This is a genomic window from Streptomyces sp. NPDC058678, from assembly GCF_042714835.1.
Lineage (GTDB): Bacteria > Actinomycetota > Actinomycetes > Streptomycetales > Streptomycetaceae > Streptomyces.
On record NZ_JBHXSG010000021.1, the window covers coordinates 1 to 113,543 of the forward strand.

Consider the following 113,543-nt stretch of genomic DNA (forward strand, 5'->3'; position numbering starts at 1 on the left):
TTTGAGGACGAGGCCGTTCAGGCCGAAGCGGGGGTCTGGGGGCGCAGCCCCCAGAGACGGGAAGGGGCGGCGGGGGCGAAGCAAGCGGGTCCGACGAGACGTCCCGTCTCACAGCCCTGCTACCGTCGGCACATGGTCAAGCAGCCCGCCCCCGACACCACCCGCCGCAGCGAGAGGTCCCGCCGGGCCATCTACGACGCCGCCATCGCGCTCGTCGCCGAGGTCGGCTACCCCAGGACCACCATCGAGGGCATCGCCGCCCGCGCCGGCGTCGGCAAGCAGACGATCTACCGTTGGTGGTCGTCGAAGGCGGACGTCCTGCTGGAGGCGTTCCTCGACCTGAGCGAACAGGCGGCGCGGGAGGCGGATCCGCAGGACGTGTACGTCATCCCGGACACCGGTGACCTCGCCGCCGACCTCAAGGCCGTACTGCGGGCCACCGTCGACCAGCTCAAGGACCCCCGGTTCGAAGGACCGTCCCGCGCACTGGCCGCCGAGGGCGTGGTCGACGAGCAGCTCGGCCGGGTCATGGTCGGCAAGCTCCTCGAACCGTCGCTCCAGCTCTACGTGGACCGGCTGCGCGCCGCGCAGGAGGCCGGCCAGGTCCGCCGCGAGATCGATCCCCGGATCGCCCTCGAACTCTTCGTCTCACCCCTGGCGCAGCGCTGGCTGCAGTACACCGGCCCGATCTCGTACGAGTACACCGACACCCTCGTCGACTACGCCCTCCACGGGCTCGCGCCCAGGTGAGCCCTTCGGGCGGGCCGGCCGTGCCAGCCTCCCCGGCGCGTCCGTGATGATCCCGTCGCAGCCCAGCGCCAGCGCCCGGTCCCGCTCGGCGGGGGTGAGCACGGTGTGCGCCCAGACTCGGGGGATGCCGGAGCGCACCGCCCGCAGGACGTCGGCGTCCCGCGCCCGGTGGTCGACGTCGAGCAGGTCGACGTAGGAGCGCCAGCGCTCGGGACGGTCCCGCCGCAGCTGCCCGGCCGTGCGCCACAGCTGGGAGAGCAGGCCCAGGCGATGGGTCCGCCGGGCCACCTCGGGATCGTTGGAGTTGACGAAGACCGACCGGGTCAGGCCCCGGGCGCGGATCAGCCCGGCCAGCCCGGCGAGGCTGCGTGGGTCCTTCGCCTCCAGCATCAGCACGATCCGCCCGCCGAGGCGGTCCAGTACCTCGGCGACCGTCGGCGGGCGCTCCGACCGCCAGCTCCCCGGCAGCGAGGCCCGCGGCCGCAGCCGCACCCCCTGCCACTCCGGCGCGCTCAGCCCGCGCACCGCGCCGCCGAGGAACGTCGTCCGGTTCAGGGTGCGGTCGTGCAGGACGACGAGCGTGCCGTCGCGCAGCATCTGTGTGTCGAGGTCCAGCACCTGTGCCGTGCCGCGCCGGTAGGCCGCCATCAGCCCCGACATGCTGTTCTCGGGCACCTCACGGGCACCGCCGCGGTGGGCGACGTACGTCACGCGGGGCAACGAGTCCACGGTCAGCGGCCCGGCGCCCCACTCCAGCGGGGTCGTCGGCCCCGTGACAGTCAGCGAGACCACGGAAGCGGCGGAGGCCAGACCGGTCAACGCGATCCATGTGACCATGCCGACCACGGTAGGTGGGTAAAACATGACAAAGCGTGCAATGACACTCGATCCTGGTGACGGGCCCGTCTCGCCCCAGCCATCCCTGTTGTCGGCTCCGGCCCCCCCGAAGCGCAAGAAGGTGGGACCATAGGGCATGCTGTTCCGCACGACAGCGAGGCGAGGCGATAGATGAGCGCGGAGTTCGGCGGTCGCACCGGCCGGCAGGGCAAAATCTCCCAGTGGCTGCGTGGACGCCGCCCCAAGGAGGCCGTCGGGGACGACGGTCGTGAGGCCCTGCTGCTCGCCGCCGCCGAAGCGGGGCTGCCGCTGGCGCCCGCCGCGTATCCCGCCCCCGGCTACGGCTGTTCCTGCGACCGCGTCGGCTGTCCCACCCCGGCCCGGCACCCCGTGTCGTTCGCCTGGCAGACCCAGTCGACCACCGACCGCGGCCAGATCGAACGCTGGGCCCGGCACCAGCCGCAGGCCAACTTCATCACCGCGACCGGCATGGTGCACGACGTGCTCGACGTGCCGCTGGAGGTCGGAAGGGAAGCGCTGGAGCGGCTGCTCGGCTCCGGCATCGAGGTCGGCCCGGTCGCCGAGAGCGGCGGCGACCGCCTGCTCTTCTTCACCCTCACCCGCGGCACGCCCGAGGACGAGGACGAGTGGTGGCCGTGCGAGCTGGACTGCCACCCCGAGACGATGGACGAGCACCCGGGCCTGCGCTGGCACTGCCGCGGCTCCTACGTCCTCGTCCCGCCCGCCCGGCTCCCCGGTGACGACCGGTCCGTGTACTGGATCCGCGGCCTGGAGCACCCGCTGCCCGACCCGCTGACCCTCCTGGAAGTCCTCACCGACGCCTGCGCCCGCTACATCGGCGAGGAATCCGACCACGTGAACTCGGCCTGGCCCACGCGCCGCTGAGCCCAGCGTCCGTCAAGGAATCCTTCGCAAGGGATCGCCCGCCATGCCGTTGCCCCCCGACCCGGCCGGCGCCCACCACCGCATGGACGGCCCCTCGACCTTCCTGCAGCGTCGCCGGGGCGCGGCGCGCCCATCGGCACCGGCGCCGTGGTCACCGCCGACGTGCCCGACCACGGCATCGTCGGCGGCAACCCGGTCCGCCTGATCCGCACCCGCTTCGGCGAGCCGGACATCGCCCGCCTGCTGGCCGTGGCGTGGTGGGACTGGCCGGCCGAGCACATCACCGAGCACATGCGCACGATCATGTCGGGCGGCGTCGACGACCTGGAAGCCGTCGCCCCGAAGCCGTCGTAGCCCCCGGCCGGTCCTACTCGCCCTCTGCCGACGTCAGTCCCTGGATCCGGCCCAGCACCGCCACCTTCTGGTCGTCCGAGCCCTTCGCCGGGTCCAGGGCGACCTCGTTGGAGACGAACTGCATGGTGAGCGACTGCTTGATCTCACCGGTGGTCAGGGCGAGGACGTCCTTGTTGGGCGTCGGTACCGAGGTGCCCTGCGCGGCCGTCTGCTTCTCGTAGTGGTGCGTGGTGAAGAACACAAGCGCCCCGCCGTCCTTCGTGCGCAGCGCCAGCGGCGCGTAGTCGCCGCTTGTCAGGGGCTCGTCGATGTACTGGGTGACCAGGCCCGGCTTCTTCGTGTTCTTCGCGCGGGCCGCACGCCACTGGTCGGTGTTCAGGCCGTCGGCGAAGCCGTCCCCGCCGGTCTTGAGGTACGACGTGTAGTCCCTGCTCAGGTTCCCGGGCGCGACGGCCACCTCGGTCGAGTTCACGGGCACGGCCTCGGCGAAGCCGTCCGCGTCCTTCTTGAACTCCGGCACCTTCTCCGGCGCGACCAGCGTCAGATACGCCACCTGCCACGGCTCGTCGAGACCGCCCCGCGTGAACACGAGCAGCCAGCGCGAGGTGCCGCCCTTGTTGCCGGCGGCGTCGGCGACGAACCAGCGCGGCCAGCCCGCCTTCTTCGGGATCGTGTACTTCGCGTCCGTCAGCTTCAGCGGGGTGTGCGTCGGGTTGCCGTCCGGGTTGTTCGCGGCGCCCGCCTTCAGCCTGGCCCGGTCGATGTCCTCCAGGGCGCCGGTGACGAAGTCGGCGTCCAGGGAACTGTCGTACTCCTTGTCGGCCTTGTTGTACGCGTTCGTGAACTGCTGGAGTGCCTTGGCGGCCTCCGCCTGCGTGGCCGCGGGGAGCACCTCCCGCTCCCCGTGCACCACCATGCATCCGCTCGCCGTCAGCGACAAAGCGGTCACTGAGGCTGCTATCAGTGCGCTCCGGTCAAGACTGCGGAGCCTTCGAGGGCCGCGATCCCTGCTCATCAGGTTCCTTCACCTTCCCCTTCCCGGAGGCGAACCCTACCGGGGCGAGGAAAAGCGCGAGCGTCGGGACCAAGTACAGCAGCCACACCGTGACCTGAAGGACCGTCGGGTCGGGCTGGAAGTTGAAGACGCCCTTGAGGAGAGTGCCGTACCAGCTGTCCGGGGGGATGGTCCCGGTGATGTCGAAGGCCTTGTCGGTCAGGCCCGGCAGCCAGTCGGCCTCCTGGAGGTCGTGGAAGCCGTACGCCAGCACGCCCGCGGCCACCACGACCAGCATGCCGCCGGTCCAGGTGAAGAACTTGGCGAGGTTGATGCGCACCGCGCCCCGGTAGAACAGCCAGCCCAGGAACACCGCCGTCGCGATGCCCAGGGCGACGCCGAGCAGCGGGCGCGGGGTGCCGTCGCTCGCCGCGTGCACGGACGCCCAGACGAACAGGGCGGTTTCCAGGCCCTCCCGGCCGACCGCGAGGAAGGCGGTGGCGACCAGGGCGCCGGTGCCCATCTGGAGGGCGGCGTCCAGCTTGCCGTGCAGTTCGGACCTCAGGTGCCGGGCGGTGCGCCGCATCCAGAACACCATCCACGTCACCAGGCCGACCGCGAGGATCGACAGCGTGCCGCCGAGCGCCTCCTGGGCCTCGAACGTCAGCTCCTGGGAGCCGAATTCGAGCGCGCAGCCGAAGCCGAGCGCCAGGGCGACCGCGACGCCGATGCCGATCCAGATGGGCTTCAGCGCGTCCCGGCGGTCCGTCTTGACCAGGTAGGCGATGAGGATGCAGACGACGAGGCTGGCCTCCAGCCCCTCGCGCAGGCCGATCAGGTAGTTGGAGAACACGGCTCAGGCCTCCTCGGTCAGCAGTGTGCTGCCCCACCAGTCGTCCTTGCCGCGGACGCCGGGCGGGACCGCGAACACCGCGGAACCCACGTGCTGGATGTACTCGTTGAGCGCGTCCTTGGCCAGGTTGCGCTGGATCTGGACGAAGCCCTTGCGGACGTCGCGCTGGTAGGCCAGGAAGAACAGGCCGGCGTCGAGGCGCCCGAGACCGTCCGTGCCGTCGGTGAAGGAGTAGCCGCGGCGCAGGATGGTCGCCCCGTGGTTGGAGTCGGGGTGCGCGAGCCGCACGTGAGCGTCGGGCAGCATCGCCTTCAGGAACGGCTTGTCGCGTTCCTTGGCCTTGCCGACCGGGGCGCCCTCGCCCTTGTCGCGGCCGAAGATGTCCTCCTGCTCCTGGAGGGAGGTGCGGTCCCAGGTCTCGATGTGCATGCGGATGCGGCGGGCGACGAGGTAGGAGCCGCCCGCCATCCAGTCGGGGCCGTCCTTCGGGTCCACCCAGACGAACTTCTCCAGGCGGTCCGACTCCGTGCCCGCGATGTTGCGGGTGCCGTCCTTGAAGCCCATCAGGTTGCGCGGGGTCTGCGCATCGGGCGTGGTGGACGAGGTCTTGCCGAAGCCGAGCTGCGACCACCGGATGACGACCTTGCCGAAGCCGATCCGGGCGAGGTTGCGGATCGCGTGCACGGCGATCTGGGGATCGTCCGCGCACGCCTGGATGCACAGGTCGCCGCCGCTGCGGTTCTTGTCGAGGTTGTCGCCGGCGAACTGGGGCAGATCGACCAGGGCTTCGGGACGCCTGTCCCTGAGCCCGAACTTCTCGAACAGCGACGGCCCGAACCCGATCGTCAGCGTCAGCCGTGACGGCTTCAGTCCCAGCGCCTCCCCGGTGTCGTCCGGCGGAGCCTCGGCGAGACCGCCGTACGCGCCCTCGCCTACCGCCTGCCCGGCGGTCATTCGCCGCGCGGCCTCGGTCCAGTCCTTCAGCATCTGCACGAAGGCGGCGCGGTCGTCGGTGGTCACGTCGAACGCGGCGAAGTGCAGCCGGTCCTGCACGGGTGTCGAGATGCCCGCCTGATGGGTGCCGTGGAAGGGGATCGCGGCGCCCGTCGAGGCGCCGGCCGGGGCGGTGTCGTCGGCGGAGTCGCCGGTGCCGGTCAGCGCGACCGCGCCGCCGGCCGCGACGGCACCGAGCGCGAGCCCGGCCCCGCCCCAGCCGATCAGTGCGCGCCGGGAGGGAGCGGCGGCTTCTTCGGAGTTGTCCGTCATGAGCGTCCCTACTTCGCGACGACGGCGGCGGCGAGCTTGGACAGCGGCTCCGCGAGCGCGTTCACCGCGTCCGACAGCTCCTTCTGGTCGGCCTTGCTGACCTTGTCGTACGAGGTGAAGTCGTACTGTGTTGCATTCGGCTCGTCCGCACGGAACTTGTCCAGCAGCGTGTTCAGCGCGGCGAACTGCTTGTCCAGCTCGGTGACCAGCGCGGCGTCGTTCTCCTTCGCCACCGGCTTCAGCAGCTCGTAGGACTTCTCCGCGCCCTCGACGTTCGCCTTGAAGTCGACCAGGTCGGTGTGCGAGTAGCGCTCCTCCTCGCCGGTGACCTTGCCGGTGGCGACCTCGTCGAGGAGTTCCTTGGCACCGTTGGCCATGGAGGTCGGGGTGATCTCGGCCTTGCCGACCCGCTTCTGCCAGTCCTTGAGGTCGGTGATCAGCTGGTCGGTGAGGGTCTTCTCCGCGGTGCCGATCTTCTTGTCCTGCCAGAGGGCCTTCTCCAGGCGGTGCCAGCCGGTGAACTCCTGGCCGGCCTCCAGGCCGTCCGCGCGGACGTCGACCTTCGGGTCGATGTCGCCGAAGGACTCGGCGACCGGCTCGGTGCGCTCCCAGCCGATGCGGGAGGGCGCGTAGGCCTTCTTGGCGGCTTCCATGTCGCCGTCCTTGACCGCCTTGGCGAAGGTCTCGGCGAGCGGCAGCGTCTCGTCGGCCTGCGTCTGCACGTACGCGCGGTAGGAGGCGACGGCCTTGTCGAGGCGCGGGTCGCGCTTGGCGACCGTGCCGCCGGTGGCCTTGACGTCCTGGCGGATGCCGTTGCCCTTCATGCCGGGCTTGCAGGCGATCGTGTAGTCGCCGGCCTTCACCTCGGCGGTGACCCGCTGCTTGGTGCCGGGGCCTATGTTCTCGCGCTCGGTCACGATCCGGTCGTCCGGGAACAGGACGTAGACCTCGGTGACCTTGGAGCCCTTGTTCTCGATGGCGAGCTCGACGTGCCCGGCCGGGAACTCCTTCTTCGACACCTCGCACTTGTCGTCCGTCGCCGTCACCTCGATGACCCGGTCGCCGCTCCCCGAACTGCCCTTCTCGGTGCAGCCGGTGACGGCGGCGAGCGTCGCCGCGGTGGCGACAGCGGTGAGAGCGGAGAATCTGACGGCTCGCATGCGGGCTCCAAGGAATGACCGAAAAATACGCGTGACGCGCCTCACATAAGGTGAGGCTCGCCTAACGTACCCAAGGTTTTCCTGTGTCCCACCCCTTCAAGCGGTGATTCAGCTCTCATGGACGCTGTATGAGCACGGCCCGATCACGGTGGCCAAAAGTGGATCTCAGGAGAGGGTCAAGTTCCGGTCAAGCGTCCCGGCGTGGGGTCACCAGCACCTCTCCCGTGCGCGGATGGGCCAGCACCTCGACGGGCTGGTCGTAGACCTCCGTCAGCAGCCGGTCGGCGAACACCTCGGCCGGCGGCCCCTCGGCGGCCACCCGGTGCGCGTGACAGGATCGCGACCCGGTGCGCGTAGGCCGCCGCGAGCCCCAGGTCGTGCAGGACGACCACCACGGCGTCCCCGGCCCGCGCCACTCTCCTGGGGGATCGCCGTGTTCGTTCGGGCTCGTACGTGCAGGGGCGCCGAGTCCCTTCCTCGTCCACGCCGGCCCGCCGCTCAAGGCACAATGCCCCGCGTGACTGACTACGACGTGCTCCGTGTCTTCTGCGGAGCGAACGGCGGATACGGCAATGAGCTCGGCGTCGTCCGCGAGGGCTCCCTGCTGCCGGACCCGGACGAACGGCAGGCGTTCGCCGGGAAACTCGGCTTCAGCGAGACCGTGTTCGTGGACGACCCCGAGCGCGGCGTCATCGACATCTACACGCCCACCCTGCGCCTGCCCTTCGCCGGCCACCCCTGCGTCGGCACGGCCTGGCTGCTAGACGTGCCCGAACTGGTCACCCCTGCCGGGGTGGTGGGCACCCGCCTGGACGGCGAGTTCAGCTGGATCGAGGCGCTGGCGGAATGGGTCCCGCCGCGCACGCTGCGCCAGTACGCCACGGCGGCGGAGGTCGACGACCTGCCCGTCCCGCCGAAGGGGGAGTGGATCTACGCCTGGGCCTGGGAGGACGAGGCGGCCGGCCGCGTCCGCGCCCGCGCCTTCCCCGGCCGTGACGACGGCATCGAGGAGGACGAGGCGACCGGCGCGGCGGCACTCCTGCTCACGGACCGGCTGGGCCGCGCCCTGAACATCACGCAGGGCGCGGGTTCGCAGATCCTCACGGCTCCGCAGCCGGGGGGCTGGGTGGAGGTCGGCGGGCGGGTGTTCCTGGAGCGCTGACCGTCAGGCGCTCAGCGGAAACTCGGCCCCGAGTGCCCGGAGAACCTCGATGTTCAGGGCGAACGCCTTCCGGCACTCCGCCACGATCCGCTGCTTCTCCAGGTCGTCCGCGCGGACGGCGTCCAGCAGTTCGCGATAACCCCGCTTGAACGCGGCCGGGTTGGAGATCTCCTCGAAGACGTAGAAACGGACGCCGTCCCCCTTCTTGGCGAAGCCCCAGGTCTTCTCCGCCTTGTCGCGGATGATCTGGCCGCCGGACAGGTCGCCGAGGTAGCGCGTGTAGTGGTGGGCGATGTAACCGGCCGGCCACTGCTCGACGCACTCCCGCACCCGCTCGACGTACGCCCCCGTCGCCGGCAGCGCGGACATCCGCGCACGCCAGTCCGGGCCGCGCAGATGTGCCAGGTCCCGCTCCAGCGCGGTCAGCCGGAACAGCTCGGGCTGCACGAAAGGTCCCGCCACCGGGTCCGAGGCCAGCTTCTCGGCGCCGCTCTCCAGTGCCTCGTACACGAACCACAGCTGCTCGGTGTAGCGCGCGTACGCGTCGACGCCGAGCCCGCCGCCGAGCAGGTCGCCGATGAACGTCGAGGTGTTCGCCTCTTCGTGCTGCTCATGGGAGGCGGTGCGGATGACTGTCGAGAAGGAGTCCATGGCCCCGATTTTCTACGGTTAGGCTAACCTAAGTCAATGCTTTGCCGACTCTCTGTCGGTAAAACGGTACCCGGAAAAGCCAGGGCCCACATGCGGGAAGCCCGCCCTCCGAAGAGGGCGGGCTCGGGCGAACGGCGGAGTCGTGGCAGCGTCACGGCAGTCCTGCGCCGGGCTGCCGACGGGGCTACGGCAGGGTCAGGATCTCCGCCCCGGTCTCCGTCACCACCAGCGTGTGCTCGAACTGGGCCGTGCGCTTGCGGTCCTTCGTCACGACCGTCCACCCGTCGTCCCACATGTCGTACTCGTGGGTCCCGAGCGTCAGCATCGGCTCGATCGTGAACGTCATCCCGGGCTGGATCACGGTCGTCGCGTGCGGGCTGTCGTAGTGCGGGATGATCAGCCCGGAGTGGAACGACGAGTTGATCCCGTGGCCGGTGAAGTCCCGCACCACCCCGTACCCGAACCTCTTCGCGTACGACTCGATGACCCGCCCGATGATGTTGATCTGCCGGCCCGGCTTGACCGCCTTGATCGCGCGCTCGAGGGACTCCCGGGTCCGCTCCACCAGCAGCCGGCTCTGCTCGTCGACGTCCCCGACCAGGTACGTCGCGTTGTTGTCGCCGTGCACTCCGCCGATGTACGCCGTCACGTCCAGGTTGACGATGTCGCCGTCGGCCAGGACCGTCGAGTCCGGGATGCCGTGGCAGATGACCTCGTTGACCGACGTGCACAGGGACTTGGGGAAGCCGCGGTAGCCCAGCGTCGACGGGTAGGCGCCGTGGTCGCACATGTAGTCGTGCGCCACCTTGTCCAGCTCGTCGGTGGTGACACCCGGCGCGATCAGCTTCGCGGCCTCCGCCATCGCCCGCGCGGCGATCCGGCCGGCGACGCGCATCGCCTCGATCGTCTCGGGCGTCTGCACCTCCGGGCCGGTGTACGGCGTCGGCGCGGGCTTGCCGACGTACTCGGGGCGGCGGATGTTTCCGGGCACGGAACGGATGGGGGACAGCTCCCCTGGGACGAGCAGCGACTGGCCAGACATGCCAGCGAGTCTAACCAGCGGGCATGGGGGAACATGTCGGTGGCGAGAGGAGCTGGTCATGGCCCTGTTCAAGAAGCGGACGGTCGGCAAACCGGGCGAGTGGTACTACTGCCTGCAGCACAAGAAGGTCGAGGAGGGGCCGGAGTGCCCCGCCAAGGACCGGTTCGGGCCGTACACCACCCGCAAGGAGGCCGAGCACGCGATGGCGACGGCCCGCGAGCGCAACCTCGAATGGGAGAACGACCCCAAGTGGCACGACGCCCCGGCCGCGAGCCGGGACGACGACTGACGGGCCCGAGCCCGAGTCCGTGCCGGTGCGGCTGTCGCGCGTCGTCCGCGCAGCCGCACCACTGGGCCCACGCCCATCGGCCCGCCCGGCCGGCGGAGGTCACCAGCGGGCGGGGGGCGGTGCCGTGAGTTCGTCCGCCAGCCTGGCGAGGCGGTCGCGCAGGCGCCGGTGACCTCGCGGCGTCGGCAGCAGGTTCTCGCCGGCCGCCGCGCTCACCAGGTGCTGCACGCTGTCCAGGTCCAGTTCCGCCCCGTCGGGCACGGCCAGCGACTCGTGTGCCATCGCCGTCAACTCGCCCCCGCCGTCGCCCAGCGCCAGCACCGTCGCCCCGGCCCGCCGCGCGTCGTGCACCCGCTCCAGCAGCGGAGCACCCGGCCCCTGGGGGGACACCACCAGCAACGTCTCGCCCCGCCGCGCCGCGGCCAGCCGCCCCGGTCCGACCGACAGATGCGCGGGGTCCGACGCCCGCGCGCCGTGCCGTACGAGAGTCGGGGCCAGCTCCGGCGTCCCCGACCACGCCGCCTCGTCCACCAGGTGGGCCGCGAGATGCCACGGCTCGTACTCCGCCGTGCCGACGAGCAGCAGCCCGCCCCCGTGCGACACCACGGACCCCCGCAGCGCCCCCGCGAACCGCCGCGTGGCCCCCAACCACTCGGTCCCGGCGAGCACTTCGCGCAGCAATGCGACCCGTACGGCATCCATGCGACCGCATCCTGCCGCAACCGACGCCTCACGGCCCCCGGTTCACCCCGATTCGTCCAACTTGGGCAAGGTGCGGGCTAGCTGTCCGGCAGGTCTGCTTCGATCACGGCTACCACGACCCTCCTACCATTGGCACCTCCCGTGATGCCGCCCACCTGAGCCTTCGCCGTGGGCAAGGCGGACGTAAAGTCGGCCCATGACCTCTACCGACAGTGCACAGCAGGCCCCCGCCAAGGACCCGTGGGACCTCCCCGACGTCTCCGGACTCGTCGTCGGCGTGCTCGGCGGCACCGGCCCGCAGGGCAAGGGCCTCGCCTACCGGCTCGCCAAGGCCGGCCAGAAGGTGATCATCGGCTCACGCGCCGCGGACCGCGCCCAGGCCGCCGCCGAGGAACTCGGGCACGGCGTCGAGGGCGCCGACAACGCCGAGACCGCCCGCCGCAGCGACATCGTGATCGTCGCCGTGCCGTGGGACGGCCACGGCAAGACCCTGGAGTCGCTGCGCGAGGAACTGGCGGGCAAGCTCGTCGTGGACTGCGTCAACCCGCTCGGCTTCGACAAGAAGGGCGCCTACGCGCTGAAGCCGGAGGAGGGCAGTGCCGCCGAGCAGGCCGCCGCCCTGCTGCCGGACTCACGGGTGACGGCCGCCTTCCACCACCTGTCGGCCGTCCTGCTCCAGGACCCGGAGGTCGACGAGATCGACACCGACGTGATGGTCCTCGGCGAGGTGCGCGCCGACGTGGAGATCGTCCAGGCGCTGGCCGGCCGGATCCCCGGCATGCGCGGCATCTTCGCCGGGCGACTGCGCAACGCCCACCAGGTGGAGTCGCTGGTCGCCAACCTGATCTCCGTGAACCGCCGGTACAAGGCGCACGCGGGGCTCCGTATCACCGACGTGTGAGGGCATGGGGGACACTGTCGGTACAGCAGCGCAGTGTCCCCCGACAGGAGAACCACCCCATGCCCCGCCTCGCCCTCTACGCCCTCGTCGTCTGCGTCCTCGCCGTGGCCGCGGCGGTCGTCTCCTTCGTCCAGGGCAACTTTCTGGGAGTCGTGTGGGTGCTCCTGGCGGGGCTGGCGTCCAACATGTGCTGGTACTACGTGAAGCGCGAGAAGGTCCGGAAGTCCGTCACTGGCTGACCTGGCAGAACTCGTTCGTGCCCTGCCAGAAGCGGAACAGCTCCTGCCCGCAGTAGGTGTCGAAGTCGCTGATCCCGAGGCTCTTCAGGATCGAGTCGACCACGTCGAAGAACACGCCGTTGACCGCCGGCAGCCACAGCAGCGCGAACACGAACAGCAGGCCGAAGGGCGCGAACGGCTCCACCTGGCGCTTGACGTTGTACGACAGCCAGGGCTCGAGGATGCCGTAGCCGTCCAGGCCGGGAACCGGCAGGAAGTTCAGGATCGCGGCGGTGACCTGGAGCAGGGCGAGGAAGGCGAGAGCGAACCGGAAGTCGCGCGGCACGCCGTCCAGGGCGTCCAGCCAGAACGGGGCCGTGCAGACGATCGCGAACAGGACGTTCGTCAGCGGGCCGGCCGCCGAGATCAGACTGTGCCGCCAGCGGCCCTGGATCCGGCCCCGCTCGATGAAGACGGCACCGCCCGGAAGGCCGATCCCGCCCATGATCACGAAGATCACGGGGAGGACGATGCTCAGCAGGGCGTGCGTGTACTTCAGCGGGTTCAGCGTGAGGTAGCCCTTCGCGCCGACCGAGATGTCGCCGCTGTGCAGGGCGGTGCGCGCGTGCGCGTACTCGTGCAGGCACAGGGAGACGATCCACGCGGCCGTCACGAACAGGAACACGGAGAACCCGGGCTGTTCGGCGAACCCGGTCCAGGTGGCCCAGCCGGTCACCGCCGTCACGGCGAGGATCCCGACGAAGACGGGGCTGACCCGCCGGTCGCTGTGGCGGGTCGTGGCGGTGGTCATGGGGCTCCCTGGCCTCTCGTGCACGCGGTGGGACTGCCCGACCGTACCGGGCGCACGGGGAAAACGTCTCGCGGTCCCCCGAGGGTTCCGGGGAAGGTGGACCCATGGGGCTTTGGCATGTGTTCTACCCGGACTGGCAGATGGAGTGCTGCGGTACGCCGTTCTCGCTGGGCGAGGAGGTGAGCTGGCCGCTGCTGCTCAGCGACGCCGACGAGGTGCTGGGCGGCGGCTGGCACGACCAGCTCAGCAAGATCGTCGGCCCGGTGGCGGACATACGGGGAGAAGAGGGTGCCGTGCGCGTGGTGCGGGAGGAGACGGGCCTGCTGGTCGCCCTGCGACAGCATCCCGTCGGCCTCGTGCCCGCGGAGGAACCCGGAGAGGGAGAGGCGCGGCCGGGGGACCGGATCCGCGCTGTCGGCCTCCTCACGGTAGAGACACACGGGAGCGCCGGACTCCCCGAGGTCCGGGGCCGGGTGCGGGCGATCCAGGTGGTGACCCAGGGCTTCGCCGATCCCGCGCCGGGCTCGGGAGCGTGGGAGCCGGTGCCCGGGGAGCGGTCGCTGCGGTCGGTGGACACCTGCCCCAAGTGGTTCGGCGGCGGCCGAAGCCGCTCCGACGCGGGCGCCGTGGTGACCCTGGACGTCCCGGGGACGGACTCGTGGCTGTCGCACGCCGTCCGCGAGGCGTGCGGGATCCCACACGAGGGCGCGGTCCCCGGCGCGGAGACCGAGGGCATCCCGGCGGACGCGCTGGCGGCCTTGCTGGCTACGTTCAGCAGGGGGGCGGGGCCGAGAGGGGGCTGAGGGTGGCTTTTGGGCCGACGGCCGTTCCCTTTCGTGGGTCTGCGGGGCGATTGCTTCCCGCACTGGCGGATGTGCTGGGGGCCCTGTCGGCCACCTTCAGCAGGAGGCCCGGACCGACAGAGGGCCGAAATCGAGGGAGGGCCAGGACCGAGGGAGTGCTGGGACCCAGGGAGGGCTGAGGGCGGGTCTCTTGCCCGACGGGCGCCCTTTCCACTGGCCGCGGGCCGATTCCTTCCCCCCACCTGTCGGCGCTGCTTTCCGCCGCACCGCCGGAACCCCGTGACCGGCCCCGACGCCACCGGAGACAATGGACCCCGTGCGCTACCGCATTCTCGGCACCACCCAGGCCCTCCGCCCCGACGGCACGCCCGTCCCCGTAGGCGGGGCGCGGCTGCGTGCGCTGCTGACCGTGCTGGCGCTGCGGCCCGGCCGCGCCGTGCCCGCCGGGCTCCTGGTCGACGAGGTGTGGGGCGACGGCGATCCGCCCGCCGACGCGACGGGCGCGTTGCAGGCGCTGGTCGGACGGCTGCGCCGGGCGCTCGGCGCGGACGCGGTCGCCTCCGTGGACGGCGGCTACCGCCTCACCGCCGCGCCCGACGACATCGACCTGCACCGCTTCGAGCGGCTGGTCGGCGAGGGCACGCGGGCGCTGGCCGACGGCGACCCCGCGAAGGGCGCCGCCGTCCTCGACGACGCCCTTGGCCTGTGGCGCGGCCCCGTCCTCGCCGACCTGCCCGACCGCACCGCCGAGGCGGCCCGCCGCCAGACCCGGCACCTCGACGCCCTGCGCGCCCGCCACGCCGCCGCCCTCGCCCTCGGGCACGCCGATCAGTCCCTGCCCGAACTGACCGCCCTGTGCGACACCCACCCCCTCGACGAACCTCTCCAGTCCCTGCGCCTACGAGCCCTGCGCGACGCCGGCCGCACGGCGGAGGCACTGGCCGCCTACGAGGCCGTACGCCACCTGCTGGCAGACCGCCTCGGAACCGACCCGGGCCCGGAACTGAGGGCGCTGTACGGGGAGTTGCTGCGGCCGGCAGATCGGCACGGCCCTGGGGGAGGGGGCGGGGGTGACGGCCGACAGGGCGCGAACGGTTTCGGGGACGGGGATCCGGCAGGTTCCGGGGCCTACGGAGCCGGCGGCCGGCCAAGCCCCGAAGCGCCCGCGAGTGGGCCCCGGCCAAGCTCCGGCGCCCAGGCGACCGAGCCGTCCCGCGCGGCGGACGGGGGTGACCTGCCCGTCCCGCCGTCCGGCACCGCCGATGGACGTGGGCCTGGTCCTCTGTCTGGCGCCGCCGACGGACGTGGGCCGGTCCCGCCGTCCGGCACCGCCGACGGACGTGGGCCGGGTTCCCTACCCGGCGCGACCGACGAGGGCACGTTCGGCCCGCGGCCAGGGGCCACGGGCGGTGCCCAGGGATCGTCGGGCTCCCGGGCGGCAGCTCGGGCTGCCGGTTCCTCCGGTCCGTCCGGTCCTACGGCGGCCGGTCACGGCCGAGGTCCCCACGCCCCCGGCGAACCCCTCGCCGCCCACGCCCCCGGCGAACCCCTCACCGGCCCCACCCCCGGCCCCCCGCCCCCGGGCAACCTCCGCGCCCGCCTCACCTCCTTCGTCGGCCGGGAAGCCGATATCAAGGCCATCCGGGGTGATCTGGCCGACGCCCGGCTCGTCACGCTGCTCGGGCCGGGCGGGGCCGGGAAGACGCGGCTGTCGCAGGAGGCGGCGGAGGCCGTGGGGGAGGCGGCGAGGGACGGGGTGTGGCTGGCGGAGCTCGCGCCGGTGGACGACCCGGACGCCGTACCGGAGGCCGTGCTGACCGCCGTAGGGGCGCGGGAGACCGTGCTGTACGGCGCCGGGGCGGAGGCCATGCGGGCCGGGGGCGAGCGGCACGACGACCCCGTCGAGCGGCTCGCCGAGCACTGCGGCAGGCGCCGGTTGCTGCTGATCCTCGACAACTGCGAGCACGTCGTCGAGGCCGCCGCCCGGCTGGTGGAGGAGCTGCTGGAGCGCTGCCCCGGTCTGACGGTGCTGGCCACCAGCCGTGAACCCCTCGGCGTACCGGGGGAGTTGCTGCGGCCGGTGGAACCGCTGCCGGAGCCCGTCGCGCTCAGGCTGCTCGCCGAGCGCGGGGCCGCGGCCAGGCCCGGCTTCCGGACCGCGGACGACCCCGCGTCCTGCGCCGAGATCTGCCGGCGTCTGGACGGCCTGCCGTTGGCCATCGAACTCGCCGCCGCCCGGCTGCGCATGCTGACCCCACGCCAGATCGCCGCCCGGCTCGACGACCGCTTCCGGCTGCTCACCTCCGGCAGCCGTACCGTCCTGCCCCGCCAGCAGACACTAAGAGCCGTCGTCGACTGGTCCTGGGAACTGCTCGACGAGGCCGAACGGGACGTGCTGCGGCGGCTGTCCGTCTTCGCCGGCGGCTGCGACCTCGCCGCCGCCGAGGCCGTCTGCGGTCCCGCCGCATTCGACGCGCTCGGCTCGCTCGTCGACAAGTCCCTTGTGGTGGCCGCGCCTTCGGGCGACGAGGGCATGCGCTACCGGCTTCTGGAGACCGTCGCCGAGTACGCGGGCGAACGGCTCGACGAGGCCGGCGATCGCGAGGAGGCCGAACGCGCGCACCTGACGTACTACCGCGAACTCGCCCGCACCACCGACCCGTTGCTGCGCGGTCCCGGCCAGATCGCCGCCATCGGCAGGCTGGAGCGAGAGGGCGAGAACATCCGCCTCGCCCTGCACCACGCCGTCGCCACGGGCGACGAGCAGGAGACGCTCTGTCTGGTTCTGTCGATGTTCTGGTACTGGCAGATGCGCGACCTGCGCCTGGCTGCCCGCCAGTGGTCGCGCGAGGCGCAGACCCTCGGCCCCGACCCCTTCGCCTCGCCGGTGCGCCGCGCCGCCCCCGTGTGGGAGCGCTGCACGGACGTGCCGTTGCCGTGGACGGGTGAGATCCTCCAAGAGGCCCGGCGCGGGGTCCACCTCGTCCATCTCGCCTGCATGGACACGGAGTTGGAAGCCTGGCAGACGCCCGAGGCGCAGGAGAAGCTGCGCGCCATCGCCCAGGCCTACGAACCCGGCATGCCGCAGACCTGCCGTGCCCCCGGTTCCCTCTGGTTCTTCGCCGTCATACTCTCCGGCGACATGGGCCGGGTGCGCGAGATCGTCGACGCCACCGTCCGTACCTGCCGCGCCGCCCCGGGCCACGAGTGGGAACTCGCCGCCGGCCTGCAGATGCGCGCCCAGATGCTCGCCAACCGCACCGACTGGGCGGGCGACGCGGCCCGCGACGCGGACGAGTCGCTGGCGATCTACCGGCGCCTGGGCGACCTGTGGGGCACCGCCGAGGCGCTCGCGGCGCGGGCCGAGGCCCATGAACGCCAGGGCGAGTACCAGCAGGCCGCCGCCGACTACGAGGCGGCGATCGAGCGGGCGAACCGGCTCGGTGCCCGCGCCCAGGCGTCGGTGCTCGCCGCCCGGCTGGGCAGCGCACTGCTGGAGGTCGGCGAGTCCGAGCGCGGCGAGCGCCTGCTGCGCGAGGTGATCGACCGTCAGGAGGGATCGGGCTCGGGCCACGAGGCGATGCCCGCCGCCCGGCTCTTCCTCGCGGGCCGGCTCGGCATGACCGGACGGACCGCCGAGGCACGTGAGCAACTCCGTTTGCTGCGCGAGGAGTTCAAGATCGCCCACTTCGTCGTCTTCGACGCCTCCATCCTGGGGGCGGAGGCCTGGCTGGACGTCCTGGACGAGCGCTGCGAGGTGGCCCTGGACAAGACCCGGCGGGCGCTGGAGCTGGCCGACGACCCGCTGTCCCTGGCCATCGCACCGCAGATGCGCTCCTCCTACCTGGTCACCGCCGCGACGGCCCTCGCCGGTCTCAACGGCGGGTGCCGCGCCGCTGACGCCGCCCGGTGCATCGGCGCCGCCGCGGCCATGCTGCCGCCCCGCCACGTCATGTCGTCCATGGAGCGCGACGTATGGCACCGGGCCGAGCGGCGCACCCGCGCCGTGCTCGGCGATCAGGCGTACGAGGCGGCGTACGCGGAGGGCGGCGGCCTCTCCCCCGCGGAGGCCACCGCCCTGGTCTGACGCGCACCGACCGCGCTGTGGGCGCCGGGTCAGGCCTTGGTCCGGAACTTGTGGATCGCGACCGGCGCCATCACCGCCGTGATGGCCGCCGACCAGGCGAGCGTCACCCACACGTCGTGCGCGGCCGGACCGCCCACCATCAGTCCGCGTGCGGCGTCCGCGAGCGAGGACAGCGGGTTGTAGTCGGTGAAGTTCTGCAGCCAGCCCGGCATCGACTGCGTCGGCGCGAAGATCGACGAGCCGAACTGCAGCGGCATCAGCACCAGGAAGCCCATGGCCTGCACGGACTGCGCGTTCTTCATCATCACGCCCAGGGTGAGGAACACCCACATCAGGGCCGATCCGAAGACGGCGGACAGCCCCACGGAGGCGAGCAGACCGGCCCAGTTGCTGATGTCGAAGCCCACCAGAATCCCGACGATCATCAGCACCACGGTCGCGAAGAGCATCCGCATCAGTTCCACCGCGATCTTGGCGAACAGCACCGAGCCGCGCCCGATCGGCAGGGACCGGAAGCGGTCCATGACGCCGGTGTTGAAGTCCTGGTTGAAGCCGGTGCCGACCCCCTGGGCCATGTTCATGCCCATCATGGCCATCAGGCCGGGCACGACGTACTGCACGTAGGCGTCCTGGCCGCCGCCGAGCGACTGCCCGATGGAGCCGCCGAAGACGTACACGAACAGCAGCGTGAAGACGACCGGGAACAGGACGGCGTCGAACATCGACTCCGGGTCCTGGCGGATCCACAGCAGATTGCGGCGGATCAGCGCGCCGGTGTGGCGCAGATGGCCGCGCAGCGGGATCCGGGCGTCCGCCCCGAGGTCGGCGGGGGCGAGTGCGGTGGCGCTCATACGGCGACCTCCTGGCGGTCGTCGGCGGGCGCGGTGTCCTGCGGGGCGCTGGCACGGTGGCCGGTGAGGGACAGGAACACCTCGTCCAGGCTGGGCAGTTCGGTAGTGATGGAGGAGAGCGTGATGCCACGCGCGGTGACCGCGCCGACCACGGCGGTCAGCTGTTCGTCGCTGAGGATCGGGACCAGGGCGGCACCGCGTTCGGCGTCCACGGTGGTGGACGCGAGGCCGGTGATGCCCAGGTCGTCGAGATAGGCGGCCAGCGGCCGCAGCTGCAGCGGGTCGAGCGGGCGGATCCGCAGGGTACGGCCGCCGACCTTCGCCTTGAGTTCCTCAATGGCGCCGTTCGCGATGACCTTGCCGCGGTCGACGACCGTCAGCTCGGAGGCGAGCTGCTCGGCCTCCTCCATGTACTGGGTGGTGAGCAGGACGGTGACGCCGTCGCCCACCATCCGCTTGACCTCGTCCCACACCTCGTTGCGGGTACGCGGGTCGAGGCCGGTGGTGGGCTCGTCGAGGTAGAGCACGACCGGGCGGCCGATCATCGACGCCGCCAGGTCGAGGCGCCGCCGCATGCCGCCCGAGTACGTCGCCGCGGGCCGCTTGGCCGCCTCGGTGAGCGAGAAGCGCTCGAGGAGTTCGTCGGCCCGCGCGCGGGCGTCCTTGCGGGGCAGGTCGAGGAGCCGGCCGATCATGTAGAGGTTCTCCCAGCCGGGGAGCTTCTCGTCCACGGAGGCGTACTGACCGGTCAGCCCGATCACCCGGCGCAGCTGCCGGGGCTGGCGTACGACGTCGTAGCCGGCGACGGTCGCCTGGCCCGCGTCGGGCTGGATCAGCGTGGACAGAATCCGCACGAGGGTGGTCTTCCCGGCCCCGTTCGGCCCGAGCACCCCCATCACGGTGCCCTCCCGCACGTCCAGGTCGACCCCGTCCAGCGCCTTGGTCTCGCCGTAGTGCTTGACCAGCCCCCGCACGGAGACGGCGCTGCGTGCGCCGTTGGGGTTCTTGTCGATTCGCGTCATGTGGACGACGCTGTCAGGGCCCACCGACAAACGACCGACAGCCCGCCGACAGCCACCTACAGGTCACCGACAGCGGGTGCGGACCTCGCTCGCTGGGGGCTCCGCCCTCAGACCCCCGGTCTACGCCCACCCACCACACGTATCGGTTGGTCGAGAGGTGCACGACACCCCTGCGGCGACCACCGCAACCATGAATCGAGCAACCACGACGGCGAGCAACCAGGTCCGCGAGAGCGGCCCCGGTTCAGGCGCAAAAAAGCGAGCAGCCCGCCGACGGGGGAAGATCGGCGGGCTGCCAGTGGTACCGCAGTGGCTCAGTGGACGCTGTGCTCCTCGAGCGGGAACGTTCCTCCGACGACGTCCTCCGCGAACGCCTTCGCCGCGTTGCCCATGACCTCACGCAGGTTCGCGTACTGCTTCACGAACTTCGGCATCCGGCCACCGGTCAGCCCGAGCATGTCGGTCCACACCAGGACCTGTGCGTCCGTCTCCGGCCCCGCGCCGATGCCGACCGTCGGGATGTGCAGCACCCGCGTCACCTCGGCCGCCAGTTCCGCCGGAACCAGCTCCAGGACCACCGCGAACGCACCCGCGTCCTGCACGGCCTTCGCGTCGCGCAGCAACTGCTGGGCCGCTTCCTCGCCGCGCCCCTGGACGCGGTAGCCCATGGCGTTCACGGACTGCGGGGTCAGCCCGATGTGGGCCATCACGGGGATCCCGGACTCCACCAGCAGTTCGATCTGCCGGTGGGAGCGCTCGCCGCCCTCCAGCTTGACGGCCCCGACCCCGGCCTCCTTCACCAGCCGGGTCGCCGAGCGCAGCGCCTGCACGGGACCCTCCTGGTAGGAGCCGAAGGGCAGGTCGCCGACGATCAGGGCGCGCTGGGTGCCCCGGACGACCGCCGCGGAGAGCATGGTCATCTCGTCGAGGGTGACGGGCACGGTGGACTCGTACCCGAGGTGACAGTTGCCCGCCGAGTCCCCGACGAGCATGACCGGGATGCCGGCCTCGTCGAAGACGGACGCGGTCATCGCGTCGTAGGCGGTGAGCATGGGCCACTTCTCGCCGCGCTCTTTGGCGGCGGCGATGTCGCGAACGGTGATACGGCGCGTGCCCTTGCCGCCGTACAGCGCCTTGCTGCCGTCGGAGGACTTCTGCTGCGCAGGCTGGGCAGCCGAAAGCTGCGTCATTGCAACGGCTCCTTCAGTCATCTCGAGGCGCCCTGACGGCGTCCCCGGACCACGTCCATGGTGGCACCTCGTGCCGAGGAGGGCCAGGGGACCCCCGTGTGATCCGCACGTACGTAAGACCTGGGTAAAGAAATTCCGATACGGCACCGTCTCGTATCGTAAATCGCTACCCTCGACGGCATGACTACTCCTGCCACGGTTCACCGGCGCCGCTGGGCGATCCTCGGCGTCCTGATGCTGAGCCTGCTGATCGTGGTGCTCGACAACTCGATCCTGAACGTCGCCATCAAGACGATCTCCACCCCCGCCCCGACCGGCCTGGGCGCCACCCAGGGCGAGCTGGAGTGGGCGATCAACGCCTACACCCTGGTCTTCGCCGGCCTGCTGTTCAGCGCCGGCCTGCTCGGCGACCGTCTCGGCCGCAAGAAGGTGCTGCTCGGCGGGCTCGTCGTGTTCGGCATCAGCTCCGCCCTCGCCGCCTCCTCCGGCACGCCGGGCGAGCTGATCGCCTTCCGCGCGCTGATGGGCCTCGGCGCCGCCTTCGTGATGCCGGCCACCCTCGCCGTCCTGATGAACGTCTTCGAGCGCGAGGAGCAGCCCAAGGCCATCGGCATCTGGGCGGGCGGCGTGGGCCTCGCCATCGCCATCGGCCCGATCACCGGCGGCATCCTGCTCGACCACTTCTGGTGGGGCTCGGTCTTCCTCATCAACGTGCCGATCGTGATCGTCGCGGTCGCGCTGATGCTGTGGCTGGTGCCCGACTCCCGCGACCCGAATCCCGGCCGGCTCGACCCCGTCGGCGTCGTCCTGTCGGTCGTCGGCCTCGTCCTGCTCGTCTACGGCATCATCAGGGGCGGCCAGACCGCCGACTTCACCGACGCCACGGTGCTGGGGACCATCGCCGCCGGAGTCCTGGTCCTCGTCGCCTTCGTCGTGTTCGAGAAGCGCAGCGACCATCCGTCCGTCGACGTCACGTACTTCAAGAACAAGGTCTTCTCCGCCGCGATCGCCGCCATCGCGCTGGTCTTCTTCGCCCTGATGGGCGTGACCTTCTTCTCGGTCTTCTACACCCAGAGCGTGCGCGGCTACTCGCCGCTCCAGACCGGTCTGCTGATGCTGCCGCTGGCCGCCGCCCAGATGATCTTCGCGCCGCGCGCCCGGCTGGTCGTCGACCGCTTCGGCTACAAGGTCACCACCACGGCCGGCCTGGTGGTCATCGCCGCGATGCTGGCCGCGTTCGCCACGCTGGAGGCGGACACCCCGATCTGGCTCCTCGAGGTGATCTTCTTCCTGATGGGCGCCGGCATGGCGCACATCATGACCCCGGTCAGCGTCGTGATCATGCAGACCCTGCCTCGCGAGAAGGCCGGCTCCGCGTCCGCGCTCAGCAACACCTTCCGCCAGGTCGGCGGCGCGCTGGGGATCGCCGTACTCGGCTCGGTGCTGTCCACGGCGTACCGCGGCGGCATCGAGGACCGGCTCGGCGCGGTGCCCGCGGACCTGCGCCACACCGCGGGGGAGTCCATCGAGGCGACCCTGGGTGTCGCCGCGAAGCTCGGCCCCAAGGGTGACGCGCTCGTCGGCCCGGCCAACGACGCGTTCCTGCACGCCATGCACGTCACCGCGCTGTGGGGAGCGGGCGTCGCGGTGATCGGCGCGGTGATCGTGGCGCTGTTCCTGCCGGGCAAGGAGCCGGCGCGTCAGGAGGGCGAGGGGCAGCAGGAGTTGGTGGCAGCCGAGTAGCCCCCGGCCCCCCGCCCTGGAGCGAGCGGGCACGGGGGAGAATCCCCTCATTGCGACCGAAGGGACGGAGCATCGTGAGCCTTGCCGAAAGCCGGCCTCGCCAAGTCGGCCCCGCCAAGGGCCGACCGCGCAGCGAGGCCGTGGAGCGTGCCATCGTCGAGGGGGTGATGAGGCTCCTGGAGGAGGGCGTACCGCTCGCCGAACTGTCCATCGAGCGCATCGCCCGTACCGCCGGCGTCGGCAAGGCCACCATCTACCGGCGCTGGAGCGGCAAGGAGGAACTCTTCGTCGACGTCGTGCGCACGGCGGAGCCACCGGACCCGGAGCTCCCCGGCACGTCGCTGCGCGACGACCTCGTGGCCCTCCTCGAACAGTTGCGCCAACGCGGGCTGATGACCCGGTCGTCGGCGCTCCTGCACAGTGTCTACGCCCAGATGAAGAGCAGCCCGAAAGTCTGGACGGCGTACCACGCCACCGTCATCGAGCCGCGGCGCCGGCGCCAGGTCGAGCGGCTGCGCCGCGGACAGCAGAACGGCGAACTGCGTGCGGACGTCGACGCCGAGCTGATGAACGACATGCTCACCGGCCCCATGCTCTTCCGTGCCGTGATGCGGCCGGACGCCGAACTCCCGGCCGGCCTGTCCGAAGAGATCGTCGACACGGTGCTCGAAGGACTACGGCCCGTCAGCTCACCGCCCGTCAGTTCGCCGTCCGTGTAGGGCCTGTCCGGCCCGCGTGTGCGCGTTGCGTCACAGAGGGCGCTTTCCCCGGCGGCCACCGGAACTCCGCGCGCCCACTTGTACGTCCTCGTGCCCGTACGGCCGTCATGGGACGGCAGGAACAGGACGGATCATCCCCTAGGGTCGTAGGACGTGGGGGGCGAACGGTGTGCACGGCAGGCAGTGAGGCAACGGTATGGCGCAGCAGGCGTACATGACGGAAACGGACAGCGGAGGCTCGGGACCCGAGCGCCGGGGAGCCCGAATCCGGCGCCTGACGGACCGCCTCCTCGACGGCTGGCGCGGTGACCGGCGCATCTGGCGCCGTGGCCTCGTCGTCGCCGGGCTCGCGGTGCTGGTCGCCCTGGTCATGCTGCTGCACGCGCAGATCCCCAACCGTGTCGGCAACCTCGGCAGCCTCATCGAGACCTTCCTGCCCTGGCTGGGTCTCGCCGTGCCGGTGCTGCTGGTCCTCGCTCTCGTACGGAAGTCCGCGACCGCCCTGGTCGCGGTGCTGCTCCCGTCGGTCGTCTGGCTGAACCTCTTCGGCGGCCTCCTCACCGACAAGGCCGCCACCGGCGGTGACCTCACCGTGGCCACCCACAACGTCAACGCCGACAACCCCGACCCCGCCGGCACCGCCCGCGACGTGGCCGCGTCCGGCGCGGACGTGGTCGCCCTGGAGGAGCTGACGGACGGGGCGGTCCCGACGTACGAGAAGGCGCTGGCGTCGACGTACAAGTACCACTCGGTGCAGGGCACGGTCGGGCTGTGGAGCAAGTACCCGCTCACCGGCGTCAAGCCCGTCGACATCAAGCTGGGCTGGACGCGCGCCATGCGGGCCACGGTGACCACGCCCGTCGGGCAGGTCGCGGTGTACGTCGCCCACCTGCCGTCGGTACGGGTGAAGCTGGAGGCCGGGTTCACGGCCCGGCAGCGCGACAAGAGCGCCGACGCGCTCGGCGAGGCCATCGCCGACGAGAAGCTGACCAGGGTGGTGCTGCTCGGCGACCTGAACGGCACCATGAACGACCGCTCGCTCAACGCCGTCACCTCCCAGCTGCGCTCCACGCAGGGCGCGGCGGGCAGCGGCTTCGGGTTCAGCTGGCCGGCGTCGTTCCCGATGGCGCGGATCGACCAGATCCTGGTGAAGGGCGTCGAGCCGGAGAGCTCCTGGGCGCTGCCGGAGACCGGGAGCGACCACCTCCCGGTGGCCGCGCGTGTGAACGTCGCCACGTCGGACTGATCCGACCTGCCGGAATACCGGGGGCGGGCGTCTTTGTTCCGTAACTGAACATACGCTGGTACGGAACTTCGCTCTCCCCTGAAAGGCAATGGTTTTCTTCATGCCCGTGGCCCTGCTCGCCCTAGCCGTGGGCGCCTTCGGCATCGGTACGACCGAGTTCGTGATGATGGGCCTGCTGCCCGACGTCGCGGACGACCTGAACATCTCCCTCCCCGAGGCCGGCCACCTGGTCTCGGCCTACGCGCTGGGCGTCGTCGTCGGCGCCCCGCTGCTCGCCGCGGTCACCGCGCGCATGTCCCGCCGCAAGGTCCTGATCGGACTGATGGCCCTGTTCGTGGCCGGCAACGCGCTGTCCGCCTTCGCCCCCGACTACCACTGGCTCCTGGCGGCCCGCTTCCTCAGCGGCCTCCCGCACGGTGCCTTCTTCGGTGTGGGTGCCGTCGTCGCCACGACGATGGTGGCGCCGGAGCGCAAGGCCCGCTCGGTGTCCCTGATGTTCCTCGGCCTCACGGTCGCCAACATCGTGGGCGTCCCCGTCGCGACCCTCATGGGGCAGCAGATGGGCTGGCGGGCGACCTTCCTCGGCGTCAGCGCGATCGGCGTGGTCGCCATCGCGGCGCTGGCGCGCTTCGTCCCCCACGACGACGCCCACGCCCCGCGCGCCGGCGTCCGCGGCGAACTCGCCGCCCTGCGCTCCCTGCCCGTCTGGCTGGCGCTGGGTACGACCGTCGCGGGCTTCGGCGCCCTGTTCGCCGCGTACAGCTACGTCACGCCGATGCTCACCGACGCGGCCGGCTTCGCCGACTCCAGCGTGACGGTGCTGCTGGCACTGTTCGGTGTCGGCGCGACAGCGGGCAACCTGCTGGGCGGGCGGCTCGCGGACCACTCCCTGCGCGGCACGCTGTTCGGCGGACTGACGGCTCTGGTGGCCGTGTTGGCCCTGTTCCCGCTGCTGATGAGCGCGGAGTGGAGTGCCGGGCTGGCCGTCGTGCTGCTCGGTATGGCGGCGTTCGTGACCGGCTCGCCGCTGCAACTGATGGTGATGGAGAAGGCGTCGGCCGCCCCTTCCCTGGCGTCCTCCGCGAACCAGGCCGCGTTCAACATGGCCAACGCCGGGGGTGCGTGGATCGGGGGTGTCGCGCTGGCCGCGGGATTCGGGGTGACGTCTCCGGCGGTGGCCGGGGCCGGGCTTGCCGTGCTGGGTCTGGCGGTCGCTGCTACGTCGGCTGTGGTGGACCGGCGGCGGGTCGCCCCTCGGGGGCGGCTGGTCGCGACGCACGTGCCGGGCGTGTCGGAGTCGGTGCGGTCTTAAAGGGGGGCCGCCCCTCCGCTCCCGTACCAGGGGGCTCCGGCCCCCTGGACCCGGCCTTTGCCCACCCACCACCCGATTCGGTGGGATGACAGATGGCCGACTCGGTGGGTCGAGCAGTGACGTTTCCACGGTCACCTCTCGACCCACCGGGACGGGCCGGTCCGTCAGACCGACTCGCGCCAGCCGTTCGTGATCGGCAACCTGCGGTCCTTGCCGAACCCCTTCGCCGAGATCTTCGTACCCGGCGGATACTGCCGCCGCTTGTACTCCGCCGTGTCGACCATCCGCAGCGTCTTGACGACCAGCTCCCGGTCGTACCCGGCGGCGACGATCGCGTCGGCGCCCTGATCCCGGTCGACGTACAGCTCGAGGATCGCGTCGAGGACCGGATAGTCCGGCAGCGAGTCCGTGTCGACCTGCCCCGGGCGCAGCTCCGCGCTCGGCGGCTTGGTGATCGAGTTCTCGGGGATGGGCGGGGTCTGGCCGCGCTCGGCCGCCGCCTTGTTGCGCCACTGGGCCAGCCGGAAGATCCACGTCTTGTACACGTCCTTGATGGGCCCGTACGCGCCCACCGAGTCGCCGTACAGCGTCGAGTACCCCACCGCCAGTTCCGACTTGTTGCCGGGCGCGAGCACGATGTGGCCCTCCTGGTTGGAGATCGCCATCAGCATCGTGCCCCGCAGCCGGGACTGGAGGTTCTCCTCCGCGAGGCCGGTCAACCCCAGCGAGCCCATGTACGCGTCGAACATCGGCTCGATCGGCACGGTACGGAAGTTCAGCCCGGTCCGCCGGGCCATCTCCGCCGCGTCCCCCTTCGAGTGCTCGGAGGAGTACTTCGACGGCATCGACACGCCATACACGTTCTGCGCGCCCACCGCGTCGCACGCGATCGCCGCGACCAGCGCCGAGTCGATGCCGCCGGACATGCCGATCAGGACCGACGTGAAGCCGTTCTTCGCCACGTACGCCCGCAGGCCCACGACCAGCGCCGAGTAGATCTCCTCGGCGTCGTCGAGACGGTCCGCGTAACCCCCCGCGAGCTCCGGCTCGTACGCCGGCAGGGGCTCTTCGGACAGCACCACCCGTTCGATGCGCAGCCCGTCGTCCACGACACCCGTGGGCGCGTCCGCCGACGCCGCCGGCAGGTCGAGGTCCAGCACCACGCACCCCTCCGAGAACTGCGGTGCCCGCGCGACGACCTCGCCGTGCTTGTCGACGACGATCGAGTCGCCGTCGAAGACCAGCTCGTCCTGCCCGCCCATCATGGCGAGGTAGGCGGTGGTGCAGCCCGCCTCCTGGGCGCGCTTGCGGACCAGTTCCAGGCGGGTGTCGTCCTTGTCGCGCTCGTACGGCGAGGCGTTGATCGACAGCAGCAGCCCGGCCTCGGCGGAGCGCGCCGCCGGGACGCGGCCGCCGTCCTGCCAGAGGTCCTCGCAGATGGCGAGGGCCACGTCGATGCCGTGCACACGCACGACCGGCATGGTGTCGCCCTGCACGAAGTAGCGGAACTCGTCGAAGACGCCGTAGTTCGGCAGGTGGTGCTTGGCGAAGTTGAGGACCACCTCGCCGCGGTGCAGCACCGCCCCCGCGTTGCGGGGCGCGCCGGCCGGCTGGCCGAACCTCGGCTGGGCGGACGCGGACCGGTCGAGGTAGCCGACGACCACCGGCAACTCCCCGAAGCCCTCCTCGGCGAGCCGTGCGGCGAGGCCGCGCAGGGCCGCGCGGGACGCCTCCACGAAGGACGAGCGCAGGGCCAGGTCCTCGACGGGATACCCGGTCAGGGCCATTTCGGGGAACGCCACGAGGTGCGCTCCCTGCTCGGCGGAGTGCCGGGTCCAGCGGAGGATCGTCTCGGTGTTCCCGGCGAGGTCACCGACGCGTGAGTCGATCTGGTTCAGGGCGAGACGTAGTTGAGGCACGGGCCCAGTGTAATCGTCAGTGCGACGCGATGGGGTGGCGAGGGGGTGTGGGGCGCTTCACGGTCCCTGTGACGGCGGGTAGCACAACCCATCCGAAACCGTCCCCGTTCCTGCCGAACCCGGACGGGCCCGCCTTCCCCTGCCTTACGACTGAAACCCGACGACCGACCGGAACACCGCACCCACCGGAACACCGCACCCACCGGAACACCGCTCCAGGGGATCCATGACCGACTGGCTCCTGCTCGCCGCCGCGTTCACCGCCGCCGCGGCGAGCAACCTCGCCTTCGCCCTCGCCCGCGCACACCGCCTGCGGCGAAGCGCCCGGACACGCGAGTGCCCGCTTCCCGACGAATTCCGTCGGGAAGCGGGCGCGCCGTGCTGTCCCGCCGTGGTCAGCGGCGGCGGTACGACTCCACGTAGCCGCCCGCCGGTGTACCCACGCCGGTGACGTCGTCGTAGCCCTTCACGGCCTTGAGCGAGCTGTCGGCGCCGAGGGTGCGCACCGAGGTGAGGAGACCGCCCGAGGCGTCGTAGCTGTTGGCGTAGTCGACGCGGGCCACCGCGAGGCCGGAGCCCGTGGGATTGTCCGTGACGTCGTGGTACGCCTTCGTGCCGTACTTCGCGTAGATCGACGGGTTGGCGAAACCGATCGCCTTGCCGCCGCGCGCCTGCTGGGCGAGGGCCTGTACGGCCGCGATGACCGGCGAGGCCAGCGAGGTCCCGCCGAGACGGTACTCGCTGTACTGCTGCGACCCGTCCGGGAAGGTCTGCGTCTGACCGACCTTGAAGCCGGTGTTGGGGTCGGCGATCGCCGAGATGTCCGGGACCACGCGGTTGCCGGCGGCGCTGTTGGCCGTGGCGAGCGCGGCCGGGACGACGCCCTGCTGGTAGTACGGCTCGGCGACCGTCGCGCTGGTGCCGCCGCCCGCGCCCGAGGTGAACGCGCCGGGGAAGTCCGTCCAGCTCTTGCCGTCCGCGGACAGCGTGGCCTTCTCGGTGCCCCAGCCGGTCTCCCACAGGTACTTGTCGCCCTTGCCGACGGCCAGCGAGGTGCCGCCGACCGCCGTCACCCACGCCGAGTTGGCCGGAGTGTCGACCTGCTTCGTGCCGGTGTTGGCGACCTCGTCGCCGTTGTCGCCGGAGGAGAAGTAGAAGCCGATGCCCTCGACCGCGCCGAACTGGAAGACCTGGTCGTAGGCGGCCGCGAGATCCGGCGTCTGGGCCGCCTCGATGCTGCCCCACGAGTTGGACACGATGTCCGCCAGGTGCCCGTCGACGACCTTGCTCAGCGAGTCGAGCAGGTCGTCGTCGTAGCAGGACGCGCCGCCGACGTACGTGATGCTCGCGGCGGGCGCGACCGCGTGCACGGCCTCGACGTCGAGAGTCTCCTCGCCGTACCAGCCGGCCGCCCCGCACTCCTCGGTGTGGGCGTACTTCTTGGGCAGGACCTGCCGCAGCTGGCCGCTGGTGTAGGCCGCGTCGCCGTGCTTCTTCGCGTAGGTGGCCGCGTCGTAGGCGATGGTCGGGGAGGCGTACGCGTCGGTGATGGCGACCCGGACCCCCTTGCCCGTGTAGCTGCCCGCGCCGTATGCGGCCCGCAGCTGCTTGCCCGTGTAGCCCTCGACGGCGTACGGGATCTTCCCGCCGTACGCGTCCGGCAGCGTGGTCGCCACGTTGGAGCCGTAGTACGAGGAGAACGGCCCGGAGTTCTTGAACACGGCGTCCGGCGGCGGCAGCGTATCGCTGTGGGTCGCCTTGTGCGGCGCGTTGTCCAGGCCGGTGACGGTCAGGACGGCACCGTTCAGGCCGTCCGGCGCGGAGGCCGCCTCGGCGGGCGCGCGGTAGGTCTTGGAACCCTTGGCGTAGTTGTGCAGCTGGGTACCGAAGGCCCGCTCGGCGGCGGACACGTCACCGGAGACGGAGACGTAGTGCTGCGTCACGCCCGTCACCTTCAGACCGGCCGACGTCAGCCAGGACTTCACCGCCGCCACCTGTGCCTCGGTCGCGCCGAAGCGGGCCTGCGCCTGCTGCGCGCCGAGGTACTTGCCGTACGAAGCGGAGGACGGGTCGGACACGGCCTTCGCGTACGCGGCGAGGCCGGCGGCGTCCCGGCCGGCGAGGTAGACCCGGGCGGAGACCTGGGAGCTGTCGGCGGTCGCGCCCTTGTCGGCCTTGGGCGTGGCCCACGCGGGCTTGGTCCCGGTCAGCGTGTCCCGGCCCGGGTTGCCCGCCGCGTGCGCCGCGGGTATGCCGAGCGCCAGCGCGCCCGCGAGCATCGGCAGTGTCGCTGCCATGCTCACCCCGGCACGCATCTTGGCGCGGTTGGATCTCATGGAACCCCCTGTGCGGTTCGTCGCGAGTGGATCACTCGACGGTGGCCACTCTCGCGATGAACTGTTCATGCCAGGGGAATGCGCGTTCCAAGAAGAGCCCAATTAACCTAATGACAAGGCCATTTGAGGGTTAACGCGTCACGAACGCGGTTCGGCGCCGCGCTCCTTGAGCAGGTCCGTCATCAGGCCGATCTCCGACTTCTGCGCGTCGACCATGCCCTGGGCCAGCCGCTTCTCCACGCCGACCGTGCACCGGTCCACACAGCCCTCGGCCATGTGGACACCGCCCTTGTGATGGTCCGTCATCAACTGGAGATAGAAGACCTCGGCCTGCTTGCCGCTCAGCGTGTCCAGCTTCTTCAGCTCGGTGTTGGTCGCCATGCCCGGCATCAGCGCCCCGTCCTTGCCGGACGGCATGTCGCCCATGCCCATCCAGGTCATCGGCGCGTCGGCGGACACCTTCGGCAGGCCCCACAGGTCGAGCCAGCCCAGCAGCATGCCGCGCTGGTTGGCCTGCGTCTGCGCGATGTCGTAGGCGAGACGCCGCACCTCCTCGTCGTCGGTGCGGTCGCGCACGATGTACGACATCTCGACGGCCTGCTGGTGATGCACCGCCATGTCCCGCGCGAACCCCGCGTCCGCGGAGTCGGCCGCGGGAACCGTGCCGGAACCGTCGTCCTCGGCGACGGCGTAGGTGATGGCACCGGCCGCGACGAGCACTCCCGCCGCGGCGACGGCCACTGACGCGAGCCTCACTGCGACAGACCACCCGTGCACGCCGCGCCCGGCTCGGGCGTCTGCTTGCCCTGCACGAACTTCTCGAGGAACTTGGCGACGTTCGGGTCGTCGGCACCGGTCACCGTGCGCTGGTTCCCCCACGCGGTGAGCATGATCGGGTCGGCCTGCTTCTCGTCCGGGCTCATCAGCGTGTACGGCGTCGCCTTCACCTTCGCCGCCAGCGCCTCCACGTCCGCCTTCGAGGCCTTGCTGGTGTACGTCACCCACACCGCCCCGTGCTCCAGGGAGTGCACGGCGTTCATGTTGTTGAGCGCCTTGGTGTAGACGTCGCCGTTGCAGTTCATCCAGACCTGGTTGTGGTCACCGCCGACCGGGGGCTCCGTCGGGTACTTCACCGTCTTGGTGACGTGGGTCTGGCTCAGCTTGCCCTTCCACGTCTTCACCCCGTCCGCTCCGGTGACGAGCTTCCCCGTGGTCTTCGCGTCGGCCGCGGTGCTGTCGTCGTCGGACTGCGAGTTCACCAGGACCACACCGCCCACCACGAGACCGGCGACGACCACCGTGCTGGCGACGATGGTGAGGATCCGGTTGCGGCGCTCACGGGACTGCTCGGCGCGCCGCATCTCCTCTATTCGCGCCTTGCGGGCGGCGCTGCTGCTGTTCTTGGCGGAGCCCATGCGTGTGTCCTTCTGGGGAAAGGGTGCCGGTCGGGTTCGCTGATCGTAATGGGGGAGCGGGGCACTCTCGTAGGGAGGGCACAGGAATGGCCGAAGATCGGATACCCGGGGAAGATCGGGTACCCGTGGGACCCGGCCCCGGGAGGTTGGGAGACTCCCGGCATTACGTATGTCGGTCCGAGCAGGCAAGATGGGCGGCAGAGCGGTACACCCGCCAGCCGTGAGGCGTTCACTCCGAGGTCGGCCGGACGATCAAGGTGCGCAACACTCATGAAATGGTGTTGTGGTGGGATGCCCAGGTGCCCGACCGCCTCCCGTGGTACGGGAGACAGGCGGCCTGACCAGCAAGGATGGGGAAGCGCAAGATGGACAAGCAGCAGGAGTTCGTGCTCCGGACGTTGGAGGAGCGTGACATCCGGTTCGTACGCCTGTGGTTCACGGACGTGCTGGGCTTCCTCAAGTCCGTCGCCGTGGCCCCGGCCGAGCTGGAACAGGCATTCGACGAGGGCATCGGCTTCGACGGCTCGGCGATCGAGGGCTTCGCCCGCGTATACGAGTCGGACATGATCGCCAAGCCCGACCCGTCGACCTTCCAGGTCCTGCCGTGGCGTGCGGAGGCCCCCGGCACCGCCCGGATGTTCTGCGACATCCTCATGCCGGACGGCTCCCCGTCCTTCGCGGACCCGAGGTACGTGCTCAAGCGCGCCCTGGCCCGCACCTCCGACCTGGGCTTCACCTTCTACACCCACCCGGAGATCGAGTTCTTCCTGCTGAAGGACAAGCCGCTGGACGGTACCCGGCCCACCCCGGCCGACAACTCCGGCTACTTCGACCACACCCCGCAGAACATCGGCATGGACTTCCGCCGCCAGGCGATCACCATGCTGGAGTCGATGGGCATCTCGGTCGAGTTCTCCCACCACGAGGGCGCCCCGGGCCAGCAGGAGATCGACCTGCGCTACGCGGACGCGCTCTCCACGGCGGACAACATCATGACGTTCCGCCTGGTCATGAAGCAGGTGGCGCTGGAGCAGGGGGTCCAGGCGACCTTCATGCCGAAGCCGTTCTCCGAGCACCCCGGCTCGGGCATGCACACGCACCTCTCCCTCTTCGAGGGCGACCGCAACGCCTTCTACGAGTCGGGCGCGGAGTACCAGCTCTCCAAGGTCGGCCGCTCCTTCATCGCGGGCCTGCTCAAGCACGCGGCGGAGATCGCGGCGGTCACCAACCAGTGGGTGAACTCCTACAAGCGCATCTGGGGCGGCTCGGAGCGCACGGCGGGCGCCGGCGGCGAGGCCCCCTCCTACATCTGCTGGGGCCACAACAACCGCTCCGCCCTGGTCCGCGTCCCGATGTACAAGCCCGGCAAGACCGGCTCGGCCCGTATCGAGGTCCGCTCCATCGACTCCGGCGCCAACCCGTACCTGGCGTACGCCATGCTCCTGGCCGCCGGCCTCAAGGGCATCGAGGAGGGCTACGAGCTCCCGCCGGGCGCCGAGGACGACGTCTGGGCCCTCTCCGACGCCGAGCGCCGCGCGATGGGCATCGAGCCCCTTCCCCAGAACCTGGGCGAGGCGCTGACGCTGATGGAGCGGAGCGATCTGGTCGCCGAGACACTGGGCGAGCACGTGTTCGACTTCTTCCTGCGCAACAAGCGCCAGGAGTGGGAGGAGTACCGCAGCGAGGTCACGGCCTTCGAGCTGCGGAAGAACCTGCCGGTGCTGTAGGGATTCGCCGTGGGGCGCGGCGTCGTGCGGACAGTGCGGCCCGGTGGGGGCTGGTCGCGCAGTTCCCCGCGCCCCTTGGCGGCCCTACTGCTGCGCCAGCTTCGCCAGTACCTGATGCAGCGGCTCCGCGACCCGGCGGCGGTACTCCTGGACCGCCCAGCCGTTGCCGTCCGGGTCCTGGAAGTACATGAAGGTCGCGCCGTCGTCGGGGGCGTACTGGACCGGCTCGGAGACCTCCAGACCTCGCTCGACCAGCTCGGCGTGGGCCGCCTTGATGTCGGTCACGCAGAGCTGGAGGCCCTGGTAGGAGCCGGGGGCGGGGCGCCGGCCCTGGACCATCTCCCAGATGCTGTCGCCGAGGGCGATCGAGCAGCCGGAGCCCGGAGGGGTCAGCTGCACGATCCGCATGCCCGGCATCACCTCCTGGTCGATGTCCACGTGGAAGCCGACCCGGTCCCGGTAGAAGTCCCGGGCCCGGTCGATGTCGCTCACGGGCAGCGGGATCACTTCAAGGGTGAACTCCATCGCTTGTCTCCAAGTCGCCGTTGACGGGAGGGGCAGGTGAGTGTCAGACGAACCGCCAGCGCGTCTGGCTGAACGGCTCCCCCTTACCGAAGCCGAAAACCGTGCGCGGCGCCAGCGCGAAGACGACGGCGTGCCCAGGACCGTGGTGGAAATAGCCCTCCCGTACCTCGAAGCGCCAGAATTCGCCGTACTTCGTCTCCCACGCGGCGGCGAGCTCCCGCAGCCTGCCGTCGTCGGACACACGCACCGCCTCGCCCTCCACCACCAGGTCGTAACCCTTGTCCCAGGTGTTGGTGCCGGTGGTCAGCACGACGTTCGGATTGTGCGCGAGGTTCTTCGCCTTGCGTTCCTCGGGCCCCGTGCAGAAGTGCAGCGCTCCGTGCGCCCACACCGCGGGCAGCGGCGTCACGTGCGGCCGTCCGTCCGGCCGCACGGTCGAGATCCAGAACAGCTCGGCCGCGGAGAGCAGTGCCTCGGCCGCGGGCCAGGAGATCGCGGTGGCGGCCTCGTCGCTGTAGCGGGGGTCGAGACGGGCCTCGGGTGCCCTCTCGGTTTCCTTGTCGGTCATCAGCAGCCCTCCAGACGTGTCTCTTCCAGGGTTCCCCGCGGAGCACCGGGGCCACCGCGGCAGCCCGGCCCGACCCAAAGACGCCGGCACGGCTGCGGCAACAGTGTCCCGACGTGCGGTTCGGCACCACGACCCGTGGCGTGCGCCTGGCCCGTGCTGCGGATCGCGGTGCCGACCGTCGGGTGGCCGACCTCGGCGGCGGTGGTGTTGCGCCTTGACGGCGCGGCGGTCGCGGTCCGTATGGCCGGTGATGCGGTCCCGGCCGTCGGTCGTCGGGGTGGGCGACCGTGGTGGCGGTGGTGTTGCGCCTCGACGGCGCGGCGGTCGCGGTCCGTATGGCCGGTGATGCGGTCCCGGTCGTCGGTCGTCGGGGTGGGCGACCGTGGTGGCGGTGGTGTTGCGCCTTGACGGCGCGGCGGTCGCGGTCCGTATGGCCGGTGATGCGGTCCCGGTCGGCCCTTCGTGACCGTCCACGTGACGGTGACCCGCTGAAAGCGCTCCGGCGCCCCAGCGCTTCCCCCGGTTTCTCCGGTTAGGCTCGTGGCCGTACGACCTTGATCCGACAGGAGGCCGGGATGACGGCGCCGGGGCGCAGAAGCAGTACCTTCACGCGGCTGCTGCGGCACGGTTTCACCGACCCCTCCGCCGCCGAGCGCCTCCTGGACAGCACGGAACTCGCGCACGTCCGGGACGACCCGGTCCTGCTGGAGGCGCTGGGCGCGACCGCCGACCCGGACCTGGCCCTGCACGGTCTGGTCCGCCTGCTGGAGGCGCAGACCGCGCCCACCGCCCGGCGTGAACTGCTTGACACGGTGATAGCGGCCAAGCCGCTGCGCGACCGGCTGCTCGGCGTGCTCGGCGCCTCCGCCGCGCTCGCCGACCACCTCGCCCGGCATCCGGGCGACTGGCGCGCCCTCGTCATGTACGAGCCGAGCGACCTCCACCCCGGGGTGGAGGAGTTCGAGCAGGGCCTCACGGAGGCGACCGACCCCGTCCTGCTGCGCGTCGCCTACCGCCGCTGCCTGCTGTCGATCGCCGCCCGTGACGTGTGCGGTACCACCGACATCGCCCAGACCGCCGCCGAACTCGCCGACCTCGCCACCGCGACCCTGCGCGCCGCCCTCGCCATCGCCCGCGCGGCCGCGCCGGAGGACAGCGCGCTGTGCCGGCTCGCGGTCGTCGCGATGGGCAAGTGCGGCGGCCATGAGCTGAACTACGTCTCCGACGTCGACGTGATCTTCGTCGGCGAGGCCGTCGAGGGCGCCGACGAGGGCAAGGCCCTGAGGTCGGCCACCAAGCTCGCCTCGCACCTGATGCGGATCTGCTCGGAGACGACGATCGAGGGCTCGATCTGGCCCGTGGACGCCAACCTGCGGCCCGAGGGCAGAAACGGTCCGCTGGTGCGCACGCTCAGCAGTCACCTCGCCTACTACCAGCGCTGGGCCAAGACCTGGGAGTTCCAGGCCCTGCTCAAGGCCCGCCCGGTGGCCGGCGACCTCGACCTCGGCGAGGAGTACGTCGCGGCCCTCGAACCCCTGGTCTGGAAGGCCGCCGAGCGCGACAACTTCGTCGCCGACGTGCAGAAGATGCGCCGCCGCGTCGTCGAGAACATCCCCGTCGCCGAGATCGAACGCGAGCTGAAGCTCGGCCCCGGCGGCCTCAGGGACGTCGAATTCGCCGTCCAGCTCCTGCAGTTGGTGCACGGGCGGGCCGACGTCTCCCTCCGCAGCGGAACCACCCTGGACGCGTTGCAGGCCCTCGCCACCGGCGGCTATGTCGGCCGCGCCGACGCCGTCCAGCTCGACGACGCCTACCGCTTCCTGCGCTCCATGGAGCACCGCATCCAGCTCTACCGGCTGCGCCGCACCCACCTCGTCCCCGAGGAGGAGGCCGACCTGCGCCGCCTCGGCCGCTCCCTCGGCCTGCGTGCCGACCCGGTCGCCGAGCTGACCCGAGAGTGGAAACGGCACACCAGTGTCGTACGAAGGCTGCACGAGAAGCTCTTCTACCGCCCTCTGCTCGACGCGGTCGCCCAACTCGCCCCCGGAGAGACCCGGTTGAGCCCCGAGGCGGCCCGGGAGCGGCTGGTCGCGCTCGGCTACGCGGACCCGGCGGGGGCGCTGCGGCACCTGGAGGCGCTGGCGTCCGGCGTCACCCGTAAAGCGGCCATCCAGCGCACGCTGCTGCCGGTGCTGCTCGGCTGGTTCGCCGACTCGGCCGACCCGGACGCCGGGCTGCTCAACTTCCGCAAGGTGTCGGACGCGCTCGGTAAGACCCCCTGGTATCTGCGGCTGCTGAGGGACGAGGGCGCCGCCGCCGAGAACCTCGCTCGGGTCCTGTCCGCCGGCCGGCTCGCCCCCGATCTGCTGATGCGCGCCCCCGAGGCGGTCGCCCTGCTCGGCGACGGCGACGCGGCCGGCCTGGAGCCACGCGGCCGGGACCACCTGGAGCAGGAGATCCTCGCCGCGGTCGGCCGCGCGGCCGGCGCCGTGCAGGCGGTCACGGCCGCGCGCGGTGTCCGCCGCCGCGAATTGTTCCGTACGTCCGCGGCGGACATCGTCGGCTCCTACGGCACCGAGGCCCAGCCGGTCGAGGCCGACCAGGGCGCGCTCGTGGACCGGGTCGGCGGCGCGGTGTCCGACCTGACGGCGGCCACGCTCTCCGGGACTCTGCGCGCGGTGGTCCGGGACGGCTGGGGGGACACCCTGCCCACCCGGTTCGCCGTCATAGGCATGGGCCGCTTCGGCGGCCACGAACTCGGCTACGGTTCCGACGCCGACGTGCTGTTCGTGCACGAGCCGCGCGACGGCGTCGACGAACGCGAGGCCTCCGACGCGGCCAACAAGGTCGTCTCCGAGATGCGCCGCCTGCTCCAGATCCCCAGCGCCGACCCGCCCCTGCTCATCGACGCCGACCTGCGGCCGGAGGGCAAGTCCGGGCCGCTGGTACGGACGTTGCATTCGTACGAGGCCTACTATCGCCGCTGGTCCCTGGGCTGGGAGTCGCAGGCGCTGCTGCGGGCCGAACCCGTCGCCGGGGACGAGGAGTTGAGCCGCCGCTTCATCGAGCTGATCGATCCGCTGCGGTACCCGACGGCCGGCCTCGGCGACGACGCCGTACGTGAGATCCGGCGTCTGAAGGCCCGGATGGAGTCCGAGCGGATGCCGCGCGGCGCGGACCCGAAGCTGCACACCAAGCTCGGGCCCGGCGGCCTGTCCGACGTCGAGTGGACGGTGCAGCTCATCCAGATGCGGCACGGCGCGGAGGTGGCGGGCCTGCGCACGACCCGCACCCGCGCGGCCCTCGCCGCCGCCCGCACCGCGGGCCTCCTCTCCGACGAGGACGCCGCCACCCTCGACGAGGCCTGGGTCCTGGCCACCCGCGTACGCAACGCCGTGATGCTCGTCCGCGGCCGGGCCGGCGACACCTTCCCCTCCGACGCCCGCGAGCTGGGCGCGGTGGGGCGTTACCTGGGCTACGGCCCCGGCCACGTGGGCGACATGCTCGACGACTACCGGCGTACGGCACGACGGGCGCGGAGCGTGGTGGACGAACTGTTCTACGGGGCGTAGGCCTGGGTGGGGGACCTTGGCTGCGGGAACACTCGACACTGCCTTCGCCGCCCGCAGCCCGCCGCCCGCCGCCCGCCGCTGGTCAACGCCACCCACCCCCACCAGCACCACCGCCATGTCGGCCGGCACCCGCGGCCCGACGTTCTCGCCCAGGAGCAGCGCGACCGGCGACACCCACACGACGGGCAGCAGATGGCCGACCGTCCCGGCCGTCGCCGGACCAGCCACCGGTCGCTGCACGCCGGCCCGTGCCGCTCGCCGGGCCGGCCGAGGAGCCCTGGGTCGGCAGGGAGTGGCCCGGACCCGGTCTCGCCGCATGCTCCACGCCCGCGAGGCCGCTGGGCCGACGGTCCGGCCGAGGTTCGTGGTCGAGAGCGAGGACCACGCGACCGCGCAGGGCTTTGCGGCGACTGGGCTGGGGAGTCAGTCCGATCCCGCGACTGGGGCCGGGAGTCCGCCACCCCGACGTGGCCGTACCGCCCGGTCCGGCGCCCGGAGCCGGTACGCGGCATCCAGGCGGCCCTACTGGAGACGGCCCCGCCGCAGCCGCCCCTGGTGGAGGCGTTTCGGCGGGGCGCTGCGGGAGGCGGCGACGGACGAGGGGCCCTGCCCGACACAGTCCCGGATCCCCGGCGCCGATTGGCCCGCACGCCCGCTGCCCGCCGGCCCACTGTCCGCCGGCCCGCCGCTCGCCGCCTGCCGCCCGCTGGCCTGCCGTCCGTCGGCCCGCCGCTCGCCGCCTGCCGTCCGTCGGCGGCTGCCCACCGTACGTAGGCCGTCACCCGTCGGCCCGCCGCCCGTCGGCCCGCTGCCCGTCGGCCCACTGTCCGCCGGCCCGCCGCTCGCCGCCTGCCAGCCCGCCGGCCCACTGTCCGCCGCCCACTGTCCGCCGCCCGCTGGCCTGCCGTCCGCCGACCTGCTGCCCGCCGGCCCGCTGTCCGCCGCTCGCCGCCTGCCGCCTGCTGGCCTGCTGGCCTGCCGTCCGTCGGCCCGCCGCTCGCCGCCTGCCGTCCGTCGGCGGCTGCCCACCGTACGTAGGCCGTCACCCGTCGGCCCGTCGGCCCTCGCCCGCCGCCCGCCGCCCGTCGGCCCGCCGCCCCTCGCCCCGCCGTCCGTCGGCCGCCGCCCGCTGTCTGCCGTCTGCCGAAGCGGGCGCGGTCGCCCGCGCGCAGCATGCCCGCGCGCAGCATGCCCGCGCGCAGCATGCCCGCGAAGAGCAGGGCGCGCACGCCAGGTCCACTGGGGTGGCGGCGGGACCATCGCGGGTGCCCTGCTGCGGCCCCTGGTCGCCAGACCTCGTGCGATCACGGCAGTCATCCTCGGCGAGGCGAGGCGAGGCGAGGCGGGGCGAGGCGGGGAGAGGAGAGGCGGGGCTGGGCGAGTCGGGATGCCGTGAGGCGGCGGTGGTCTCGGGAGGCTCCGGCGTCTCACGATCGCCCGCACCAGGCGTCACCGTGGCCCGGTCCGTCGGGCGGACGGCCGGCGTGAGTCGACAGCCGGAATGGGTGGTCGGTGGCCCGGTCCACGGGGCGACGGCCGACATGGTGGGTCGGCGGTGGCCCGCTCCTCGGGCCGACGGCCGGCCTGGGCCGACGGCCGGCCTGGGTCGGCGGCGGACCGCCCCCTCCGGCGGACGGTCGACACGGTCGGACAGCCCCTGGATTCCGCTAGGCCCTCGTCGGAAGCAAGGGCCTTCGGCGGGCCGGGACCAGTTTCGGGAGCGCGTACGGCAGTGCCCCGTACCAGAGCCGGGCCACCGTGAAGCCGAAGGCGAGGCAGAGGACGCCGCCCACCGCGTCGAGCCAGAAGTGGTTGGCGGTGGCGACGATGACCACCAGTGTGGCCGCCGGGTAGAGGAGGCCGAGGACCCGCACCCACGGGACCGACGCCAGCGTGAAGATCGTCAGGCCGCACCACAGGGACCAGCCGATGTGCATGGACGGCATGGCGGCGTACTGGTTCGACATGTTCTTCAGGTCGCCGGAGGCCATCGAGCCCCACGTCTGGTGGATCATGACGGTGTCGATGAAGTGGCCGCCGTTCATCAGGCGTGGCGGTGCGAGCGGATACAGGTAGTAACCGACCAGGGCGACACCGGTGGTCGAGAAGAGCACGAGGCGGGTCGCGGCGTAGCGGCCGGGATGGCTGCGGAAGAGCCACACGAGCACACTGAGCGTCACCACGAAGTGCAGGGTCGCGTAGTAGTAGTTCATGCCGACGATGAGCCAAGTCACCGAGTTCACGGCGTGGTTGACGGACTCCTCGACGGCGATGCCGAGGTGGTGCTCGACCTTCCAGATCCAGTCGGCGTTGCGCAGCGCCTCGGACCGCTGCTCCGGGACCGCGTTGCGGACCAGTGAGTACGTCCAGTAACTCACGCCGATCAAAAGGATCTCGAACCAGAGCCGGGGTCGGCGCGGGGTGCGCGGCCGGCGCAGGAAACCCGGCCCGGTCCCGGCCGTGACGGTCTGCGGAACGGCCTCGTCGGGCCCTTCCTGCGTCGTCACGGTCGTCTCAGTCATAGGCACAGAGTCTGCCAGAAAAGGGATACCCCACCGATCATCCCCCGGTCGGGTCCGGGTCGCACGTCCTACACCCGGAAGACCCCTGAGACCTCCTACCAGCGCACTGCAGCAGGCCGTTTTCTCCGCCCTGGGAACGAGTTGTACGAGGCGTGCGCCTCAGTGGCGTCCGCGTTCCCCGGGAGCCGAGGCGGTCGAGCCGCGCACCACCAGTTCCGGCATGAACACGAACTCACTGTGGGGCGCGGGCGTCCCGCCGATCTCCTCCAGGAGGGTGCGGACCGCCGCCTGTCCCATCGCCGGGACCGGCTTGCGGATCGTGGTCAGCGGCGGGTCGGTGAAGGCGATCAGGGGGGAGTCGTCGAAGCCGACGACCGAGACGTCCTTGGGGACGTCCAGGCCGCGCTGCCGGGCCGCCCGTATCGCCCCCAGCGCCATCATGTCGCTGGCACACACCACGGCCGTACAGTCACGGTCCATGAGCGCGGCGGCCGCCGCCTGGCCGCCCTCCAGGGTGTAGAGGGAGTGCTGGACGAACTCCGTCTCGACGGCTTCCGTACCCAGACCCAGCTGGTCCTGCATGGTGCGGACGAAGCCCTCGATCTTGCGCTGCACGGGCACGAACCGCTTGGGGCCGAGCGCCAGCCCGATCCTCGTGTGCCCCAGCGACACCAGGTGCGTGACCGCGAGGGTCATCGCGGCGCGGTCGTCGGGGGAGATGAACGGCGCCTGCACCTTCGGCGAGAAGCCGTCCACCAGGACGAAGGGCACGCCCTGCGCGCGCAGCTGGTCGTAGCGCTGCATGTCGGCGGAGGTGTCCGCGTGCAAGCCGGAGACGAAGATGATGCCGGCCACGCCCCGGTCGACGAGCATCTCCGTCAGCTCGTCCTCCGTGGAACCGCCCGGCGTCTGGGTGGCGAGCACCGGCGTGTAGCCCTGCCGGGTCAGCGCCTGGCCGATGACCTGGGCCAGCGCCGGGAATATCGGGTTCTCGAGTTCCGGGGTTATGAGGCCCACCAGGCCCTCGCTGCGCTGCCGCAGCCGCACCGGGCGTTCGTAGCCCAGCACGTCGAGGGCGGCCAGTACGGACTGACGGGTGGTGGCGGCGACACCCGGCTTCCCGTTGAGGACGCGGCTGACGGTCGCTTCGCTCACCCCCGCCTGAGCAGCGATGTCGGCTAGCCGTGTGGTCACAGGGCTGGACTGTACCGGTCGGCCCTCACCCTGCACACCGATCGGACGCCGTGCCCGGCCGGTGGAACGGCCCGCAGGGGGTTGTTGCCTCATCGCGGTCCCTCGTGTTCGTCGTCGGCGCCCGGTTCCGCGACAGATGGTCCCGCGCGGTGGAAGCGTGTGGCAAGAGCTTGCAGAGTCTTGCACAACTCTCCCCATACCTGCTGGACAGCGGCAAAACCCGGTTCTCAGGGTCTCGCGGCGGTCGACACGAGGTTACGGCAGCATAACTCTCGACACGTCTTGCACTTTTTTGCTGCAAGCTCTTTCGGCGGCGCTTACATCGCTGTTACGTTCACGTCGCCCGGCGGCGGCAACGGAGCGGTCGGCAGTCGACAGGGGCGGCAGACGGGGCCGTCTTCTGTGAGCACACGGGCTTTCACCCTCAAGGAGAACTCATGCGGCGTGGCATAGCGGCCACCGCGTTGATGGCGTCTTTCGCCCTCGCGGCGACGGCCTGCGGCGGAAGTGACGGCGGCGACTCGGGCGACGGTCCGGTCACCATCACCTGGTGGGACACCTCCAACGCCACCAATGAGGCGCCGACGTACCAGGCCTTGATCAAGGAGTTCGAGGCCGCCAACAAGGACGTCAAGGTCAAGTACGTCAACGTGCCCTTCGACCAGGCGCAGAACAAGTTCGACACCGCCGCCGGTTCCAAGGGCGCCCCGGACATCCTGCGCTCCGAGGTCGGCTGGACCCCCGCCTTCGCGAAGAAGGGCTACTTCCTGCCGCTGGACGGCACCGAGGCCCTCGCGGACGAGAGCAAGTTCCAGCCCAATCTGATCGAGCAGGCCAAGTACGACGGCAAGACCTACGGCGTGCCGCTGGTCACCGACACCCTCGCGCTGGTCTACAACAAGGAGCTCTTCGAGAAGGCCGGTGTCGAGGCCCCGAAGACCTGGGACGACCTGAAGAAGGCCGCCGCCACGATCAAGGACAAGACCGGCGTCGACGGCTACTGGGGCTCCACCCAGGCCTACTACGCGCAGACGTTCCTCTACGGCGAGGGCACCGACACGGTCGACGCCGCCGCCAAGAAGGTCACCGTCAACTCGGCACCCGCCAAGAAGGGCTACGGCACCTGGCTGAGCCTGTTCGACGGCAAGGGCCTGCACAAGGCCGACACCACCGCCGACGCCTACGCCCACATCCAGGAGGCGTTCGTCAGCGGCAAGGTCGCCGCGATCATCCAGGGCCCGTGGGAGATCACCAACTTCTACAAGGGCACCGCCTTCAAGGACAAGAACAACCTCGGCATCGCCACCGTCCCGGCCGGCTCCACCGGCAAGGCGGGCGCCCCGACCGGCGGCCACAACCTCTCCGTGTACGCCGGCTCGGACTCCGCCCACCAGAAGGCGGCCCTGAAGTTCGTCAACTTCATGACCTCCCCGAAGTCCCAGGCGAGCATCGCGCTGAAGAACTCCACCCTGCCGACCCGCGACGACGCCTACACCGCTGAGGTCAAGGCCGACCCGGGCATCGCCGGCTTCCAGGGCGTCCTGCCCGCCGCCCAGCCGCGCCCGGCGCTGCCCGAGTACAGCTCCCTGTGGGGCCCGCTGGACACCGAGCTGCCGCAGGTCGCCGGGGGCAAGGAGTCCCTCGACAAGGGCCTCGGCAACGCGGAGACCGCGATCGCCAAGCTGGTCCCGGACTTCAGCAAGTGACCCCGAGTGGCCGCCGGATCCCCCGCGAACCGGGGGAGGGATCCGGCGGCCACCGGCCTGTGCCCAGGCCGTGCAGGCAGCCGAAGATCGTTGAGAAGGTGTCGAAGAAGGTGTCGAAGAAGGTGTCGATCCAATGACAGTCGCCATCGACCGCGCGACCGGCAGGCGCCGCGGTGACCGCGAGCCGAAGTCCGGGCTGGGCCGGCGCCTGAGGCACGGCTACCAGAAGCACTGGTACGCGTACGCGATGATCGCCCCGGTGGTGGTGGTCCTCGGCGTCCTCGTGCTGTACCCCCTGGCGTACGGCCTCTATCTCACGCTCACCGACGCCAACAGCCTCAACACCGCCCGCACGATCGGCGTCAACCACATCGATGCCACGTACAAGTTCATCGGCCTCGACAACTACGCCGACATCCTGTGGGGCGACACGGCCTACGACCGCTTCTGGTCGCACTTCATCTGGACGATCGTCTGGACCGCGCTCTGCGTCACCCTGCACTACACGATCGGCCTCGGCCTCGCCCTGCTGCTCAACCAGAAGCTGCGCGGCCGCACCTTCTACCGGCTGGTCCTGATCCTGCCGTGGGCCGTGCCGACCTTCGTGACCGTCTTCGGCTGGCGGTTCATGCTCGCCGACGGCGGCATCATCAACTCCTTCCTGGACACGCTCCACCTGCCGACACCGCTGTGGCTGGAGGACACCTTCTGGCAGCGGTTCTCCGCGATCATGGTCAACACCTGGTGCGGGGTGCCCTTCATGATGCTGTCGCTGCTCGGCGGCCTGCAGTCCATCGACACCTCGCTGTACGAGGCCTCCGAGATGGACGGCGCCAACGCCTGGCAGCGCTTCAAGTACGTCACCCTGCCGGGCCTGCGGTCCGTCAGCTCCACCGTCGTACTGCTCGGCATCATCTGGACCTTCAACCAGTTCGCGATCATCTTCCTGCTGTTCGGCAACACCGCCCCCGACGCCCAGATCCTCGTCACCTGGGCCTGGTACCTCGGCTTCGGACAGCAGCCGCGCGACTTCGCGCAGTCGGCGGCCTACGGCATCCTGCTGCTGGCCATCCTGATCGTCTTCACCTCCTTCTACCGCCGCTGGCTGAACCGCAATGACCAGCAGCTCGCGATCTGAGGCAGGAGTCACCATGAGTACGACCACCGTCGAGACCTCCGCCCCGGCGAAGAAGAAGGACTCCATGGCCACCTCGCCGCGGAAGGGGACCAGGCGCGGCGAGAGCACCCCCGCCGCCCGCCTCGTCTCCCACGGCATCCTGATCGTCGCGAGCCTGATCGCGCTCTTCCCGGTCGCCTGGCTGGTGTTCCTGTCCCTCGGCCCCGACAAGGACGACTACCTGCATCCCGGGCGCATCTGGGGCAAGATGACGTTCGACAACTACACGTTCGTGCTTCAGGAGACGAAGTTCTTCGACTGGCTGCAGACCACGATGATCGTCACCCTGGGCACCACGCTCATAGGTGTCGTCATCTCCGCCACCACCGGCTACGCGGTCTCGCGCATGCGTTTCCCGGGTTACCGGAAGTTCATGTGGGTGCTGCTGGTCACGCAGATGTTCCCGGTGGCCGTACTCATGGTGCCGATGTACCAGATCCTTTCGGAACTGCAGCTCATCGACAGCTACCTTGGTCTCATCCTGGTGTACTGCACGACCACGGTCCCGTACTGCGCATGGTTGATGAAGGGCTACTTCGACACCATCCCGTTCGAGATCGACGAGGCGGGACGGGTCGACGGGCTGACCCCCTTCGGCACGTTCGCGCGACTGATCCTTCCGCTCGCCAAGCCGGGCCTGGCGGTCGCCGCCTTCTACAGCTTCCTCACCGCCTTCGGCGAGGTCGCGTTCGCCGCGACGTTCATGCTGTCCGACACGAAATACACCTTCGCCGTCGGTCTGCAGACCTTCGTCAGCGAGCACGACGCGCAGCGCAATCTCATGGCCGCCACCGCGGTGCTGATTGCCATACCCGTCTCCGCGTTCTTCTACTTCGTGCAGAAGAACCTGGTGACCGGCCTGACCGCGGGCGGCACGAAGGGCTAGCCCCTTCCGTCTCGACTCCCGCGCGCCTGGGCGCGCGGGTGGCGGCCGCGGTGTCCATCCGACCCCGCAGGCACCGCGGCCGCCTCACATCCGGGACCCGACGAACTCCGGGCCGTCCGTAAACCGCGCAAAACCTGCGCGCGCCACAATCAGCAGAGCCTCCTGACAGAACCCGTGACCCGTAACCTCCCCCACTCTCGAACGCGCTCGAGCGGGGGGACCCCCACCGCATCAAGGACGCCATGAGCCAGCACTCCGCCGACCCGGCCCCGACCCCCTTTTCTGAAGCGGCTGTCGCCACCGTCGTCAAGCGCCGCGACTGGTGGCGCGACGCGGTGATCTACCAGGTCTATCCGCGCAGCTTCGCCGACAGCAACGGCGACGGCATGGGCGACCTGGAGGGCATCCGCACCCGCCTGCCGTACCTGCGCGACCTCGGCGTGGACGCCGTGTGGCTCAGCCCCTTCTACGCCTCCCCGCAGGCCGACGCCGGTTACGACGTCGCCGACTACCGGGCCGTGGACCCCATGTTCGGCAACCTCCTCGACGCCGACGCCCTGATCCGCGACGCCCGCGAGCTGGGCCTGCGGATCATCGTCGACCTGGTTCCCAACCACTCCTCCGACCAGCACGAGTGGTTCAAGCGGGCGGTGGCGGAAGGCCCGGGCTCGCCGCTGCGGGACCGCTACCACTTCCGGCCCGGCAAGGGCGACGACGGCGAGCTCCCGCCGAACGACTGGGAGTCGATCTTCGGCGGCCCGGCGTGGACACGCATCACCGAACCGGACGGCACCCCCGGTGAGTGGTACCTGCACCTCTTCGCCCCCGAGCAGCCCGACTTCAACTGGGAACACCCGGCCGTCGGCGACGAGTTCCGCTCCATCCTCCGCTTCTGGCTCGACATGGGCGTCGACGGCTTCCGCATCGACGTGGCGCACGGCCTGGTGAAGGCGGAGGGCCTGCCCGACCTCGGATCCCACGGTCAGCTCAAGCTGCTGGGCAACGATGTCATGCCGTTCTTCGACCAGGACGGCGTGCACGCCATCTACCGCCAGTGGCGCACGATTCTCGACGAGTACGCGGGAAATGAGAATGGGCCCGAAGGGCCTTCCTCGGAAGGGCGGGGGCGGGAGACGGGCGGGCGGATCTTCGTCGCCGAGGCCTGGACGCCGACCATCGAGCGCACCGCGAACTACGTCCGCCCGGACGAGCTGCACCAGGCCTTCAACTTCCAGTACCTGAGCACGGAGTGGGACGCGGGCGAGCTGCGCGCGGTCATCGACCGCACCCTGGAGGCGATGCGCCCGGTGGGCGCCCCCGCCACCTGGGTCCTCTCCAACCACGACGTCACCCGCCACGCCACCCGCTTCGCCAACCCGCCCGGCCTCGGCACCCAGATCCGCACGGCGGGCGACCGTGAACTCGGTCTGCGCCGGGCGAGGGCCGCGACCCTCCTCATGCTGGCGCTGCCCGGATCGGCGTACGTCTACCAGGGCGAGGAACTCGGCCTCCCGGACGTCGTCGACCTGGCCGACGAGGTGCGCCAGGACCCCGCCTACTTCCGGGGCGCGGGCCAGGACGGCTTCCGTGACGGCTGCCGGGTGCCGATCCCGTGGACGCGTGAGGGATCGTCGTACGGCTTCGGCGCGGGCGGCAGCTTGCTCCCACAGCCCGAGGGCTGGGGCGAGCTGAGCGTCGAGTCCCAGACCGGTGTCCCCGGCTCCACCCTGGAGCTCTACCGCTCCGCGATCGCCGTCCGCCGTGAACAGCCCGACCTCGGCGCGGGCGACTGTGTGGAGTGGCTGAAGGCACCCGAAGGCGTCCTCGCCTTCCGGCGCGGCGAGTTCGTGTGCGTCGCCAACACCGGCACCGGGTCGGTGACCATCCCGGCGTACGGCCGTCTGCTCCTCGCCAGTGGCGAGATCGCCGAGACGGACGGCGAGGCGAAGCTGCCGGCGGACACGACGGTGTGGTGGACGGCCAACTGACCGTCCCCGCAAGAAGTTTCCGGAATTTCAGAGGTCCGCCTTCCGCTTCGGGAGGCGGGCCTCTACGATCTGCGGCACCGCACGGCTTTGCAAGCTTTCAGCAAGAACCTTCAACGGAGAAGGAACCCCACATGGCCAGAAGAGCTCTAGCCGGAGCATGCGCTCTCGTGGCGGCCGCCGCAGCCGCCGTCGTCGCCCCCGCCGGCACCGCGCAGGCGGCGCCACCCGGCACCAAGGACGTCACCGCCGTCCTCTTCGAGTGGAACTTCGCCTCGGTCGCCAAGGAGTGCACCAACCGGCTCGGCCCGGCCGGGTACGGCTACGTCCAGGTCTCCCCGCCCGCCGAGCACATACAGGGCTCGCAGTGGTGGACGTCGTACCAGCCGGTCAGCTACCGGATCGCCGGCCGGCTCGGTGACGCCACCGCCTTCAAGAGCATGGTCGACACGTGTCATGGGGCCGGAGTGAAGGTCGTCGTCGACGCCGTGGTCAACCACATGTCCGCGGGCAGCGGCACCGGCACCGGCGGTTCGTCGTACACGAAGTACACCTACCCCGGCCTGTACTCCTCGTACGACTTCGACGACTGCACGGCCAGGATCACCGACTACACCAACCGCGCCAACGTCCAGAACTGTGAACTCGTCGGCCTCGCCGACCTGGACACGGGGGAGGAGTACGTCCGCTCGGCGATCGCCGGCTACCTGAACTCCCTGCTCGCCCACGGCGTCGACGGCTTCCGCATCGACGCGGCCAAGCACATCCCGGCGGCCGACCTGGCGAACATCAAATCCCGGCTGACGAACACGTCCGTGTACTGGAAGCAGGAAGTCATCCACGGCAGCGGGGAGGCGGTCCAGCCGACCGAGTACACCGGCAACGGCGACGTCCAGGAGTTCCGCTACGCCTACGACCTCAAGCGCGTATTCAACAACGAGAACCTCGCCTACCTGAAGAACTACGGCGAGGGTTGGGGCTACCTGAACAGCTCGGTCTCCGGCGTCTTCGTCGACAACCACGACACCGAGCGCAACGGCAGCACCCTGAACTACAAGGACGGCGCCACCTACACACTGGCCAACGTCTTCATGCTCGCCCACCCCTACGGCGCCCCGGACATCAACTCCGGCTACGAGTGGTCCGACACGGACGCCGGTCCGCCCGACGGCGGTTCGGTCGGCGCCTGTTGGCAGAACGGCTGGAAGTGCCAGCACGCCTGGCCGGAGATCAAGTCGATGGTCGCCTTCCGCAACGCCGTGCGCGGCGAGTCCGTGGGCAACTGGTGGGACAACGGCGCCGACGCCATCGCCTTCGGCCGGGGCGCCAAGGGCTATGTCGCCATCAACCACGAGTCGGGCAGCCTGAGCCGCACCTACCAGACCTCACTGCCCGCGGGGACGTACTGCGACGTGCAGAACAACACGACGGTGACGGTGAGTTCGAGCGGTCAGTTCACCGCGACGCTGGGCGCCGGCACGGCTCTGGCGATCTACGCGGGTAAGTCGAGCTGCTGACCCGGACCGACTCCCGCTGCTGAAAGTTCTTTCCAGAGGTTTCAGGACTCTTGCTGTAAGCCTTTCTTCGGCGATACGGTCGCGCGGGGTCGGACCCAAGTAAGCCGTCATCGCAAGGAGTCCAGTCCGTGATACCGAGATGGTCGGCGCCGCCGAGGCGCCGTACTGCCCATGCCGGCCGGGTCGCTGCGGTCACCGTGACCGCGTTGGCCGCAGCGCTCGTCCAGCCCCTGGCCGCCCGAGCGGACACCCCGCCCCCACCGCCGTCCGACGCGAGGCTCGCCGCCGAGCCCGCCCGGCACGACGCCACCCGTGAGCAGTTCTACTTCGTCCTGCCGGACCGCTTCGCCAACGGCGACACCGGCAACGACCGGGGCGGCCTGACCGGTTCGCGCCTGAGCACCGGCTACGACCCCACCGACAAGGGCTTCTACCAGGGCGGCGACCTCAAGGGCCTGGCCAAGAGGCTCGACTACATCAAGGGCCTCGGCACCACCGCCATCTGGATGGCCCCCATCTTCAAGAACCGGCCCGTGCAGGGCGAGGGCGCCGACGCCTCGGCCGGCTACCACGGCTACTGGATCACCGACTTCACCCAGGTCGACCCGCACTTCGGCACCAACAAGGACCTGGAGACCCTCATCTCCAAGGCCCACGCCAAGGGCATGAAGGTCTTCTTCGACGTCATCACCAACCACACCGCCGACGTCGTCGACTACGAGGAGAAGTCCTACGACTACCTCTCCAAGGGCGCGTTCCCGTACCTGACCAAGGACGGCGAACCCTTCGACGACGTGGACCACGCGGACGGCACCGAGGACTTCCCCTCGGTCGACACCGACTCGTTCCCGCGCACGCCCGTCGTGTCCGCCGCCAAGAAGGTGCCCTCCTGGCTCGACGACCCGACGATGTACCACAACCGCGGCGACTCGACCTACGCCGGCGAGTCGACCACGTACGGCGACTTCTCCGGCCTCGACGACCTGTGGACCGAGCGTCCCGAGGTCGTCAGCGGGATGGAGAAGATCTACCGGCGCTGGGTGCGGGACTTCGACATCGACGGCTTCCGGATCGACACCGTCAAGCACGTCAACATGGAGTTCTGGACCCAGTGGGCGACTGCCCTGGACGCCTACGCGGCCAAGCAGGGCCGGGACGACTTCTTCATGTTCGGCGAGGTGTACTCCGCCGACACGTCGATCACGTCGCCGTACGTCACCCAGGGCCGCCTCGACGCCACGCTCGACTTCCCCTTCCAGGAGGCGGCCCGCCAGTACGCCTCCCAGGGCGGCAGCGCGCGAAAGCTCGCGTCGGTCTTCGCCGACGACTACAAGTACACGACCGACAAGGCCAACGCGTACGAGCAGGTCACCTTCCTCGGCAACCACGACATGGGCCGCGTCGGGCACTTCCTGAACCAGGACAACCCGAAGGCGACGGACGCCGAGCTTCTCGCCAAGGACCGGCTCGCCAACGAGCTGATGTTCCTCAGCCGCGGCAACCCCGTCGTCTACTACGGCGACGAGCAGGGCTTCACCGGCGCCGGCGGCGACAAGGACGCCCGCCAGACGATGTTCGCGTCCCGGACCGCCGACTACCTCGACGACGACGAGATCGGCACCGACCGCACCCACGCGAGCGACGCCTACGACACCAGCGCGCCGCTGTACCGCCGGATCGCCGAACTCGCCGCGCTCCGCAAGGCCAACCCGGCGCTGACGGACGGCGTCCAGATCGAGCGCTACGCGGCCGACGGTTCCGGTGTCTACGCCTTCACCCGCACCGACACCAGGACGGGCACCGAGTACGTCGTCGCCTTCAACAACGCGGGCGAGGCGAAGACGGCGACCTTCGCGACCGGCTCGCCGGACATGGCGTACACGGGGATCTACGGGACTTCCGCACCGGCGACCTCCGACGCCGGCAAGAAGCTCACCGTGACCGTCCCGGCCGGCTCGGCGATCGTCCTCAAGGCGGCCGGCAAGCCCGCCAAGCCCGCCACCAAGCCCACGATCACCCTCGAGGCCCCGGCCACCGGCGCCACCGGCACCGTCGAGCTGAGTGCCGACGTGGACGGCGGTCAGCTCAACCGGGTGGTCTTCGCCGCCCAGGTCGGCAACGGAAAGTGGCAGACCCTCGGCTCCGCCGACCACGCCCCCTACAAGGTCACCCAGACCATCGCCAAGGCCGTACCGGCCGGAACCGTCCTGCGCTACAAGGCGGTGGTCATCGACTCGGCCGGCCGCACGGCGAGCGCCGGCGCCGACAGCGTCACCGGCACCCCGCCCGCCAAGGAGGTCCCCTCCGCCTCCTCGCGCGACCACGCGGTCGTCCACTACAAGCGCACCGACGGCGACTACGACGACTGGGGCCTGTACGCCTGGGGCGACCTCGCCGACGGCGAGTCGACCGACTGGCCCGACAGCCACCCGTTCGTCGGCCGGGACGCGTACGGCGCCTTCGCCTACGTCAAGCTGAAGCCCGGCGCCTCGAACGTCGGCTTCCTCGTCATCGACAAGGACGGCACCAAGGACGTCTCCGCCGACCGCACCATCGACGTCACCAAGACCGGCGAGATCTGGATCGAGCAGGGCAAGGAGGCCGTACAGACGCAACGGCCCGACTACCCGGCCCAGGACAGGTCGAAGGCCGTGCTGCACTACCACCGCGCCGACGGGAACCACGACGGCTGGGGCCTGCACGTCTGGACGGGCGCCGCGAACCCCACCGACTGGTCCAACCCCCTGAAGCCGGTGAAGACCGACAGCTACGGCGCGGTCTTCGAGGTACCGCTCACCGAGGGTGCCACCAGCCTCAGCTACATCATCCACAAGGGCGACGAGAAGGACCTGCCCACCGACCAGTCCCTGGACCTCACGGCGAACGGCCACGAGGTGTGGCTGCTGAACGGCCAGGAGAAGTACCTGCTCCCGCAGCCGGCCGGCTCCGCCGCCGCGCTCGACCCGACCACCTCCAAGGCGATCTGGATCGACCGGAACACGGTCGCCTGGAACGGCTCCGAGGCGGCCGCCTCCACACAGCTGCTGTACTCCCGCGACGGCTCGATCTCCGTCGACAACGGCACCCTGACGGGGGAGGCCAAGTGGCTCCGCCTCTCCAGGAGCGCCCTCACCGACGCCCAGAAGGCCGAGTTCCCGCACCTGAAGGACTACACCGCCTGGTCCGTCGACCCCCGCGACCGTGACCGGGTGCGCGAGTCCCTCCGCGGCCAGGTCGTCGCCTCCCAGCGTGCGGCGAACGGCGCCGTACTGGCCGCGACGGGCGTCCAGACCGCCGGCGTGCTCGACGACCTGTACCCCGCGGCGACGAAGGCGGAGCTCGGTCCGACGTTCCACGACGGCCGTCCCACGCTGGCCGTCTGGGCACCGACCGCGCAGAAGATCGCCTTGGAACTGGACGGCTCCACCGTCGCCATGAAGCGGAACGCCGGCACCGGCGTCTGGTCCGTCACCGGCCCCAAGTCCTGGAAGAACAAGCCCTACCGGTATGTCGTGACGGTCTGGGCGCCCAGTGTCCGCAAGGTCGTCACCAACAAGGTCACCGACCCCTACTCCCTCGCCCTGACCACCGACTCCCGGCGCAGTCTGCTCGTCGACCTCGACGACACATCCCTCGCCCCCGAGGGCTGGTCCTCGCTGGCCAAGCCCAAGGCCGTCGCTCTCAAGGACGCCCAGATCCAGGAACTGCACATCCGCGACTTCTCGGTGGCGGACAACACGGCCGACCACCCCGGCACCTACCTCGCCTTCACCGACAAGGACAGCGACGGCTCGCGGCACCTGCGCGAGCTGGCGAAGGCCGGGACGTCGTACGTCCATCTCCTCCCGGCGTTCGACATCGCCACCATCCCAGAGAAGAAGTCCGACCAGGCGTCCGTCGGCTGCGACCTGGCCTCCTACCCGGCCGACTCGGACAAGCAGCAGGAATGCGTCTCCGCGGTCGCCGCGAAGGACGCCTACAACTGGGGCTACGACCCCTACCACTACACGGTCCCCGAGGGCTCGTACGCGACGGACGCCGACGGCACCGCCCGTACCGTCGAGTTCCGCGAGATGGTCAAGGCGCTGAACGAGGACGGTCTCCGGGTCGTCATGGACGTCGTCTACAACCACACGGCCGCCAGTGGCCAGGCGGACACCAGCGTCCTCGACCGGATCGTGCCCGGCTACTACCAGCGGCTGCTCGCCGACGGCTCCGTCGCGAGCAGCACGTGCTGCGCCAACACGGCCACCGAGAACGCCATGATGGGCAAGCTGGTCGTCGACTCGATCGTCACCTGGGCCAAGGAGTACAAGGTCGACGGCTTCCGCTTCGACCTCATGGGTCACCACCCGAAGGCCAACATCCTGGCGGTGCGCAAGGCCCTCGACGCGCTGACCCCGGCCAAGGACGGCGTCGACGGCAAGAAGATCATCCTGTACGGCGAGGGCTGGAACTTCGGCGAGGTCGCCGACGACGCCCGCTTCGTGCAGGCCACGCAGCAGAACATGGCCGGAACCGGCGTCGCCACCTTCTCCGACCGGGCGCGTGACGCCGTACGCGGCGGCGGCCCCTTCGACGAGGACCCCGGCGTCCAGGGCTTCGGGTCCGGCCTGTACACCGACCCCAACTCCTCCAAGAAAAACGGCACTTCGGCCGAGCAGAAGGCCCGCCTCCTGCACTACCAGGACCTGATCAAGGTGGGGCTCTCCGGCAACCTCCAGACGTTCGCCTTCACCGGCACCGACGGCAAGAAGGTCACCGGGGCCGAGGTCGACTACAACGGCGCCCCCGCCGGCTACGCGGACGCGCCCGGCGACGCCCTCGCGTACGCCGACGCGCACGACAACGAGACGCTCTTCGACGCGCTCGCCTTCAAGCTGCCGGCGGGTACGTCCGCGTCCGACCGCGCCCGGATGCAGGTCCTCGCCATGGCGACGGCCACCCTCTCGCAGGGCCCCGCCCTCTCCCAGGCGGGCACCGACCTGCTGCGCTCCAAGTCCCTGGACCGCAACTCCTACGACAGCGGCGACTGGTTCAACGCCGTCCACTGGGACTGCCGGGACGGCAACGGCTTCGGGCGCGGACTGCCGATGGCCGCCGACAACGCCTCCAAGTGGCCGTACGCCAAGCCCCTGTTGGGCGCGGTCGGCGTCGGCTGCCCGCAGATCGAGGGCGCCTCGGCGGCGTACCGGGATCTGCTGAAGATCCGTACGACGGAGAAGGACTTCTCCCTCGCCACGGCCGGCCAGGTGCAGTCGAGGCTCTCCTTCCCGCTGTCCGGGAAGGACGAGACACCGGGCGTGATCACCATGATGCTCGGTGACCTGGTCGTCGTGTTCAACGCGACGCCCGACACCCAGGAGCAGCGGATCGACGCGCTTGCCGGAAGCGGTCACCGGCTGCACCCGGTGCAGGCGTCGGGCGCGGACCCTATCGTCAAGACTTCGGCCTACGCGCAGGTATCGGGCACCTTCACCGTTCCTGGGCGGACTGTGGCGGTATTCTCCCCGGCCTCCTGACAAGGGCATTACCTTGGTGGGGCGGACCCGATTCCCGGGTCCGTCCCACCTGTGTGTCCAAGGACCGGACTGGGACTGGCAGATGGATGTCAACGGCAAGCGGACAGACACGACGGTGCTGGTCGTGGACGACGTGGCGGCCAGCCGGTACGCCATGGGCGCCATGCTGCGCCGCGCCGGGCATCGGGTCGTCCCGGTCGCCTCCGGCTCCGAGGCGCTCGTGGAACTCGACGTACGCATGCGCAAGGGAACCCTTCCGGACGTCGCCCTCGTCGACGTGCACCTGCCGGACATGAGCGGCTTCGAACTGTGCCGCCGGATCAAGGACCGGCCGCAGATGGCCGGCCTGCCCGTCGTGCACTTCTCGGCCTCCGCCGTGGACCCGGGCGACCGCTGCCAGGGGCTGGACGCGGGCGGCGAGGCGTATCTGACGGTGCCCGCCGAGCCCGCGGAGATCGACGCCGTGGTCCGGGCCGCGGTGCGTACGGCACGGCTGCGGGCCGACTACCAGGCGCTGGCACGGCGGCTGACGCTGCTGTCGGAGACCATCGTCACCGTCCAGGCGGCGCGCTCCCTGCAGGAACTCGCCGACGCGGCCGCCGAGGGCACCGCGCGGCTCACCGGCACTCCCGCCGCCGTCTTCGTCCTCGGCCCGGACGACGTGCTGCTGCGCGGCATCTCCCGGGACCGCACCTCGATCGCGCTGCCGGACGCGGGCGCCGACCGGACCGTGGCCGGGCTGCTCCGGCGGCTCACTCGCGGGCAGGCCGGAGTGCAGATCACCACGGTGTCCGCGCCGCTGTGGCCCGCCGGGTTCTTCCGGCCCGGCGTGCAGCACGACGCCCGCCTGGTGCTGATCCTCACCCAGGACGGCAACTCCGCGGTATGCCTGGCCACTCCCACCCGCGGGATGCGCCCGGTGGACCCGGACACCGAAGCCCTCGTGGCCCGGCTCGCCCAGGCCACCGCGCTCGCCGCCGAGCCGCTGCTGATGTACCAGGTCGAGCGGCACGTCGCCCTCACCCTCCAGCACAGCTTCCTGCCCCAGCCGCACCGGCTGCCGGAGCTGCCGGGCATCGACGTCGTGGTCCGCTACGTGCCCGCGTCCCGGGAGACCGAGATCGGCGGCGACTTCTACGCCGCGCTGCGCACCCGCGAGGGCGTGCTCACCGCGGTGGGCGACGTCGTCGGGCACTCGCTGGAGGCGGCGACGGTCATGGTCGAGATCCGGCACGCGCTGCGCGCCTACTGCGTCGACGAGAGCGACCCGGCCGTCCTCGCCGAGCGGCTGGACCGGATGCTCCAGCACTACCACGACGACGTCACGACCACCGTGTGCCTGGCCCTGATCGACCCCGCCACCGGGCGCACCCGCATCGCCAACGCGGGGCACATCCCGCCGCTGATCATCCGGAACACCGGCAGCGCCGACTACACCAAGGCCGCCGGTCCGCTGCTCGGCCTGGGCCTGCCCCACCCGGCTCCCACCGAGCTGTTCCTCGAACCCACCGACCGGCTCCTCATGGTCACCGACGGCCTGATCGAGACCCGGGGCACGGACCTGGCGGTGTCGATGGAGCACCTCCGCGCTGCGGCCACTGGCGCCCTGCCCGGCCTGGACGCCCTGTGCGACACGCTCCTGGCCTGCTTCGGCCACGACCGTGAGGACGACATCGCCATGCTGGCGCTGCAACTGAAGAACTAAGGTGACTCCTGTCGCCCTAGAACAGGAGTGCCCATGCCGCAGATCACCGTCGACTACTCCGCCGTGATGGCGCCCGCCTTCGACCGGACCGGTTTCGCCGAGGCGCTGCACTCGGCGACGGTCGAGATCGCCGCGGCGAAGCCGGAGGCGTGCAAGACGCAGTTCCGTCGCAGCGAGTACACGCTGGTCGGCTTCGAGGAGGGGCACGCGGTCGTCCACGTCACGATCGGCCTGCTCGCCGGACGCACCGACGAGACCAAGGCGCGACTGACCGAGACCGTCGTGGCACTGCTGCACAAGCATGTGAAGGACGACGGCTTCGCCCTGCACGCCACCGCCGAGGTCCGCGACCTGGACCCCTCGTACCGCAAGCTGGAACGCTAGGGGGACTCAGGAGGCCAGTGTGGTCAGCCGGGTGGCCAGGTCGGTGAACGGCCCGTCGGCCGGCTCGTCCCGGAACATGTGCCGCATCAGCGCGGCCATCTCCTCGTCGTATGCGGCGCTCACGGCGGCCAGCGCGGCGAAGTCGTGCACGAGCTGCACCTCCAGCTCGCCGCGCGGGATGCGCCGGCCGTCCAGCCAGATCAGCGCGGTCGACTCGGCGAGCGAGATCCAGGAGCGGATGACCAGCTCCAGTCGCGCGGGTGGGTTCTCCACCCGCAGATGCGAAACGATCTGGTCATACGCGGCCTGCCGCACGGAGTCGATGAGCGCGTTCGTCGCCGACGAGCCGACGGCCGGGCCGCCGCGCATCAACGCCGAGAAACCCGGCCCGTGATCGTCGACGAAGTCGAAGAACCGGCGCATCACCCGCAGCAGCCGGGCCCCCAGCGGACCATCCCGCGGTTCGACGAACCGGCTCGCCAGATCCTCCGACGCACGCTTCAACGCCGCCTCGTACAGGCTGAGTTTGCCGGGGAAGTAGTGGTAGACCAGCGGGCGCGAGATGCCGGCGGCCGCCGCTATCTCGTCGATGGAGACCTCGTCGGGCGAACGACGGCTGAACAGTTCGAGGGCGACGCCGATCAACTGCTGCCGCCGCTCCTCGACACCCATTCTGCGGCGTACCCCGATAGTCATACGAACACCTTACCGATCGGATCCGGCCCCGAACGGACCGGACGGGCCAGCGGTGTTCACATATCCGCCACAAAACGATCACTTCGAGCAGGTGCAGCGCGTGGGTCTCCGCTAGCGCAGAGCGCCGATCGACCGTCCGCTGTCCAGCTTCCCCGTCAGGCCGGCCTGGGACCCCTGCTTCGTCCTCACGGCCAGCAGGTTGTCCTGGGCGGACCCGCGGACGCCGCCCGTCGTCGTGATCGACGCGGTGTCACGGCTGCCCGCCGCCAGCAGGTACCAGGAGCCCGCCTCCGACTTCCACAGCACCCCGGCCAGCACATGGGGGTCGCGCGGGCCGCAGGCCGGTACGTTCTCGGCCTTCGCCGCCACCGCCCCGTACGGTCCGCCCGGCGTGCGGAACTGCGCCAGTACGCGTGTGCCGCCGCCCCGCCAGGTCTCGGCGCGGGTGCACACCCACGAGGCCGAGCCGCTCGCGTCGGGCAGCGGCTGGGTGGCGTACGCCCAGGCATTCACGGACCGCACGCCCTGTGAGCGCACGGCGCCCAGGGAGCAGGCGAAGGGTGCCCAGGTGCGCAGCGCCGCCGCGCCGGACGCGTCGTGTGTCGAGCCCGGACGCCCGGTGGTGAGGCGGGCCGGGACCAGTTCGCCGAGGTCGGTCGACAGGCGGGTACGGGAGCCGTCCGTCAGCTGGAGCACGTTCCACGAGGTGCACGCGCCGGTCTGCTGGGCGGAGCCGACCAGCGGCGAGGTGACGCCGTCGGTCACCGTCAGCTTCATCGCACGGGCGCCCGGCTTCCGCAGGTCGCGCCCGGCGGCCTTCTTCACCCAAGGGGCGGTCAGATAGCGGACGTTGCCGTCGGCCCGGCCCAGCACCACCGCGTTCGCCTCGGCACGGGTCGCGCCGTCGACCCGCGCGAAGTCGAGGGCGGCGCCCTTCGTGGTGTCCTTCGGCTCGGCGTACCGGGCGATGCGCAGACCGTCGTGGAGGATCACCACGCGCGCGTTGTCGACGTTCCCGGCGTACAGCAGTTGCGGCGGGCCGGCCGGGCCGCCCGACGGGGTGCCCGGGGTGGCGGAGAGCTGGACGCTCTCGCCGGGGCGGGCCCAGACGGCGAGAGCGCGACGCAACAGCGCCTTGTCGTCGGTGAGGTCGCCGCGGGCGGGCCACACGGAGAAGTCGGTGCGCGCGGCGGACCGCCACGCGGTGGCCGCGACCTTGGTCAACCGGGCAGGGTCGAGGGCCGCCTGGGCCGCCGCATTCTGCGAGTACGGCGGGGCCGCGGCGCCGTCGGGGGCCCAGCCGTCGCCGGGCAGGCCGAGCAGCGCCCCGCACACGGCGACGGCCGCCACGGCGGCGAGCGCGGCCTTCGTGTGCCGGCGGCGCCGCATCAGGTCGGTGGGCCGCGCCTGCAGCGAACAGGGGTCGAACTCGGGGGAGTCGAGCAGCGCGTACTGCGCGGCGACCTCGTCGGCCTCGCTCAGCGCGCTGTCCACCTCGTCGACGCCCGCGGCCGTCAGCACCTCGCGTACGGCGCCGTCCGGGAGCTTCTCCAGGCCGCGCAGCACGTACGCGGCGCGGGCCGGTCCGGACAGGGCGGACAGCCGTTGGTCCAGGGCGAGTTCGTCGGCGCCGCCCGAGCGCGGGAAGAGGCGCAGGCCCCACACCTGGGGAAGCAGCGGCGGCAGCTGCGAACGCTTGGGCCACGCCCTGAGCGTCAGCGGCAGACCCGCCTCCAGGGCCGTACGCAGCACCTGGAGCCGGACGAAGGCGTAGCCGGGGTCGCCCTCCCGGCCCGCCGACCGGTCGGAGATCACCGGCGCGGGTGTCCGCCCCCGGGGCAGGGCGCGCTGGGTGAGTGCGTGCGCGGTCAGGACACGCCGGTTGCGGCCGAGGCCCGGCGGCAGCACCAGATAGGCGAGGCGGACGAGCCGGGGGTAGTGCTCGACGAGCGCTGCCTCGGCCTGCTCGACGTCGACGAGCGGGTCGGACGACGAGGAAGCGGCGGCGGAGCCGGAGCCGGGTGCGGGGCGCGGGGCGACATCCTGTGACTGCACGTTCAGCAGAACGAGCGAATCGGTGGTTGGTCACCGGCACCCCGGGTGACTCAATCCTCCGGATGGACCAGGGCCCGCGCGTAGTTCGCCATCGACCGCTGGTAACGCGGCAGATGGGGTGCGAGGGCGCCCAGGACGAGGGAGAGGCCCTCGCGGTCACGGCCGAGACTCGACAGACACAGGGCGAGCGTCGCGCGTACCGCGTCGTCCAGCTCGTCAGAGGGGCCGTCCAGTTCGGGCGTCAGCAGCTTGACGGCCTCCTCCGCCCGCCCGGTGTTCCGCAGGGAACTGGACAGCTGGATCTTGGCGCGCCGCCCCTTGTAGCCGTCGAGACCGCGCGCGAGCGCCTCCAGGTACAGCGGAACGGCCTTGTCCGAGTGACCTGTGGAGTCCCAGGCGCAGGCCTGCTCGAAGGGGCCGAGCGGGCTGTCCGCCGGGAGCTCGGCGACGAGGGCGTCGATCACCGCGCGGAAGTCGGCGTCCGCAGCGGAGCTGCTGATCGATGCGGTCTCTTCCGCGTAGTCGTCGAAGGTGGCCCACGCGGCGGTCACGCGATCTTCCCAGTCCTGGTTCACCGGGACACTTTCGCACGGGTGTGCCGCTAGGGGCACTCGATTTGAGCGCTGCGTGCTCCCGAGCCGTATCGAAGGGGACGGGCCCCTCGCCGGGGCCGGCTGAGGCATGGTCTGATGCATGCGACCGGAGGAACAGATGAGGGTGACCCGACCGAAGCTCGCGCTGACCGGCGCGGCGCTGGTGCTTGCGCTGACGGGCTGCGGATCCGGCGGCGAGAAGGCGGCCGCGGTGCCGGAGACGGCGACCGGCAGCCTGGAGCACCTGGCCGCCGAGGCGAAGTGCGATCCGAACATGCAGACGGACGCGGACACGATCCGCCAGGCCATCTGCAAGAACCCCGACGGCAAGTTCGTCCTCGCCACGTTCTCCACCGACCGCGGTCAGGCTGAGTGGCTGACCGGGGCGAAGGACTACGGCGGCTACTACCTCGTCGGACGCAAGTGGGTCGCTGTCGGCGAGGAGAAGACCGTCGCGGCGCTGCGCGGCCGGCTCGGCGGGACCATGGAGGAGGGGTCCGCGCACATGAACCCCGGTGGCAGTCACAACAGTCACACCAGCTGACCGCGCGGGTTCGGGGGCAGCCGAAAGCCGGCGGTGGGAGATCCCACCGCCGGCTTCCTGTTTGGTCAGTGCCGGATTGCTAGCAGGTCACTGGCAGTCCTGACCGCTGTTGATGCATTCGACCATCTGGTTCATCACGCCCTCGTCGAAGAAGTTGATGAAGTCGTTGTGGTCGGTGATCGGCTTGTGCAGCTGGTCCGGGAAGGAGTCGACCGCGAACGGGTTCACGACCTGTCCGTTCTCGATCTGCGGGGCCGGAACGTCGTAGACCAGACGGACCTGGAGCTGGGGGATGGCCTGGAAACCGTTGGAGCAGGTGCCGTCCGCCTCGACGAAGTCCACGTGGGTGCGGTGGTTGGCACTGTCGATGTTCTGGCCGTCCCAGCAGCTCTGGAAGAAGGACGTCCGTACCACCGAGCTGCCCTCGGGGCAGATCGGGTACTTGTCCGTCAGCTGTCGGTCCTCGAAGCCGGTGCAGCTCCAGTTCGTGTTGGCGTTGTTGAGGCCGTTCACGAACGACTTGGCGTCACCGGTGATGATGCGCAGGGCCGTCGGCATCGCTACGACATCGCTCGTCTTGTTGCCGACGAACTTCAGCTGCGCCTCGCTGGCCTGCTGGATCGTGCCGACGTTGCCGTCCTGACCGCCACCGGCGGCGTTCGCGTCGATGTCGTCCTGACCGTCCTGCACACGCAGCACCGGCCAGAAGTACGACGACTTGTCGCCCTGGTTCTGGCAGGTGGTCTCGGCCGCCGCCAGGTCCTCGTCGCTCGCGAACGCGTCGTTGCTCTGGTTGCCGACGTAGTCGTGCTGGTGCTGCGCACCATTGCTGACACCGGGAGCGACGATCACGTTGTCCGAGTTGCGGTTCTCGTTCTCGTTGGTGCCACAGCTCGTGGTGAAGGTGCCCGTGGAACCGGAGTCCCCGTTCGCGGGGAGCCCGTTGCCGTTCACGCCCTGCGGGCCGCCGTTCGGCTGGACGGTGGTGATGTCCTGGAAGTCGGCCGCCACCGGGCCGTTGCCGCCCTGACCGCCGTTGCCGTCCTGACCGCCGTTGTCCTGGCCCTGGTCCTGGCCGTTGTCCTGGCCCTGGTCGCCACCCTGGTCCTGACCGTCGTTGTTCTGGTCCTGACCGTCGTTGTTCTGGCCCCCGCCCTCGCCGTCGACGACCTCCGGCTGGTCGGCCACCACGCCTTCGCACTCGGCGAGCTGGTCGATCCCCTGCGGAGCTTGGCCGCCCACCCGCTTGATGTTGATGTTGATCCGGTCGAGGGTGGCAACCCGCTTGGACTTCAGCGGGCCGAGAATGGCGTTGTTGACGAAGCCGGTGTCCCCCGCTTGGGCCTGGCGCGTATCCGCGAGGCGCTTGTAGGCCTCCGTGACCTGCTGGTCGAGCAGCGCCAGCTCCTTGTCGACACCCGCCCGAGCCTTGTCCGGCACATCGGTGAGCTGTTGCCCGACATCCGGGCAGTCGATCGTCGCAACCTGCGCGGCGGCGGCCTTGGTCTGGTTCCGGGCCCCGTCCTCCTCGTGCGCCGAGGCATAGAAGTTGGCCCAGATCAGCCCGCCCCCACCGAGCGCTAGGGCAGCCGTTCCGGCGATGGCCTTGGTGGCCAGCGGCATACGGCGTTTTCTTGTGTTGCGTCCCATGGAACTCCTCTGACTTCCTTGCGGGGCATTCGAGGCGCCCGACAGGAGTGAAGCGGCGCCCCTGAATACGGAAGGAGTCCCACGGATGTTCAGCCGTCCCAGAAATTGGTGAGAGATGCGCGAGACAATTCGGTTTCAACTGCCCCGGTAACACCAGGAGTTGTTGATCCCTCACAGGAGGTGCCCGAGCGGGGTCCCTCTTTCAGCGGCCGTGGTCGAGATATGCGAGAACCGCCAGAACGCGGCGGTTGTCGTCGTCCGACACCTCCAGGCCCAGTTTGGCGAAGATGTTGGCGGTGTGCTTGGCGATCGCCCGTTCCGTGACCACGAGCCTGGCCGCGATCGCCGCGTTGGTGCGGCCCTGCGCCATCAGTTCCAGCACCTCGCGTTCGCGGGGCGTGAGCCGGGCCAGCGGCTGGTCGTCGGCCGCCCGCCGGGACAGCAACTGCTGGATCACCTGCGGATCCATCGCCGTACCGCCCGCCGCGACCCGTCGTACGGCGTCCACGAACTGCTCCGCGTCGAACACCCGGTCCTTGAGCAGATAGCCGACTCCGCCGCTGCCGTCGGCGAGCAGCTCACGCGCGTACAACTGCTCCACGTGCTGCGACAGGACCAGCACCGGCAGGCCGGGTCTGTCCCGGCGGGCGGTCAGCGCGCACTGCAACCCCTCGTCCGTGTGCGTCGGCGGCAGTCGTACGTCGACCACCGCCACGTCCGGCTGCAGCTCGGCCAGTGCGGCGGCCAGCTCCGGTCCGCTCTCGACGGCCGCGGCGATCTCGAAGTCGTGGGCCTGCAGGAGGCGGACGAGTCCGTCGCGCAGCAGGAACAGGTCTTCGGCTAGGACAACGCGCAAGGGATCTCCATGGTGACCATGGTGGGGCCGCCCGCGGGACTGCTGACGGCCAGGACGCCGTCGAATGTACCCAGTCGCCGCTCGACTCCGGCGAGTCCCGAACCGGCCCCGATCACCGCGCCGCCCCTGCCGTTGTCGGTCACCGAGATCCGCAGCATGCCCCCGTCTTCCGCGACGTGATGCAGGTCGACCCAGATCCGGTCGGCGTCCGCGTACTTGACCGCGTTGGTGAGGACCTCGCTGACCGCGAAGTACGCGGCCGACTCGACGGGCTCGTCCGCCCGGCCGGGCAGGTCCACCTCCACCTCGGTCGCCACGGGCATCCGCAGCGCCAACGCCCGTACGGCGTCGCCCAGTCCGCGCTCGGCGAGTACCGGCGGATGGATGCCGCGCACCAGGTCGCGCAGCTCGGTGAGGGCGTCCACGGACGACTGGCGGGTCTGCGCGAGCAACTTCCGTGCCTGCTCGGGGTCCTTGTCCAGCAGCATGTCGATGGTGCCGAGATCCATGCCCATCGCGACCAGCCGGGCCTGTGCACCGTCGTGCAGGTCCCGCTCGATGCGCCGCAGTTCGGCGGCGGAGGTGTCGACGGCGTCGCGCCGGGTCTCGGTCAGGACCCGTACCCGCTCGGCCAGTTGGCCCTGGTTGGAGGCGAGGACCGCCCGGGTGAGCCGGAAGTGCGCCTCCAGCAGCCGCGGGGTGAGGAAGTGGGCGAAGAAGAGGAGGACGAGACCCAGGGCCGCGGCGGCGAAGGCGGTGGCCTGGCCGGAGACGGGCACGAACCCGTACCAGTACCCGTCCGGGAAGACCCGCCACAACCCGGCCGCCAGCGCGAACCCCTCCAGCGGGTAGAAGAGCAGCACGGCCGGCAGCAGCGCGGTGAAGAACCCCGCCGTCATGTCGACCGGCAGCCACCTCAGGTCCCGCCAGGTCGCCGGATCACGGAGCATCCCGAAGGTACGCGCCCAGGGGTTGGCGTCCTTCGGGACCGGCCGGTACGCCGACGGGATCCGCACCCCGCACCACTGAGCCGCCAGCACCCGCCGCCAGTCCGCGAAGGCCCGCACGCCGGTCAGCACCCAGGGTGTCGTGACGATCCCGACCCCGATCGGTATCAGCGCGATCGACACCAGGGAGAGGGTGAAACAGAGCACCGCCCCCGGCAGCAGCACCAGCGCCAGCCCGAGCCCCCGTACCGCCGCCCGCCCCACGCCCCGCACCCTGGCCCGGTCGGTGTCGCCGCTCTTCGTCTCGATGGTCGTCATGGCGTCAGTCTGGCCGAGCTGGAGGCGGGGGTCACTGGGGCTGGGCGGCCGGTCAGGGGTGTTGCCAGATACACCGTTCCTGCGGACTGAGCAGGAGTGAGTCCGATCAGCCGCACGCCCCGAACGGTCTTGGGCGCTCCCCCACTGCCTTAAGGGCGTGGGGGTACCCCCAGGTCCCCGGCGTACTCGACCCCGGGGCAGCGACACGGATCCCGTCCGTGGTCCGATCCCGGGACCCGGTTCCCTCACGACCTGGCCAGATGGGTACAGCCAGAGGCGACGGGGAGGCCCCGAACCAACCCTCACCCCGCGCCCGCGCCCCAACCCCGGCCCGCGCCCGCGCCCTACCTGCGGCCCGTGCCCTAACCCCGGCTCGCGCTCTCGCTCGTCGCCAGTACCTTCGCCTCCAGCTCCGGATCGAGTCCCACCGTCGGCCGGTCGGGTCGCTGTGGTGCCGTGCCGCCGATGCTTCGTAGCCACGTCCAGGTGTCCGCCACGGTTTCGGCGACCGGACGGCTGCGCAGGCCCGTCCCGATCGCCCGGGAGACGTCCGCGCTGTGCAGGGCCGCGTGTCCCTCGCTGTCCGGCGGCAGCCACACCGGCAGGTGGAGCCACGGCTCGATGCCCGCGTCGAGCACGACGTCCGGGTCGGTCCAGCGCAACTCGGCGGCCCCGCCGGTGACGTCCACGCAGGCGTCGAGGAGCGTGCCCATGGTGGCGTGCCCCGAGGGGCTCACGATGTCGTACGGTCCGCTCGCCTGTCGCTCCACCGAGTCGACGGTCCATTGCGCGAGGTCACGGACGTCGACGTACTGGATGGGGAGGTCACGCGGCCCGGGCGCGAGGACGGGTCCGCCGCGGGCCATCCGGGTCAGCCACCACGGCAGCCGGCCGATGTTCTCGTACGGCCCGAGGATCAGCCCGGCCCGTACGAGCAGGGAGCGGTCCGCGCCGAAGGCCTCGACGGCGGCCAGCTCGCCGCCCCGCTTGTCCCGGGCGTAGTCGCTCTGGTCGGCGTCGGCCGAGGCACCCTCCACCAGGGGCGCGTCCTCGCCGTGTCCGGCGCCTCGCGGCCAGGCGTACACCGAGCAGCTCGACACGTACACGTACCGCTCGGCGCGGCCCCGCAGCAGCCGCGCCGAGTCACGCACCACACGCGGCGCGGCCGACCAGGTGTCGACGACCACGTCCCACTCGCCCTCCGCGAGGGCGGCGAGCCCGTCGGGCGCGGTGCGGTCACCGTGCAGCGACCGCACGCCTGTCGGAGGCTCGTGCCGCCCCCGGTGGAAGACGGTCACCTCCCAGCCGCGCCCGAGGGCCGCCTCGACGACGGCCCGTCCCACGAACTCCGTACCGCCCAGCATCAGAAGTCTCATGCCGGGATCGTGCCCGGTGCAGCGGCGGGAGGGAACCCGGATCTGCCGTCGGCAGAGGGGAACCGGGGGAGGGGCTCAGCGCCCGGTCGGCGGGGCGTACTTGTAGCCGACCCGGCGCACCGTCTGGATCGCCTGGCGGTTCTCGGAGCCCAGCTTGCGGCGCAGCCGGGCGATGTGGACGTCGACCGTGCGGCCGTCGCCGACATGGCCGTACCCCCACACCGTGGTGACCAACTGGTCGCGGGTGTGCACCCGGTGGGGGTGGGTCACCAGATGTGCGAGAAGCTCGAACTCCAGGTAGGTGAGGTCGAGTGCGCGCCCGTTCACCGCGGCCGTGCGCTGCACGGTGTCGATGCGGACGAGCGGGTCGCCGGCGTCGGCGCCCGGCGTACCGGTCTCCGGCGCGTCCGGCACCGCCACCGGCAGGAACGGCGGCTGCTGGTCGGCCGGGACCAGCACCAGGTAGCCGATCATCGGCGGCCGGCCCGGCAGGGTGGGGAGGGTGTGCTGGGGAGCGGGCAGCCAGGTGGCGCCCGGCGGCAGGAACTCCGCGACGTCGATCACCTCGTCCCGGTCGACGGCGCGCAGACGATGACGCGAACCGTTGGGGGAGGGAAGGGCGGCGGGGGAGAGAGAACGAGTGGTCGCCATGAGAGGTCAGCTCTTTCGCGCGAGAGATTCGTCAGGAAGGTCGACGGTCCCGAGTTCGTGGTCGGGTTCGTCGAGGGGACCTACGTCGTTTCGCGCCGGCCGAAGACCGGGGTGGACGGCTTTAGAGGGCCGGCGCGTTCATCGCGCGGCAACACACCCGGTCGAAGTCGTGGTGCTGACGGGAAGGCCAGAACGGCTCGAGGTCATGGCGACCCGTCGCGGTGTGGTTCTGGAAGCTGGCCATGGCCCCATTGAAGCAGACACGGGCCCGCAACAGGAGCCTTCTCTCACTGCTTGGACGCGCGCCTGACGTGAACTCGCTCGCGTCGGCCTCACCCCACCAGGCGTTTGCGCCAGGTCAGGGGCGTGACGTCGATCGCCTTGTCCGGATCGCCGTCCCACTGTGCGGACAGCCCGGCCGCGCCGAGCGCCGCGACGACGTCGTGTCCGACGGCTTTCGTGGTCTTCGCCGAGTCGTCGAACCCGCCGTAGTGGAGCGTGAGTCCGTGCCCCTGCGCGGCACCGCGGGTGCACTGGTGGTGGAAGAAGACGAAGCCCCGGGCCCCTTCCGTGCCGTCCGCCTCCCCGCCGATCTCCGCCATGCCGCAGCTGCGGCAGCAGGTGAAGTTCTCGCGGGCGACGATGCCTTTGTCCTCCAGCGCCGCGAAGGCCTGTTCCAGCCGGTCCGGGTCGGTCGGGCCGGCCCACGTCTTCTGCTCCTCGACCCGCTCCAGCCACAGCCGTTCCACGATCCGGCGCGCCTGGGCCGGGGACAGGGGCGGCTCGGCAGCCCGGTCCTGCACCAGATGGACCGTCTCCTGGATGAGCTTCTCGATGCCGAGGTAGCCGTCGTCGAGCATCTCGCGGACATACCCCTCGGCCCGCGCCGCGAGCTCCGGACCGGGCGCGGGCACCTCCTGCGGCGGTGACAGCTCGTCGCGCAGCCAGGTGACCCCGGCGTCCCAGTCCGCCTCCTCGCGCGCCCAGCGCGTCATCACGTCGGCGACGAGGTCCGGGTCCGTCACCTCGGTGATCCACATGTACGGCACGGATCCCGTGCGGTGCTGGAACTGGTACACCCCGCCCCGTTCGTGGGCGACCTGGATGAAGACCCCCGGCCGGTCAGGTATCCGCTGCACGACGAGGAAGTGGTCGTCCTCGCCGCCGATGCGGTGCACCAGCTCTCTCAGCCGCGGCGCCGAAGTCCGGGCGTGCGTCTGCCAGTTCTCCGTCTTGACCTTGATCGCAAGGCCCCCGTCGATCTCCATGGCAGCGCACGATACGCGGAAGGGGCGCCCGCCGAGATGGCGGGCGCCCCTTCCGGGAAGCAGCGGTGATCAGACCTGGCCGGCCTTCTCCAGAGCGGAGCAGCAGGTGTCGACGATCAGGCGCGTCACCAGGTACGGGTCGACGTTCGCGTTCGGACGGCGGTCCTCGATGTAGCCCTTGCCGTCCTTCTCGACCTGCCACGGGATACGGACCGAGGCGCCACGGTTGGAGACACCGTAGGAGTACTCGTTCCACGGGGCGGTCTCGTGCAGACCGGTCAGGCGGTCGTCGATGCCGGCGCCGTAGTTCTTGACGTGGTCGAGCGGCTTCGAGCCCTCGCCCAGCGACTCGCACGCGGTGATGATCGCGTCGTAACCCTCGCGCATCGCCTTCGTGGAGAAGTTGGTGTGCGCACCGGCGCCGTTCCAGTCGCCCTTCACCGGCTTCGGGTCCAGCGTCGCGGCGACGCCGAAGTCCTCGGCGGTGCGGTAGAGCAGCCAGCGGGCGATCCACAGGTGGTCGGAGACCTCCAGCGGGGAGACCGGGCCGACCTGGAACTCCCACTGGCCGGGCATGACCTCGGCGTTGATGCCGGAGATCGCGAGACCCGCCTTCAGGCAGTTCTCCAGGTGGGCCTCGACGATGTCACGGCCGAAGATCTCGTCGGCGCCGACACCGCAGTAGTAACCGCCCTGCGGGGCCGGGAAGCCGCCCTTGGGGAAGCCCAGCGGGTAGCCGTCCTTGAAGAACGTGTACTCCTGCTCGATGCCGAAGATCGGCTCCTGGGAGGCGAACTTCTCGGCGACCTCGACCAGCGCGGCACGGGTGTTCGACTCGTGCGGCGTCATGTCGATGTTGAGGACCTCGCACATGACGAGGATGTCGTCGCCGCCGCGGATCGGGTCGGGGCAGGAGAAGACCGGCTTGAGGACACGGTCCGAGGCGTGGCCCTCGGCCTGGTTCGTGGACGACCCGTCGAAGCCCCAGATCCCCAGCTCGGCACCCTTGGCGTCGTCGGCCAGTATCTTCGTCTTGGAACGGAGCTTTGCCGTCGGCTGGGTGCCGTCGATCCAGATGTACTCAGCCTTGAAGGTCACGGGCCACTTCCTTCGGGGGTGTGTCTAGACGCACTTGCGGGTGCTGCGGCGCTGCGGCACTGGGGCACCGCTTTCGATGCCAGGCAGCCTGTCAACAGGCGATTTCCCGGTCATTGCTCGAATGTGAACCCCGTGTTACCTGGTGGTGCTGTGTCGCGACTCACGCTGTGAGGGTCCTCGCAGCGCGGGGAGTGGCGCGCGGAGCGAGTGGGAAAGACGCACGAAAGGGAGCGCGGGGGCGGCTCGTATGCGATGGGGTTGCCGCCGGGGTGCGGGGGCATGCAAGGTCACGGACATGCCGGTCCCGCCGCCCCTGGCCGGGGGCGGCGGGACCGGTGACACGTACGGTTACCGGCGTCCTGACATCACCCCACCTTCTCGATCACAGCCCGGCGGATCAGGAACTTGCCGGGCTCCCGTACCTGTTCGAAGGCCGCGTTGTTGAGCAGGACACAGCTGCCCGAGACCGAGGTGACCTCCACGGTCGTGGACTTGTTGTTGTCCAGGTTGGTGACCTTCAGTTTCGTCCCGGCCGGGAACTGGTTGCTGGACGCGGCCGGGGCACCGGCCTCGCCGGACAGGGTGACGGTCGAGCCGTTGCACACCTGCTCACCCGAGGCGTCCTGTGCGGGCGGCGTGCTCTGGGCGGGTGGCGCGGATTCTGCGGGTGACGCGGTCTGGGCGGGTGGCGTGGTCTGGGCCGGCTGTTGCGCCTGGGAGTCCTGAGCCGACTCCCCGACGACGCACCCGGACGCCTCCTGCTGAACCTTGATCTGCGCGATGACGGCCTCGCGGTTGGCGATCCGGGCCTCGGACTGCGCGTCCGGGGCGGCCCGCTGGCCGTCGACGAACCGCTGGTTGTTGCCGAGAGCGGTGGCGAGACCCTGGCAGACGGTCGACTCGGCGGCCGTCTGCGGGGACTGCGCGGCGTTCGAGGTGGCCGCCATGACGAAGGCGCCGCCTCCCGCCACCGTCGCGGCACTCGCCAGCAGCGCGAGCTTCTTCTTCGTGCTGAGCGTTCTCCTGCGCGACATGCGCGGCTCCTGAGAGGTAGGGGAGCGTACGCAGCTATGTACGAGATACCGAACGACGGTACTCAGCGGTTTACAGGAGTCACCAACGTGGTGCGCGTCACACCGCTGTCAGTCGGTGCCCTGCTCGTGCGCCACCACCGTGTCGTTGACATGTTGGAGCAACCCCTCGGTCAGGCGCGTGAGTTCGTCCTCCCCGGTCTCCGCCCCGTCACCCCACTGCCCGTTCGCGAACACGACCGAGCGCACGGTCATCAGCCGCCGGAAGACCCCCGCCGAACCGGGCGGCACGGTCGGCAGCCCCGCCTCGGGCGGCGGGTCGAGCGAGACCACCTGATACGTCACCGGGTCCATCGAGGCCATCGTGAAGACCGCCGAGGCGTCCTCCACACGCCGGAAACTCAGCACGCTGACCGTCACCTGCGACCGCTGTTCGGTGTCCGTGAACAGTGCCGCCGTCAACCGGACGCATCCCTCGCCCTGTTCGAGCAGCGCGGCCAGCTCCGGTGACGTGCCGCGGGCGCAGTCGGTGGTGGTGGCGAGGTCGACGCGGTGGTGCCGGGACCCGTCCCGCAGGCGCACGTTCTGCTCCGGAAAGGCCTGCTCGGGCCGGATGACGGGCCGCGCGAGCAGGGAGGGCAGGGCGGCCGGGGCGTCGGAGGGGAGGGCGGCGGTGACGGACGGGACGGGGGCGCCGGTGGCCGTGGTCGCCGACGTCAGTGGGGCGGCTGTGGCCGCCTCGCCGTCGCCGTCGTCCGCGTACAGCACCGCGCCCGCGACGATCGTGGCCACGAGGACGACGCCCGTGCCGGCGGCGACCGCGCGCCGGGTGCGGCGTCTTCTGCGTATGTGCTCCTGTTCGGCCACCCAGGGGGCGTACGGGTCGGAGGTGTGCGGCATTCCTTGATCACCGAAGGTCATGGCGGCGGAGGGTAACAGCGCCGGCCCCCTGAACTCCCGCCGCCGGACAAACCGTCGACTAGCGGGACAAGGCGTCGCGTACGGCCTCGTCGGTGCGGGCCACCACCGCCGTACCGTCGTCCGCGGTGATGATCGGGCGCTGGATCAGCTTGGGATGCTCGGCGAGTGCGGTGATCCAGCGGTCGCGCGAAGTGTCGTCCCGGGGCCACTCCTTGAGGCCGAGCTCCTTCGCGGCGGCCTCCTGGGTGCGGGTGATGTCCCAGGGTTCGAGGCCGAGGCGGTCGAGGACGTCCCGGATCTCGTCCTCCTTCGGAACGTCCTCCAGATAGCGGCGGACGGTGTAGTCCGCGCCCTCCGCGTCGAGCAGCGTGAGCGCGCTGCGGCACTTCGAACAGGCCGGGTTGATCCAGATCTCCATACGGTCCACGGTACGCGAAAACCCGTCTTCCACCTGTGTCACAGCGCCCCCTGCAGCCCTTTGGCCAGGGGCTTTTGTCAGTGCCGGGCAGTAGAATAGAAGCAGTGTTCGAGGGTGTCGCCGGGGTGTCGAGATCTCCGGGGGGACGCCCTGACCGCGACAGGAGGATGCCTGTGCCCGCTGCCGCACTGAAGCCGAAGCCGTTGCCCACCCAGTCCACCGCGAAGCGCCCCGTGCTGCTCGACTTGCCGTACGCGCCCGTGGAGAAGCGCCCGCTGCCGCCGGGGCGGCCGCGGGAGTGGTACGTCAGTCACAACCGCCGACTCAAGGCCATGCGCCTGGCGATCGCCCTGCTCGACTCGGGCGTGTTCGTGCCCAACCAGGCCCGCAACGAGACGATACGGAGCGCGGCGGAGACGATCGGCGTCCACCCGCCGTCGGACACGACGTGCCACATGGTGCGGGCGCTGATGCGTTACTCGCGGTGAGCGTCCGGCGCCGGGTGCCCTGTGTCTGTACGGGGGCATCCGGCGCCGGTGCGCACGCCTGCTGGGGGCTCCGCCGACAGACCCCCGCGCCTGTGCCCCACCCACCACCCGACTCGGTCGGGCAAGGAGTGACCCTCGCCCCCGGTGGTGGCCCTGAGTGAACCGGCCCGCGCCGAACTAGCCCGCCTACGCCGACAACTCCTTCTCCAGCGGCGTCCGGAACCGTGGCGTCACCCTCGTCGCCCCCACCCACCCCCGCAACCGCTCCGCCTCCACCGCGATCGCCGCCTCCGCGTCGCGTCCCAACCCGTCCGTGTCCAGCAACCGCCACACGATCTCCCCGTCCGCCCGCTGGGCCCACCCGCCCACCACCCGGCCGTTCCACCACACCGTCGGCCCCACGTTGCCGCTGTAGTCGAACAACGCGGGGCGCAACTCCGGGGCCAAATACCAGTCCCGCCGCTGCCAGCCCATCGCCGTCGGATCGATCGCCGGCAGCAGCGCGGCCCAGGGTTCGGCGGGCTCCGCCACCGGCTCGGCGTCGCCGTCGACGACGTACCCCACGCCCTCGTCCAGGGACACCGGCCGCGCCCCGATCGCCGCCAACGCCCGGCGGACGTCCGTGACTTTCCACCCCGTCCACCACTTCAGGTCGGCCTCCGTGGCCGGTCCGCACGCGGCGAGCCAGTGCCCGAGCAGTGCTGCCTGGGCCCGGGACGCGTCCAGTTCGGGGTGGGCGGGGGCCACCGCCCAGCGGAACTGGCTGGACGTCCAGGAGCCGAGCGGCCGGCCCCGCACCACCTTGCCCTCGACGCCCAGCACCCGCAACAGACGGGTCGAGACGGTGTGGACGCCCTCGTAGTTCTTCCCGGCCGCGTACACGAACTGCTCCCGCAGGCGCCGCTCGTCCTCGGCGAGTTCCGTCGCCGTCGCCTGTCCGCGCCGCGCCAGCGCGGCCAGCGCGGACTCCTCGACCTCCTTCAGCCAGGCCGCGTCCGGCGCCCCGGCCGCCGCCATGTCCTTCAGCAGCGCGGCCCGCTCCCGCGCGGCGACCGTGAGACCGGTGGAGGCGTGCACCACAGCGGTCAGGTCCGTCGGGAACACGAAGACCGTGTGCCGCATGCCGTGCATACGGACCAGCGCGCGGTCCTCGTACAGGGCCCGTCCGGTCTCCGGCACCGTCCTGGCCGGGTCCGCGAGCCGCGCGCCCACCGCCAGGTACACCGTCGCCGGGTCCGATCCGTGCAGGGCGACCAGGGAGCGGGCGACCTCCTCCGGACTCCCCGCCCGGGCCGCCCCGGCCAGCCGGTGCCGCAGCGCGAGCCGTGCCCGCCGCTCCGCCACGCCGATGTACCGCTCCTCGTCACCCATGCCGGCATCCTCCCGGACGGCACTGACAATCGGGCCCCGCCGAGGCGCGGACGCCGTCACCCGATTGCCGTACTCGGCATGCGTACGCCCCCCTGCCGGGCCTTCACTGCGATCAGGAGGTGACGGAAACCAGGGCACCCGGGAGGCCAGATGACCAACCCCGCCGGCGCCGCCCATCGCACCGACCCCGCCACCCGCGCCGCCCGCGGCAAAGCCGCTCGCAAGCGCGTGCCACGCTCAGCGCACGCGGGCTGGATCCCCTCCGTGGCCCGCCCCGACCCCGTCGGGATCCTGGAGCGGCAGGGCCGGGACCGGCTCCCGGAACTGCTCCCGGTCCGCTACGGCCGCATGACCGCCTCCCCTTTCGCCTTCCTGCGCGGCGCGGCCGCCGTGATGGCCGCCGATCTCGCCTCCCAGCCGCACACCGGTCTCACCGTGCAGCTCTGCGGCGACGCCCACCTGCTCAACTTCGGCCTCCACGCGTCCCCGGAGCGGGCCCTGCTCTTCGACCTCAACGACTTCGACGAGACCTTCCCCGGCCCCTTCGAATGGGACGTCAAACGCCTCGCGGCCAGCGTCGCCGTCGCCGCCCGGGAGAACGGCCACAGCGACGCCAGGACCCACCGCGCGGCCCTGGAGGCGGTCGCCGCATACCGCGTGACCATGCGCCGCCTGGCCCGGAAGGGCGAACTCGACGTCTGGTACGAGCGCCTCGACGCCGACAGTCTGCTGCCCCTCGTCCGCGCCGCCCGCCGGCGCCACCGCGCCGGGTCCAGCCTCACCCGCGCCCGCCGCCGCACCAGCCTCCAGGCCCTCGGCAGGCTCACGGCCGTCGTCGACGGACACCGGCGCCTCATCCACGACCCGCCGCTGCTCGAACCCGCCGGTGCCCCCGACATGGCCGCCCTGCGCAAGATCTTCAGCGACTACCGCTCCACCCTCGCCGAGGACCGCCGCCTGCTCCTGGACCGCTACCGCTTCGTCGACGCCGCCCGCAAGGTCGTCGGCGTCGGCAGCGTCGGCACCCGCTGCTTCATCGTGCTGCTGGCCGGCCGCGACGCCGACGACCCGCTGTTCCTGCAGCTCAAGGAGGCGCGGAAGTCCGTACTGGAAGAGCATCTGCCGAACGGACCGTACGACCATCCAGGGCACCGGGTCGTCGCCGGGCAGCGGCTCCTCCAGGCCGCCGGTGACAACTTCCTGGGGTGGACGAGCGGACCGCAGGGACGGGCGTTCTACTGGCGGCAGCTGCGGGACACGAAGGGCTCCGCGGACGTCGCCGGGATGAGCCCGGCCGAACTCGTGGTGTACGCCCGGCTGTGCGGCACCGCGCTGGCCCGCGCGCACGCCCGTTCCGGTGACCGCATCGCGATCGCCGGCTACCTGGGCGGCGCGGACACCTTCGAGCGGGCCGTCGCCGACTTCGCGCTCCGCTACGCCGACCAGACCGTCCTCGACCACGCGATCCTGGGCGCGGCCGTCGCGGCGGGGGTGGTGACCGCCGAACCGGGGATCTGAGATCACTCGGGCGGACGGGGGGCCGCGGCCCTGTCAGGCGTACGACTCCAGCAGCCCGGTCACGTACGCCTCCAGCCGCCCGGCCAGCACCTCGGCCGTCAGATCGGTCCGGCCCAGCTCCCGCCAGGGACCCGCGAGCTTCGCCGCGTCGGGGGAGTAACCGAGGGCGTCCAGCAGCCGCCAGTACAGGTGGTCCGGTCCGTCGGCGAGGCGGCGGCCGCCGTGCGCCTCGTAGCGGGCGCGGAAGCCGAGTCCGTACTCGGGGCCGTGCAGCAGCGCGAGCGTCGTCGAGCAGTGGGCGACGTCCAGGTCGGCGGGGCCCCACGACGTCTCGACCCAGTCGACGACTCCGCTGATCCGCAGCCCCTCGCCGCTCCCCTCGAACAGCACGTTCCCCGGGTGGAAGTCCCGGTGCAGGAAGCAGCCCTCGTAGGGCGGGGGTTCGCGGCGGATCACGTCCACCGCCCGCTCCCACAGCGGCCCCGGCGGGGCGACCACCCGCTCCGGCGACGTCCACGCCTGGTAGGGACGCGGGTGCTCGTCCGGTACGACCTCGTGGATCCGGACGAGTTGCGCCGCCAGCAGGTCCAGGCGCCGCTCCAACTCGGCGGTGTCGTCCTCGTCCACCCGCACCCGGCCCGGGAGCAGCGACATCAACAGCGAGGGGTGGTCGCAGAGTTCGGCAGAGGCGTCGACGGCGACCGGCCGTGCGGCGGGTATGCCCTCCTGCCCGTCGAGGAGCGCGAGGACGGACGCCTCGCGGGTCAGCAGCCCCGGGGCGTGCAGGCGGAAGAAGGGCTTGACGAAGGTCCGCAGCACCAGTCCGGTGCCGTCGTCGAGGGTGAGGCGGCGCATCTGGGCGCTCCAACCGCCGGACAGCGGACGGCTGTCGCGGACGGTCCGCCCCTGCGGGAGCTGCTTGGCCAGCCACGACCGGGTCGCCGTCCACCCCGGAGCGAGCACGGCCGACACGAACTCACGCCGGTCCTCGGGATGATCGCGGAACCACATCCCCAACTGGTGGTTGGCTGAGGGCAGTTCGAAACGTGTGTACTGGGCGCGGGCGCAGAGCGCGTCCTGTACGGCCTCCGTCACCTCCGGCGGGATCACCGCGTCCGTACCCGGCACCGCGAGCACCGCCCGCCCCTCGTACGCCCGCAGCACGTCGAGCGCGGGTGACGTCCGCCAGCTGTCGGGGGTGCGGATGAGCGTGCTGAACCGGCCGTCGCCCGTCCCGAACGGCACGTCCCACGCCTCGGCCGCGTACACGGCGGGCGCGCACAGCCCCAGTGCCGTGACCCGGTCGCCGTAGTGCGCGGCGAGGTCGGCGACCGTCTGGCCGCTCATGCTGAACCCGACCAGAACCAGCGGCCCGTCGGCCGGGACGAACGCGTCGACGACCGTCACCGCCTGCTCGAAGCGGCGGCGCAGACTCAACTCCGGCAGGGTGCCCGTGCTTTCGCCGTGCCCGGAGAAGTCGAACGCGAGGCCCCGGCAGCCATGCGCGACGAATTCCGACAGCCACGGGAGCAACCGCTCCTTGCCGCCGTTGCCCGCTCCGTGCAGCAGAACGACGGTGGCCCGGTCCGGACCACCGTCGTCACCGCCGTACACGCCACTGAGCCGTTCACCGGCATAGCCGTACGTGAAGGGGGAGAGCTCGCTCATGCCCCCCATTCACTCACGGCCCGTAGCCCTCAGGCGGTCGATTTCGCCCCCCAGGCCGCGATCACCGCGTCGGGGGAAAAGGAGATGCACGCCCAGTGACCGCCTCCCTACGCTGGACACGCGTCGGGGAGTTGCCCACCACCGCGTTCCGCAGGACAGGTATCACCTCGCGGACTCGGGGCTACTCTCTACGCACCGACGGACGGCCGCCCACCCCTGGCGCCCCGTCGGGGCACAGATCACCGCTCGTACCGACCCACGCCCACGGAGGCCCGTCATGGGCACCATCGTCATATCCGGGACCGTCGTCCTGGTCGTTCTGGGATTCGGAAACCCCATCTATTGGCTCGCCGCCGTCGCCGTGCTCTTCCTGTACGTGCAGTACGGGCGAGGCACGTCCGCGCCGTCGTCGCCGTCGTCGCCGTCGTCGCCGTCGGGAGGGTCCCCGGCGGGGCCCACGCCCGCGAGCTACCGCGCGTACCGCGACCGCCGTGACAAGCAGGCCAGGTGGGAGCGCCGCTACCGCCGCGAGCGCCCCTTCGAGTCCCGCCGTCAGGAGCGCGAGAAGAGCAAGTGAGACCGCTGGTGATCCCGGTGGCCCTCGGTCGTCGTCACAGACCGGGGGCGCCCCACACCGGGAACCAGCGGCTCAGGTCGGGCTCGATCCGCAGATCGTCCGCCAGGGCCGCCTTCACCCGCAGTTCCAGTGCGTTGTCGCGCCGCGGCCCCTCGCCGGGCAGCGGCGCGAACGGGAAGAAGGTGCCGCGTTTGTAGAGGTAGACCATCGCCAGCGACCGGCCCTCCGGATCCCGGAACCCGGCCAGCGAGCACAGCAGTTGCGGCCCGAAGCCGTTGACCTCCATCGAACTGTTCACCGCGTGCAGGTCGTTGACCAGGAGCGACAGCTGGTCGGGAGTACGCTCCGACACCAGCCACGAATACCCGTAGCGGTCCCGCCGCAGCTCCACCGGCGGGCCGTCCCGGTCGGTGTCCGCGTCGAGCAGGGCCTGGACCTCCCGGTGCGTCTGCTCGAAGGCCGCGCCCTCCACCGTGGCGAAGCACACCGCGCCCCGCCCGGTCGGCGTGAAGGAGGCGGCCGCCTCCAGCGACACCGCCGCCGACGGCAGCGCGAAGAGCTGGTCGAGATCGGGTGCGACCGGCTTCGTACGGCCGAGCAGGATGTCCAGCAGCCCCATCCTCAGCCCGCCCTCCCCGGGGTCGCCGCCTCGCCCAGCTCGCCGGAGATCCGCCCCAGCTGCTCCAGCCGTTCTTCCAGGCTCGGGTGGGTGGAGAAGATCCGCGCCACACCCGGTTCGGCGCCCAGCGCGGGGGTGAAGTAGAAGGCGTTGAAGGCCTGGGCCGTGCGCAGGTCCTTGGAGGGGATCCGGGCGATGTCACCGGTGACCTTGGTGAGCGCGGACGCCAGCTCCGAGGGCCTGCCGGTGAGCAGCGCCGCCGCCCGGTCAGCCGCCAGTTCCCGGTACCGGGACAGCGCCCTGATCAGCAGGAAGCTGATCGCGTACACGGCTGCCGACACGCCCATCACGGCGGCGAAGACGACGGCGGTGTTCTGGTCCCGGCGCCCGCCGCCGAACAGCTGCGAGTAGAAGGCGAACCGCACGATCAGGCCCGCGATCACCCCGAGGAAGGACGCGATGGTGATCACGGCGACGTCCTTGTGCGCCACGTGCGACAACTCGTGCGCGAGGACGCCCTCCAGCTCCGCCGGCTCCAGCCGCCGCAGCAGCCCGGTGGTCACGCAGACGACGGCGTTGTCGGGGTTCCGCCCGGTCGCGAACGCGTTCGGCATGTCCATCTGCGACACGGCGACCACCGGTTTGGGCATGTCCGCGAGGGCACACAGCCGGTCGACGACGGCGTGCAGCTCGGGATGCTCCTCCCGCTCCACGACCCGCCCGCGCATCGCGAACAGCGCGATCCGGTCGGAGAACCAGTACTGCGCGCCCAGCATCCCCGCCGCGACCACCACGACCAGGACCCACGATCTCAACAGCACGACCAGCGCTGCGACAAAGGCCACGTACAGCAGCCCGAGAAGAAACATCGTGACCGTCATGCGCACGGTCAACCGCCGGTCGCTCCGGAAGCGGCTCTGCATCTCGCATCACACTCCGCAGTCAGGCACTCGCCCCACAGCCCAGTGTGCACCCGGCCCGGCCCATGAAGCGGTCGTGATCAGCCCTAGGACCAGCAAAGGCTCAGCCCCCGATCCCGGCCTCCCACTTCCTCCGCTTCAGCACGTACTCGCTGAACAGGTGCCGCCCCCGGTCGAGGAGTTCGCCCACCTCCACCGACCCGGGCGGCACGTCCGCCGTCATGTGCCAGCCCTGCACGGACTGCCCGGCCCAGCGCCGCAGCCTGACATCCGGATCGTCGAGCAGGGCGGCCGCCGCCCGCAGCCGCACCAGACCGCCGCACGCGTCCAGCAGCCGGAACGCGGCCACCCGCGTATGCCGGGGCCGCCCGGCCGCCAGCCGCTCCATCAGCCACCCGTCGTCCAGCGACGCGGCGGAGGGCAGCAGCGCCAGCGTCGCCTCCCGCACGACCCCCGGCTCCGCATCGTCGAGCAACGCCCGCAGCCGCTTCACGTCCGTGACGTCCAGGGCCCGCAACCCGGCGACCGCCCGCGCCCGCACCCCAGGTGCGGGATGGCCGAGCATCGCCCACAGCAACCCGCCGTCCGCCCGCTCCCCGCACTCCGCCAGCCCGGCGACCGCCCCGGGCGGCAGCGCCGGGTCGCCCGCGTCGGCACACCGGCGCCGGTACCAGATCAGCGGATCGCGACCCGCCTGCCGTACGACATACCGCGCGCAGGCCCGCACCAGCCCCGACCGGTCGGCGAGAAACCTCTCCGCCCGATCGGGCCGCCCCGCCCGCCGCAGCGCGGTCACCCCGGCGGACCGCACACGCGGCCCGCGCGCGGTGAGCAGAAGTTCGAGTACGTCGTCGGACACGCCGTCCTCCGGTACGGCGGCCAGGGCGGCCTCGGCGCACAGGTCCTGGACGACCGGGTCGGTGTCGCGGGCGGCGGCACGGGCCAGTTCGGCGGGGGAGAAGTGCCCCTCTTCGACGGCGAGGCGGTACGCGAAGCGGCGTACGGCGCGGTCGGGGTGGGTGTACAGGGGCGCGAGGTGTTCACGGGGCGCCCGGCGCAGGACCTCGTCGAGCAGACCGACGCCGAAGGCGCCCCGGCCGCGTCGGCCGACGAGCAGGATCAGCGGCGCGAGCGTGCGGGCGGTGTCCGGATCGAGGGCGGCGCGCAGCACCTCCTGGGCCCGCTCGCGCACGGGGGCGGCCCAGTCGGCCGTGCGGACGACGACCAGCGGCAACACGGCGGGGCACCGCGCCGCCGGACCGAGAGCCGCCTCACGCACCCGGCCGTCGTGGTGGCACAGGGCCAGCGCGAGCCGGGGCTCGGCGAGGGCCTCGGGGCCCCGGAATGCGGAGAGCCACGTGCGTCGGCCGTCGACCTCCGCCCGCGTCGGCAGCAGGCCGGGCGCCAACCACGAACGCGTTCCCGCGTCCAACGCGAGCCAGGCCCTCGGGTCGGCGGCGTCGAGCACGTCCCGCAGCGACGCCCCCTCGGTCAGCCGCCGCGCCGCCACTGCGCCGCCCCAGATGTCCTCGCGCATCTAGTACGGGGCCCGGAAGTTCGCGTAGCCCAACAGCAGGATGATCGCCGCCACACTCCCGAGCACGACGACCGTCGACACCCACGACGAACGGCGCGGCCCCGCCGGGTCGGGGTCGGCGCGGAACGGCTGCGGCTCGGGCGGGTTCTCCTTCCAGCGCGCGGCCAGCATCCGGGCCCGCGCGGAGGGCTCCTTGTGCTCGGCGTTGTCGGCCCACCTGAGGTCGAACTCCCGCTCCGCGTCGTCCTGTTCGGGCATCCCCGTAACCCCCGTCGTCTCCGTTTCGAACAGTTGTGCCGGACACCATACGACGACGCCCCCGCCCTGAGAAATCCAGGAGCGGGGGCGCGGTCGACGGACCTACAGGCCGGTCACACGTCGAAGTAGAGCTCGAACTCGTGCGGGTGCGGACGCAGCTGCAGCGGCGCGATCTCGTTGGCCCGCTTGAAGTCGATCCACGTCTCGATCAGGTCCGGCGTGAAGACGTCGCCCTGGAGGAGGAACTCGTGGTCGGCCTCGAGGCGGTCGAGGACGGCCGGCAGGGAGGTCGGGACCTGCGCCACGCTCGCGTGCTCCTCGGGAGCCAGCTCGTACAGGTCCTTGTCGATCGGCTCGGCCGGCTCGATCTTGTTCTTGATGCCGTCCAGGCCCGCGAGGAGCAGGGCCGAGAAGGCGAGGTACGGGTTGCCGGAGGAGTCGGGCGCACGGAACTCCACGCGCTTGGCCTTCGGGTTGGAGCCCGTGATCGGGATACGCATGGCCGCGGAGCGGTTGCGCTGCGAGTACACCAGGTTGATCGGCGCCTCGAAGCCCGGCACCAGGCGGTGGTACGAGTTCACCGTCGGGTTGGTGAAGGCGAGCAGCGACGGGGCGTGCTTGAGGATGCCGCCGATGTAGAAGCGGGCGGTGTCCGACAGGCCCGCGTAACCGGCCTCGTCGTAGAACAGCGGGGAGCCGTTGGTCCACAGCGACTGGTGGACGTGCATGCCCGAGCCGTTGTCGCCGAAGATCGGCTTCGGCATGAAGGTCGCGGTCTTGCCGTTGCGCCAGGCCACGTTCTTCACGATGTACTTGAAGAGCTGGAGGTCGTCGGCCGCGGCGAGCAGCGTGTTGAACTTGTAGTTGATCTCGGCCTGGCCGGCGGTGCCCACCTCGTGGTGCTGACGCTCGACCTGGAGGCCGGAGGCGGCCAGCTCCAGGGAGATCTCCGCACGCAGGTCGGCGAAGTGGTCGACCGGCGGGGTCGGGAAGTAGCCGCCCTTGTAGCGGACCTTGTAACCACGGTTGTCCTCGAGGGCGCCGGTGTTCCAGGCACCCGCCTCGGAGTCGATGTGGTAGAAGGACTCGTTCGCGCTGGTCGCGAAGCGGACGGAGTCGAAGACGTAGAACTCGGCCTCGGGGCCGAAGTACGCGGTGTCCGCGATACCGGTCGACGCGAGGTAGGCCTCGGCCTTCTTCGCCACGTTGCGCGGGTCACGGCTGTACTGCTCGCCGGTGATCGGGTCGTGGATGAAGAAGTTGATGTTCAGCGTCTTGTCGCGGCGGAAGGGGTCGACCCGGGCGGTCGACAGGTCCGCGCGCAGCGCCATGTCGGACTCGTGAATGGCCTGGAAACCACGGATCGACGAGCCGTCGAAGGCGAGCTCCTCGTCCGGGTCGAACGCCTCGACAGGCAGTGTGAAGTGCTGCATCACACCCGGCAGGTCGCAGAAGCGGACGTCGACGAACTTGACGCTTTCGTCCGCGATGAACTTCTTAACCTCGTCGGCGTTCTGGAACATCCAGCTCCTCCTACTCCCGACGGTCGAGCCGGGGTGGTAGTTCGTTCGTGCGGCCAGTGCGGTGGCACACGCTGTCGTCGACCCTAGGGACGGGTGATTTCTCGGGCGTGACCCATTTGTTTCGCACAAGTTAACCGGACATCGCGCCGCCCACCCCACCTGTCCGTATCGCGAAACGGGCACAGTACCGTGGACGGGTGGACAACAGGCATGCAATCGGATCGTGGCTCTCCGGACCGCGCGCGGCCGCGGAAGAAGCCGGTGTCGACTTCGGATACCGCGGCGAGCAGCTCGGTCTGCCGGAGGAGGGACCGGGCTCGATCGCACGCCCCGGCCGGCGCCTCGGCGCCATCGCCGTCGACTGGGGCGTGAGCCTCTTGATCGCATACGGTCTCATCACGCAGGGCTACGACCAGGCGACCAGCAACTGGGCGCTCCTCGTCTTCTTCCTGCTCGGCGCCCTGACCGTCGGCACCGTCGGCTTCACTCCGGGTAAGCGCCTCTTCGGCCTGCGCGTGGTCGCCCTCGACACCGGCCGCGTCAGCCCCGCCCGCGCCCTGCTCCGCACGGCCCTGCTGTGCCTCGCCGTCCCGGCCCTGATCTGGGACCGCGACGGCCGCGGCCTGCACGACCGGCTGGCCCGCACCGTGGAAGTGCGCGGCTAGGGCCTGTCCGGCGGATCATGCCGCAGACGCGGGGCCTGGCACGCCGGTCTGCGGCGTTGTCGTCGGTTGCCGACTCCTCCACTCTCGACTTCGCTCGAGCGGGGGGACCCCCATCGCGTCGACGCCCTCCTCCGCCTTGCAGCTCGACGCACCAGGCCCCGCTCACCTGCGTCGATGAGGCGCCGCGGATTTCCTGCGACTCGATCCGCCGGACAGGCCCTAAGCGAGCGCCCAGGCGACGTCCCTGAGCAGGGCGTGACGCCAGCCCGCCCGGTCGTGGCCCGACGGTGACCGGGAGACCCGTACGGTCGCGCCGGCCCGTTCTGTCAGGGTCTCGGTCAGTTCGCAGTGGGGCAGCATCCGCGTCTCGTGTTCCCCCACGTCGAACGCGACCCGCAGACCGGACAGGTCCGGCCGCTCCCGCAGGCGCGCGGCGACGGTGCCGCCGACCGGGCCGCCCAAGGGGTCTGCCAGGCCCAGGGCGTCGGGCGTCCACCAGAACGACCCCGACTGGCAGGCGACGCGGGAGACCAGGTCGGGGAACTCCAGTGCCGCGTACAGCGCGCTCAGCCCGCCGAGGCTCTGCCCGGCGACCACCAGCCGGTCCCGGTCCGCGGGTACGCCGGTCTCCGCCACCAGCGGCAGCAGTTCGTCCCGGATCGCCTCCCACAGCTCGGGCCGGCACCCGAACTCGGCCTCCCTGTCCGTGGTCGGAAGGAAGACGAGTGTGACCGGCGGCATCTCGCCACTGGCGACGGCCGAGTCGAACGCGGTCATGGCCGGGTGCAGGTACAGCCAGTCGTCCCCGTCGAGCAGCAGGACCACCGGCCCGCCGCCGCCCGCCGGGTGGACCCGCACGGTGCGCCGCCCGCCGAGCCGTCGGCCGGCCCAGCGGATCCGGGTGCGCGGGACGGGCAGGACGTCATCGGCCCCGAGGTCGGGCCAGTGCGGCTGGGCCGGGGCGTCCGGGGTCGCGGCGATGGACCGGTCACCGCCCGCACCCACCGGGTTGAACGGGTCGGCGTACGCCGTGTCCCCGGCGAGGAACCGGTAGGTCACCCGCAGCCGCGCGGGCATGCGCACCTCGGCGTACCAGCAGTCCGTGTCGCCCCACCGGCGCAGGGGGACCGGCTCCGACCAGCTCTCGAAGCCGACGCTCGCCGGTTCGGACCCGCGCCGCAGGAACAGGGTCACCCACCCCTCGCCGTCGGGTATCGACGCGGGTGTCCTCGCGGTGGCCCAGAACTCGTCGGTGCCGGGCGCGCCGGTCAGTCCGAACGCGGCGAAGGCGTCTTCCCCCACCAACCTCATGAACGTCTCCTTGTGGAGCGGAAAGCGACAAGGCTAAGCTCACTTGTAATTAGGCGAGCCTAACCTTATTCCTCAGGAGGCACCGCAGATGAGCACCAATCCCTTCGACGACGTCGACGGCCGCTTCCTCGTCCTGGTGAACGACGAGGGCCAGCACTCGCTGTGGCCGTCCTTCGCGGAGGTGCCCGGGGGGTGGACGATCGTCTTCGACGAGAACACCCGAGAGGCGTGCCTGGAGTACATCGAGGCGAACTGGACCGATCTGCGCCCCCGGTCCCTCGCGACGTCCATGGACGGCTGACCCTCCATGGTGCTCTGCACCAGACTGACGAACGCCCGCTTCCTCACCATGGACCCCGACCACCCCGTCGCCCACGACCTGGGCATCTGGCAGGGCCGGATCGTCGGCCTGGACGAGGCCGTCACCTCCCTGCCCGCACGCGAGGTGATCGACCTGCAGGGCGCCACCGTGCTGCCCGGGTTCATCGACGCCCACGTGCACCTGGCCTGGACCGGGTTCAAGGAGAACACCCCCAGCATCGCGGGGTGCACGCGCATCGAGGACGTGCTGGCCATCGTGGAGGAGGCCGTCCTCCAAAAGGGCGCGCCCGGCGCCTGGGTGAGCATCGCCGGATACGACCAGCGGGCCCTGGGACGTCATCTGACCGCCGCCGAACTCGACACGGTCAGCCACGGACACAAGCTGTTCATGCTGCACGACTCCGGGCACGGCTGCGTCGTCAACTCCGCCGTGCTCGACCTGCTCCCCGCCGACCTCCCGCACGACGGCGGCTTCCTCGCCGAGGGCGCCATGGGCGCCGCCCGCGCGCTTCGCCTCCCGCACTCCCAGCGGGAGTTGGCCGGAGCGATCGGGCGCGCCGCCCGGACCTGCCTGGCCGAGGGCGTCACCGCCTGCGCCGAGGCGGGCATCGGCGGCACCCTCCTGGGCCACAGCCCGGTCGAGCTGGGCGCTTACCAGCTTGCCCGCGAGGAGGGCCTGCTCCCGCTGCGTGTGCAGCTCATGGTGTCCGCCGACCGGCTGCACCCGGTCGCCGCTCATGAAGCCGACGGCATTCCCCGGTCCCTCGACCTCGGCCTGCGCACCGGGTTCGGCGACGACCGCCTCTCCGTGGGCGCGCTGAAGATCTTCACCGACGGCGGCATGATGGCCCGGACCGCCGCGCTCAGCAGCCCCTACGAAGGACTTGCCCACGCGGGCCAGTTGCAGGACGACCCGGACGTGCTCGCGGACACGATCGTCGACGGCCACCTCGCCGGATGGCAGCTCGCCGTCCACGCCATCGGCGACCGCGCCTCCGACATCGCCCTGGACGCCCTGGAACGCGCCCAGCGCCTCCGGCCGCGCCCCGGCGCCCGGCACCGCATCGAGCACGCCGGCCTGATCCGCCCCGACCAGCTCCCGCGCCTCGCCCGGCTCGGCGTCAGCGCGGTCGTCCAGCCCAACTTCCTGCGCTACTTCGGCGACGACTACGCGGCGATCATGGGGGCGGAGCGGGCCCCGTGGCTGTACCGCGGCAGGGCGTTCCTGGACCGGGGGATCACGCTCGTCGGCAGTTCCGACCGTCCCGTCACGGACGGATCCCCGCTGCGAGCCATCCAGTTCATGGTCGAGCGCGCCTCCGAGTCCGGCCAGGTGATCGGCCCTGACGAGGCCGTCACCGTCGACGAGGCCCTGCGCGCCTACACGGTCGCCGGCGCCTTCGCCTGCCACTGGGACGACCGCCTGGGAAGCCTCACCCCGGGCAAGCTCGCCGACCTGGTCGTGCTCGGCGACGACCCCCGGCGCGTCGATCCGTCGCGCATCGGAGACATCGAGGTCGTCGCGACATACGTCGACGGCCGCTGGACCGGAAAGGCGGCGTCGTGAGCCGGAAGACGACGGCTGTGGAGAGCTACGCGCACCTCTGGGACGACGGCAGGTCCCGGTATCGCTGGGTCATCTGGCACACGGCGGGGGAGACGCTGGTCTTCGACCGGGAGACCAACTGCCCGGCGGACACCGGCGACGAGTCGCTCCTGCCCGAGGTGCTGCGCAGGATGCGCGAGGCGGGCGTACCCGAGACCGACGACTATCCGGGCCGCCCCTGCGGGTGAGCGAGACGCCGAGCGCGCGCCGGCACGTACCGGGTCGACCACGCCGGCAGGACGGTCGATAGCCTGCCGGGGGAGCACCGGGCCGGCCGATGCGCGCGAACAGCGAGGTGAGAGATCGTATGTTCACCACCCGCCCCACTCTGCAGGGCACCTTCGGCATGGTGTCCTCCACGCACTGGCTGGCCTCGCAGTCGGCGATGGCGGTGCTGGAGGACGGGGGGAACGCCTATGACGCCGCCGTCGCGGGGGCGTTCGTGCTGCACGTCGTCGAGCCGCATCTGAACGGGCCCGCCGGCGAGGTGCCGATCCTGCTCGCCCCGGCGGGCGGCGAGGTGCGCGTGCTGTGCGGGCAGGGCGTCGCGCCGGGCGGGGCGACGGTCGCGCACTACCGGGGGCTCGGGCTGGACCTCGTCCCCGGCACCGGGCCGCTCGCCGCCGCCGTCCCCGGTGCCTTCGACGCCTGGATGCTCCTGCTGCGGGACCACGGCACCAAGTCCCTTGCCGACGTGCTGAAGTACGCCATCGGGTACGCCGAACACGGGCACGCGCCCGTGGAGAACGTCGGGGCGACCGTCGATTCCGTACGGAAGTTGTTCGAGACGGAGTGGACCTCGTCGGCGGAGGTCTACCTGCCGGGCGGGAAGCCCCCGCGGCCAGGGGAGTTGTTCCGCAATCCCGCCCTCGCCGCCACGTGGAAGCGGCTGCTCGAAGAGGTCGGCGGCGCCGGGGACCGGGACGCGCGGATCGAGGCCGCACGGCAGGTGTGGCGCAGCGGATTCGTCGCCGAGGCGCTGGTGCGGCAGGCGCAGCGGCCCACCATGGACACCAGCGGCGAGCGGCACACCGGTACGCTCACGGCCGCCGATCTCGCCGGCTGGTCCGCCACGTACGAGACGCCGGCGACGTACGACTGGAACGGCTGGACCGTGTGCAAGGCCGGCCCCTGGAGCCAGGGACCGGTCCTGCTGCAACAGCTCGCACTGCTGCCGCCCGATCTGCCCCGGTACGGCTCCGCCGACTACGTCCACCTGCTGATCGAGGGCTGCAAGCTCGCCATGGCCGACCGGGAGGCCTGGTACGGCGACGCGGCCGGGGTACCGCTCGGCGCCCTGTTGTCGGACGAGTACAACGCGGGGCGGCGGGAGCTCGTCGGTGACAAGGCGTCCCACGAACTGCGGCCCGGCAGTCCGGGCGGGCGCACTCCGCGGCTGAGCGCTCACGCGCGCGTGGTGATCGGCGACGAGGCCGGGTCCGACGCGCTCGGCGTCGGTGAGCCCACCGTCGCCAAGCACTCCACGTCCCCGGTGCCCGGTGAGCCCGACATCGGTGCCGACGGGCTCACCCGGGGCGACACCTGCCACCTTGACGTCGTCGACCGCTGGGGCAACATGGTCGCCGCCACGCCCAGCGGTGGCTGGCTGCAGTCCAACCCCGTCGTGCCCGAGCTGGGCTTCCCGCTCGGTACCCGGCTCCAGATGACCTGGCTGGAGGAGGGCCTGCCGAACTCCCTCACCCCGGGCCGCCGGCCCCGCACCACGCTCACGCCCTCGATCGCCCTGCGTCACGGGGTGCCTGTCATGGCGTTCGGGACGCCCGGCGGGGACCAGCAGGACCAGTGGCAGCTGCACTTCTTCCTCGGGGTCGCGCTGCGGGCCCAGGTCCGGGGCGGCCCCGACCTCCAGGGCGCGATCGACGCCCCGAACTGGCACACCGACGGCTTCCCCGGCTCCTTCTACCCGCGCGGCATGCGGCCGGGCAGCGTCACGGTGGAGTCCCGCACGGCCGAGGACGTGGTGGCGGAGCTGCGGCGGCGCGGGCACGACGTCACCGTCGGCGACCCCTGGTCGGAGGGACGGCTGTGCGCGGTGGCACGGGACCCGGAGACCGGGATCCTGTCGGCGGCGGCGAATCCACGGGGCATGCAGGGGTACGCGGTGGGCCGCTGAACCCGGCCGCCGACGCCACCACGAACACCCCCGGCGCCCTGACAATCCCGGTGTTCACGGTGATTCCACCCGCCGTGCACGGGCTGGGCGGGGATTGTCAGTGACGCGTGCTCTCATGGAGTCATGATCGAAGAGACGGAAACCATCGACGAGTTTCTCACCCGGCATGCGGCCGACGTGGAGGAAGCGGTGCGGAAGGCGGCCGCGGCCGAGATCATGCCGCGCTTCCGTCGGCTCGCCGCGCACGAGGTCGACCAGAAGACGGGTCCGCACGATCTTGTGACGGACGCCGACCGCAAGGCGGAGCAGTACCTCACCGAGGTGCTCGGTGCCCTGCTGCCCGGCTCGGTCGTGGTGGGCGAGGAGGCGGTGCACGCCAACCCGGCCTCCTACGAGGCGATCCAGGGCGACACCCCGGTCTGGATCGTCGATCCGGTCGACGGAACGCGGCAGTTCGTGCACGGCGACCCCGGGTTCTGCACCCTGGTGGCGCTCGCGCAGGGCGGAGTCCTGCGAGCCTCGTGGACGTATGCGCCGGCCCGCGACCAGCTGGCCACGGCCGTGCGCGGACAAGGCGCGTTCCTCGACGGCGAGCGGCTGCACGCCGGCGTCCCGGAAGCCGGCCGTGACCTGCGCATAGCCACCTCCCACCCGGACTACACGACCGACGAGCAGAAGAGCGCGCTGCTCGGGCTGTGGACCGAGGGCGTGGCACCGCGCGCGTGCGGCTCGGCCGGTCTGGAGTATCTCGCCGTCGCCCGGGGAGAGTCGGACGCCACGGCCTTCTCGTGGGAGGCGGCCTGGGACCACGCTGCCGGCCTGCTCCTGGTGGAGGAGGCGGGCGGCGCGCACCTGACCCTCACGGGCGAGCCGTTCCGTATCACGGGCCACAACGCGCTCCCGTTCACCGCGGCCCGGGACGCGGCCACGGCCCGCCGGGTGGTGGGGCTGCTGACGGCGGGGTAGCACTCGAGGACGTCCGTCGGCCCGTGCGGTGCCCCGCGGGCCGGTGCTGTCAGTCCTCCGTCATATCCTGATCCGTACAGGCCATCGGCTGACGAAGGGGTCCGAAGGTGCCGTCGATGCTCGATGTGGTCGTGGTGGGTGCGGGACCGAACGGGCTGACCGCTGCCGTTGAGCTGGCCCGCCGGGGCTTCTCCGTGGCCCTCTTCGAGGCCCGCGACACCGTCGGCGGGGGAGCGCGCACCGAGGAGCTCACCCTCCCCGGCTTCCGGCACGACCCGTGCTCCGCCGCCCACCCTCTCGGCATCAACTCACCCGCGTTCCGCGCACTGCCCCTGGAGCGCTACGGCCTGGAGTGGCTGCACGCCGACCTGCCCATGGCGAACCCGTTCACCGACGGCACCGCGGCCGTGCTGGCGCGGTCGGTCGGTGAGACGGCCGCCTCGTTCGGGCCGCGAGACGCGGGGACGTACCGACGGCTGGTCGAGCCGTTCCTGCCCAAGTGGGACACCCTGGCCCGCGATTTCATGTCGCTGCCGCTCACCTCGTTGCCCCGGGACCCGGTCACCCTCGCCCGCTTCGGCCTGGTCGGCCTGCCCCCGTCGACCTGGCTGATGCGCCGCTTCCGCGACGAGCGGGCGAAGACCCTGTTCGCGGGCCTCGTCGCGCATGTGATGGCCCCGCTCGGCGGCTTCGCCACCGGTGCCGTCGGCCTGGTCTTCGCCCTCGCCGCGCACGCCCGCGGCTGGCCCGTGGCCCGCGGTGGCTCCCAGTCCATCTCCGACGCCCTGGCCGCGTATCTGCGCGACCTCGGCGGCACCATCCACACGGACTTCGAGGTCAAGCGCCTCGACGACCTGCCGCCCGCGCGGGCGTACGTCTTCGACACCTCGCCCGCCGCGCTGGCCCGCATCGCCGGCTTCGGCCGCTACTACGAGGGCTTTCGGTACGGCCCCGGAGTCTTCAAGATCGACTACGCCCTGGACGGCCCCGTGCCGTGGACCGCGCCACAGGCGCGCCGGGCCACCACCGTGCAGATCGGCGCGGACAGCGCGGAGATCGGCGCCGCCCTGCGCGCGGCGTCGCGGGAGGGCCGCGCACCCGAGCGGCCGTTCATGATCACCGTGCAGCCCAGCCTCGTCGACCCCACTCGGGCCCCGGCAGGCAAGCACGTCTTCTGGGCGTACGGCCATGTGCCCAGCGGCTGGACCGGGGACCTCACCGACGCCATGGAGCGCCAACTGGAGCGGTTCGCCCCCGGATTCCGCGACCGCGTCCTGGCCCGCGCGACCGCCGGGCCGGCCGAGCTCATGGCGCGCAACGCCAACTACATCGGCGGTGACATCGCCTCCGGCGCGGTCACCGGGCTCCAGATCATGCTGCGGCCCAAGCTGTCCTTGTTCCCGTACGGCACCCCGCACCCGGCCGTCTTCATCTGCTCCTCGGCCACCCCGCCGGGGCCTGGCGTGCACGGCATGTCGGGGCACAACGCGGCCAAGGCCGTGTGGAGGAGGCTGCGCCGGACATGACCACGATCACGCTCGTCCAGGGCGACATCACCCGGCAGAGCGCCGACGCGATCGTCAACGCGGCGAACTCCTCCCTGCTCGGCGGCTCGGGCGTCGACGGCGCCATCCATCGCCGTGGCGGTCCCGCGATCCTCGAGGACTGCCGCAGACTCCGGGCCTCGCACTACGGCAAGGGCCTGCCGACCGGCCGGGCGGTGGCCACGACCGCCGGCGAACTGGACGCGCGATGGGTGATCCACACGGTGGGCCCGCGGTATTCCCCGGGTGAGGACCGGTCGGAGCTGCTGGCCTCCTGCTACCGGGAGTCGCTCAGGATCGCCGACGAGCTGGGCGCCCGTACGGTGGCCTTCCCGGCCGTCTCCGCGGGCATCTACGGCTGGCCGATGGACGACGCCGCCCGGATCGCGGTGGAGACGGTACGCGCGACGGACACGGCGGTCGAGGAAGTCAGGTTCGTCCTCTTCGACGAGCGGGCGTACGAGGCGTTCGCCGGGCACGTGCGATGAGCGGCTGAGCGCCGGCTGAGCGCCGAACCGCCCACCCGCGCCCCGCTGTGTCCCGCCACCGCCCTCGACGGCGCGGCGGTCAGGACTCGGTCGCCGGAGGGGTGGCGCGGGTTCGTGGCCGTGATCCGGCCAGCCCGGACTCCACGGCGGTGAGCAGGGCGAGGGCCGCGTCGAGGTGGGTGGCGTCATGGTCGGCGGCCGCGGAGACGGCATTGGCCCATTCGCGGCGGACCAGGGCGTAGTTGGCGCGGCCGTGGTCGGTGGTGTGGACGGTGACCCCGCGTCCGTCGCCCGGGTCGGCGCGTCGCTCGATGAGCCCCTTCTGTTCGAGGCCGCGCAGGACGGTGGAGAGGTTGGTGCGCTGCAGCCCGGTCGCGGTGGCGATCCGGCTCGGAGGGGCGGCGTGGTCGTGCTGCAGGTGGCGCATCACCATGCCCTCGGACGGTGACAGGGGAACGGCCCGCTCGTCGGCGTATCCGCGGAACTGCACCTCCCGGCTGATGATCAGCACCAGATCGGCCAGTTCGGCCCACCGCTGCTCGTCGCCCGGTTCGGCCGTCGGTCCCGTCTCCCGCGCTTGATCCTCCGTCACGGCTCCAGGGTACGGGGTTGTGGCCCAGTGGTTATGAGGCCATACTCATTATGGGGTTATAGTTATGACCTCATAACGTCAGTAGGACATCAATGGGAGCTGTCATGACGACAACCACCTCATCGCGGCACGGCACGGCGACGCTCTCGCCCCACGCCGCAGCCCGAGCGGGAGGGCTGCATCCGGCCGGAATCCTCATCCTCCTGGCCGGTGCCTTCCTGCCGATCATGGACTTCTTCATCACCAACGTGGCCCTGCCCAGCATCGACGCCTCCCTGCACGCCTCCGCGTCCTCGCTCGAGCTGGTGATCGCCGGCTACGGCGTCGCGTACGCGACCCTGCTCGTCCTCGGCGGCCGACTGGGTGACCGCTACGGCCGTCGCCGCGTCTTCCTCGGCGCGCTCGTGGGCTTCGTGCTGGCGTCGCTGGCCTGTGGTGTCGCCCCGAGCGTGGGCGGACTGATCGCGGCCCGCATCGTCCAGGGCGCCACCGCCGCCCTGCTCATCCCCCAGGTGCTGGCGACGTTCCATCAGGTGCTCGAGGGAGAGCGCAAGTCTCGCGCCGTGGCCCTGTACGGGGCCACCTCCGGCATCGCCGCGGTCGTGGGCCAGCTGGTGGGCGGCCTGCTGGTCGGCGCGGACATCGCGGGCACCTCCTGGCGGCCGATCTTCCTGGTCAACGTGCCCATCGGCGTGGTGGTGCTGCTCGTGGCGGCCCGTATCGTGCCCGACACCCGCTCGCATCACCCGGTCGGCGTGGACCTGCCCGGCACCGTGCTGTTCGCCGCCACCCTGACCGCCCTGCTGGTCCCGCTGACCGAGGGGCACTCCCTGGGCTGGCCGTGGTGGACCTGGCTGCTGCTTGCCGCCGCGGTCGTCCTGGGTGCCGCCACCTATCTCGTCGAGAAGCGCGCCGAGCGGCGCGGCGAGGTCCCGCTGCTGCCGCCGTCCGTGCTGCGCCTGCCGTCGATGTCCCGTGGCCTGGTCATGGTGTTCGCCTTCAGTGTCGGGTTCGGCGCGTTCATGTTCGTCTTCGCGCTCACCGTGCAGAACGGCCTGCACGCGGACGCCCTGCACGGCGGCTTGGCGATCCTGCCGATGGCCCTGCTGTTCTTCGCCGGTTCCCTGGTCGCGCCCCGCCTCATCAGCAGGTTCGGCCGGATCGCGCTGTCGGCCGGCGCCGTCGTCCAACTCGCCGGACTCGCCTCGCTGGTGACCGTGCTCCTCGCGAACTGGCCGCACGTCAGCCTCTGGGCCATGGCCGCGCCGCTCGCCCTGGTCGGTGCCGGGCAGTCGATGCTGTTCGCCGGCCTGTTCCGCAGCGTCCTCGCCGACGTCCCCGCCCACCTGGGCGGCATCGGCAGCGGCGTACTGATCACCCTCCAGCAGAGCGGACTGGCCCTCGGTGTGGCCACACTCGGCACCCTGTACCTGTCCCTGGCCCCGCACGGCGTCTCGCACGCCTTCGCCGGCGTCGAGTACGTGCAGATGGGGATCGTCGCCCTGCTCGCGGTCGGTGCGGCCGCCCTGCCGCGCTTCACCGACGCCGCGTCGGCCTCGATTCCCGTCGTCGACGCCTGAACCGGTCCTCCGGCCACGCCCGGCCTGCCCGGTGGCTCAACAGGACCGCACAAAGTCCGACAGGATCATTGCTTCGATTGTGTGCGAGTTTTAGGGTTCCCCTGGCTCAGTAGTTGCCCCTGTTGCCAGCAGCCCCGTTCTGACCCACCTGACGCACCCTCAGTCCGCGCACCCCCAGTCGCACCGAGGAAGGCCACGGTCATGCCGCACCCGCACCCGAATCCGAACGCGCACGTGTTCAGCCGCCGCCGTCTGCTGGAGGGAGGAGCCGCCGTTCTCGGCGCGCTCGCCCTGTCCGCGTCGCCCGTCACCGCGTCGGCCGCCGGCCGGCGCACGGCGGCGGCGGACGCCTTACCCGAGTGGAACGGCAACATCGCCGTCTTCCGACTGGGCACCGAGCGCCCGCACACCACCCTCATGCCGTACGCCGACGTCAGACAGGCCCTGGCCGGCGACCGCACGCGCTCGCCGTACCGGCTGAGCCTCGACGGCACCTGGAAGTTCGCCTACGCCGACCGCCCCGACGACCGGGGCGCCGACTTCCACCGCACCGACCTCGACGACAGTGACTGGGACACCATCCCCGTCCCCTCCGCGTGGCAGCTGCACGGCTACGACTTCCCGATCTACATCAACATCACGTACCCGTGGTGGGGCCCCAACGGCCAGGGCGAGGAGGCGCAACCCCCGGCCGCCCCGACCCGCTACAACCCCGTCGGCCAGTACCGGCGCACCTTCACCGTGCCGCGCGACTGGGACGGACGGCGGACGTTCCTGCACTTCGAGGGGGTCAAGTCGGCCCACTACGTCTGGATCAACGGGGAGTTGGTCGGCTACCACGAGGACTCCTACGACCCCGCCGAGTACGACATCACCGAGCACCTCAAGCCGGGCACCAACCAGATCGCCGTCGAGGTCTACCGCTACTCCGACGGCGACTGGCTGGAGGACCAGGACATGATCCGGCTGAGCGGCATCTTCCGCTCGGTCTACCTGTACTCCACCCCGGCCGTGCACCTGCGCGACTTCAAGCTGGACACCCCGCTGAGCGACGACTACAAGACGGCCGAGCTGTCGGTGACGGCCGGGGTCCGGGACTACGGCGGGAAGGGCGGCGGTCAGTACTCCGTCGAGACCCAGCTGTACGACGCCGACAGGCACCCGGTGTGGACCCGGCCGTTGCAGCAGACCGTCACGCTCGGCTCCGGCGAGGAGGCGACCGTCCAGGCCGCGAAGGCCGTGCCCGCGCCGCGCCTGTGGTCGGCCGAGCACCCGTACCTCTACACCGCCGTGCTCCGCCTGCGCGACCCGGCCGGCAAGGTGGTCGAAACCCTCTCCCACCGGGTCGGCCTGCGCGAGTTCGCGCTCAGGGACGGGCTGATGCGCATCAACGGCAAGCCGGTCTCCTTCCGGGGCACCAACCGCCACGAGATGCACCCGACCCACGGCTCGGCCCTCACCCGCGCGGACATGGTCGAGGACATCGGCGTCATCAAGCGGCTGAACATCAACACCGTCCGCACCTCGCACTACCCCAACAACCCGCTGTGGCTCGAACTCGCCGACGAGTACGGCCTCTACCTCGTCGACGAGACCAACCTCGAGACCCACGGCATCCGCGGCGAGTACCCGGGCAACCACGCCGACTGGACCGAGGCGTGCGTGGCCCGCGCCCAGAACATGGTCCACCGCGACAAGAACCACGCCTCGGTGGTCATCTGGTCGCTCGGCAACGAGGCGGGCGGCGGCACCACCTTCAACGCCATGTACGACTGGATCCGCTCCTACGACCCCACCCGCGTCATCCAGTACGAGGGCGACGACCGCCCGGGCATGAGCGACATCCGCTCCGAGATGTACGACAGCCCCTCCCGCGTCGAGGCGCGGGCGAAGGACACCGGCGACACCCGGCCGTACGTGATGATCGAGTACTCCCACGGGATGGGGAACTCCAACGGGAACTTCAAGAAGTACTGGGACATCGTCCGCCGCTACGACGTCCTGCAGGGCGGCTGGATCTGGGACTTCGTCGACCAGGCCCTGAGCTGGCCCACCCCGACCCGCAAGCTGCTCACCGAGTCCGGGCCCGCCGCGCTGAGCGGCGAGGTCATCGCCTCCAGCGGCACCTTCACCCGCGACAAGGGCGTCTTGGGCGGCACCGTCTTCGCCCGCGACGCGAGCCTCGACCTCACCCGCTCGCTGACCCTGGAGGCCTGGGTCACCCCGCACTTCACCGGCGGCCACCAGCCGATCCTCGCCAAGGGCGACACCCAGTACGCCCTGAAGCAGACCAACAAGACCCTGGAGTTCTTCATCCACGGCGGCGGCCAGTGGGTCACCGCGAGCTGGGCGCTGCCGGACGACTGGACCGGCCGTGAGCACCACGTCGCGGGTGTCTTCGACGCCGAGGCCGGCACGCTGACCCTCCACGTCGACGGCTCAATCCGGGCCACCCGTACGACCACCCGGCTCCCCGCCGTCAACACCGCGCCCCTGGCCCTGGCCACCGACGTCGACAACCCGACCCGTGAGTTCAGCGGCACCATCCGCCGGGCGCGCGTGTACGCCCGGGCGCTGAGCGCCGCCGAGGTGGCCTCCGACAGCCGTGGCCCCGACGACGACGGCGTGCGGTTCTGGTTCGACGCCGCAACCGTCGGCCTCACCGAGAAGCGGCCCCGCGAGAAGACGTTCTACGCCTACGGAGGCGACTGGGGCGACAACCCCAACGACGGGGCGTTCTCCGGGGACGGCATCGTCACCGCCGACCGGGCGGGCACCGGCAAATCCGTCGAGGTCAAGCAGATCTACCAGGCCATCAACGCCGCGCCCGCTTCCGGCGACACCGTCACCTCGGGCCGGGTCACCCTCACCAACGAGTACCTGTTCACCAACATCCGTGAGTTCGACGGCCGTTGGACCCTCATGGCCGACGGCAAGGCAGTCCAGCGAGGCAGGCTGAGCCGCGACCAGACGGACATCCCGCCGCTGTCCAGCAGGGACATCACGGTTCCGGTGAAGGTCCCGGCGAACCCGGCGCCCGGCACGGAGTACTTCCTGCACCTCTCCTTCACCACCAAGGAGCCCACGAAGTGGGCGAAGGCCGGCTTCGAAGTGGCCAAACAGCAACTCGCCGTCGACGCCGACAGCCCGGCCGTGACCCCCGTGCCCCTGGAGAGCGTGCCGGCACTGCGCCACGAGGACGGCGAGAAGGCCGTCACCGTCCGGGGCAGGGGATTCTCCGTCACCGTCGACAAGAGCAGCGGCACCATCACCTCGTACGAGGCCCGGGGCGTCCGCCTGATCACCTCGGGACCTGTGCCCAACTTCTGGCGGGCGCCCACCGACAACGACCGGGGCAACGGCCAGCACACGCGCAACCAGACCTGGCGCGACGCCGGCGCCCGGCGCGCGGTCACCGACGTCACCGTGCGGGCGCTGCGCGACAGGGCCGTCGAGATCAAGACCAGCGGCACACTGCCGACGGCCGTCGAGTCGACGTACACCACCACGTACACGGTCTTCGGCAACGGCGAGATCAAGGTCGACAACACCCTGCACCCGGGTGCGGCGAGCCTGCCCTACATCCCCGAGGTCGGCACCCTGCTGTTCCTGCCGAGGCGCCTGGACCGCCTGCACTACTACGGCCGCGGTCCCGAGGAGAACCAGTGGGACCGCAACAACGGCACCGACGTGGGCCTGTACTCCGGCACTGTCGCCGGGCAGTGGACGTCCTACCTGCGCCCGCAGGAGAACGGCAACAAGACCGACGTCCGCTGGGCCGCCCTGACCGGCCGCGACGGGGTCGGGCTGCTCGTCTGCGGTGAACCGCTCCTGGAGGTCAACGCCTCGCACCTCACCCCGGAGGACCTGTCGGTCGGGGCCCGCCACGACTACCAGCTCACGCCGCGTGACGAGGTCGTACTCCGCCTGAACCACCGGCAGATGGGCGTGGGCGGCGACAACAGCTGGGGCGCGCACACGCACGACGAGTACAAACTGTTCGCGAACCGCGACTACGCGTACACCTACCGGCTGCGACCCCTGACCGACGTCGACAAGGCGATGGCTGCCTCGCGGCGGCCGACGGCGACGCAATAGCGTCGGGCGGGTGGGGTCTCGCCGGCCTCTCCGGTGCGCCCGGGTCTCTCTGGATCACCAGGGCCATCCGGGTCTCCCAGGGCACAGACCCCACCCACAACCGGTGCGCCGACGGGTCACTCGGCGGTGTCACTCAGACCGAGGCGCAGATGCTCCACGTGGTAGACGGCCTGGTCGAGCAGCTCGGCGACATGGTGGTCGTGCAGCGCGTACACCACCGACCGGCCGCGGCGTTCGCCCACGACCAGACCCAGGTTGCGCAGCAGCCGCAACTGGTGTGAGCACGCAGACTGCTCCATGCCCACCGCTGCCGCCAACTCCGTCGCCGGCAGCGGGCCTTCGCGCAGTCGCGCCAGGATCAGCAGCCGGGAGGGCGTGGACAGGGCCTGGAGCGTGGTGGCCACCTTGGCGACATTGCCCGCGTCCAGACGTACGCGCTCGGCGGCGTCCTGCGCGGCGGTGACGGCTCCATGACCCATGGCCGTATCGTACTCGTCGCACATCATGGGATGAATGGACCTTCATGTGTTCTCCCCGGGTGCGATCCGGCCCGGCGCAGGACAGCTGAGGTCGATGTCGGATTCTCGCCAGCCCTGCTCCCGCCGCTGGACGATGCTGGACCCATGCAGATGGGGATGCACACCGACACCGAGCGCTGCGTACACGCCGTGCAGTCCAAGGACGCCCGCTTCGACGGCTGGTTCTTCACGGCCGTCCTCACGACCCGGATCTACTGCAGGCCCAGCTGCCCGGTGGTGCCGCCCAAGCCCGAGAACATGACCTTCTACCCGAGCGCGGCGGCCTGCCAGCAGGCGGGCTTCCGGGCCTGCAAGCGCTGCCGGCCCGACACCAGCCCGGGTTCCCCGGAGTGGAACCAGCGCGCCGACCTCGTGGCCCGCGCCATGCGTCTGGTCGCCGACGGCGTCGTGGACCGCGAGGGCGTGCCCGGGCTCGCCGCCCGGCTCGGCTACAGCACCCGGCAGGTCGAACGCCAGCTGTTCGCCGAACTGGGCGCGGGCCCGCTCGCCCTCGCCCGTGCCCAGCGCGCCCAGACCGCCAGGATCCTCATCGAGACGACCCCGCTCCCGATGGCGGAGATCGCCTTCGCCGCCGGTTTCGCCTCCATCCGCACGTTCAACGACACCGTGCGCGAGGTCTTCGCCCTGTCGCCCAGCGAACTGCGCGCCCGGCTGCCGAAAAAGAACGCCAAGGCGAGCCCCCAGGGCGCCGGGGCGCACGCCGGAGGTACTCCGGGGGCCCTCACCCTCCGCCTCCCCTTCCGCACGCCCCTCAACCCGGACAACCTCTTCGGTCACCTCGCCGCGACCGCCGTCCCGGGCGTCGAGGAGTGGCGGGACGGCGCCTACCGGCGCACGCTCCGGCTGCCGTACGGCCACGGCATCGTGGCCCTCACCCCGCGGCCGGACCACATCGCCTGCCGCCTCACCCTCAGCGACCTGCGCGACCTGACCGTCGCCATCAGCCGCTGTCGGCGCCTGCTCGACCTGGACGCCGACCCGGTCGCCGTGGACGACCGGCTGCGCACGGATCCGCTCCTCGCCCCGCTGGTCGACAAGGCCCCCGGCCGGCGCGTGCCGCGCACGGTCGACGAGGCGGAGTTCGCCGTACGCGCGGTACTGGGCCAGCAGGTCTCCACGGCGGCGGCCCGCACGCACGCGGCCCGTCTGGTGACCGCGCACGGCGACCCGGTGGACGACCCCGAGGGCGGCCTCACCCACCTCTTCCCGGCACCCGAGGCGCTCGCCGCGGTGGACCCCGCGGCGCTGGCGATGCCCCGGACGCGCCGCACCACGTTCACCACCCTGGTGGCCCGACTCGCCGACGGATCCCTGAACCTGGGGGTGCAGACCGACTGGGCCGAAACCCGCGCCCGACTGCTGGCCCTGCCCGGCTTCGGCCCCTGGACGGCCGACGTCATCGCGATGCGCGCCCTCGGCGACCCGGACGCCTTCCTCCCCACCGACCTCGGAATCCGGCGTGCCGCCCACGAGTTGGGCCTGCCCTCGACCCCGGCGGCGCTCACGGCCCGCGCGGCGGCCTGGCGGCCCTGGCGGGCGTACGCGGTCCAGTACCTGTGGGCGACGGACAGCCACCCGATCAATTTCCTTCCGGTTCAGGACACAGGGACATCTCCATGAAGCAGCACACCGTGATCGACAGCCCGTACGGCCCCCTCACCCTGGTCGCCGACGAGGGAGTCCTGTGCGGCCTCTACATGACCGGCCAACGCCACCGCCCGCCGGAGGAGACCTTCGGCGACCGCGAAGACCTGCCCGCCTTCGGTGCGGCCGCCGAGCAGCTGAACGCATACTTCGAGGGCGAGTTGAAGCTGTTCACCCTCGAACTCCGCCTGCACGGAACCCCGTTCCAGCGCAGCGTCTGGGAACAGCTCCAAAAGATCCCGTACGGCGAGACCCGCTCGTACGGCGAACTGGCCGACACCCTCGGCAACCCCACGGCGTCCCGCGCGGTGGGCCTCGCCAACGGCAGGAACCCCGTCGGCATCATAGTGCCGTGCCACCGCGTCGTCGGCGCGAACGGCGGCCTCACCGGGTACGGCGGCGGCCTGGACCGCAAGCAGCGCCTCCTGGACTTCGAGAGCGGGCCGGCGCTGTTCTGATGCCGCGGCAGGCAACGTTCGCCCCGTCGCGACGCCCGGCACGCACGCCACTCCTCAACGGGCAACGTTGCCTGCCCCGGCACTGGTTGCCGCCCCTGTCAGCCGGCACGCTCCGTCGTACTGCGCTCCACGCAGAACTCGTTGCCCTCCGGGTCGGCGAGAACCACCCAGCCCGTGCCGTCCGGATTCCGCCGGTCGTCGACGAGCGTGGCGCCGACGGTGAGGAGGCGCTCGACCTCCTCGTCGCGGGTGCGGTCCTGCGGCCGGAGGTCGAGATGCACCCGGTTCTTGACCGTCTTGGGCTCCGCGACGGCGACGAACAGCAACCCGGCACTCTCGATCAGCGCCTCCGGGTCGCCCGGCCGGTCGTCCTCGTGCAGCGGCTGGCCCAGAACCTCGGCCCAGAAGCTGCCGAGGCGGTAGGCGTCGGCACAGTCGATCGTCACATGGCGTATCGCGGAGGTCATGGCACGGAGTCTGATCCACGCGGCGGTCTCGCGCAGCGGTTTCGGCAGCCCCGTGCCGGGCGCCGGTGACCTTCCCATCGCGTGGAAGCGGTTCTCAGCCGCCCGCTCCCCAACGCACCCCCGCCACGACCCCGAACAGCAGGGCCGGTACGACCCATCCCCACCCCATGACTCGGCGCACGGACGGAAGCAGCCACCATCCCGCCGCAGCACCCGCGGCGCCGATCGTCAGGACGCACGACAGGATGATGCCGACGTGTGCGTCCTCGTCCCAGGACCCCGACGGACGGATGGTCAGGGCCGTCCGGCAGAAGTACGCGGCCACGAGGGTGAGCAGGGTCAGTGGGACGGCGAGGACCAGGCGGAGGCAGCCCCGGTCGTCATCCGGACGAGCCGAGCGCATCATCGGCACAGGGCGTTCCCCGCCCTCTGGGCCGTTGCTCACGCTTCGCGTTCCAGCCGCCGCAGCAGGGCGGGAAGCGCCGTGCCGATCGGCTCCCTGATCAGCTCGTCGGCCCGCTCGTCGTACGGCGTCGGCTCCGCGTTCACGATGATCAGCCGTGCCCCGTGGTCGGCGGCGACACCCGCGAGGCCCGCCGCGGGCTGCACCTGCAAGCTGGACCCGACCGCGACGAAGACCTGGCACGCCTTGGTGATGGCCACCGCCTCACCCAGCACCACGGGGTCGAGCCGCTCGCCGAACATCACCGTCGCCGACTTCAGGATCCCGCCGCACTCCGGACACGGCGGATCCTCCTCCCCGGCCCCGACCCGCGCCAGCGCGTCCTCCATCGGCGCCCGGGAGTGGCACTTGGTGCACACCACGCTCCGCGCGCTGCCGTGCAGCTCCAGCACCTTGCGGGCCGGCATCCCGGCGAGCTGGTGCAGCCCGTCCACGTTCTGCGTGATCACCCGCACCGGCACCCCGGACCGCTCCAGCTCGGCCACCGCCCGGTGCGCGGCGTTCGCCTCGGCCTGAAGCGCCCGGTTCTCGCGCCGCATCTGCCAGGACCGGCGCCGGATCTCCGGATCGCCCATGTAGTACTCGTACGTCACGAGCTTCTCGGCCTCGGGATCCTTGCGCCACAGCCCGTTCGGCCCGCGGTAGTCCGGGATGCCGGAGTCGGTCGAGATGCCGGCGCCGCTGAGGACGGCGACGAGGGGCTTGGTCATGTCACCGAGGGTAGGTCGGACGATCCGCGTGCGGCGAACGGATATCGGGCCCTGTCGTCACGTCGGCCGGGCCGCAGCTGCCCGGTGGACCGGACGGCCCACCTGTGGGGCCGCCTGCACGAAACGACCGGCACTGCTGCCGCGCCGGCGTCAGCCCACCCGGTGCCCGTTCTCCAGCTCCGCCGTCCCCGACCCGTCGCTGAGGACGGCCAGCGCGGTCAGGACGCGGTGGCCCAGGGAGCCGGGCAGATACTCGGCCAGTTCCTCGCGCGGGACCATCCGCCAGGACAGCAGCTCCTCCTCCTGAAGGCGGATCGCCTTGAAGTCGTCCTCGCCGAGGACCCCGCCGTCGTACAGATACGCCACGAGCGGCGGGCGGGCGGTGCCGTGCACCCAGTCCACCGCGAGCAGCCGGCCGAGCTCCCGGTCCAGGCCGATCTCCTCGAACGTCTCCCGGCGCGCGCCCTGCCGCGGCGTCTCGCCCTCGTCGGACTCGATCGTGCCGCCCGGAAGCGCCCAGCCCTCACGGTAGTTGGGTTCCACGAGCAGCACCCGGCCCTCGGCGTCGCGGAACAGGGCGGCGGCGCCGGCGAGAACACGGGGGAGACCCGCGATGTACGTGGCGAAGTCTTCACTGGTGGTCATCAAGGAAGGGTAACCAGCCGCCGCAACCCCGCCTCCGGCCCACGGCCCGGCGCGGCGAACCGAGAACGAGGCCGCCGGAACTCCACCGGCCGTCAGGGCTCCGCCACCTCCGCCAGCCGCAGCGTCCGCTCCGCCAGCTCGCTGATCCGTATCCCGTCGAAGCCGAACACCGCGCTGCGTACCGTGTCCTCCAGCGGGTCCTTCCACTGCGCCGGGATGGCGTCCGCGCCGGTCAGCACGCCGGCCACAGAGCCCGCCGTCGCGCCGTTGGAGTCGGTGTCCAGGCCGCCGCGGACGGTGAGCGTGATGGTGCGGGTGAAGTCGCCGTCGCCGTACAGGAGCCCGGCGGTGAGGACGGCGGCGTTCGGGACGGTGTGGATCCAGCCGAGCCCGAGGGTCTCCTCGGCCACCGTGGCGAGCGTGTCCTCCCAGGTCATCCGCGTGTCGTGGAGCGAGACGACCCGCCGTACGGTACGGGCGAGGCGGCTGCTCGCCGGGATGACGGCCAGCGCCTCGTCCACGGCCCGGCGCACCGTGCCGGCCGTGAACGCCGCCGAGACCAGGGCCGCCGCCCACATCGCGCCGTACACGCCGTTGCCGGAGTGGGACAGCGCCGCGTCCCGGCGGGCGAGCAGGGCGGCGCGGCGAGGGGCGCCGGGGCGGGTCCAGCCGTAGATGTCGGCGCGGATGAGGGCCCCGATCCACTCCTGGTACGGGTTGTCGTACGTCGCCGTCAGCGGCGGCTTCAGCCCGTTGGCGAGGTTGCGGTACGCGGCCCGCTCCGCCGTGAACGTCTGCAGGTAGGGCAGCCGCAGCAGCCACAGGTCACCCACCTGTTCCGTGCTGAAGGCGAAGCCGTGGGTCTCCAGGAGGTCCAGGCCGAGGATGGCGTAGTCGACGTCGTCGTCGCGGCAGCTGCCGTGGATCCGGCCGCGCACGCACTGGCGCCACTCGGGGCGCAGCTCGAAGCCGTCGCTCTCGCTGACGGGCTCGGGCAGGTAGTCGGTCAGCGGCAGCGCGGCGGCCTGCCGCAGATAGCGGTCGATCCGGTCCCGCGTCCACAGGTCGCCCTGCTCGACCGGCTTGCCGAGCATGTTGCCCGCGATCCGGCCCAGCCAGCCCCCGAGGACGCGGTCGGCGAGCTCGTGCTCAGTGCCCACAGGGGTCATAGCTCCGGTTTACCCAATTCCGGCGCCGGCCGCGCGGGGTTCGGCCGGCCCACAGGCGTCCGCCAGGTGGTCGCACAGGTTGTCCCGGGGCCGGTTCGGGCATGACGGCGAAGGTGCGCTGCGGTTAAGGTCGCAGCGGCGCGACTGGCCTTGACGTGCGTGGGGCCCGGAGAGCAAGGGGAATACAAGGTGGCGGACGCTGCGCGGAACGACGCCCACAGGGTGCTCATCGCCGCGGACAAGTTCAAGGGCTCGCTGACGGCCGTACAGGTCGCCGAGCGGGTGACGGCCGGGCTGCGCCGGGTCGTGCCGGACCTCGAGGTGGAGTCGCTGCCCGTGGCCGACGGCGGTGACGGGACGGTGGACGCGGCGGTCGCGGCCGGATTCGAGCGACGCGAGGTACGGGTCGCCGGCCCCCTCGGCCACGAGGTGACGGCCGCCTTCGCGCTGCGCGACGGCACGGCGGTCGTGGAGATGGCGGAGGCGAGCGGGCTGCAGCGGCTGCCCGCGGGCGTCTTCGCACCGCTCTCGGCGTCCACGTACGGCTCCGGAGAGCTGCTGCGGGCCGCGCTGGACGCGGGCGCGCGGACGATCGTGTTCGGGGTCGGCGGCAGCGCCACGACGGACGGGGGCGCCGGAATGCTGTCCGCGCTGGGCGCCCGGTTCCTGGACGCGGAGGGGGAGCCGATCGCCCCGGGCGGCGGCGGTCTCGCCGACCTGGCCTCGGCCGACCTGTCGGAACTGGACCGGCGGCTCGCGTCCGTCGAGTTCGTCCTGGCGAGCGACGTCGACAACCCGCTGACCGGCCCGAAGGGCGCACCGGCGGTGTACGGCCCGCAGAAGGGCGCCTCGCCGGACGACGTGGCGGCGCTGGACGCGGCCCTGGCGCACTACGCCAGGGTGCTGGAGGAGACCGTCGGGACGAAGGCCGCCGAGTACGCCGCCTCGCCGGGGGCGGGCGCGGCGGGCGGCATCGGATACGGCGCCCTGCTTCTCGGCGCCCGCTTCCGGGCCGGCATCGAGGTCATGCTCGACGTCCTGGGCTTCGCGCCCGCGCTGGAGAAGGCCACGCTGGTCATCACCGGCGAGGGCTCACTCGACGAGCAGACACTGCACGGCAAGGCCCCGGCGGGCGTGGCGGCCGCGGCGCGCGCGGCCGGCAAGGAGGTCGTCGCGGTCTGCGGACGGCTCGCCCTGCCCCCGCAGGCGCTGGGCATGGCCGGCATCCGCCGTGCCTATCCGCTGACGGAGGCCGAGCCGGACGTGGCCAAGTGCATCGCCGAGGCCGGCCCGATCCTGGAGCGGGTGGCGGAGGGAATCGCTCGGGACTTTTTGACCTGAGCGGCGCCATGCACGCGGAAGGGCCCCGAGCCGGTCGGCTCGGGGCCCTTCCCCTTGTCTGTCGTACGACCGCTACGGCAGCTGTGCCGCGCGTGCCTCACGCCGGTTGTCCCGGAAGTTGTTCACCCGGCGGGCCGTGGCGAACAGCGGGATCACCGCACCCATGACCAGCTGGAGCGCGCAGCCCGTCTGGAGGAGCAGCTGACCGCCCGGGGCGTCGAACGCCCAGGCCGCCAGAAGGCCCATCGACAGGACGATCCAGACGAGCACCGCCAGCGCGAGGCGGCCCCGCGGCTTCGGGTACTCGACCCGGCTCACCATCAGCCAGGCCGTACCGAGGATCGCCAGGAGCGTCGCCTCGAAGGGCAGCTCGAGAAGCACGATCGAGACCACCGTCAGTGCGCCGAACGGGGACGGCATGCCCTGGAAGGTGCCGTCCTTCACCGTCACGCAGGAGAATCTCGCGAGCCGCAGCACCACCGCCAGCAGCACCACGATCGCGCCGACCGCCGCCACCCGCTGGTGCGCGTCGTTCGCGACCATGCCGTACACCAGGACGAAGTACGCCGGTGCCAGGCCGAAGCTGATGAGGTCCGACAGGTTGTCCAGCTCGGCGCCCATGGGTGAGGAGCGCAGCTTGCGCGCCACCAGGCCGTCGAACAGGTCGAATACCGCCGCGCACAGCATCAGGATGACCGCGGTGGCCGCGCTGTGACGGGCCATGCCCGTCTCCTGGCTGCCGGTGAGGTGCGGAATCAGGATGCCGGTGGTGGTGAAGTACACCGCCATGAAGCCGCACGTGGCGTTGCCGAGGGTGAGGGTGTCCGCTATCGAGAGGCGGAGAGAGAGGGGCATCTCCTCCTCTTCTTCCACCTCGTCGGCGTCGGGCACCCAGCCCGTCTGGGTTTCCGGATCAATCACGGTCAATGCGAGTCACCCCAGCCACGGTCTTCTGTCCGACCTCGACCGCGACCTCCACGCCCTCGGGCAGGTAGATGTCGACGCGCGAGCCGAAGCGGATCAGACCGATCCGGTCGCCCTGCTCGACCTTGGTGCCCTGGGGCACGTACGGGACGATGCGGCGAGCGACCGCACCGGCGATCTGGATCATTTCGATGTCGCCGAGTTCGGTGTCGAAATGCCAGACTACGCGCTCGTTGTTCTCGCTCTCCTTGTTGAAGGCCGGAACGAACCCACCCGGGATGTGCTCGACCGACGCCACCGTGCCGGACAGTGGCGCGCGGTTGACGTGGACGTTGAGCGGGCTCATGAAGATCGCGACGCGGGTGCGACCGTCCTTCCACGGCATGATGCTCTGCACCACACCGTCGGCGGGCGAGATGACCCGGCCCTGGGCGATCTCGCGCTCGGGGTCGCGGAAGAACCACAGCATGCCCGCCGCGAGCGCGGTGGCGGGCACGGCGACGGCCTTGGCGGCGCCGGACTTGCGCGCGCGTACCAGGCTGAGGGCTGCGGTGGCGACGGTCGGCAGGAGCCACGGCGATGCTCCGCGCGCGAGGCGTACGCCTGCCAGGCTGTCGCGAGGTGCAGAGATTTGGCTGTGGGGCATGGATGACCTTCGTAGCGGATGATGCCGCGCTGCGGGAGGGGGACGGCGGCTTTCCCGGGATCGTACCGGTCGCGGGCCACAACTGGGCAAGCCAGGCAGCCGAGTCGGCCGCTGAAGGGTGTTGACGGGGTGTGATCTTCTTCTCGAGGAAAACACCCCGAACCCGAACATCTAGCCCTGGAATCGATACTCTTCGAGCAGCCTGCGACCGATGATCATTTTCTGGATCTCGGCGGTACCTTCACCGATCAGCAGCATCGGAGCCTCACGGTAGAGGCGCTCGATCTCGTACTCCTTGGAGAAGCCGTAGCCGCCGTGGATCCGGAAGGCGTCCTCCACGACCTCCTTGCAGTACTCGGAGGCGAGGTACTTCGCCATCCCAGCCTCAAGGTCGTTTCGTTCTCCAGAGTCCTTTTTGCGAGCCGCGTTCACCATCATCGCATGAGCGGCCTCGACCTTGGTAGCCATCTCCGCCAGCTTGAACTGGATGGCCTGGTGCTGGGCGATCGGCTTGCCGAAGGTGTGGCGCTGCTGGGCGTACGACACGCCGAGCTCGAACGCACGCTGAGCGACGCCACAGCCACGCGCCGCCACGTTGACGCGGCCGACTTCCACCCCGTCCATCATTTGGTAAAAACCTCGGCCGGTGACGCCCCCGAGCACCCGATCGGCGGAAAGCCGCAGGCCATCCATGATCATCTCGGTGGTGTCGACGCCCTTGTAGCCCATCTTGTCGATCTTCCCGGGGATGGTGAGGCCGGGGCGGACCTCTCCGAAGCCGGGCTCCTTCTCGATCAGGAAGGTGGTCATCGACTTGTGGGGGGCGGTGCCCTCAGGGTGTCCTTCGTCACTTCGGACGAGCACGGCCACCAGGCTCGACGTCCCACCGTTCGTCAGCCACATCTTCTGACCGTTCAGGACGTACTCGTCGCCGTCCTTCACCGCCTTCGAAGTGATGGCCGACACGTCCGAACCCAGGGCCGGCTCCGACATCGAGAACGCGCCGCGGATGTCACCGGCAGCCATCCTCGGCAGGAAGTGGTCCTTCTGCTCCTGCGTGCCGTGCTGCTTGAGCATGTACGCCACGATGAAGTGGGTGTTGATGATGCCGGACACCGACATCCAGCCGCGGGCGATCTCCTCCACGCACAGGGCGTAGGTGAGGAGCGACTCGCCGAGGCCGCCGTACTCCTCGGGGATCATCAGGCCGAACAGGCCCAACTCCTTGAGACCGTCGACGATCGCTTGCGGGTACTCGTCGCGGTGCTCCAGCTCGGTCGCGACCGGGATGATCTCCTTGTCCACGAAGTCGCGGACCGTGGACAGGATCTCCTGCTGGATGTCGGTCAGACCGGCGGTCTGGGCGAGTCGCGCCATGGCTACTTCTCCTGCTCCCTGAGCTCGGGGCGGCCCGGCTGCTCGCCGCCGCGCTCCTTGATGTACGTCTCGGTCGGCACCATCACCTTGCGGCGGAACACGCAGACCAGGGTGCCGTCCTGCTTGTAGCCCTTGGTCTCGACGTGGACGATGCCGCGGTCGTTCTTCGACTTGGACGGCCACTTGTCGAGCACCGTCGTCTGGCCGTAGAGCGTGTCGCCGTGGAAGGTCGGCGCCACGTGCCTGAGCGACTCGATCTCCAGGTTGGCGATCGCCTTGCCGGAGACGTCCGGGACGGACATGCCGAGCAGCAGCGAGTAGATGTAGTTGCCGACGACCACGTTCTTGCCGAAGTCGGTCGTCTTCTCCGCGTAGTTGCTGTCCATGTGGAGCGGGTGGTGGTTCATGGTGAGGAGGCAGAAGAGGTGGTCGTCGTACTCCGTGACCGTCTTGCCGGGCCAGTGCTTGTAGACGGCCCCGACCTCGAACTCCTCGTACGTACGTCCGAACTGCATGGCCGTCACGCCTCCGGGATCTCGAACTTGGTGGTGCGCCGCATGCCGGCGGCGCGTCCCTTGCCGGAGACGACCAGTGCCATCTTGCGGCTGGCCTCGTCGATCATCTCGTCGCCGAGCATCGCCGAGCCCTTCTTGCCACCCGCCTCGGACGTGTAGTACTCGTACGCGTCCAGGATCAGCTCGGCGTGGTCGTAGTCCTCCTGGGACGGCGAGAAGATCTCGTTGGACGCCTCGACCTGGCCCGGGTGCAGCACCCACTTGCCGTCGAAACCGAGGGCCGCGGCGCGCTGGGCGACCTCGCGGTAGCCCTCGACGTTGCGGATCTGCAGGTAGGGGCCGTCGATCGCCTGGAGGTTGTTGGCGCGGGCGGCCATCAGGATCTTCATCAGGATGTAGTGGTAGGCGTCCGCCGGGTAGCCGGGCGGCTGCTCACCCACGACCAGCGACTTCATGTTGATCGACGCCATGAAGTCGGCCGGGCCGAAGATGATCGTCTCGACGCGCGGGGAGGCCTGCGCGATCTCGTTGACGTTGTTGAGGCCCTGGGCGTTCTCGATCTGCGCCTCGATGCCGATCCGGCCGACCTCGAAGCCCATGGTCTTCTCGATCTGCGTCAGGAGCAGGTCGAGGGCCACCACCTGCTGGGCGTCCTGCACCTTCGGCAGCATGATGCAGTCGAGGTTGGGGCCGGCGCCCTCGACGACCGTGACGACATCTCGATACGTCCACTCGGTCGTCCAGTCGTTGACGCGCACGACCCTCGTCTTGCCCGTCCAGTCGCCCTCGTTGAGGAACTTGACGATGGTGTGCCGCGCCTCGGGCTTGGCGAGCGGCGCGCACGCGTCCTCCAGGTCCAGGAAGACCTGGTCCGCGGGGAGGCCCTGCGCCTTCTCCAGGAAGCGGGGGTTGCTTCCCGGGACCGCGAGACACGAGCGGCGGGGGCGCAGACGGTTGACGGGCGTGGTCATGCGGAGACCTCCAGGGGGTCGAGCTTGTTCGCTTTCCGGATCTCGTCGACGATGCGGCCGATGATTCCCGTGATGTCGAAGTCCTTCGGGGTGAACACCGCGGCCACTCCGGCGGCCCTGAGCTGTTCGGCGTCGTTGTTCGGGATGATGCCACCAGCGATCACCGGAATGTCTGTGGCACCGGCCACACGGAGCCGATCGAGGACGTCCGGCACCAGCTGGGCGTGCGAGCCGGAGAGGATCGACAGGCCCACGGCGTGCACGTCCTCGGCGACGGCCGCGTCCACGATCTGCTCCGGGGTCAGCCGGATGCCCTGGTAGACCACCTCGAACCCGGCGTCCCTGGCCCGCACGGCGATCTGCTCGGCGCCGTTGGAGTGCCCGTCCAGACCGGGCTTGCCGACCAGGAAGCGGAGCTTGCCGACGCCGAGGTCCGCCGCCGTCAGGTTCACCTTGCGGCGCACGTCGGCCAGCGCGCTGCCCTCCGCGGCGGCCACGGCGACCGGCGCGGACGACACGCCCGTCGGCGCCCGGAACTCGCCGAACACCTCGCGCAGGGCCCCGGCCCACTCGCCGGTCGTGACCCCGGCGCGGGCGCACTCCACGGTGGCCTCCATGAGGTTGGCGGTGCCCTTGGCGGCCTCCTTCAGCCTCTCCAGCGCCTTGCAGGGGCGCGGGTGGTTGAAGGGCGGCTGGTAGCGGGTGTCACGCCAGTTCTGCAGCGAGGCGATGACCCGGGCCTCGACGGCCGGGTCGACCGTCTGGATGGCCGTGTCGAGGTCGGCCGTCAGCGGGTTCGGCTCGGTCGTCTCGAAGATGTTGACGCCGATGATCTTCTCTTCACCGGACTCGATACGGGCCCGCCGCTCGGCGTGCGAGGCGACCAACTGCGACTTGAGATAGCCCGACTCGACGGCGGCCATCGCGCCGCCCATCTCCTCGATCCGCTCCATCTCCGCGAGCGACTCCTCGACCAGCTCGCCCACCTTGGCCTCGATCACCTTCGAGCCCTCGAAGATGTCGGCGTACTCCAGCAGGTCGCTCTCGTACGCGAGCACCTGCTGCATGCGCAGTGACCACTGCTGGTCCCAGGGCCGGGGGAGCCCCAGCGCCTCGTTCCAGGCGGGCAGCTGCACGGCACGCGCGCGTGCGTCCTTGGAGAGGGTCACGGCCAGCATCTCGAGGACGATCCGCTGGACGTTGTTCTCCGGCTGCGCCTCCGTCAGACCGAGGGAGTTGACCTGGACGCCGTAGCGGAAGCGGCGGTGCTTGGGATCCTCGATGCCGTACCGCTCGCGGGTGACCTGGTCCCAGATGCGGCCGAACGCCCGCATCTTGCACATCTCCTCGACGAAGCGGACGCCCGCGTTCACGAAGAAGGAGATCCGGCCGACGACGTCACCCATGCGTTCCTGCGGCACCTGGCCGGAGTCCCGCACGGCGTCCAGCACCGCGATCGCCGTGGACATCGCGTACGCGATCTCCTGGACCGGCGTGGCGCCCGCCTCCTGCAGGTGGTAGCTGCAGATGTTGATCGGGTTCCACTTCGGGATGTGGGAGACCGTGTACGCGATCATGTCCGTCGTCAGGCGGAGCGAGGGCACCGGCGGGAACACGTGCGTGCCCCGAGACAGGTACTCCTTGACGATGTCGTTCTGGGTCGTCCCCTGGAGCTTGGTGACGTCGGCACCTTGCTCCTCCGCGACGACCTGGTAGAGCGCCAGCAGCCACATGGCGGTGGCGTTGATGGTCATCGAGGTGTTCATCTGCTCCAGGGGGATGTCCTGGAACAGCCTGCGCATGTCACCGAGGTGCGCGATCGGCACGCCGACCCGGCCGACCTCGCCGCGGGCGAGGACGTGGTCGGAGTCGTAGCCGGTCTGCGTGGGCAGGTCGAACGCCACCGACAGACCGGTCTGGCCCTTGGCGAGGTTGCGCCGGTACAGCTCGTTGGACGCCTCGGCCGTGGAGTGACCGGCGTAGGTCCGCATGAGCCACGGCCGGTCCTTCTGACGCTCAGTCATCTGTGACCTCAGATGTTCCGGAAGCGGTTGATGGCGTCGACGTGCTGGGCGCGCTTCTCCGCGTCGCGCACACCCAGGCCCTCCTCGGGCGCCAGGCACAGCACGCCCACCTTGCCCTGGTGGAGGTTGCGGTGCACGTCGTAGGCGGCCTGCCCGGTGTCCTCCAGGGAGTACACCTTGGACAGCGTCGGGTGGATCTTGCCCTTCGCGATGAGCCGGTTGGCCTCCCAGGCCTCGCGGTAGTTGGCGAAGTGCGAGCCGATGATCCGCTTCAGGGACATCCACAGGTAGCGGTTGTCGTACTCGTGGTTGTAGCCCGAGGTCGACGCGCAGGTGACGATCGTGCCGCCCTTGCGCGTGACGTAGACGGAGGCGCCGAAGGTCTCGCGGCCGGGGTGCTCGAAGACGATGTCGACGTCCTCGCCGCCGGTGAGTTCACGGATGCGCTTGCCGAAGCGCTTCCACTCGCGCGGGTCCTGGTGGTGCTCGTCCTTCCAGAACTTGTAGTCCTCGGCGGTGCGGTCGATGATCGCCTCGGCGCCCATCTTCCGGCAGATGTCGGCCTTCTGCTCGCTGGAGACGACACAGATCGGGTTGGCGCCGCCGGCCAGCGCGAACTGCGTGGCGTACGAGCCCAGTCCGCCGCTCGCGCCCCAGATGAGCACGTTGTCGCCCTGCTTCATGCCGGCGCCGTTGCGGGAGACCAGCTGCCGGTAGGCGGTGGAGTTGACCAGACCGGGCGCGGCGGCCTCCTCCCAGCTGAGGTGGTCCGGCTTGGGCATCAGCTGGTTGGACTTGACCAGCGCGATCTCGGCGAGGCCGCCGAAGTTGGTCTCGAAGCCCCAGATGCGCTGCTCGGGGTCGAGCATCGTGTCGTTGTGGCCGTCGGACGACTCCAGCTCGACGGACAGACAGTGCGCGACGACCTCGTCGCCGGGCTTCCAGGCGTTGACGCCGGGGCCGGTGCGCAGGACGACGCCCGCGAGGTCGGAACCGATGATGTGGTACGGCAGGTCGTGGCGCTTGGTGAGCTCCGAGACCTTGCCGTAGCGCTCCAGGAAGCCGAAGGTCGACAGCGGCTCGAAGATCGAGGTCCACACGGAGTTGTAGTTCACTGAGGAGGCCATGACGGCCACCAGGGCTTCGCCCGGGCCCAGCTCGGGCAGAGGCACGTCGTCGAGGTGCAGCGACTTGCGGGGGTCCTTCTCGCGGGTCTGCATGCCCGCGAACATCTCCGTCTCGTCCTTGTGCACGGTGATCGCGCGGTACGACTCGGGGAGCGGCAGAGCGGCGAAGTCGTCCGGGGTCGATTCCGGTGACTGGATCGCGTCCAGGATGTCCTTCATGGTCACGGTTTGCCTCCGGCGAATGGCGTCTTGAGGGAGACGCTGAGGGTTACGTCGGTGCTGCTGAGAGGGTGGGTGGGGAAGTGCCGTCGGTTCGGCGGTTGAGCTGTTCGGCAGCGCTTTGTGGCGCGGGAGGTTGCCTGTGACGCAGGCGTCCGGGCGGGCAGACCGATGGTTTGCTGGGACAGCCGACGTACGAAAGGTCTCTGCACGCCGGCCGCCCGGACACCTTCAACGTATGACACCGCGTGTCACCCCGCAAGGCACTGAGTGCCAGAACTTGCTCTCAGGTGAAATCTTTACGTAACAAATGAGCGATGATCGATCGAACAGGGGTGGAAAGGTGCCTGAAAAGCTGCCCTGACATGCCAAAACGGCCACCCCGAGGGGTGGCCGTCGTCACAGTGGCGAGAAGGGCTCAGCGGTCCTTGAGCGCCTCTTCGATGGTCCGCATGACCTGGTCGAGCGGGACGTCCGTGCGAGCCACCGTCACCAGCACCTCGCCGTGGGTGGAGACCGTCGCGGCGGCCGGTCTAGGGGTCGTGGTGCGTCCGGCCCCGATGCCCGACCCGAACGTCTTCCGTACGATCGCGAAGGCGTGGTCCAGCTGGGACTCGACGTCCCCCTGCGCGCCGGCCCGCAGCCAGCGCCGCAGGACGTGGTTGTGGGCGGTGACCACGGCGGACGCGGCGACCTCCGCCAGCAGCGGGTCGTCGTTGGCGTCGTCGTCGTGCGCGTGCTCGTCGAAGTGGCCGAGCAGGTAACGGGTGAAGAGCCGTTCGTAGCGGGCCACCGACGCGATCTCCGCCTCGCGCAGGGTGGGTACCTCGCGCGTGAGCTTGTAGCGGGCGACCGAGATCTCCGGCCGGGCCGCGTACATCCGCATGACTTCCTTGATGCCCCGGCACACCGTGTCGAGCGGATGCTCGTGCGCGGGGGCGGCGTTGAGGACCGCCTCCGCCCGGATCAGCGTGTCGTCGTGGTCGGGGAAGATCGCCTCTTCCTTGGAGCGGAAGTGCCGGAAGAAGGTGCGACGCGCGACCCCTGCCGCGGCCGCGATCTCGTCGACCGTGGTCGCCTCGTACCCCTTGGTCGCGAACAGCTCCATCGCGGCGGCCGCCAGTTCCCGGCGCATCTTGAGCCGCTGCGCGGCGGCGCGACTGCCTGCGGCACTTTCCGGTGCGTCGGGCGTGGCTGGTGTACGTGAGGACTTGGCGGGCTGGGGCATGCCCCGAACGTACTGCATGTGCGCAGCTCGCCGTGCAGGTCCCCGGCTTCCCCCGACCGGTGCGGACGGGGGAGTGACGGGCGGGGTCGAGTCGTGCGGGGCGGGCGGCGCGAACCCGCCCGGCTCGAGCAGCCCGCCCCAGTCCGCGTCCTGTGCCAACCGGTCGCCGGGACGCTCAGCGGCGGGCATATTCGCGGAAGCCGCGGCCGGTCTTGCGGCCGAGGCAGCCCGCGGCCACCAGGTGCTCCAGGAGCGGTGCCGGGGCCAGGCCCGGGTCGCGGAACTCGCGGTGCAGGACCTTCTCGATGGCCAGCGAGACATCGAGTCCGACGACGTCCAGG

General features: G+C 71.0%; 96 protein-coding genes and 2 pseudogenes (1 of these 98 running past the window's edge). 40 read left to right on the forward strand and 58 right to left on the reverse strand.

The genetic code is table 11. From position 1 onward, the window contains the following. Nucleotides 1-132: 132 nt before the first annotated feature. On the forward strand, nucleotides 133-750 hold the full coding sequence (locus tag ACFWWR_RS20200) for a TetR/AcrR family transcriptional regulator (protein ID WP_383871951.1): 618 nt from the start codon (nucleotides 133-135) through the stop codon (nucleotides 748-750). Here the strand turns inward: ACFWWR_RS20200 and ACFWWR_RS20205 are convergent. Beyond that, nucleotides 649-1,587 carry a glycerophosphodiester phosphodiesterase gene (locus ACFWWR_RS20205; protein WP_383871954.1) on the reverse strand — a complete coding sequence of 313 codons (939 nt, stop codon included), beginning with the start codon at nucleotides 1,585-1,587 and terminating at the stop codon, nucleotides 649-651. The genes ACFWWR_RS20200 and ACFWWR_RS20205 overlap by 102 nt on opposite strands. A gap of 171 nt (nucleotides 1,588-1,758) precedes the next feature. Between ACFWWR_RS20205 and ACFWWR_RS20210 the strand changes: the two genes are divergently transcribed. Continuing rightward, nucleotides 1,759-2,493 (forward strand): bifunctional DNA primase/polymerase, encoded by a 735-nt coding sequence (locus ACFWWR_RS20210; protein ID WP_383871958.1) that lies wholly within the window; start codon nucleotides 1,759-1,761, stop codon nucleotides 2,491-2,493. Nucleotides 2,494-2,610: 117 nt separating this feature from the next. After that, nucleotides 2,611-2,847 (forward strand): annotated as a pseudogene (locus tag ACFWWR_RS20215) (antibiotic acetyltransferase); the annotation flags it as partial. 13 nt (nucleotides 2,848-2,860) lie between these two features. Here ACFWWR_RS20215 and ACFWWR_RS20220 read toward each other — a convergent pair. From ACFWWR_RS20220 to ACFWWR_RS20240, 5 genes and pseudogenes are all read right to left on the reverse strand, one after another. Next, nucleotides 2,861-3,862, reverse strand: a complete 1,002-nt coding sequence (locus ACFWWR_RS20220) for a hypothetical protein (RefSeq protein WP_383871961.1) — start codon at nucleotides 3,860-3,862, stop codon at nucleotides 2,861-2,863. Then, on the reverse strand, nucleotides 3,822-4,694 hold the full coding sequence (gene efeU / locus ACFWWR_RS20225) for an iron uptake transporter permease EfeU (protein WP_383871964.1): 873 nt from the start codon (nucleotides 4,692-4,694) through the stop codon (nucleotides 3,822-3,824). Before efeU ends, ACFWWR_RS20220 begins: the two co-directional genes overlap by 41 nt. Before the next feature lie 3 nt (nucleotides 4,695-4,697). Next, nucleotides 4,698-5,960, reverse strand: coding sequence for an iron uptake transporter deferrochelatase/peroxidase subunit (gene efeB / locus ACFWWR_RS20230; RefSeq protein ID WP_383871967.1), 1,263 nt, complete (start codon nucleotides 5,958-5,960; stop codon nucleotides 4,698-4,700). 8 nt (nucleotides 5,961-5,968) lie between these two features. Further along, a complete protein-coding gene (gene efeO / locus ACFWWR_RS20235) occupies nucleotides 5,969-7,120 on the reverse strand; it encodes an iron uptake system protein EfeO (protein WP_384304572.1) in 1,152 nt (383 codons plus the stop codon). Nucleotides 7,121-7,307: 187 nt separating this feature from the next. Beyond that, nucleotides 7,308-7,542: pseudogene (locus ACFWWR_RS20240) on the reverse strand (hemin ABC transporter ATP-binding protein); the annotation flags it as partial. A gap of 95 nt (nucleotides 7,543-7,637) precedes the next feature. Between ACFWWR_RS20240 and ACFWWR_RS20245 the strand changes: the two are divergent. Beyond that, on the forward strand, nucleotides 7,638-8,282 hold the full coding sequence (locus ACFWWR_RS20245; protein WP_383871973.1) for a PhzF family phenazine biosynthesis protein: 645 nt from the start codon (nucleotides 7,638-7,640) through the stop codon (nucleotides 8,280-8,282). A gap of 3 nt (nucleotides 8,283-8,285) precedes the next feature. Here ACFWWR_RS20245 and ACFWWR_RS20250 read toward each other — a convergent pair whose 3' ends face one another. Further along, nucleotides 8,286-8,933: a heme oxygenase (biliverdin-producing) gene (locus ACFWWR_RS20250; RefSeq protein ID WP_383871976.1), complete on the reverse strand. Its 648-nt coding sequence runs from the start codon at nucleotides 8,931-8,933 to the stop codon at nucleotides 8,286-8,288. Between the two features lie 184 nt (nucleotides 8,934-9,117). Next, the gene (gene map / locus ACFWWR_RS20255; RefSeq protein WP_383871979.1) at nucleotides 9,118-9,975 is read right to left on the reverse strand and encodes a type I methionyl aminopeptidase; all 858 of its coding nucleotides are present in this window, start codon (nucleotides 9,973-9,975) and stop codon (nucleotides 9,118-9,120) included. 58 nt (nucleotides 9,976-10,033) lie between these two features. On the opposite strand from map, the gene ACFWWR_RS20260 reads away from it, so the two are divergent. Then, nucleotides 10,034-10,264 (forward strand): hypothetical protein, encoded by a 231-nt coding sequence (locus tag ACFWWR_RS20260; RefSeq protein WP_383871982.1) that lies wholly within the window; start codon nucleotides 10,034-10,036, stop codon nucleotides 10,262-10,264. A gap of 99 nt (nucleotides 10,265-10,363) precedes the next feature. On the opposite strand, the gene ACFWWR_RS20265 is transcribed toward ACFWWR_RS20260, so the two are convergent. Continuing rightward, entirely contained in the window at nucleotides 10,364-10,966 is a 603-nt protein-coding gene (locus tag ACFWWR_RS20265; protein ID WP_383871985.1) for a hypothetical protein, read from the reverse strand. A gap of 196 nt (nucleotides 10,967-11,162) precedes the next feature. Between ACFWWR_RS20265 and npdG the strand changes: the two genes are divergently transcribed. Then, entirely contained in the window at nucleotides 11,163-11,867 is a 705-nt protein-coding gene (npdG, locus tag ACFWWR_RS20270; protein ID WP_383871988.1) for an NADPH-dependent F420 reductase, read from the forward strand. Nucleotides 11,868-11,926: 59 nt separating this feature from the next. Further along, nucleotides 11,927-12,106, forward strand: coding sequence for a hypothetical protein (locus ACFWWR_RS20275; protein WP_384304575.1), 180 nt, complete (start codon nucleotides 11,927-11,929; stop codon nucleotides 12,104-12,106). Here ACFWWR_RS20275 and ACFWWR_RS20280 read toward each other — a convergent pair. Beyond that, nucleotides 12,096-12,896 (reverse strand): site-2 protease family protein, encoded by an 801-nt coding sequence (locus ACFWWR_RS20280; protein WP_383871993.1) that lies wholly within the window; start codon nucleotides 12,894-12,896, stop codon nucleotides 12,096-12,098. The genes ACFWWR_RS20275 and ACFWWR_RS20280 overlap by 11 nt on opposite strands. A 104-nt stretch (nucleotides 12,897-13,000) precedes the next feature. Between ACFWWR_RS20280 and ACFWWR_RS20285 the strand changes: the two genes are divergently transcribed. Together ACFWWR_RS20285 and ACFWWR_RS20290 are read left to right on the forward strand one after the other, a co-directional pair. Further along, nucleotides 13,001-13,699, forward strand: a complete 699-nt coding sequence (locus ACFWWR_RS20285; protein WP_384304577.1) for a DUF6578 domain-containing protein — start codon at nucleotides 13,001-13,003, stop codon at nucleotides 13,697-13,699. Between the two features lie 307 nt (nucleotides 13,700-14,006). Next, nucleotides 14,007-17,786 carry a BTAD domain-containing putative transcriptional regulator gene (locus ACFWWR_RS20290; protein WP_384304579.1) on the forward strand — a complete coding sequence of 1,260 codons (3,780 nt, stop codon included), beginning with the start codon at nucleotides 14,007-14,009 and terminating at the stop codon, nucleotides 17,784-17,786. A 29-nt stretch (nucleotides 17,787-17,815) separates the two neighbouring features. On the opposite strand, the gene ACFWWR_RS20295 is transcribed toward ACFWWR_RS20290, so the two are convergent. The 3 genes from ACFWWR_RS20295 to panB all read right to left on the reverse strand — a co-directional run bounded on the left by ACFWWR_RS20295 (nucleotide 17,816) and on the right by panB (nucleotide 20,849). Beyond that, nucleotides 17,816-18,637, reverse strand: a complete 822-nt coding sequence (locus ACFWWR_RS20295) for an ABC transporter permease (RefSeq protein WP_384304582.1) — start codon at nucleotides 18,635-18,637, stop codon at nucleotides 17,816-17,818. Next, nucleotides 18,634-19,659 carry an ATP-binding cassette domain-containing protein gene (locus ACFWWR_RS20300; RefSeq protein WP_384304584.1) on the reverse strand — a complete coding sequence of 342 codons (1,026 nt, stop codon included), beginning with the start codon at nucleotides 19,657-19,659 and terminating at the stop codon, nucleotides 18,634-18,636. The genes ACFWWR_RS20295 and ACFWWR_RS20300 overlap by 4 nt, the downstream gene beginning before the upstream one ends. 314 nt (nucleotides 19,660-19,973) lie before the next feature. Next, nucleotides 19,974-20,849: a 3-methyl-2-oxobutanoate hydroxymethyltransferase gene (panB, locus tag ACFWWR_RS20305; protein WP_383872007.1), complete on the reverse strand. Its 876-nt coding sequence runs from the start codon at nucleotides 20,847-20,849 to the stop codon at nucleotides 19,974-19,976. Nucleotides 20,850-21,029: 180 nt separating this feature from the next. Between panB and ACFWWR_RS20310 the strand changes: the two genes are divergently transcribed. The 4 genes from ACFWWR_RS20310 to ACFWWR_RS20325 all read left to right on the forward strand — a co-directional run bounded on the left by ACFWWR_RS20310 (nucleotide 21,030) and on the right by ACFWWR_RS20325 (nucleotide 25,869). Then, nucleotides 21,030-22,592: an MFS transporter gene (locus ACFWWR_RS20310; protein ID WP_384304587.1), complete on the forward strand. Its 1,563-nt coding sequence runs from the start codon at nucleotides 21,030-21,032 to the stop codon at nucleotides 22,590-22,592. 74 nt (nucleotides 22,593-22,666) lie between these two features. Beyond that, nucleotides 22,667-23,311 (forward strand): TetR/AcrR family transcriptional regulator, encoded by a 645-nt coding sequence (locus ACFWWR_RS20315; RefSeq protein WP_383872013.1) that lies wholly within the window; start codon nucleotides 22,667-22,669, stop codon nucleotides 23,309-23,311. Between the two features lie 196 nt (nucleotides 23,312-23,507). After that, nucleotides 23,508-24,557 (forward strand): endonuclease/exonuclease/phosphatase family protein, encoded by a 1,050-nt coding sequence (locus ACFWWR_RS20320; RefSeq protein ID WP_383872016.1) that lies wholly within the window; start codon nucleotides 23,508-23,510, stop codon nucleotides 24,555-24,557. Nucleotides 24,558-24,657: 100 nt separating this feature from the next. Continuing rightward, nucleotides 24,658-25,869, forward strand: coding sequence for an MFS transporter (locus ACFWWR_RS20325; RefSeq protein ID WP_383872020.1), 1,212 nt, complete (start codon nucleotides 24,658-24,660; stop codon nucleotides 25,867-25,869). 164 nt (nucleotides 25,870-26,033) lie between these two features. Here ACFWWR_RS20325 and ACFWWR_RS20330 read toward each other — a convergent pair whose 3' ends face one another. The 4 genes from ACFWWR_RS20330 to ACFWWR_RS20345 all read right to left on the reverse strand — a co-directional run bounded on the left by ACFWWR_RS20330 (nucleotide 26,034) and on the right by ACFWWR_RS20345 (nucleotide 31,539). Next, nucleotides 26,034-27,788 carry an NAD+ synthase gene (locus ACFWWR_RS20330; RefSeq protein WP_383872023.1) on the reverse strand — a complete coding sequence of 585 codons (1,755 nt, stop codon included), beginning with the start codon at nucleotides 27,786-27,788 and terminating at the stop codon, nucleotides 26,034-26,036. 395 nt (nucleotides 27,789-28,183) lie between these two features. Beyond that, nucleotides 28,184-30,124, reverse strand: coding sequence for a protease pro-enzyme activation domain-containing protein (locus ACFWWR_RS20335; protein ID WP_383872026.1), 1,941 nt, complete (start codon nucleotides 30,122-30,124; stop codon nucleotides 28,184-28,186). Between the two features lie 138 nt (nucleotides 30,125-30,262). Further along, nucleotides 30,263-30,865, reverse strand: a complete 603-nt coding sequence (locus ACFWWR_RS20340; protein WP_384304590.1) for a DUF305 domain-containing protein — start codon at nucleotides 30,863-30,865, stop codon at nucleotides 30,263-30,265. Between the two features lie 11 nt (nucleotides 30,866-30,876). After that, complete coding sequence (locus ACFWWR_RS20345) at nucleotides 30,877-31,539, reverse strand: DUF3105 domain-containing protein (protein ID WP_383872032.1); 663 nt, start codon at nucleotides 31,537-31,539, stop codon at nucleotides 30,877-30,879. A 365-nt stretch (nucleotides 31,540-31,904) separates the two neighbouring features. On the opposite strand from ACFWWR_RS20345, the gene ACFWWR_RS20350 reads away from it, so the two are divergent. Next, nucleotides 31,905-33,266, forward strand: coding sequence for a glutamine synthetase family protein (locus tag ACFWWR_RS20350; protein WP_266440534.1), 1,362 nt, complete (start codon nucleotides 31,905-31,907; stop codon nucleotides 33,264-33,266). Between the two features lie 84 nt (nucleotides 33,267-33,350). On the opposite strand, the gene ACFWWR_RS20355 is transcribed toward ACFWWR_RS20350, so the two are convergent. Beyond that, nucleotides 33,351-33,791, reverse strand: a complete 441-nt coding sequence (locus ACFWWR_RS20355; RefSeq protein WP_383872035.1) for a VOC family protein — start codon at nucleotides 33,789-33,791, stop codon at nucleotides 33,351-33,353. Between the two features lie 43 nt (nucleotides 33,792-33,834). Then, a complete protein-coding gene (locus ACFWWR_RS20360) occupies nucleotides 33,835-34,359 on the reverse strand; it encodes a pyridoxamine 5'-phosphate oxidase family protein (RefSeq protein WP_383872038.1) in 525 nt (174 codons plus the stop codon). A 575-nt stretch (nucleotides 34,360-34,934) separates the two neighbouring features. On the opposite strand from ACFWWR_RS20360, the gene ACFWWR_RS20365 reads away from it, so the two are divergent. Further along, nucleotides 34,935-37,931, forward strand: coding sequence for a bifunctional [glutamine synthetase] adenylyltransferase/[glutamine synthetase]-adenylyl-L-tyrosine phosphorylase (locus ACFWWR_RS20365; RefSeq protein ID WP_383872041.1), 2,997 nt, complete (start codon nucleotides 34,935-34,937; stop codon nucleotides 37,929-37,931). A 1,667-nt stretch (nucleotides 37,932-39,598) separates the two neighbouring features. Here ACFWWR_RS20365 and ACFWWR_RS20370 read toward each other — a convergent pair. Beyond that, nucleotides 39,599-40,453, reverse strand: coding sequence for a phosphatase PAP2 family protein (locus tag ACFWWR_RS20370; protein WP_383872046.1), 855 nt, complete (start codon nucleotides 40,451-40,453; stop codon nucleotides 39,599-39,601). Nucleotides 40,454-40,612: 159 nt separating this feature from the next. Continuing rightward, a complete protein-coding gene (locus ACFWWR_RS20375; protein ID WP_383872049.1) occupies nucleotides 40,613-41,647 on the reverse strand; it encodes a LacI family DNA-binding transcriptional regulator in 1,035 nt (344 codons plus the stop codon). Between the two features lie 437 nt (nucleotides 41,648-42,084). On the opposite strand from ACFWWR_RS20375, the gene ACFWWR_RS20380 reads away from it, so the two are divergent. From ACFWWR_RS20380 to ACFWWR_RS20415, 8 genes are all read left to right on the forward strand, one after another. Further along, entirely contained in the window at nucleotides 42,085-43,353 is a 1,269-nt protein-coding gene (locus ACFWWR_RS20380; RefSeq protein WP_384304593.1) for an extracellular solute-binding protein, read from the forward strand. 133 nt (nucleotides 43,354-43,486) lie between these two features. Further along, nucleotides 43,487-44,491, forward strand: a complete 1,005-nt coding sequence (locus tag ACFWWR_RS20385) for a carbohydrate ABC transporter permease (protein ID WP_383872054.1) — start codon at nucleotides 43,487-43,489, stop codon at nucleotides 44,489-44,491. Between the two features lie 13 nt (nucleotides 44,492-44,504). Further along, entirely contained in the window at nucleotides 44,505-45,416 is a 912-nt protein-coding gene (locus ACFWWR_RS20390; RefSeq protein ID WP_383872057.1) for a sugar ABC transporter permease, read from the forward strand. 242 nt (nucleotides 45,417-45,658) lie between these two features. Beyond that, entirely contained in the window at nucleotides 45,659-47,404 is a 1,746-nt protein-coding gene (locus ACFWWR_RS20395) for a glycoside hydrolase family 13 protein (RefSeq protein ID WP_384304595.1), read from the forward strand. 131 nt (nucleotides 47,405-47,535) lie between these two features. Then, entirely contained in the window at nucleotides 47,536-48,918 is a 1,383-nt protein-coding gene (locus ACFWWR_RS20400) for an alpha-amylase family protein (RefSeq protein WP_383872062.1), read from the forward strand. A 128-nt stretch (nucleotides 48,919-49,046) separates the two neighbouring features. Beyond that, a complete protein-coding gene (pulA, locus tag ACFWWR_RS20405; protein WP_384304598.1) occupies nucleotides 49,047-54,440 on the forward strand; it encodes a pullulanase-type alpha-1,6-glucosidase in 5,394 nt (1,797 codons plus the stop codon). Between the two features lie 82 nt (nucleotides 54,441-54,522). Continuing rightward, nucleotides 54,523-56,145, forward strand: a complete 1,623-nt coding sequence (locus ACFWWR_RS20410) for a SpoIIE family protein phosphatase (RefSeq protein ID WP_383872067.1) — start codon at nucleotides 54,523-54,525, stop codon at nucleotides 56,143-56,145. A gap of 33 nt (nucleotides 56,146-56,178) precedes the next feature. Next, nucleotides 56,179-56,529, forward strand: coding sequence for a 5-carboxymethyl-2-hydroxymuconate Delta-isomerase (locus ACFWWR_RS20415; protein WP_383872070.1), 351 nt, complete (start codon nucleotides 56,179-56,181; stop codon nucleotides 56,527-56,529). A gap of 6 nt (nucleotides 56,530-56,535) precedes the next feature. On the opposite strand, the gene ACFWWR_RS20420 is transcribed toward ACFWWR_RS20415, so the two are convergent. From ACFWWR_RS20420 to ACFWWR_RS20430, 3 genes are all read right to left on the reverse strand, one after another. Next, entirely contained in the window at nucleotides 56,536-57,225 is a 690-nt protein-coding gene (locus ACFWWR_RS20420) for a TetR/AcrR family transcriptional regulator (protein WP_383872072.1), read from the reverse strand. 111 nt (nucleotides 57,226-57,336) lie between these two features. Next, on the reverse strand, nucleotides 57,337-59,280 hold the full coding sequence (locus tag ACFWWR_RS20425) for a hypothetical protein (protein WP_383872074.1): 1,944 nt from the start codon (nucleotides 59,278-59,280) through the stop codon (nucleotides 57,337-57,339). Nucleotides 59,281-59,330: 50 nt separating this feature from the next. Next, a complete protein-coding gene (locus tag ACFWWR_RS20430) occupies nucleotides 59,331-59,855 on the reverse strand; it encodes a tetratricopeptide repeat protein (protein WP_384304600.1) in 525 nt (174 codons plus the stop codon). Nucleotides 59,856-59,991: 136 nt separating this feature from the next. On the opposite strand from ACFWWR_RS20430, the gene ACFWWR_RS20435 reads away from it, so the two are divergent. Continuing rightward, entirely contained in the window at nucleotides 59,992-60,417 is a 426-nt protein-coding gene (locus tag ACFWWR_RS20435; protein ID WP_383872080.1) for a hypothetical protein, read from the forward strand. Between the two features lie 87 nt (nucleotides 60,418-60,504). Here the strand turns inward: ACFWWR_RS20435 and ACFWWR_RS20440 are convergent, their stop codons facing one another. From ACFWWR_RS20440 to ACFWWR_RS20485, 10 genes are all read right to left on the reverse strand, one after another. Further along, the gene (locus ACFWWR_RS20440) at nucleotides 60,505-62,067 is read right to left on the reverse strand and encodes a DUF1996 domain-containing protein (protein ID WP_383872083.1); all 1,563 of its coding nucleotides are present in this window, start codon (nucleotides 62,065-62,067) and stop codon (nucleotides 60,505-60,507) included. Between the two features lie 202 nt (nucleotides 62,068-62,269). Further along, on the reverse strand, nucleotides 62,270-62,923 hold the full coding sequence (locus tag ACFWWR_RS20445) for a LuxR C-terminal-related transcriptional regulator (RefSeq protein WP_383872086.1): 654 nt from the start codon (nucleotides 62,921-62,923) through the stop codon (nucleotides 62,270-62,272). Further along, complete coding sequence (locus ACFWWR_RS20450) at nucleotides 62,908-64,188, reverse strand: sensor histidine kinase (protein ID WP_383872088.1); 1,281 nt, start codon at nucleotides 64,186-64,188, stop codon at nucleotides 62,908-62,910. The genes ACFWWR_RS20445 and ACFWWR_RS20450 overlap by 16 nt, the downstream gene beginning before the upstream one ends. Before the next feature lie 362 nt (nucleotides 64,189-64,550). After that, nucleotides 64,551-65,564, reverse strand: a complete 1,014-nt coding sequence (locus ACFWWR_RS20455; protein ID WP_383872091.1) for an SDR family oxidoreductase — start codon at nucleotides 65,562-65,564, stop codon at nucleotides 64,551-64,553. 75 nt (nucleotides 65,565-65,639) lie between these two features. Next, nucleotides 65,640-66,215 carry a winged helix-turn-helix domain-containing protein gene (locus ACFWWR_RS20460; protein ID WP_383872094.1) on the reverse strand — a complete coding sequence of 192 codons (576 nt, stop codon included), beginning with the start codon at nucleotides 66,213-66,215 and terminating at the stop codon, nucleotides 65,640-65,642. 332 nt (nucleotides 66,216-66,547) lie between these two features. Next, nucleotides 66,548-67,483 (reverse strand): DUF6891 domain-containing protein, encoded by a 936-nt coding sequence (locus ACFWWR_RS20465; protein WP_384304602.1) that lies wholly within the window; start codon nucleotides 67,481-67,483, stop codon nucleotides 66,548-66,550. Between the two features lie 69 nt (nucleotides 67,484-67,552). Beyond that, complete coding sequence (gene glnII / locus ACFWWR_RS20470) at nucleotides 67,553-68,581, reverse strand: glutamine synthetase (RefSeq protein ID WP_383872100.1); 1,029 nt, start codon at nucleotides 68,579-68,581, stop codon at nucleotides 67,553-67,555. A gap of 365 nt (nucleotides 68,582-68,946) precedes the next feature. Next, the gene (locus ACFWWR_RS20475) at nucleotides 68,947-69,615 is read right to left on the reverse strand and encodes a hypothetical protein (protein WP_384304605.1); all 669 of its coding nucleotides are present in this window, start codon (nucleotides 69,613-69,615) and stop codon (nucleotides 68,947-68,949) included. 108 nt (nucleotides 69,616-69,723) lie between these two features. Then, nucleotides 69,724-70,533: a hypothetical protein gene (locus ACFWWR_RS20480; RefSeq protein WP_383872105.1), complete on the reverse strand. Its 810-nt coding sequence runs from the start codon at nucleotides 70,531-70,533 to the stop codon at nucleotides 69,724-69,726. Nucleotides 70,534-70,591: 58 nt separating this feature from the next. After that, complete coding sequence (locus ACFWWR_RS20485) at nucleotides 70,592-70,951, reverse strand: arsenate reductase family protein (RefSeq protein ID WP_217237128.1); 360 nt, start codon at nucleotides 70,949-70,951, stop codon at nucleotides 70,592-70,594. A gap of 173 nt (nucleotides 70,952-71,124) precedes the next feature. Between ACFWWR_RS20485 and ACFWWR_RS20490 the strand changes: the two genes are divergently transcribed. Beyond that, nucleotides 71,125-71,439, forward strand: coding sequence for a hypothetical protein (locus ACFWWR_RS20490; RefSeq protein ID WP_383872110.1), 315 nt, complete (start codon nucleotides 71,125-71,127; stop codon nucleotides 71,437-71,439). A 186-nt stretch (nucleotides 71,440-71,625) separates the two neighbouring features. Here ACFWWR_RS20490 and ACFWWR_RS20495 read toward each other — a convergent pair whose 3' ends face one another. Beyond that, nucleotides 71,626-72,810, reverse strand: a complete 1,185-nt coding sequence (locus tag ACFWWR_RS20495) for a winged helix DNA-binding domain-containing protein (protein ID WP_384304608.1) — start codon at nucleotides 72,808-72,810, stop codon at nucleotides 71,626-71,628. 150 nt (nucleotides 72,811-72,960) lie between these two features. Between ACFWWR_RS20495 and ACFWWR_RS20500 the strand changes: the two genes are divergently transcribed. After that, a complete protein-coding gene (locus ACFWWR_RS20500; protein WP_383872116.1) occupies nucleotides 72,961-74,328 on the forward strand; it encodes a DUF2252 domain-containing protein in 1,368 nt (455 codons plus the stop codon). A gap of 33 nt (nucleotides 74,329-74,361) precedes the next feature. Here the strand turns inward: ACFWWR_RS20500 and ACFWWR_RS20505 are convergent, their stop codons facing one another. Then, on the reverse strand, nucleotides 74,362-75,996 hold the full coding sequence (locus ACFWWR_RS20505; RefSeq protein WP_384304610.1) for an alpha/beta fold hydrolase: 1,635 nt from the start codon (nucleotides 75,994-75,996) through the stop codon (nucleotides 74,362-74,364). A 277-nt stretch (nucleotides 75,997-76,273) separates the two neighbouring features. Here ACFWWR_RS20505 and ACFWWR_RS20510 point away from each other — a divergent pair, with 277 nt between their 5' ends. Continuing rightward, nucleotides 76,274-76,573 carry a hypothetical protein gene (locus ACFWWR_RS20510; protein WP_384304613.1) on the forward strand — a complete coding sequence of 100 codons (300 nt, stop codon included), beginning with the start codon at nucleotides 76,274-76,276 and terminating at the stop codon, nucleotides 76,571-76,573. 34 nt (nucleotides 76,574-76,607) lie between these two features. Here the strand turns inward: ACFWWR_RS20510 and ACFWWR_RS20515 are convergent, their stop codons facing one another. From ACFWWR_RS20515 to glnA, 5 genes are all read right to left on the reverse strand, one after another. Then, entirely contained in the window at nucleotides 76,608-77,192 is a 585-nt protein-coding gene (locus ACFWWR_RS20515) for a hypothetical protein (RefSeq protein ID WP_384304616.1), read from the reverse strand. A 2-nt stretch (nucleotides 77,193-77,194) separates the two neighbouring features. Then, on the reverse strand, nucleotides 77,195-78,115 hold the full coding sequence (htpX, locus tag ACFWWR_RS20520; protein WP_383867187.1) for a zinc metalloprotease HtpX: 921 nt from the start codon (nucleotides 78,113-78,115) through the stop codon (nucleotides 77,195-77,197). Nucleotides 78,116-78,215: 100 nt separating this feature from the next. Next, nucleotides 78,216-79,649 carry a hypothetical protein gene (locus tag ACFWWR_RS20525; protein WP_384304619.1) on the reverse strand — a complete coding sequence of 478 codons (1,434 nt, stop codon included), beginning with the start codon at nucleotides 79,647-79,649 and terminating at the stop codon, nucleotides 78,216-78,218. Next, nucleotides 79,650-79,907: a hypothetical protein gene (locus ACFWWR_RS20530; RefSeq protein WP_384304622.1), complete on the reverse strand. Its 258-nt coding sequence runs from the start codon at nucleotides 79,905-79,907 to the stop codon at nucleotides 79,650-79,652. It abuts the gene before it with no gap. A 113-nt stretch (nucleotides 79,908-80,020) separates the two neighbouring features. After that, a complete protein-coding gene (gene glnA / locus ACFWWR_RS20535) occupies nucleotides 80,021-81,430 on the reverse strand; it encodes a type I glutamate--ammonia ligase (protein ID WP_383867193.1) in 1,410 nt (469 codons plus the stop codon). Nucleotides 81,431-81,627: 197 nt separating this feature from the next. On the opposite strand from glnA, the gene ACFWWR_RS20540 reads away from it, so the two are divergent. Next, a complete protein-coding gene (locus ACFWWR_RS20540) occupies nucleotides 81,628-82,095 on the forward strand; it encodes an RDD family protein (protein ID WP_384304624.1) in 468 nt (155 codons plus the stop codon). Nucleotides 82,096-82,314: 219 nt separating this feature from the next. Here the strand turns inward: ACFWWR_RS20540 and ACFWWR_RS20545 are convergent, their stop codons facing one another. Next, nucleotides 82,315-83,406 (reverse strand): alpha/beta hydrolase-fold protein, encoded by a 1,092-nt coding sequence (locus tag ACFWWR_RS20545; RefSeq protein ID WP_383870107.1) that lies wholly within the window; start codon nucleotides 83,404-83,406, stop codon nucleotides 82,315-82,317. Nucleotides 83,407-83,494: 88 nt separating this feature from the next. Between ACFWWR_RS20545 and ACFWWR_RS20550 the strand changes: the two genes are divergently transcribed. The 7 genes from ACFWWR_RS20550 to ACFWWR_RS20580 all read left to right on the forward strand — a co-directional run bounded on the left by ACFWWR_RS20550 (nucleotide 83,495) and on the right by ACFWWR_RS20580 (nucleotide 90,465). Further along, nucleotides 83,495-83,707, forward strand: a complete 213-nt coding sequence (locus tag ACFWWR_RS20550; RefSeq protein ID WP_383870104.1) for an MbtH family protein — start codon at nucleotides 83,495-83,497, stop codon at nucleotides 83,705-83,707. 9 nt (nucleotides 83,708-83,716) lie between these two features. After that, on the forward strand, nucleotides 83,717-85,294 hold the full coding sequence (locus tag ACFWWR_RS20555; RefSeq protein ID WP_383870133.1) for an amidohydrolase: 1,578 nt from the start codon (nucleotides 83,717-83,719) through the stop codon (nucleotides 85,292-85,294). Further along, nucleotides 85,291-85,521 carry a hypothetical protein gene (locus ACFWWR_RS20560; RefSeq protein WP_383870101.1) on the forward strand — a complete coding sequence of 77 codons (231 nt, stop codon included), beginning with the start codon at nucleotides 85,291-85,293 and terminating at the stop codon, nucleotides 85,519-85,521. Before ACFWWR_RS20555 ends, ACFWWR_RS20560 begins: the two co-directional genes overlap by 4 nt. 119 nt (nucleotides 85,522-85,640) lie before the next feature. Then, entirely contained in the window at nucleotides 85,641-87,467 is a 1,827-nt protein-coding gene (locus ACFWWR_RS20565) for a gamma-glutamyltransferase family protein (RefSeq protein ID WP_383870098.1), read from the forward strand. Nucleotides 87,468-87,590: 123 nt separating this feature from the next. Continuing rightward, nucleotides 87,591-88,433, forward strand: a complete 843-nt coding sequence (locus ACFWWR_RS20570; RefSeq protein WP_383870095.1) for an inositol monophosphatase family protein — start codon at nucleotides 87,591-87,593, stop codon at nucleotides 88,431-88,433. Nucleotides 88,434-88,549: 116 nt separating this feature from the next. Continuing rightward, nucleotides 88,550-89,959: a phytoene desaturase family protein gene (locus tag ACFWWR_RS20575; protein ID WP_384304627.1), complete on the forward strand. Its 1,410-nt coding sequence runs from the start codon at nucleotides 88,550-88,552 to the stop codon at nucleotides 89,957-89,959. Continuing rightward, complete coding sequence (locus ACFWWR_RS20580) at nucleotides 89,956-90,465, forward strand: O-acetyl-ADP-ribose deacetylase (protein WP_383870089.1); 510 nt, start codon at nucleotides 89,956-89,958, stop codon at nucleotides 90,463-90,465. The genes ACFWWR_RS20575 and ACFWWR_RS20580 overlap by 4 nt, the downstream gene beginning before the upstream one ends. A 79-nt stretch (nucleotides 90,466-90,544) precedes the next feature. On the opposite strand, the gene ACFWWR_RS20585 is transcribed toward ACFWWR_RS20580, so the two are convergent. Beyond that, complete coding sequence (locus tag ACFWWR_RS20585) at nucleotides 90,545-91,057, reverse strand: MarR family winged helix-turn-helix transcriptional regulator (RefSeq protein WP_383870086.1); 513 nt, start codon at nucleotides 91,055-91,057, stop codon at nucleotides 90,545-90,547. Between the two features lie 104 nt (nucleotides 91,058-91,161). Here ACFWWR_RS20585 and ACFWWR_RS20590 point away from each other — a divergent pair, with 104 nt between their 5' ends. Together ACFWWR_RS20590 and ACFWWR_RS20595 are read left to right on the forward strand one after the other, a co-directional pair. Continuing rightward, a complete protein-coding gene (locus ACFWWR_RS20590; RefSeq protein WP_384304629.1) occupies nucleotides 91,162-92,637 on the forward strand; it encodes an MFS transporter in 1,476 nt (491 codons plus the stop codon). 201 nt (nucleotides 92,638-92,838) lie between these two features. Further along, complete coding sequence (locus ACFWWR_RS20595) at nucleotides 92,839-96,735, forward strand: glycoside hydrolase family 2 TIM barrel-domain containing protein (RefSeq protein WP_384304631.1); 3,897 nt, start codon at nucleotides 92,839-92,841, stop codon at nucleotides 96,733-96,735. 116 nt (nucleotides 96,736-96,851) lie between these two features. Here the strand turns inward: ACFWWR_RS20595 and ACFWWR_RS20600 are convergent, their stop codons facing one another. Further along, nucleotides 96,852-97,214 carry an ArsR/SmtB family transcription factor gene (locus ACFWWR_RS20600; protein WP_383870078.1) on the reverse strand — a complete coding sequence of 121 codons (363 nt, stop codon included), beginning with the start codon at nucleotides 97,212-97,214 and terminating at the stop codon, nucleotides 96,852-96,854. Between the two features lie 156 nt (nucleotides 97,215-97,370). Between ACFWWR_RS20600 and ACFWWR_RS20605 the strand changes: the two genes are divergently transcribed. Both ACFWWR_RS20605 and ACFWWR_RS20610 read left to right on the forward strand, forming a co-directional pair. Further along, nucleotides 97,371-98,894, forward strand: a complete 1,524-nt coding sequence (locus ACFWWR_RS20605; RefSeq protein ID WP_384304669.1) for an AlkA N-terminal domain-containing protein — start codon at nucleotides 97,371-97,373, stop codon at nucleotides 98,892-98,894. After that, entirely contained in the window at nucleotides 98,891-99,376 is a 486-nt protein-coding gene (locus tag ACFWWR_RS20610; protein WP_383870075.1) for a methylated-DNA--[protein]-cysteine S-methyltransferase, read from the forward strand. Before ACFWWR_RS20605 ends, ACFWWR_RS20610 begins: the two co-directional genes overlap by 4 nt. A gap of 98 nt (nucleotides 99,377-99,474) precedes the next feature. Here the strand turns inward: ACFWWR_RS20610 and ACFWWR_RS20615 are convergent, their stop codons facing one another. From ACFWWR_RS20615 to ACFWWR_RS20635, 5 genes are all read right to left on the reverse strand, one after another. Then, a complete protein-coding gene (locus ACFWWR_RS20615) occupies nucleotides 99,475-99,843 on the reverse strand; it encodes a VOC family protein (protein WP_384304634.1) in 369 nt (122 codons plus the stop codon). Between the two features lie 94 nt (nucleotides 99,844-99,937). After that, a complete protein-coding gene (locus ACFWWR_RS20620) occupies nucleotides 99,938-100,288 on the reverse strand; it encodes a hypothetical protein (protein ID WP_384304637.1) in 351 nt (116 codons plus the stop codon). Then, nucleotides 100,285-101,016 (reverse strand): NAD-dependent deacetylase, encoded by a 732-nt coding sequence (locus ACFWWR_RS20625; RefSeq protein WP_384304639.1) that lies wholly within the window; start codon nucleotides 101,014-101,016, stop codon nucleotides 100,285-100,287. Before ACFWWR_RS20625 ends, ACFWWR_RS20620 begins: the two co-directional genes overlap by 4 nt. Nucleotides 101,017-101,166: 150 nt before the next feature. Then, nucleotides 101,167-101,661 carry an NUDIX domain-containing protein gene (locus ACFWWR_RS20630; RefSeq protein WP_383870039.1) on the reverse strand — a complete coding sequence of 165 codons (495 nt, stop codon included), beginning with the start codon at nucleotides 101,659-101,661 and terminating at the stop codon, nucleotides 101,167-101,169. A 92-nt stretch (nucleotides 101,662-101,753) separates the two neighbouring features. Beyond that, nucleotides 101,754-102,830 (reverse strand): ADP-ribosylglycohydrolase family protein, encoded by a 1,077-nt coding sequence (locus ACFWWR_RS20635; protein ID WP_383870037.1) that lies wholly within the window; start codon nucleotides 102,828-102,830, stop codon nucleotides 101,754-101,756. A gap of 222 nt (nucleotides 102,831-103,052) precedes the next feature. On the opposite strand from ACFWWR_RS20635, the gene ACFWWR_RS20640 reads away from it, so the two are divergent. Next, nucleotides 103,053-104,171, forward strand: a complete 1,119-nt coding sequence (locus tag ACFWWR_RS20640; RefSeq protein WP_383870122.1) for a glycerate kinase — start codon at nucleotides 103,053-103,055, stop codon at nucleotides 104,169-104,171. Nucleotides 104,172-104,243: 72 nt separating this feature from the next. Here the strand turns inward: ACFWWR_RS20640 and pssA are convergent, their stop codons facing one another. The 9 genes from pssA to ACFWWR_RS20685 all read right to left on the reverse strand — a co-directional run. Continuing rightward, nucleotides 104,244-105,062, reverse strand: coding sequence for a CDP-diacylglycerol--serine O-phosphatidyltransferase (gene pssA / locus ACFWWR_RS20645; protein ID WP_383870119.1), 819 nt, complete (start codon nucleotides 105,060-105,062; stop codon nucleotides 104,244-104,246). A 22-nt stretch (nucleotides 105,063-105,084) separates the two neighbouring features. Beyond that, a complete protein-coding gene (locus ACFWWR_RS20650) occupies nucleotides 105,085-105,741 on the reverse strand; it encodes a phosphatidylserine decarboxylase (protein WP_383870034.1) in 657 nt (218 codons plus the stop codon). 171 nt (nucleotides 105,742-105,912) lie between these two features. Then, a complete protein-coding gene (locus ACFWWR_RS20655) occupies nucleotides 105,913-107,118 on the reverse strand; it encodes an acyl-CoA dehydrogenase family protein (protein WP_383870031.1) in 1,206 nt (401 codons plus the stop codon). Nucleotides 107,119-107,120: 2 nt separating this feature from the next. Next, on the reverse strand, nucleotides 107,121-107,633 hold the full coding sequence (locus ACFWWR_RS20660; protein WP_383870028.1) for a MaoC family dehydratase: 513 nt from the start codon (nucleotides 107,631-107,633) through the stop codon (nucleotides 107,121-107,123). A gap of 5 nt (nucleotides 107,634-107,638) precedes the next feature. Then, nucleotides 107,639-108,604 (reverse strand): HpcH/HpaI aldolase/citrate lyase family protein, encoded by a 966-nt coding sequence (locus tag ACFWWR_RS20665; protein WP_383870027.1) that lies wholly within the window; start codon nucleotides 108,602-108,604, stop codon nucleotides 107,639-107,641. Continuing rightward, complete coding sequence (locus ACFWWR_RS20670) at nucleotides 108,601-110,628, reverse strand: protein meaA (RefSeq protein WP_383870024.1); 2,028 nt, start codon at nucleotides 110,626-110,628, stop codon at nucleotides 108,601-108,603. The genes ACFWWR_RS20665 and ACFWWR_RS20670 overlap by 4 nt, the downstream gene beginning before the upstream one ends. 8 nt (nucleotides 110,629-110,636) lie before the next feature. After that, complete coding sequence (ccrA, locus tag ACFWWR_RS20675; RefSeq protein ID WP_383870116.1) at nucleotides 110,637-111,974, reverse strand: crotonyl-CoA carboxylase/reductase; 1,338 nt, start codon at nucleotides 111,972-111,974, stop codon at nucleotides 110,637-110,639. Nucleotides 111,975-112,392: 418 nt separating this feature from the next. Continuing rightward, nucleotides 112,393-113,220, reverse strand: a complete 828-nt coding sequence (locus tag ACFWWR_RS20680) for a TetR family transcriptional regulator (protein ID WP_384304642.1) — start codon at nucleotides 113,218-113,220, stop codon at nucleotides 112,393-112,395. Nucleotides 113,221-113,377: 157 nt separating this feature from the next. Continuing rightward, nucleotides 113,378-113,543, reverse strand: the 3' end of a protein-coding gene (locus tag ACFWWR_RS20685) for a 3-hydroxyacyl-CoA dehydrogenase family protein (RefSeq protein ID WP_383870018.1). The gene runs 1,640 nt beyond the window's last position; 166 of the gene's 1,806 nt are visible here — the last part of the coding sequence; the start codon falls outside the window, past its right edge; the stop codon is at nucleotides 113,378-113,380.

What these genes read in the sequence shown, in the direction of transcription:
- ACFWWR_RS20200 (WP_383871951.1), top strand. Translation starts at nt 133, where the DNA reads ATGGTCAAGCAGCCCGCCCCCGACACCACCCGCCGCAGCGAGAGGTCC.
- ACFWWR_RS20205 (WP_383871954.1), bottom strand. Translation starts at nt 1,587, where the DNA reads ATGGTCACATGGATCGCGTTGACCGGTCTGGCCTCCGCCGCTTCCGTG.
- ACFWWR_RS20210 (WP_383871958.1), top strand. Translation starts at nt 1,759, where the DNA reads ATGAGCGCGGAGTTCGGCGGTCGCACCGGCCGGCAGGGCAAAATCTCC.
- ACFWWR_RS20220 (WP_383871961.1), bottom strand. Translation starts at nt 3,862, where the DNA reads ATGAGCAGGGATCGCGGCCCTCGAAGGCTCCGCAGTCTTGACCGGAGC.
- efeB (WP_383871967.1), bottom strand. Translation starts at nt 5,960, where the DNA reads ATGACGGACAACTCCGAAGAAGCCGCCGCTCCCTCCCGGCGCGCACTG.
- efeO (WP_384304572.1), bottom strand. Translation starts at nt 7,120, where the DNA reads ATGCGAGCCGTCAGATTCTCCGCTCTCACCGCTGTCGCCACCGCGGCG.
- ACFWWR_RS20250 (WP_383871976.1), bottom strand. Translation starts at nt 8,933, where the DNA reads ATGGACTCCTTCTCGACAGTCATCCGCACCGCCTCCCATGAGCAGCAC.
- map (WP_383871979.1), bottom strand. Translation starts at nt 9,975, where the DNA reads ATGTCTGGCCAGTCGCTGCTCGTCCCAGGGGAGCTGTCCCCCATCCGT.
- ACFWWR_RS20260 (WP_383871982.1), top strand. Translation starts at nt 10,034, where the DNA reads ATGGCCCTGTTCAAGAAGCGGACGGTCGGCAAACCGGGCGAGTGGTAC.
- ACFWWR_RS20265 (WP_383871985.1), bottom strand. Translation starts at nt 10,966, where the DNA reads ATGGATGCCGTACGGGTCGCATTGCTGCGCGAAGTGCTCGCCGGGACC.
- npdG (WP_383871988.1), top strand. Translation starts at nt 11,163, where the DNA reads ATGACCTCTACCGACAGTGCACAGCAGGCCCCCGCCAAGGACCCGTGG.
- ACFWWR_RS20275 (WP_384304575.1), top strand. Translation starts at nt 11,927, where the DNA reads ATGCCCCGCCTCGCCCTCTACGCCCTCGTCGTCTGCGTCCTCGCCGTG.
- ACFWWR_RS20280 (WP_383871993.1), bottom strand. Translation starts at nt 12,896, where the DNA reads ATGACCACCGCCACGACCCGCCACAGCGACCGGCGGGTCAGCCCCGTC.
- ACFWWR_RS20285 (WP_384304577.1), top strand. Translation starts at nt 13,001, where the DNA reads ATGGGGCTTTGGCATGTGTTCTACCCGGACTGGCAGATGGAGTGCTGC.
- ACFWWR_RS20290 (WP_384304579.1), top strand. Translation starts at nt 14,007, where the DNA reads ATGGACCCCGTGCGCTACCGCATTCTCGGCACCACCCAGGCCCTCCGC.
- ACFWWR_RS20295 (WP_384304582.1), bottom strand. Translation starts at nt 18,637, where the DNA reads ATGAGCGCCACCGCACTCGCCCCCGCCGACCTCGGGGCGGACGCCCGG.
- ACFWWR_RS20300 (WP_384304584.1), bottom strand. Translation starts at nt 19,659, where the DNA reads ATGACGCGAATCGACAAGAACCCCAACGGCGCACGCAGCGCCGTCTCC.
- panB (WP_383872007.1), bottom strand. Translation starts at nt 20,849, where the DNA reads ATGACGCAGCTTTCGGCTGCCCAGCCTGCGCAGCAGAAGTCCTCCGAC.
- ACFWWR_RS20310 (WP_384304587.1), top strand. Translation starts at nt 21,030, where the DNA reads ATGACTACTCCTGCCACGGTTCACCGGCGCCGCTGGGCGATCCTCGGC.
- ACFWWR_RS20320 (WP_383872016.1), top strand. Translation starts at nt 23,508, where the DNA reads ATGGCGCAGCAGGCGTACATGACGGAAACGGACAGCGGAGGCTCGGGA.
- ACFWWR_RS20325 (WP_383872020.1), top strand. Translation starts at nt 24,658, where the DNA reads ATGCCCGTGGCCCTGCTCGCCCTAGCCGTGGGCGCCTTCGGCATCGGT.
- ACFWWR_RS20335 (WP_383872026.1), bottom strand. Translation starts at nt 30,124, where the DNA reads ATGAGATCCAACCGCGCCAAGATGCGTGCCGGGGTGAGCATGGCAGCG.
- ACFWWR_RS20345 (WP_383872032.1), bottom strand. Translation starts at nt 31,539, where the DNA reads ATGGGCTCCGCCAAGAACAGCAGCAGCGCCGCCCGCAAGGCGCGAATA.
- ACFWWR_RS20350 (WP_266440534.1), top strand. Translation starts at nt 31,905, where the DNA reads ATGGACAAGCAGCAGGAGTTCGTGCTCCGGACGTTGGAGGAGCGTGAC.
- ACFWWR_RS20355 (WP_383872035.1), bottom strand. Translation starts at nt 33,791, where the DNA reads ATGGAGTTCACCCTTGAAGTGATCCCGCTGCCCGTGAGCGACATCGAC.
- ACFWWR_RS20360 (WP_383872038.1), bottom strand. Translation starts at nt 34,359, where the DNA reads ATGACCGACAAGGAAACCGAGAGGGCACCCGAGGCCCGTCTCGACCCC.
- ACFWWR_RS20365 (WP_383872041.1), top strand. Translation starts at nt 34,935, where the DNA reads ATGACGGCGCCGGGGCGCAGAAGCAGTACCTTCACGCGGCTGCTGCGG.
- ACFWWR_RS20370 (WP_383872046.1), bottom strand. Translation starts at nt 40,453, where the DNA reads ATGACTGAGACGACCGTGACGACGCAGGAAGGGCCCGACGAGGCCGTT.
- ACFWWR_RS20380 (WP_384304593.1), top strand. Translation starts at nt 42,085, where the DNA reads ATGCGGCGTGGCATAGCGGCCACCGCGTTGATGGCGTCTTTCGCCCTC.
- ACFWWR_RS20385 (WP_383872054.1), top strand. Translation starts at nt 43,487, where the DNA reads ATGACAGTCGCCATCGACCGCGCGACCGGCAGGCGCCGCGGTGACCGC.
- ACFWWR_RS20390 (WP_383872057.1), top strand. Translation starts at nt 44,505, where the DNA reads ATGAGTACGACCACCGTCGAGACCTCCGCCCCGGCGAAGAAGAAGGAC.
- ACFWWR_RS20395 (WP_384304595.1), top strand. Translation starts at nt 45,659, where the DNA reads ATGAGCCAGCACTCCGCCGACCCGGCCCCGACCCCCTTTTCTGAAGCG.
- ACFWWR_RS20400 (WP_383872062.1), top strand. Translation starts at nt 47,536, where the DNA reads ATGGCCAGAAGAGCTCTAGCCGGAGCATGCGCTCTCGTGGCGGCCGCC.
- ACFWWR_RS20410 (WP_383872067.1), top strand. Translation starts at nt 54,523, where the DNA reads ATGGATGTCAACGGCAAGCGGACAGACACGACGGTGCTGGTCGTGGAC.
- ACFWWR_RS20415 (WP_383872070.1), top strand. Translation starts at nt 56,179, where the DNA reads ATGCCGCAGATCACCGTCGACTACTCCGCCGTGATGGCGCCCGCCTTC.
- ACFWWR_RS20420 (WP_383872072.1), bottom strand. Translation starts at nt 57,225, where the DNA reads ATGACTATCGGGGTACGCCGCAGAATGGGTGTCGAGGAGCGGCGGCAG.
- ACFWWR_RS20435 (WP_383872080.1), top strand. Translation starts at nt 59,992, where the DNA reads ATGAGGGTGACCCGACCGAAGCTCGCGCTGACCGGCGCGGCGCTGGTG.
- ACFWWR_RS20440 (WP_383872083.1), bottom strand. Translation starts at nt 62,067, where the DNA reads ATGGGACGCAACACAAGAAAACGCCGTATGCCGCTGGCCACCAAGGCC.
- ACFWWR_RS20450 (WP_383872088.1), bottom strand. Translation starts at nt 64,188, where the DNA reads ATGACGACCATCGAGACGAAGAGCGGCGACACCGACCGGGCCAGGGTG.
- ACFWWR_RS20455 (WP_383872091.1), bottom strand. Translation starts at nt 65,564, where the DNA reads ATGAGACTTCTGATGCTGGGCGGTACGGAGTTCGTGGGACGGGCCGTC.
- ACFWWR_RS20460 (WP_383872094.1), bottom strand. Translation starts at nt 66,215, where the DNA reads ATGGCGACCACTCGTTCTCTCTCCCCCGCCGCCCTTCCCTCCCCCAAC.
- ACFWWR_RS20465 (WP_384304602.1), bottom strand. Translation starts at nt 67,483, where the DNA reads ATGGAGATCGACGGGGGCCTTGCGATCAAGGTCAAGACGGAGAACTGG.
- ACFWWR_RS20475 (WP_384304605.1), bottom strand. Translation starts at nt 69,615, where the DNA reads ATGTCGCGCAGGAGAACGCTCAGCACGAAGAAGAAGCTCGCGCTGCTG.
- ACFWWR_RS20480 (WP_383872105.1), bottom strand. Translation starts at nt 70,533, where the DNA reads ATGACCTTCGGTGATCAAGGAATGCCGCACACCTCCGACCCGTACGCC.
- ACFWWR_RS20485 (WP_217237128.1), bottom strand. Translation starts at nt 70,951, where the DNA reads ATGGAGATCTGGATCAACCCGGCCTGTTCGAAGTGCCGCAGCGCGCTC.
- ACFWWR_RS20495 (WP_384304608.1), bottom strand. Translation starts at nt 72,810, where the DNA reads ATGGGTGACGAGGAGCGGTACATCGGCGTGGCGGAGCGGCGGGCACGG.
- ACFWWR_RS20500 (WP_383872116.1), top strand. Translation starts at nt 72,961, where the DNA reads ATGACCAACCCCGCCGGCGCCGCCCATCGCACCGACCCCGCCACCCGC.
- ACFWWR_RS20505 (WP_384304610.1), bottom strand. Translation starts at nt 75,996, where the DNA reads ATGAGCGAGCTCTCCCCCTTCACGTACGGCTATGCCGGTGAACGGCTC.
- ACFWWR_RS20510 (WP_384304613.1), top strand. Translation starts at nt 76,274, where the DNA reads ATGGGCACCATCGTCATATCCGGGACCGTCGTCCTGGTCGTTCTGGGA.
- ACFWWR_RS20515 (WP_384304616.1), bottom strand. Translation starts at nt 77,192, where the DNA reads ATGGGGCTGCTGGACATCCTGCTCGGCCGTACGAAGCCGGTCGCACCC.
- htpX (WP_383867187.1), bottom strand. Translation starts at nt 78,115, where the DNA reads ATGCAGAGCCGCTTCCGGAGCGACCGGCGGTTGACCGTGCGCATGACG.
- ACFWWR_RS20525 (WP_384304619.1), bottom strand. Translation starts at nt 79,649, where the DNA reads ATGCGCGAGGACATCTGGGGCGGCGCAGTGGCGGCGCGGCGGCTGACC.
- ACFWWR_RS20530 (WP_384304622.1), bottom strand. Translation starts at nt 79,907, where the DNA reads ATGCCCGAACAGGACGACGCGGAGCGGGAGTTCGACCTCAGGTGGGCC.
- glnA (WP_383867193.1), bottom strand. Translation starts at nt 81,430, where the DNA reads ATGTTCCAGAACGCCGACGAGGTTAAGAAGTTCATCGCGGACGAAAGC.
- ACFWWR_RS20545 (WP_383870107.1), bottom strand. Translation starts at nt 83,406, where the DNA reads ATGAGGTTGGTGGGGGAAGACGCCTTCGCCGCGTTCGGACTGACCGGC.
- ACFWWR_RS20550 (WP_383870104.1), top strand. Translation starts at nt 83,495, where the DNA reads ATGAGCACCAATCCCTTCGACGACGTCGACGGCCGCTTCCTCGTCCTG.
- ACFWWR_RS20565 (WP_383870098.1), top strand. Translation starts at nt 85,641, where the DNA reads ATGTTCACCACCCGCCCCACTCTGCAGGGCACCTTCGGCATGGTGTCC.
- ACFWWR_RS20570 (WP_383870095.1), top strand. Translation starts at nt 87,591, where the DNA reads ATGATCGAAGAGACGGAAACCATCGACGAGTTTCTCACCCGGCATGCG.
- ACFWWR_RS20575 (WP_384304627.1), top strand. Translation starts at nt 88,550, where the DNA reads ATGCTCGATGTGGTCGTGGTGGGTGCGGGACCGAACGGGCTGACCGCT.
- ACFWWR_RS20580 (WP_383870089.1), top strand. Translation starts at nt 89,956, where the DNA reads ATGACCACGATCACGCTCGTCCAGGGCGACATCACCCGGCAGAGCGCC.
- ACFWWR_RS20590 (WP_384304629.1), top strand. Translation starts at nt 91,162, where the DNA reads ATGACGACAACCACCTCATCGCGGCACGGCACGGCGACGCTCTCGCCC.
- ACFWWR_RS20595 (WP_384304631.1), top strand. Translation starts at nt 92,839, where the DNA reads ATGCCGCACCCGCACCCGAATCCGAACGCGCACGTGTTCAGCCGCCGC.
- ACFWWR_RS20600 (WP_383870078.1), bottom strand. Translation starts at nt 97,214, where the DNA reads ATGGGTCATGGAGCCGTCACCGCCGCGCAGGACGCCGCCGAGCGCGTA.
- ACFWWR_RS20605 (WP_384304669.1), top strand. Translation starts at nt 97,371, where the DNA reads ATGCACACCGACACCGAGCGCTGCGTACACGCCGTGCAGTCCAAGGAC.
- ACFWWR_RS20610 (WP_383870075.1), top strand. Translation starts at nt 98,891, where the DNA reads ATGAAGCAGCACACCGTGATCGACAGCCCGTACGGCCCCCTCACCCTG.
- ACFWWR_RS20615 (WP_384304634.1), bottom strand. Translation starts at nt 99,843, where the DNA reads ATGACCTCCGCGATACGCCATGTGACGATCGACTGTGCCGACGCCTAC.
- ACFWWR_RS20625 (WP_384304639.1), bottom strand. Translation starts at nt 101,016, where the DNA reads ATGACCAAGCCCCTCGTCGCCGTCCTCAGCGGCGCCGGCATCTCGACC.
- ACFWWR_RS20630 (WP_383870039.1), bottom strand. Translation starts at nt 101,661, where the DNA reads ATGACCACCAGTGAAGACTTCGCCACGTACATCGCGGGTCTCCCCCGT.
- ACFWWR_RS20635 (WP_383870037.1), bottom strand. Translation starts at nt 102,830, where the DNA reads ATGACCCCTGTGGGCACTGAGCACGAGCTCGCCGACCGCGTCCTCGGG.
- ACFWWR_RS20650 (WP_383870034.1), bottom strand. Translation starts at nt 105,741, where the DNA reads ATGCCCCACAGCCAAATCTCTGCACCTCGCGACAGCCTGGCAGGCGTA.
- ACFWWR_RS20655 (WP_383870031.1), bottom strand. Translation starts at nt 107,118, where the DNA reads ATGGCGCGACTCGCCCAGACCGCCGGTCTGACCGACATCCAGCAGGAG.
- ACFWWR_RS20660 (WP_383870028.1), bottom strand. Translation starts at nt 107,633, where the DNA reads ATGCAGTTCGGACGTACGTACGAGGAGTTCGAGGTCGGGGCCGTCTAC.
- ACFWWR_RS20665 (WP_383870027.1), bottom strand. Translation starts at nt 108,604, where the DNA reads ATGACCACGCCCGTCAACCGTCTGCGCCCCCGCCGCTCGTGTCTCGCG.
- ACFWWR_RS20670 (WP_383870024.1), bottom strand. Translation starts at nt 110,628, where the DNA reads ATGACTGAGCGTCAGAAGGACCGGCCGTGGCTCATGCGGACCTACGCC.
- ccrA (WP_383870116.1), bottom strand. Translation starts at nt 111,974, where the DNA reads ATGAAGGACATCCTGGACGCGATCCAGTCACCGGAATCGACCCCGGAC.
- ACFWWR_RS20680 (WP_384304642.1), bottom strand. Translation starts at nt 113,220, where the DNA reads ATGCAGTACGTTCGGGGCATGCCCCAGCCCGCCAAGTCCTCACGTACA.